The organism is Lysobacter sp. GQ73, assembly GCF_059758755.1.
This window is the reverse complement of record NZ_JCAXEE010000001.1, coordinates 400,137-515,479: the sequence shown is the minus strand read 5'-3', so window position 1 is coordinate 515,479 and position 115,343 is coordinate 400,137. Positions and strand designations below refer to the sequence as shown.

Annotated in this window: 87 protein-coding genes and 1 other RNA gene (2 of these 88 cut by a window edge); 29 read left to right on the top strand and 59 right to left on the bottom strand. The window is 67.9% G+C overall.

All coding sequences use genetic code 11. The annotated features are described in order from the left end of the window. Both AC6CH2_RS02095 and AC6CH2_RS02090 read right to left on the bottom strand, forming a co-directional pair. On the bottom strand, nt 1–149 hold the 5' end (the start) of the coding sequence (locus AC6CH2_RS02095; protein WP_498267711.1) for an SDR family oxidoreductase. 688 nt of this gene lie to the left of the window's left edge; 149 of the gene's 837 nt are visible here — the first part of the coding sequence; its start codon is at nt 147–149; the stop codon falls past the left edge of the window. Further along, complete coding sequence (locus AC6CH2_RS02090) at nt 146–1,393, bottom strand: acyl-CoA dehydrogenase family protein (protein ID WP_498267710.1); 1,248 nt, start codon at nt 1,391–1,393, stop codon at nt 146–148. The genes AC6CH2_RS02095 and AC6CH2_RS02090 overlap by 4 nt, the downstream gene beginning before the upstream one ends. A 90-nt stretch (nt 1,394–1,483) precedes the next feature. Between AC6CH2_RS02090 and AC6CH2_RS02085 the strand changes: the two genes are divergently transcribed. From AC6CH2_RS02085 to AC6CH2_RS02065, 5 genes are all read left to right on the top strand, one after another. After that, nucleotides 1,484–2,410, top strand: a complete 927-nt coding sequence (locus tag AC6CH2_RS02085; RefSeq protein WP_498267709.1) for a LysR family transcriptional regulator — start codon at nt 1,484–1,486, stop codon at nt 2,408–2,410. 941 nt (nt 2,411–3,351) lie between these two features. Next, complete coding sequence (locus AC6CH2_RS02080) at nt 3,352–4,497, top strand: polyamine ABC transporter substrate-binding protein (RefSeq protein WP_498267708.1); 1,146 nt, start codon at nt 3,352–3,354, stop codon at nt 4,495–4,497. Between the two features lie 4 nt (nt 4,498–4,501). After that, nucleotides 4,502–5,656 (top strand): ABC transporter ATP-binding protein, encoded by a 1,155-nt coding sequence (locus tag AC6CH2_RS02075; RefSeq protein WP_498267707.1) that lies wholly within the window; start codon nt 4,502–4,504, stop codon nt 5,654–5,656. A 226-nt stretch (nt 5,657–5,882) separates the two neighbouring features. Beyond that, on the top strand, nt 5,883–6,740 hold the full coding sequence (locus AC6CH2_RS02070) for an ABC transporter permease subunit (protein WP_498268196.1): 858 nt from the start codon (nt 5,883–5,885) through the stop codon (nt 6,738–6,740). 26 nt (nt 6,741–6,766) lie between these two features. Next, a complete protein-coding gene (locus AC6CH2_RS02065) occupies nt 6,767–7,552 on the top strand; it encodes an ABC transporter permease subunit (protein WP_498268195.1) in 786 nt (261 codons plus the stop codon). Nucleotides 7,553–8,528: 976 nt separating this feature from the next. On the opposite strand, the gene AC6CH2_RS02060 is transcribed toward AC6CH2_RS02065, so the two are convergent. Continuing rightward, nucleotides 8,529–9,266 (bottom strand): SapC family protein, encoded by a 738-nt coding sequence (locus AC6CH2_RS02060; protein WP_498267706.1) that lies wholly within the window; start codon nt 9,264–9,266, stop codon nt 8,529–8,531. 356 nt (nt 9,267–9,622) lie between these two features. Here AC6CH2_RS02060 and AC6CH2_RS02055 point away from each other — a divergent pair, with 356 nt between their 5' ends. Continuing rightward, on the top strand, nt 9,623–9,835 hold the full coding sequence (locus tag AC6CH2_RS02055; RefSeq protein WP_498267705.1) for a hypothetical protein: 213 nt from the start codon (nt 9,623–9,625) through the stop codon (nt 9,833–9,835). A gap of 44 nt (nt 9,836–9,879) precedes the next feature. On the opposite strand, the gene crcB is transcribed toward AC6CH2_RS02055, so the two are convergent. Beyond that, nucleotides 9,880–10,266 (bottom strand): fluoride efflux transporter CrcB, encoded by a 387-nt coding sequence (gene crcB / locus AC6CH2_RS02050; protein ID WP_498267704.1) that lies wholly within the window; start codon nt 10,264–10,266, stop codon nt 9,880–9,882. A gap of 85 nt (nt 10,267–10,351) precedes the next feature. Then, nucleotides 10,352–11,806: a replication-associated recombination protein A gene (locus AC6CH2_RS02045; protein WP_498267703.1), complete on the bottom strand. Its 1,455-nt coding sequence runs from the start codon at nt 11,804–11,806 to the stop codon at nt 10,352–10,354. 235 nt (nt 11,807–12,041) lie between these two features. On the opposite strand from AC6CH2_RS02045, the gene AC6CH2_RS02040 reads away from it, so the two are divergent. Next, entirely contained in the window at nt 12,042–12,578 is a 537-nt protein-coding gene (locus AC6CH2_RS02040; RefSeq protein ID WP_435393701.1) for a glycoside hydrolase family 108 protein, read from the top strand. A 153-nt stretch (nt 12,579–12,731) separates the two neighbouring features. Beyond that, nucleotides 12,732–13,208, top strand: a complete 477-nt coding sequence (locus tag AC6CH2_RS02035) for a GNAT family N-acetyltransferase (protein WP_435393700.1) — start codon at nt 12,732–12,734, stop codon at nt 13,206–13,208. A gap of 165 nt (nt 13,209–13,373) precedes the next feature. Here the strand turns inward: AC6CH2_RS02035 and AC6CH2_RS02030 are convergent, their stop codons facing one another. The 4 genes from AC6CH2_RS02030 to AC6CH2_RS02015 all read right to left on the bottom strand — a co-directional run bounded on the left by AC6CH2_RS02030 (nt 13,374) and on the right by AC6CH2_RS02015 (nt 19,302). Continuing rightward, entirely contained in the window at nt 13,374–14,372 is a 999-nt protein-coding gene (locus AC6CH2_RS02030; protein ID WP_498267702.1) for a hypothetical protein, read from the bottom strand. Between the two features lie 386 nt (nt 14,373–14,758). Then, the gene (lolA, locus tag AC6CH2_RS02025) at nt 14,759–15,391 is read right to left on the bottom strand and encodes an outer membrane lipoprotein periplasmic chaperone LolA (RefSeq protein ID WP_498267701.1); all 633 of its coding nucleotides are present in this window, start codon (nt 15,389–15,391) and stop codon (nt 14,759–14,761) included. A gap of 102 nt (nt 15,392–15,493) precedes the next feature. Next, nucleotides 15,494–17,857: a DNA translocase FtsK gene (locus AC6CH2_RS02020; RefSeq protein ID WP_498267700.1), complete on the bottom strand. Its 2,364-nt coding sequence runs from the start codon at nt 17,855–17,857 to the stop codon at nt 15,494–15,496. A gap of 374 nt (nt 17,858–18,231) precedes the next feature. Beyond that, on the bottom strand, nt 18,232–19,302 hold the full coding sequence (locus AC6CH2_RS02015; RefSeq protein ID WP_498267699.1) for an alanine dehydrogenase: 1,071 nt from the start codon (nt 19,300–19,302) through the stop codon (nt 18,232–18,234). 454 nt (nt 19,303–19,756) lie between these two features. Between AC6CH2_RS02015 and trxB the strand changes: the two genes are divergently transcribed. From trxB to infA, 4 genes are all read left to right on the top strand, one after another. After that, nucleotides 19,757–20,710, top strand: coding sequence for a thioredoxin-disulfide reductase (gene trxB / locus AC6CH2_RS02010; RefSeq protein ID WP_435393695.1), 954 nt, complete (start codon nt 19,757–19,759; stop codon nt 20,708–20,710). Between the two features lie 169 nt (nt 20,711–20,879). Continuing rightward, nucleotides 20,880–22,082, top strand: a complete 1,203-nt coding sequence (locus tag AC6CH2_RS02005; protein ID WP_498268194.1) for a GNAT family N-acetyltransferase — start codon at nt 20,880–20,882, stop codon at nt 22,080–22,082. Next, nucleotides 22,079–22,816, top strand: coding sequence for a leucyl/phenylalanyl-tRNA--protein transferase (gene aat / locus AC6CH2_RS02000; protein WP_498267698.1), 738 nt, complete (start codon nt 22,079–22,081; stop codon nt 22,814–22,816). Before AC6CH2_RS02005 ends, aat begins: the two co-directional genes overlap by 4 nt. 145 nt (nt 22,817–22,961) lie before the next feature. Next, nucleotides 22,962–23,180 (top strand): translation initiation factor IF-1, encoded by a 219-nt coding sequence (gene infA, locus AC6CH2_RS01995; RefSeq protein ID WP_031372296.1) that lies wholly within the window; start codon nt 22,962–22,964, stop codon nt 23,178–23,180. Between the two features lie 160 nt (nt 23,181–23,340). Here the strand turns inward: infA and AC6CH2_RS01990 are convergent, their stop codons facing one another. Both AC6CH2_RS01990 and AC6CH2_RS01985 read right to left on the bottom strand, forming a co-directional pair. After that, nucleotides 23,341–23,547, bottom strand: coding sequence for a hypothetical protein (locus AC6CH2_RS01990; protein ID WP_435393693.1), 207 nt, complete (start codon nt 23,545–23,547; stop codon nt 23,341–23,343). Between the two features lie 113 nt (nt 23,548–23,660). Further along, complete coding sequence (locus AC6CH2_RS01985; protein WP_498267697.1) at nt 23,661–23,858, bottom strand: hypothetical protein; 198 nt, start codon at nt 23,856–23,858, stop codon at nt 23,661–23,663. 499 nt (nt 23,859–24,357) lie between these two features. On the opposite strand from AC6CH2_RS01985, the gene AC6CH2_RS01980 reads away from it, so the two are divergent. Further along, nucleotides 24,358–24,708: a DUF6491 family protein gene (locus AC6CH2_RS01980; protein ID WP_435393691.1), complete on the top strand. Its 351-nt coding sequence runs from the start codon at nt 24,358–24,360 to the stop codon at nt 24,706–24,708. A 111-nt stretch (nt 24,709–24,819) separates the two neighbouring features. Here AC6CH2_RS01980 and clpA read toward each other — a convergent pair whose 3' ends face one another. Then, on the bottom strand, nt 24,820–27,102 hold the full coding sequence (clpA, locus tag AC6CH2_RS01975; protein ID WP_498267696.1) for an ATP-dependent Clp protease ATP-binding subunit ClpA: 2,283 nt from the start codon (nt 27,100–27,102) through the stop codon (nt 24,820–24,822). Between the two features lie 89 nt (nt 27,103–27,191). Further along, nucleotides 27,192–27,512: an ATP-dependent Clp protease adapter ClpS gene (gene clpS / locus AC6CH2_RS01970; RefSeq protein WP_435393689.1), complete on the bottom strand. Its 321-nt coding sequence runs from the start codon at nt 27,510–27,512 to the stop codon at nt 27,192–27,194. Nucleotides 27,513–27,668: 156 nt separating this feature from the next. Between clpS and AC6CH2_RS01965 the strand changes: the two genes are divergently transcribed. From AC6CH2_RS01965 to hflD, 4 genes are read left to right on the top strand one after another with little or no spacing between them, the layout of a single operon-like run. Then, complete coding sequence (locus tag AC6CH2_RS01965; RefSeq protein ID WP_498267695.1) at nt 27,669–28,214, top strand: hypothetical protein; 546 nt, start codon at nt 27,669–27,671, stop codon at nt 28,212–28,214. A 1-nt stretch (nt 28,215) separates the two neighbouring features. Next, nucleotides 28,216–28,710, top strand: a complete 495-nt coding sequence (locus AC6CH2_RS01960) for an NUDIX hydrolase (RefSeq protein ID WP_498267694.1) — start codon at nt 28,216–28,218, stop codon at nt 28,708–28,710. Nucleotides 28,711–28,715: 5 nt separating this feature from the next. Continuing rightward, the gene (mnmA, locus tag AC6CH2_RS01955) at nt 28,716–29,846 is read left to right on the top strand and encodes a tRNA 2-thiouridine(34) synthase MnmA (protein WP_498267693.1); all 1,131 of its coding nucleotides are present in this window, start codon (nt 28,716–28,718) and stop codon (nt 29,844–29,846) included. Then, on the top strand, nt 29,846–30,454 hold the full coding sequence (hflD, locus tag AC6CH2_RS01950; RefSeq protein WP_498267692.1) for a high frequency lysogenization protein HflD: 609 nt from the start codon (nt 29,846–29,848) through the stop codon (nt 30,452–30,454). Before mnmA ends, hflD begins: the two co-directional genes overlap by 1 nt. Before the next feature lie 293 nt (nt 30,455–30,747). Here hflD and acnB read toward each other — a convergent pair whose 3' ends face one another. Further along, the gene (gene acnB / locus AC6CH2_RS01945) at nt 30,748–33,336 is read right to left on the bottom strand and encodes a bifunctional aconitate hydratase 2/2-methylisocitrate dehydratase (RefSeq protein WP_498267691.1); all 2,589 of its coding nucleotides are present in this window, start codon (nt 33,334–33,336) and stop codon (nt 30,748–30,750) included. A 390-nt stretch (nt 33,337–33,726) separates the two neighbouring features. Between acnB and acnA the strand changes: the two genes are divergently transcribed. Next, on the top strand, nt 33,727–36,507 hold the full coding sequence (gene acnA, locus AC6CH2_RS01940; protein WP_498267690.1) for an aconitate hydratase AcnA: 2,781 nt from the start codon (nt 33,727–33,729) through the stop codon (nt 36,505–36,507). A gap of 779 nt (nt 36,508–37,286) precedes the next feature. On the opposite strand, the gene AC6CH2_RS01935 is transcribed toward acnA, so the two are convergent. Next, entirely contained in the window at nt 37,287–37,778 is a 492-nt protein-coding gene (locus tag AC6CH2_RS01935; RefSeq protein ID WP_498267689.1) for a nuclear transport factor 2 family protein, read from the bottom strand. Between the two features lie 264 nt (nt 37,779–38,042). Between AC6CH2_RS01935 and AC6CH2_RS01930 the strand changes: the two genes are divergently transcribed. Continuing rightward, nucleotides 38,043–39,716, top strand: coding sequence for a long-chain fatty acid--CoA ligase (locus AC6CH2_RS01930; RefSeq protein WP_498267688.1), 1,674 nt, complete (start codon nt 38,043–38,045; stop codon nt 39,714–39,716). Between the two features lie 216 nt (nt 39,717–39,932). Then, nucleotides 39,933–40,838: a crotonase/enoyl-CoA hydratase family protein gene (locus tag AC6CH2_RS01925; RefSeq protein ID WP_498268193.1), complete on the top strand. Its 906-nt coding sequence runs from the start codon at nt 39,933–39,935 to the stop codon at nt 40,836–40,838. Nucleotides 40,839–40,886: 48 nt separating this feature from the next. Here the strand turns inward: AC6CH2_RS01925 and AC6CH2_RS01920 are convergent, their stop codons facing one another. The 22 genes from AC6CH2_RS01920 to AC6CH2_RS01815 all read right to left on the bottom strand — a co-directional run bounded on the left by AC6CH2_RS01920 (nt 40,887) and on the right by AC6CH2_RS01815 (nt 80,572). Continuing rightward, nucleotides 40,887–43,052, bottom strand: coding sequence for a response regulator (locus AC6CH2_RS01920; RefSeq protein ID WP_498267687.1), 2,166 nt, complete (start codon nt 43,050–43,052; stop codon nt 40,887–40,889). A 3-nt stretch (nt 43,053–43,055) separates the two neighbouring features. After that, complete coding sequence (locus AC6CH2_RS01915; protein ID WP_498268192.1) at nt 43,056–44,174, bottom strand: HD domain-containing phosphohydrolase; 1,119 nt, start codon at nt 44,172–44,174, stop codon at nt 43,056–43,058. A 203-nt stretch (nt 44,175–44,377) separates the two neighbouring features. After that, nucleotides 44,378–45,895 carry a lysine--tRNA ligase gene (lysS, locus tag AC6CH2_RS01910; protein ID WP_498267686.1) on the bottom strand — a complete coding sequence of 506 codons (1,518 nt, stop codon included), beginning with the start codon at nt 45,893–45,895 and terminating at the stop codon, nt 44,378–44,380. 122 nt (nt 45,896–46,017) lie between these two features. Continuing rightward, nucleotides 46,018–47,146, bottom strand: a protein-coding gene (prfB, locus tag AC6CH2_RS01905) for a peptide chain release factor 2 (protein ID WP_435393678.1) whose coding sequence is annotated in 2 segments (ribosomal slippage) — nt 46,018–47,070 and nt 47,072–47,146 — 1,128 coding nt in all. Because the reading frame shifts where the segments join, the coding sequence is not laid out codon by codon here. Between the two features lie 212 nt (nt 47,147–47,358). After that, nucleotides 47,359–50,223: a DUF2135 domain-containing protein gene (locus tag AC6CH2_RS01900; RefSeq protein WP_498267685.1), complete on the bottom strand. Its 2,865-nt coding sequence runs from the start codon at nt 50,221–50,223 to the stop codon at nt 47,359–47,361. Nucleotides 50,224–50,653: 430 nt separating this feature from the next. Beyond that, nucleotides 50,654–53,254 (bottom strand): beta-mannosidase, encoded by a 2,601-nt coding sequence (locus AC6CH2_RS01895; RefSeq protein ID WP_498268191.1) that lies wholly within the window; start codon nt 53,252–53,254, stop codon nt 50,654–50,656. A 308-nt stretch (nt 53,255–53,562) separates the two neighbouring features. Further along, on the bottom strand, nt 53,563–56,463 hold the full coding sequence (locus AC6CH2_RS01890; RefSeq protein WP_498267684.1) for a TonB-dependent receptor plug domain-containing protein: 2,901 nt from the start codon (nt 56,461–56,463) through the stop codon (nt 53,563–53,565). A 170-nt stretch (nt 56,464–56,633) separates the two neighbouring features. Beyond that, a complete protein-coding gene (locus AC6CH2_RS01885; protein ID WP_498267683.1) occupies nt 56,634–59,057 on the bottom strand; it encodes a family 20 glycosylhydrolase in 2,424 nt (807 codons plus the stop codon). Between the two features lie 180 nt (nt 59,058–59,237). Continuing rightward, the gene (locus tag AC6CH2_RS01880; RefSeq protein ID WP_498267682.1) at nt 59,238–61,682 is read right to left on the bottom strand and encodes a GH92 family glycosyl hydrolase; all 2,445 of its coding nucleotides are present in this window, start codon (nt 61,680–61,682) and stop codon (nt 59,238–59,240) included. 110 nt (nt 61,683–61,792) lie between these two features. Continuing rightward, the gene (locus tag AC6CH2_RS01875; RefSeq protein WP_498267681.1) at nt 61,793–64,693 is read right to left on the bottom strand and encodes a TonB-dependent receptor plug domain-containing protein; all 2,901 of its coding nucleotides are present in this window, start codon (nt 64,691–64,693) and stop codon (nt 61,793–61,795) included. Nucleotides 64,694–65,832: 1,139 nt separating this feature from the next. Next, a complete protein-coding gene (locus AC6CH2_RS01870) occupies nt 65,833–66,561 on the bottom strand; it encodes a copper homeostasis protein CutC (protein ID WP_498268190.1) in 729 nt (242 codons plus the stop codon). Nucleotides 66,562–66,569: 8 nt separating this feature from the next. Next, nucleotides 66,570–67,610, bottom strand: coding sequence for a glycosylasparaginase (locus AC6CH2_RS01865; RefSeq protein WP_498267680.1), 1,041 nt, complete (start codon nt 67,608–67,610; stop codon nt 66,570–66,572). Between the two features lie 236 nt (nt 67,611–67,846). Then, nucleotides 67,847–69,019: a Tle-like phospholipase domain-containing protein gene (locus tag AC6CH2_RS01860; RefSeq protein ID WP_498267679.1), complete on the bottom strand. Its 1,173-nt coding sequence runs from the start codon at nt 69,017–69,019 to the stop codon at nt 67,847–67,849. Nucleotides 69,020–69,248: 229 nt separating this feature from the next. Continuing rightward, nucleotides 69,249–70,007, bottom strand: coding sequence for a uroporphyrinogen-III C-methyltransferase (gene cobA / locus AC6CH2_RS01855; RefSeq protein ID WP_498268189.1), 759 nt, complete (start codon nt 70,005–70,007; stop codon nt 69,249–69,251). Nucleotides 70,008–70,086: 79 nt separating this feature from the next. Further along, nucleotides 70,087–72,906, bottom strand: a complete 2,820-nt coding sequence (locus AC6CH2_RS01850) for a nitrate reductase (RefSeq protein ID WP_498267678.1) — start codon at nt 72,904–72,906, stop codon at nt 70,087–70,089. Beyond that, on the bottom strand, nt 72,906–73,256 hold the full coding sequence (gene nirD / locus AC6CH2_RS01845) for a nitrite reductase small subunit NirD (RefSeq protein WP_498268188.1): 351 nt from the start codon (nt 73,254–73,256) through the stop codon (nt 72,906–72,908). The genes AC6CH2_RS01850 and nirD overlap by 1 nt, the downstream gene beginning before the upstream one ends. After that, complete coding sequence (gene nirB, locus AC6CH2_RS01840) at nt 73,253–75,706, bottom strand: nitrite reductase large subunit NirB (protein ID WP_498267677.1); 2,454 nt, start codon at nt 75,704–75,706, stop codon at nt 73,253–73,255. The genes nirD and nirB overlap by 4 nt, the downstream gene beginning before the upstream one ends. Before the next feature lie 20 nt (nt 75,707–75,726). Next, nucleotides 75,727–76,896 (bottom strand): nitrate/nitrite transporter, encoded by a 1,170-nt coding sequence (locus AC6CH2_RS01835; protein ID WP_498268187.1) that lies wholly within the window; start codon nt 76,894–76,896, stop codon nt 75,727–75,729. Between the two features lie 1,124 nt (nt 76,897–78,020). Further along, nucleotides 78,021–78,188, bottom strand: coding sequence for a hypothetical protein (locus tag AC6CH2_RS01830; RefSeq protein ID WP_498267676.1), 168 nt, complete (start codon nt 78,186–78,188; stop codon nt 78,021–78,023). Nucleotides 78,189–78,833: 645 nt separating this feature from the next. After that, on the bottom strand, nt 78,834–79,430 hold the full coding sequence (locus tag AC6CH2_RS01825; RefSeq protein ID WP_498267675.1) for a hypothetical protein: 597 nt from the start codon (nt 79,428–79,430) through the stop codon (nt 78,834–78,836). 47 nt (nt 79,431–79,477) lie between these two features. Further along, on the bottom strand, nt 79,478–80,083 hold the full coding sequence (locus AC6CH2_RS01820) for a hypothetical protein (protein ID WP_498267674.1): 606 nt from the start codon (nt 80,081–80,083) through the stop codon (nt 79,478–79,480). 102 nt (nt 80,084–80,185) lie between these two features. Continuing rightward, the gene (locus AC6CH2_RS01815) at nt 80,186–80,572 is read right to left on the bottom strand and encodes a hypothetical protein (protein WP_498267673.1); all 387 of its coding nucleotides are present in this window, start codon (nt 80,570–80,572) and stop codon (nt 80,186–80,188) included. A 294-nt stretch (nt 80,573–80,866) separates the two neighbouring features. On the opposite strand from AC6CH2_RS01815, the gene AC6CH2_RS01810 reads away from it, so the two are divergent. Both AC6CH2_RS01810 and AC6CH2_RS01805 read left to right on the top strand, forming a co-directional pair. Next, nucleotides 80,867–81,628 carry a glutathione S-transferase gene (locus AC6CH2_RS01810; RefSeq protein WP_498267672.1) on the top strand — a complete coding sequence of 254 codons (762 nt, stop codon included), beginning with the start codon at nt 80,867–80,869 and terminating at the stop codon, nt 81,626–81,628. Nucleotides 81,629–81,864: 236 nt separating this feature from the next. After that, nucleotides 81,865–82,338, top strand: a complete 474-nt coding sequence (locus AC6CH2_RS01805) for a YehS family protein (RefSeq protein ID WP_435393662.1) — start codon at nt 81,865–81,867, stop codon at nt 82,336–82,338. 1,077 nt (nt 82,339–83,415) lie between these two features. Here AC6CH2_RS01805 and AC6CH2_RS01800 read toward each other — a convergent pair. Next, nucleotides 83,416–84,492: a CmpA/NrtA family ABC transporter substrate-binding protein gene (locus AC6CH2_RS01800; RefSeq protein ID WP_498267671.1), complete on the bottom strand. Its 1,077-nt coding sequence runs from the start codon at nt 84,490–84,492 to the stop codon at nt 83,416–83,418. Between the two features lie 7 nt (nt 84,493–84,499). Then, entirely contained in the window at nt 84,500–85,075 is a 576-nt protein-coding gene (locus AC6CH2_RS01795) for an ANTAR domain-containing response regulator (RefSeq protein ID WP_498267670.1), read from the bottom strand. 86 nt (nt 85,076–85,161) lie between these two features. On the opposite strand from AC6CH2_RS01795, the gene AC6CH2_RS01790 reads away from it, so the two are divergent. Next, a complete protein-coding gene (locus AC6CH2_RS01790) occupies nt 85,162–86,142 on the top strand; it encodes a siroheme synthase (RefSeq protein ID WP_498267669.1) in 981 nt (326 codons plus the stop codon). 81 nt (nt 86,143–86,223) lie between these two features. On the opposite strand, the gene recJ is transcribed toward AC6CH2_RS01790, so the two are convergent. The 11 genes from recJ to hrcA form a co-directional block, all read right to left on the bottom strand. Continuing rightward, on the bottom strand, nt 86,224–87,948 hold the full coding sequence (gene recJ, locus AC6CH2_RS01785) for a single-stranded-DNA-specific exonuclease RecJ (RefSeq protein WP_498267668.1): 1,725 nt from the start codon (nt 87,946–87,948) through the stop codon (nt 86,224–86,226). 8 nt (nt 87,949–87,956) lie between these two features. Next, complete coding sequence (locus tag AC6CH2_RS01780) at nt 87,957–88,898, bottom strand: phosphoglycerate mutase (RefSeq protein ID WP_498267667.1); 942 nt, start codon at nt 88,896–88,898, stop codon at nt 87,957–87,959. A gap of 43 nt (nt 88,899–88,941) precedes the next feature. Continuing rightward, nucleotides 88,942–89,418 (bottom strand): transcription elongation factor GreA, encoded by a 477-nt coding sequence (gene greA, locus AC6CH2_RS01775; protein WP_435394863.1) that lies wholly within the window; start codon nt 89,416–89,418, stop codon nt 88,942–88,944. A 214-nt stretch (nt 89,419–89,632) separates the two neighbouring features. Then, the gene (gene carB / locus AC6CH2_RS01770; protein ID WP_498267666.1) at nt 89,633–92,884 is read right to left on the bottom strand and encodes a carbamoyl-phosphate synthase large subunit; all 3,252 of its coding nucleotides are present in this window, start codon (nt 92,882–92,884) and stop codon (nt 89,633–89,635) included. 3 nt (nt 92,885–92,887) lie between these two features. Next, on the bottom strand, nt 92,888–93,292 hold the full coding sequence (locus AC6CH2_RS01765) for a four helix bundle protein (RefSeq protein ID WP_498267665.1): 405 nt from the start codon (nt 93,290–93,292) through the stop codon (nt 92,888–92,890). After that, nucleotides 93,289–94,443 (bottom strand): glutamine-hydrolyzing carbamoyl-phosphate synthase small subunit, encoded by a 1,155-nt coding sequence (gene carA, locus AC6CH2_RS01760; protein ID WP_498267664.1) that lies wholly within the window; start codon nt 94,441–94,443, stop codon nt 93,289–93,291. Before carA ends, AC6CH2_RS01765 begins: the two co-directional genes overlap by 4 nt. Nucleotides 94,444–94,811: 368 nt before the next feature. Continuing rightward, nucleotides 94,812–95,549, bottom strand: a complete 738-nt coding sequence (gene dapB / locus AC6CH2_RS01755; RefSeq protein WP_498267663.1) for a 4-hydroxy-tetrahydrodipicolinate reductase — start codon at nt 95,547–95,549, stop codon at nt 94,812–94,814. A gap of 266 nt (nt 95,550–95,815) precedes the next feature. Continuing rightward, nucleotides 95,816–96,952 (bottom strand): molecular chaperone DnaJ, encoded by a 1,137-nt coding sequence (dnaJ, locus tag AC6CH2_RS01750; RefSeq protein WP_498267662.1) that lies wholly within the window; start codon nt 96,950–96,952, stop codon nt 95,816–95,818. 125 nt (nt 96,953–97,077) lie between these two features. After that, nucleotides 97,078–98,994, bottom strand: coding sequence for a molecular chaperone DnaK (gene dnaK / locus AC6CH2_RS01745; RefSeq protein WP_435394857.1), 1,917 nt, complete (start codon nt 98,992–98,994; stop codon nt 97,078–97,080). 238 nt (nt 98,995–99,232) lie between these two features. Then, nucleotides 99,233–99,751 carry a nucleotide exchange factor GrpE gene (gene grpE / locus AC6CH2_RS01740; protein WP_498267661.1) on the bottom strand — a complete coding sequence of 173 codons (519 nt, stop codon included), beginning with the start codon at nt 99,749–99,751 and terminating at the stop codon, nt 99,233–99,235. A gap of 397 nt (nt 99,752–100,148) precedes the next feature. Beyond that, the gene (gene hrcA, locus AC6CH2_RS01735; protein ID WP_498267660.1) at nt 100,149–101,216 is read right to left on the bottom strand and encodes a heat-inducible transcriptional repressor HrcA; all 1,068 of its coding nucleotides are present in this window, start codon (nt 101,214–101,216) and stop codon (nt 100,149–100,151) included. Nucleotides 101,217–101,455: 239 nt separating this feature from the next. Here hrcA and recN point away from each other — a divergent pair, with 239 nt between their 5' ends. Beyond that, the gene (gene recN / locus AC6CH2_RS01730) at nt 101,456–103,138 is read left to right on the top strand and encodes a DNA repair protein RecN (RefSeq protein ID WP_498267659.1); all 1,683 of its coding nucleotides are present in this window, start codon (nt 101,456–101,458) and stop codon (nt 103,136–103,138) included. 210 nt (nt 103,139–103,348) lie between these two features. Here the strand turns inward: recN and AC6CH2_RS01725 are convergent, their stop codons facing one another. Both AC6CH2_RS01725 and fur read right to left on the bottom strand, forming a co-directional pair. Then, nucleotides 103,349–103,861 carry a DUF2199 domain-containing protein gene (locus tag AC6CH2_RS01725; RefSeq protein ID WP_498267658.1) on the bottom strand — a complete coding sequence of 171 codons (513 nt, stop codon included), beginning with the start codon at nt 103,859–103,861 and terminating at the stop codon, nt 103,349–103,351. An 8-nt stretch (nt 103,862–103,869) separates the two neighbouring features. After that, complete coding sequence (gene fur, locus AC6CH2_RS01720; protein ID WP_435394852.1) at nt 103,870–104,271, bottom strand: ferric iron uptake transcriptional regulator; 402 nt, start codon at nt 104,269–104,271, stop codon at nt 103,870–103,872. A 220-nt stretch (nt 104,272–104,491) separates the two neighbouring features. Here fur and AC6CH2_RS01715 point away from each other — a divergent pair, with 220 nt between their 5' ends. Continuing rightward, on the top strand, nt 104,492–104,893 hold the full coding sequence (locus tag AC6CH2_RS01715; protein WP_498267657.1) for an outer membrane protein assembly factor BamE: 402 nt from the start codon (nt 104,492–104,494) through the stop codon (nt 104,891–104,893). Nucleotides 104,894–104,988: 95 nt separating this feature from the next. Here AC6CH2_RS01715 and AC6CH2_RS01710 read toward each other — a convergent pair whose 3' ends face one another. Next, the gene (locus AC6CH2_RS01710; RefSeq protein ID WP_498267656.1) at nt 104,989–105,270 is read right to left on the bottom strand and encodes an RnfH family protein; all 282 of its coding nucleotides are present in this window, start codon (nt 105,268–105,270) and stop codon (nt 104,989–104,991) included. Then, nucleotides 105,267–105,749 carry a type II toxin-antitoxin system RatA family toxin gene (locus AC6CH2_RS01705; protein ID WP_435394850.1) on the bottom strand — a complete coding sequence of 161 codons (483 nt, stop codon included), beginning with the start codon at nt 105,747–105,749 and terminating at the stop codon, nt 105,267–105,269. The genes AC6CH2_RS01710 and AC6CH2_RS01705 overlap by 4 nt, the downstream gene beginning before the upstream one ends. Nucleotides 105,750–106,104: 355 nt before the next feature. On the opposite strand from AC6CH2_RS01705, the gene smpB reads away from it, so the two are divergent. Continuing rightward, nucleotides 106,105–106,617 carry an SsrA-binding protein SmpB gene (gene smpB, locus AC6CH2_RS01700; protein ID WP_435394849.1) on the top strand — a complete coding sequence of 171 codons (513 nt, stop codon included), beginning with the start codon at nt 106,105–106,107 and terminating at the stop codon, nt 106,615–106,617. 305 nt (nt 106,618–106,922) lie between these two features. Here smpB and AC6CH2_RS01695 read toward each other — a convergent pair whose 3' ends face one another. The 3 genes from AC6CH2_RS01695 to AC6CH2_RS01685 are packed head-to-tail and all read right to left on the bottom strand — an operon-like array spanning nt 106,923 to nt 109,981. Then, complete coding sequence (locus AC6CH2_RS01695; protein WP_498267655.1) at nt 106,923–109,148, bottom strand: CHASE domain-containing protein; 2,226 nt, start codon at nt 109,146–109,148, stop codon at nt 106,923–106,925. Between the two features lie 54 nt (nt 109,149–109,202). Continuing rightward, complete coding sequence (locus AC6CH2_RS01690) at nt 109,203–109,658, bottom strand: hypothetical protein (RefSeq protein ID WP_498267654.1); 456 nt, start codon at nt 109,656–109,658, stop codon at nt 109,203–109,205. Beyond that, nucleotides 109,658–109,981: a hypothetical protein gene (locus AC6CH2_RS01685; RefSeq protein ID WP_435394846.1), complete on the bottom strand. Its 324-nt coding sequence runs from the start codon at nt 109,979–109,981 to the stop codon at nt 109,658–109,660. Before AC6CH2_RS01685 ends, AC6CH2_RS01690 begins: the two co-directional genes overlap by 1 nt. 186 nt (nt 109,982–110,167) lie before the next feature. On the opposite strand from AC6CH2_RS01685, the gene AC6CH2_RS01680 reads away from it, so the two are divergent. Together AC6CH2_RS01680 and ssrA are read left to right on the top strand one after the other, a co-directional pair. Further along, entirely contained in the window at nt 110,168–110,539 is a 372-nt protein-coding gene (locus AC6CH2_RS01680; protein ID WP_031373591.1) for a helix-turn-helix domain-containing protein, read from the top strand. A gap of 203 nt (nt 110,540–110,742) precedes the next feature. After that, nucleotides 110,743–111,096, top strand: a transfer-messenger RNA (tmRNA) gene (gene ssrA / locus AC6CH2_RS01675). Nucleotides 111,097–111,258: 162 nt separating this feature from the next. Here the strand turns inward: ssrA and AC6CH2_RS01670 are convergent. Beyond that, entirely contained in the window at nt 111,259–112,143 is an 885-nt protein-coding gene (locus AC6CH2_RS01670; RefSeq protein WP_498267653.1) for a hypothetical protein, read from the bottom strand. Between AC6CH2_RS01670 and AC6CH2_RS01665 the strand changes: the two genes are divergently transcribed. Next, nucleotides 112,118–112,378, top strand: a complete 261-nt coding sequence (locus AC6CH2_RS01665; RefSeq protein ID WP_498267652.1) for a hypothetical protein — start codon at nt 112,118–112,120, stop codon at nt 112,376–112,378. The genes AC6CH2_RS01670 and AC6CH2_RS01665 overlap by 26 nt on opposite strands. A 499-nt stretch (nt 112,379–112,877) precedes the next feature. Here the strand turns inward: AC6CH2_RS01665 and AC6CH2_RS01660 are convergent, their stop codons facing one another. Continuing rightward, nucleotides 112,878–115,343, bottom strand: partial view of a winged helix-turn-helix domain-containing protein gene (locus AC6CH2_RS01660; RefSeq protein ID WP_498267651.1) — the 3' portion only. 609 nt of this gene lie beyond the right edge of the window; only the last 2,466 of its 3,075 coding nucleotides appear in the window; its start codon lies off the right edge, out of view — the gene reads right to left on this strand; the stop codon is at nt 112,878–112,880.

The window sequence follows — 115,343 nt, the reverse complement described above, 5'->3', positions numbered from 1 at the left end:
AGCGCCTGCAAGGCGGCGAGGGTTTCCGCGCCGCGCATGGCGTTGACGTCGCCGATGCACACGCGCGCCCCCTCGCGCGCATAGCCTTCGGCGAGCGCGCGGCCGAGGCCGGATGCGCCGCCGGTGATGAACACTCGGCCCGCGTTCATGCGGCTTCCCTGGCGCTGCGGCCGAGGCCGTACTTGGCCAGTTCCATGCGCGCGACCATGGCGCGATGCACCTCGTCGGGTCCGTCGGCGATGCGCAAGGCGCGCGCGATCATGAACAAACCGGTCAGCGGCACATCATGGGACACCCCGGCGCCACCATGGATCTGGATCGCCTGGTCGACGACGTCCTGCAGCAGGTTCGGCGCGACCACCTTGATGGCCGAGATTTCGGTCATCGCTGCCTTCACTCCGAAACGTTCGATCTTCCAGGCCGCGTACAGGGTCAGCAGACGCGCCTGATCGATGGCGATGCGCGCCTGGGCGACGCGTTCGAGGTTGCCGCCGAGGCGCAGGATCGGCTGGCCGAAGGCCAGGCGCGCGCTGCCGCGGCGGATCATCAGTTCCAGGGCGCGCTCGGCCGCACCGATGGCGCGCATGCAGTGGTGGATGCGGCCCGGTCCGAGCCGGCCCTGGGCGATCGCGAAGCCCTGCCCCAGCCCGACCAGCAACTGGTCCTTCGGCACGCGCACGTTGTCGAATACGACTTCGCCATGGCCGTAAGGCGGGTCGTACTCGCCGAAGGTCGGCAGCATGCGTTCGACCCGCACGCCCGGCGCGTCCAGCGGCACCAGCACCATGCTGTGGCGCGCGTGCGCCTCGGCCTCGGGGTTCGACAACCCCATGAAGATCGCCAGCCGCGCATCGGGATGGCCGATGCCGGTCGACCACCACTTGCGCCCGTCGAGCACCAGTTCGTCGCCGTCGGCGCGAATCGTCGCCTGCATGTTGGTCGCGTCCGAGGAAGCCACATCGGGTTCGGTCATGCAGAACACCGAGCGGATCTCCCCGGCCAGCAGCGGCGCCAGCCACCGCGCTTTCTGCGCCGGCGTGCCGAAGTGATGCAGCACTTCCATGTTGCCGGTGTCGGGCGCGTTGCAGTTGAAGACTTCCGCTGCGAATTCGTAGTGCCCCATCGCCTCGGCCAGGGGCGCGTATTCGAGCACCGACAGGCCGCCGCCGAGCCCGGCATCGGGCAGGAACAAATTCCACAGCCCGGCCTCGCGCGCCAGCGCCTTGAGTTCGCCGATGCGCGGATGCACGCGCCAACGGCGCCAGTCGGCGCCGGCGTTGAGTTCGGCGTTCTCGCGACGGTACCGGGCCTCGAACGGCTCGATGTGTTCGGCGATGAAGCCGCGCAGGCGTTGCAGGTGCTCGACGGTACGGGCGCTCGGAGCGAAGTCCATCACGGATTCCTGGCGCGGGCGGCGGCCCGGTCCGGATCATCCTAGGCGGGCGACGGGGCTGAATGAAGTGATATTTGCTAACTTCCCATCATGAGCCAGATTCACAGCAGGACCGACCAGCTCGACCTCAACCTGCTCAAGGTGTTCGAGGCGGTGTATCGCGAACAGAACCTCAGCCGCGCCGCTCAGGCCTTGTTCCTGACCCCGTCGGCGGTCAGCCACGCCGTGGCCCGCCTGCGCCTGCAGTTCGGCGACCCCTTGTTCGTCCGCGACGGCCGCCGCATGAGCCCGACCCCGGCCTGTCAACGCTTGGCGCCGAGCCTGCTCGACGCCCTCGGCCGGCTGCGCGAACTGCTGCAGCAATGGGACCGCTTCGATCCGGCGCGAACCCGGCAGTCGTTCCGCATCGGCATGCCCGATGCGACCGAGAGCGCCTTGCTGCCGGCGCTGGCGCAGGCGCTGGATGCGCAGGCGCCGGGCGCGACCCTGGCGAGCGTCGCGGTGGCGCGGCGCGAACTCGGCCGCGAACTCGCCGGCGGCCAGGTCGACCTGGCCATCGATGTGGCGCTGCCGATCAGCGAACCGGTGCGGCACCGGCCCCTGTTCCAGGACGGCTTCTGCGTGGTGATGCGCCGCGGCCACCCGCTGGCGAAGCGGCTGAGCCTGAAGCAGTACCTGCAGGCGCGGCATGTCGCGGTGTCGACCCGCGCCAGCGGCCAGGTGATCGAAGACATCGCCCTGCTCAACCTCGGCCTGCAGCGGCCGATCGCGTTGCGCTGCCAGAACTACCACTCCGCCTGCCAGGTCGTGGCCGAGTCCGACCACCTGCTGACCATGCCGTCCGGCCTGGCCGGACGCATCGCCTCGAGCGCCCAGTTGCAGCGCGCCGCGGTGCCGTTCGCGCTGCCGGCGGCGCAGCTGCATCTGTACTGGCATGCCAACAGCGAGTTCGACCCGGCGAACCAGTGGTTGCGGGAGGTGGTGGTGGGGGTATGCGAGAAGGGGCTGTTTGGGTGAGTTCGTTTTTGCACTTCCGGGTGCAGGGCTAGCCGCGGCTAGCCATTCCGATCTTGCGTCGTCTTCGGAGGCCCCTGTAGGAGCGACGTGAGTCGCGACCGCGGGGTGCGCGGAGATCTGAAGGCCGTCGCCATCCATCGAAGTGGCGCGCCCTCGCCAGGGTAGGAGCGGCGCGAGCCGCGACCGCGCTGCTGCGGTCTTGCGGCGCACGCTTCAAGAAAGATCTGGATCAAGATCAAGATCAAACCCAAAGCTTCCGCCACTAAAGCGGCGGGTCACTTTCTTTTGTCTAAAGCAACAAAAGAAAGGTAACCAAAGAAAAATGCTTCTTTTTGAATCCAGGGCCCGCACGAGCGATGCCGACGCGGTGATTTTTCATACGGGACCTCCCTGTCCCGATGAAAAACGGCCTGCATCCATGCAGGCCGCCCTTCGGGTCTTCCATGGCCTTCGCTAGCTCGAAGCTACGCACGGCAACCGCCACCGCAACGAAGGATGTTTTGGGGCAGGAGCGGCGCAAGCCGCGACCTTTTGCATGCGCCGACGCAGGTTGGCCATTGCCTCGGTCGAGACTCACGTCGCGTTCTACAGAGACAACCCGAGACGATGCGAGACTGAGGCATGGCGGTCGCGATGTGTGTCGCTCCTGCTTTTGTTTCGTCGCACATCGCGATCGCGATAGCGACCCTGTCGCCTATTAGCTTGGCGGCCGATGGGCCATGGCCTTCTCCAGGCGGGCTGTCCGGGACGATAGCGCAATCGGCTGCCACGACCCTGTCCTGTCGCCACGTCTGCGCATGATGCCAGCCGGCTCCGGTCATTCCACGCAGGCCGACGATCGGCGCGTGCACGTGAAGGCCGGCGCCAGGATTCGTCTTACATTGACACCGTCCGAGCGGCCTCCGAACATCCCCGCCATCGCACCTGCTTTGGAGAACACCGTGATCCTGCGCCTTGCCCCGCTCGCCTGCGCCCTGATGCTCGTCGCCTGCGGCGGCAAACAGCCCGACCCGGCCGCGACCGCTGCGCCGGCCGGCGCCGAGGACAAGGTGCTCAATGTCTATAACTGGTCGGATTACGTCGCCGACGACACCATCGAGAACTTCGAGACGGCGACCGGCATCAAGGTCAACTACGACGTCTACGACGCCAACGAAACCCTGGAAAGCAAGCTCACCGCGGGCGCGTCAGGCTACGACGTGGTGTTTCCGTCGGCGCGGCCGTTCGCCCAGCGCCAGGTCAAGAGCGGGCTGTATGCCGCGCTCGACAAGAGCAAGTTGAGCCATTGGAAGCACCTCGACCCGCAGTTGCTGCAGAACCTGGCCGGCATCGACCCCGGCAACGCGCACCTGGTGCCGTACATGTGGGGCACGACCGGGCTCGGCGTCAACGTGGACAAAGTCCAGGCCGCGCTCGGCGCCGGCGCGCCGCTCGACAGTTGGTCGCTGTTGTTCGACCCGGCCAACGCCGCCAAGCTCGCCAAGTGCGGCATCACGGTGCTCGACGACGACCAGGAAGCCTTCGGCGCGGCGCTGATCTGGCGCGGGCGCGATCCGAACGCCGGCACTGCCGACGAGATCGAGGTGGTCAAGAAGGTCTACGAGGCGATCCGCCCGTATGTGCGCACCTTCAACAACGCCGAATACAAGGACGCTTTCGCCAACGGCGACGCCTGCCTGGTGATGGGCTATTCGGGCGACATCGCCCAGGCCAGCACCGACGCCTTCGACGCCGCGACCAAGGCCGGCAAACCGGTTCCGAACCTGCGCTTCGTGTTGCCCAGGGAAGGCGCGATCCGCTGGGTCGACGTGATCGCCGTGCCGAAGGGCAGCAAGCACGCGGGCAATGCCCATGCCTTCATCGACTATCTGCTCGACCCGAAGGTCGCCGCGGCGATCAGCAACCACGTCGCCTACGCGAGCGCCAACCAGGATGCGCTGCCATTGGTGGACCCGGCCATCGCCCAGGACCCCGGCGTGTATCCGCCGGCCGAGATGCGCGCCAAGCTGATCGACCCCAAGTCCCTGCCCGAAGACGTGCAGCGCCAGCGCGTACGCGCCTGGACCCGCATCAAGAGCGGGCACTGAGCGCGTGAGCGTCCCCGCCCGCCGCGCCGCGCCGGAGCCGTGGCACGACCCGTCCACGCAGCCGTTCGTGCGCATAGAAGGCGTGACCAAGACCTACGGCAAGGTCCGTGCCTGCGACGATATTTCCCTGGACGTGTATCGCGGCGAGTTCTTCGCCCTGCTCGGCGGCTCGGGCTCGGGCAAGAGCAGTCTGCTGCGCGTGCTGGCCGGCTTCGAGACGCCCGACCGCGGCCGCGTATCGATCGATGGCATCGACGTCACCGACCTGCCGCCGTACCAGCGGCCGGTCAATATGATGTTCCAAAGTTATGCCCTGTTCCCGCACATGAGCGTGGCTCAGAACATCGCCTTCGGCCTCAAGCAGAGCCTGCCCGGCGAGGCCCGGCTCGGCGCCGGCGAGATCCGCGACCGGGTGCAGGCGATGCTGGAGCTGGTGCGCATGCCGCAGCTGGGCCACCGCAAGCCGGACCAGCTGTCCGGCGGCCAGCGCCAGCGCGTCGCCCTGGCTCGCGCGCTCGCCAAGCAACCCAAGTTGCTGTTGCTCGACGAACCGCTCGGCGCGCTCGACAAGAAGCTGCGCGAACACACCCAGTTCGAACTGGTCAGCATCCAGGAGCGGGTCGGCACGACCTTCATCATGGTCACCCACGACCAGGAAGAAGCGATGACGATGTCGTCGCGGATCGCGGTCATGGACGCCGGCCGCATCGTCCAGGTGTCGACGCCGGCGGTGTTGTACGAATACCCGGCGACCCGCTTCGTCGCCGAGTTCATCGGCGGCATCAACCTGCTCGAGGGCCGAGTGCTCGATCACGACGACGGCCTGCTGCGCGTGCACTGCGACGGGGTCGGCGGCGAACTGCTCGCGCGCCATCCCGGTCCGCTGCCCGAAGGCGCCGCGGTCGCCATCGCCGTGCGTCCGGAAAAAATCGACGTGCACGAAACCCGTCCCGAAGGCCTGGACAACGCGGTGGTCGGCAAGGTCCGCGACATCGCCTATCTCGGCGACGTGTCGATCTATCACGTCCAGACCGAGGCCGGCGCGACCTTGCGAGTGCAAGAGACCCATGTCGCGCGCAGCTCCGAGCCGCACTACGACTGGGACGACAGCCTGTGGCTGTCGTGGGACGCGACCAGCGCGGTGGTGCTGACATCGTGAGCGCCGAAGTCATGAACGCCGAACTCGTGAGTTGCCCGCCCATACGTACCGGAGCAGTCTGCGCTTCGGTGCCGGGGGCTGACTTGTGAGTGGGATGGAACAAAAGCGGGACTCGGGGGCCTGGGGTTTCTGGGCGGATGTCGTTCAGAACCTCTTCGGTTGGTTCCGCGCCGTCGGCGACGAGTTCCGCAGCCGCCGCGGCCGCCTGCTGGTAACCGCGGTGCCGATGCTGTGGATGGCGCTGTTCTTCCTGGTGCCGTTCCTGATCGTGCTCAAGATCAGTTTCGCCCAGGGCCTGTTCGGCCAGGTGCCGCCATACACACCGCTGATCGAGACCGGTGCCGACGGCGCCGCCTCGCTGCGCCTGCACGCGTCCAACTACACCGCGTTGCTGTCGGACCCGCTGTACATCGCCGCCTATCTGAAGTCGCTGCTGTTCGCCTCGGTGTCGACCCTGTTCTGCCTGCTGTTGGGCTATCCGATCGCCTACGGCATCGCCCGCGCGCCGCGGGTGCTGCGCTTGTTGCTGTTGGTGTTGGTGATCCTGCCGTTCTGGACCAGCTCGCTGCTGCGCACCTATGCCTTGATCGGCTTGCTGCGCGCCAACGGCCTGATCAGCCAGGCGCTGGCCTGGACCGGCCTGATCGAGCCCGGCGAGGCAGTGCTGCACACCGACCTGGCGGTCTATATCGGCATCACCTACAACTACCTGCCCTTCATGATCCTGCCGCTCGCCGCAACCCTGGTCCGGCTCGACTTCACCCTGCTCGAAGCCGCCGCCGACCTCGGCGCCAAGCCCTGGCAGGCCTTCCTGCGCGTGACCCTGCCCTTGTCGGTCCCCGGCATCATCGCCGGCACCTTGCTGGTGTTCATCCCGGCGGTCGGCGAGTTCGTCATCCCCGACGTACTCGGCGGCCCGGATGCGCTGACCATCGGCCGGGTGCTGTGGACCGAGTTCTTCACCAACCGCGACTGGCCGTTGTCGGCGGCGATCGCCATCGCCATGCTATTGCTGATCGTGCTGCCGACTGTGTTGTTCGAATACATCGAGAATCGCCGTATAGCGCGCGAGGCCCGTTCGTGAAGCAGCGTCCGTTCGTCCTCTACACGATGATGGCGCTCGGCTACGCCTTCCTGTACCTGCCGATCGTCTCGGTGATCGTGTTCTCCTTCAGCGCTTCCGAGCGCGCCACCACCTGGGGCGGTTTTTCGTTGCGGTGGTACGGCGCGCTGATGCGCAACGAGCAGATCCTGGAAGCGGTGCAGCGCAGCCTGATCATCGCCGCGATCTCGGCGACCGCCGCGGTCGCCCTCGGCGCCGCGAGCGGCCTGGCGCTGTCGCGCTTCGGCCGCTTCCCGGGGCGCGGTATCCTCAGTTTGATGAATTCGGCGCCGATGGTGATGCCGGACGTCATGCTCGGTCTGTCCTCGCTGTTGTTGTTCGTCGGCGTGCAGCAGTTGTTCGGCTGGCCCGAACGCGGCATGACCACCATCACCCTCGCCCACATCACCTTGACCGCCTGCTACGTCACCGTGGTGGTGCGCTCGCGCATGACCTCGATGGATGCGAGCCTGGAGGAAGCCGCGATGGACCTCGGCGCGAAACCGTGGCGGGTATTCTTCGTCATCACCCTGCCCCTGATCGCCCCGGCCCTGCTGGCCGGCTGGCTGCTCGCCTTCACCCTGTCGCTGGACGACCTGGTTATCGCCAGCTTCACCTCGGGCCCAGGCTCGACCACCCTGCCGATGCTGGTCTACTCCAAGGTCAAGATCGGGGTGACTCCGGAGATCAACGCCCTGACGACGATCATCGTTCTGCTGGTGGCGATCGGCGTCAGCGTGGCCGGGGTGCTGATGCATCGGCGCGAACGCAAGTTGGCGCGATTGCGGGATTGAGGCGTATGCGCGTGGGCTCGGCGCGAGGTTGAGCCGTTGACTCTGCTCTTGCGTTGCCGTTGCCGTTGCCGTTGCCGTTGCCGTTGCCGTTGCCGTTGCCGTTGCCGTTGCCGTTGCCGTGATTTTGCTCTGCTCTGCTGCTCTGCTCTACTGCTTTGCCGGCCAATAGAAGACCCGTAGGGCGGCCCGCAGGGAGGCGAGCCGTGCGCCAGCAGGCCAGGGACGGCCTGTCTGGAGCATCCCTGCGTCGGCTTCGATCGTGCGGGCTGGTGCCCGCAAGGAGAGCCCTTTTCTTTGGCTACCTTTCTTTTGGGCTCAGCAAAAGAAAGTAACCCGGCCGCGTCAGCGGACGGAAGCTTTGCTCTTGCCGTAGCTTCAAAGCCCTGCGGCAAGAAACGCCGCAACGGGAAACGGCGCGGTCGCGGGATGCGCAGAGAGGACAAGGGCGACGCCGTCTATCGGAGCGGCGCATTTCCGCCAGGGTAGGAGCGACGCAAGCCGCGACATCGCTGCGGCGGTCTTGCGGCGCCCCCTCTCATTCAATTGATCAACATCAAACCCAAAGCTTCCGCCAATAAAGCGGCGAGTTAATTTCTTTTGTCTAAAGCAACAAAAGAAAGATAACCAAAGAAGTTGCTTTGTTTTGAATCACAAGCCCGCACGATCACGGCATCCGCGCGGATTTTTCATACGGGACCTCCCTGTCCCGATGAAAAACGGCCCGCATCCCTGCGGGCCGTCCTCCGGGTCTTCTATGGCTTCGCTGGTGCGAAGCTACGCACAGCAACGGCAACGGCCACAGCAATGACGGATGTTTTGTGCAGGAGCGGCGCAAGCGGCGACCTCTTCATGCGCCGACGCCGGCTAGCCACCGCCGTGGCCGCGACTAGCATCGCTACTGCAGGGATGACCCCAAGACGACGAGAATCACGAGAGTAGCGGCGGGGCCGTTCGGCGCCCGCCGGCATGGCGCGACTCAGTTCGTCGTCGCCGTCTTGCTCTGCGCTTCCTGCGCCAAGGCCGACAGCCGGTCGAGGTTCTGCATCGAGGTGAGGTGGGTGTAGATCAGCCCGAGCGCGCCGGAGCGCAGCAGGTCCGGGATCGATTCGTCGCCGAGCTTGAGCAGGCGCTCTTCCGACACCACGTAAACGCCGCCGAGCTCGCGCTGGGGCTCGCCTTCGCCGCCGAACCGGATCACCCGCTGCTCCAGCAGGTCGAGTTCCTTGAGCTTGGCGGTGAACGCGGCGGTGCGCCGGAACTCGTCGTGGTAGCTGGCCATGAAGCCCATCGCCCGCGCGAGGTTTTCGCTGTCCTCGCCGCTCTCCTGGAACAGCGGCTCGCCCTCCTCTTCCGACAGGCCGTCGTAGGCCATGTCGATGCAGACCGTCATCGTGTTGTTGGCGCGGTCTTCGGTGAGGATGAAGGGGTACTGGCGCAGGAACGCCGGCACGTAGCCGCGCTTCCAGCGCGCATCTTCGCCGACGTAGAGATTTTCCTCGTTGCGCAGGCCGACCATGATCGCCGGCAGGTAATCGCCGCTTTCGAGCTTGGCGAACACGATGGCGTACTCGCAGGCGGCCTGCAGGAACTCGACCGTGGTCAACGGCACCGAGTTGAGCCCGGCGGCGAAGCGGGCGTTGTGCGAGGACGAGCGCAGACGCAGGCGGCGATGGGTGTGGCGGTTCAACGGCACGACTTTGTCGTAGATCAGCATGGAAGTCCCGAATCTGTGGTGTGTCCGCCGACCCGGCGGGTGCGGCGACGATGCCGCATCGCCATGACAGTTACAACGGGCCGGCGCCGGGCCGCGCGAAGCGACCCGGCAGCGGCGCCCGCTGTGGACACGCCCCGGGCCTGCCCCAGCGCCGGTGAAGGCAACTTTCACGTGCGCCGACGCCAGTCAAAGCTGTCATCACGTCGCATCCCATATCGTGATTGCCGGCACATACAAGCCATACGTGCCGGGTGCAGAGAAGGGGAAGTGCTTTGTTCAAGGTGTCATTGCGGGAACACGCTCTGCTGAGCGTGCTAGTGGGATTGCAGCGCGGGGTGCAGCCGGAAACCAGCCACATGAAGCACGTTCTGATCGAGGACGGCCTCGCCCTGAGCCACGACGGCCGCCTGATCCTGTCGAACGCCGGCATGACCTTACTGCAGGCCCTGCAGCACATGGTCTGGGCCGAGGTGGAATCGCTGCAGCAAGTCCTGGCCAACAAGCTGACCGCGCCGAGCGACGACGTGCTGCGCATGTCGCGCCATCCGGTGCCGCCCTCGGCCGAGTGAATTTCGAACGTCCGTTCGGCCGGTGCCCCGCTTGGCCGGCACGCTCAGCCGGCGCGGCCCCAGGCCTGCACGCTGGCCATGCCGGCGGCGGTCATCGCGAACGAGCCCAGCATGTGCAGGGCCGCCACGCCGAACGCCCAGCCGAACTGCTGGCGCCCGAGCAACTGCACGACCTCGGCCGAGAATGTGGAGAAGGTGGTCAGCCCGCCGAGCAGGCCGGTGACGATGAACAAGCGCCACTCCGGCGCGATCGAAGGATGCTGCGAGAACCAGGCCACGGCCAGGCCGATGCCGTAGCCGCCGACCAGGTTCGCCGCCAGGGTACCCAGCGGCAGGCCGGCATGGCCGGGGTTGAGCCAGACGGCCAGCCCCCAGCGCGCCCAGGCCCCGATCGCGGCGCCGAGGCCGATTGCCAAGAACGAAACCCACATCGTTGCGATCTCCCGCCTTGCCTGTGCCTGTGGCGGCCGCGCGTCGCGAGCGGCCGCGCCCCCCGTCGAGTATGCCCTCGCCGGCTCAGCCGCCCTCGCCCTCGCCCTCGCCCGCGCCCGGCTCGCCGTCGCCACCGCCCTCGCCGTCCTGCGCGCCGCGCGCCTGCGCACGCAATACGCGCAGCCGGGCGAGCTTCTCGCCGAGCTTGATCTCCAGGCCGCGCGCAACCGGCTGGTAGTACACCCGCTCGCCCATCGCATCGGGGAAGCCGGTCTGGTCGAGGGCGATGCCGCCGGCCGCGTCGTGGTCGTACTGATAGCCCTTGGCGTAGCCCAGCCGTTCCATCAGCTTGGTCGGCGCATTGCGCAGGTGCATCGGCACGTCCTGGGTGCCGTACTGGCCGACGTCGCTCTTGGCCGCGTTGAAGGCCGCGTAGGCCGCGTTCGATTTGGCCGTGCTCGCCAGGTAGATCACCACCTGGGCCAGGGCCAGATCGCCTTCCGGGCTGCCGAGCCGGTCGTAGGTGTCCCAGGCGTCGACCGCCATCTGCTGGGCGCGCGGATCGGCCAGGCCGATGTCCTCGACCGCCATGCGCACGATCCGGCGCGCGAGGTAATGCGGGTCGCAGCCGCCATCGAGCATCCGCGCGAACCAGTACAGCGCCGCGTCCGGGTTGGAGCTGCGCACCGATTTGTGCAGCGCCGAGATCTGGTCGTAGAACTGGTCGCCGCCCTTGTCGAAGCGGCGAGTGCGGTCGGCCAGCACCTGGGCCAGGGTCGCTTCGGTGATCAGGCCGCCCTCGTCCTGCGACAGCTCGGCGGCGATCTCCAGCAGGGTCAGCGCGCGGCGCACGTCGCCGTCGGCGGCGGTGGCGATCTGCAAAAGCAGGTCGTCGCCGACCCGGATCGATTGCCCGCCGAGGCCGCGCTCCTCGTCTTCGAGCGCGCGCTGCAGGGACTGGCGGATGTCCTCCGGCGACACCGCTTCCATCACGTGCACGCGGCACCGCGACAACAGCGCCGAGTTGAGTTCGAACGAGGGGTTTTCGGTGGTGGCGCCGACGAACAGGATAGTGCCGCGCTCGATGTGCGGCAGGAACGCGTCCTGCTGGTTCTTGTTGAAGCGGTGCACCTCGTCGACGAACAGCACGGTGCGGCGCCCGTCGGCGAAACGGTGGGCGGCCTCGGCCAGCACCTGGCGGACTTCCGGCAGGCCCGACAGCACCGCCGAGATCGCCTTGAACTCGGCATCGGCGTAGCGCGCCAGCAGCAGCGCCAGGGTGGTCTTGCCGCAGCCCGGCGGCCCCCACAGGATCATCGAATGCACGCGTCCGGACTCGACCGCGCGGCGCAGCGCCGAGCCCGGCGCGAGCAGACGGCGCTGGCCGACCATCTCGTCGAGGGCACGCGGGCGCATGCGCTCGGCCAGCGGGCGCAGGCCGTCGCGGTCGACGCTCAACAGGTCGCGTTCGTTATCGGCGGAGGGGACGTTTCGGCGAGCCACGGGGCGCACGGGTTCCGGTGTCTGACGGCCCGACACGATAGCAAGATAGCGCCGACGGAGGCCCGCCCCCCGGCGCAAGCCATTGATCCAGCGGGATTTCGCAAACCGCCTCCGGCCGCGGGTCGAACGTGGCGGCAGGCGCGGCGGCGAGTGGTTAGGATCCCCGACCGGGCCTCGGCGCAGACGCCGCTCACATCGCCGGGCCAGCGACGTTTCCCCTGCTACCCACCCGGCGCGCCGGAACTCCATCCACTGACAAGCGAGGATCGCGATGGCGGATTTCAACGAGTATTTCCCGCAGTTGCTGACGTTCGAGGGCGGCTACGTGGACGACCCGGCCGACCCGGGCGGGGCCACCAACAAGGGCATCACCCTGGCGACCTTCGAGGCGCATGCGCAGTCCTTGCTCGGCATCGCCCCGACCCTCGACAACCTCAAGGCCCTGAGCAACGGCCAGGCGGCGGTCCTGTACAAGACCCTGTACTGGGACCCGCTGTATTGCGATGCGATCGGCCTGCAGTGCCTGGCCGAGGACCTGTTCGATTTCCAGGTCAACGCCGGCTTCCATGCGGTGCTGCTGTTGCAGACCCTGCTCGGCCCGCCGGTGAAGGCCGACGGCCGTTTCGGCCCGGACACCCTCGCGGCGCTGCACGCGGCCGATCAGGCGGCGCTCTACCCGGCTTACCGCCAGGGCCGTATCGATTACTACCAAAGCCTGGCCAGCGAGCATCCGGTCCTGCAGCGTTTCCTGCCCGGCTGGCTCAAGCGTGCGCAGTGGTTCCCTGAGCAGGCGCCGGCGCAGGCCTAGCGCCGGGGCGGCAACCGGTGCCGGCGTTCAACCGTACCTCCAGCGGCATCGCAAAGGCCCGATCGCGTCATCCCGGCCGCGGCGCCGCGGCCGCACAATGAGCGGCCGCATCGACCCTCAGGAACCGGCGTTGCCCGCAACGCCGCCGACGCCATGACCGCCACCGCCCTTCGGATCCGCCCGGCACGCGCAGACGACCGCGCCGCCGTGCTGGCCCTGCTCGAGGAAACCTTCCTCGACACCTGGCGCCCGCAGCTGACCGCGCAAGCCATCGCCGCCTATCGCCGCGGCGGCGGCACCGAGCGCTTCGTGGAAGCCCATTGGCACCGCTTCGTGATCGCCGAGCTCGACGGGCGCCTGGCCGGGTTCGCCCACCGCGAGGACGGTTTCGTCGATGCCCTGCACGTGACCGCCTCGGCGCGCCGGCGCGGCGTCGCAAGGCAGTTGATGGCGACACTGGAAGCGGCGATGCGCGCCGAGGGCATCGCGACCGCGAGCCTGGAAACCGACACCTTCAATAGCGCCAGCCAGGCTCTGTACCTGGCATTGGGCTATCGCGAGACCGCGCGTTACCCCGACGAAGAATGGAACAGCGGGCTGACCACGATCCTCTACGAAAAGTCGCTGTAACCGCGCCGCCGCAGGCGCGGCACCCGTGATGCGCGCGGCCGGCATCCGCTCGGGCCTGGCGACGGCCGGCAGAAAACGCGAGCCCCGGTGGGGCTCGCCTTGCTCGCCGCGGTCGCGGTCGCGGTCCCGCACAAGCCAGGCGGGCTCGCGTCGCGGACTCGAGGGTTACCAGCTCGCCCACGACGAAACCGGCAAGTGTCGCTCGGCGTGCGCGATCACCGCCGCCACCGAGGTCAGGTGCCCCACCGCCACCAGCCGGCGCGCGGTATGCCACTCGCTGTCGACGATGCGGGTGGTGAAATCGTCGTCGCCGAGCATCGTCATCAGCGCCAGTTCGTTCGGCGAGCCCTGGCGACGGCTGGCGGAGACGAGGGTCGGTTCGTGCGAATAGAACGCCATGCAGGTGCCCTGACTCGGCTGCTCGACCATGTCGGGACGATCGCACAGCGCGATGGCGTGGCCGCTCTGGAAGTGGTTCTTGTTCCAGGGCCAATGCTTGATGTCGTGGCCGAGGCCGGATGAGGCCGATACCTGGAAACGCTGGAATTGCGAACCGTCGAGGCTGTAGTAGGCATAACGCAGGAAGTCGACGTCGACGAAAGCGACCGGCAGCTCCGACAAGGCCTTGACCAGGTCCTTCGCCCCGGAGAAGTCCTTGCGGATCGACATGTCGAGCATCATCGCTTCGCGCGGCATGGCGAAGCCGTCGCCGAGGGTGACGCCGAAGGCCATGTCGTAAGGCGCGGATCCCTCGCTGCCGCCTTCGCAGGTACCCGACAGGCCCGGCTCGTCGTAGAGCAGCGGATCGATACCGAGCAGGATGCCGTGGCTGGCGGGAGTGCCGAGCTGGGCGCCGCTCCAGTCCGGGATCGCACCGGTCAACAACGAGGTACGGCCGGTGCAGTCGCCGCCTTGCGTCGGGTTGTACTCGTTGCCCTCGGTGCCGCGCGTGGTCATCTGGAAATCGGCGCCGGCGTTGTCGTGCGGCACGGCCTGACGGCCGGCGATCCAAAGGCCGGTAATCATCGGCGCGCGCGTCATGAACGGCAGCACTTTTTCGTTGAGCCGGATGCGGATGACGCCGTTGTCTTTCTCGAAAGTCTGGTCCTGGGCGGCCGCCATCGTCGGCAGCAGCAAGGCGATCAATAACGACAGACGCTTCATGCGGTGACACTCCAGTCGGAACGCTGGCGGGGGACGCGCGCATGCGGCCAGCGTTGCGCCTGCGCCGGGTTCGCCTCGATCCTGGCGAAGCGCGGCGAGCATGCCACCGCGATCGCGTCGGGGCATGCGCCGCCTCGGTTCGTGCTGTGACGCCGAGCAGCATGCGGCACGACCCTGCCGCGGATCAGCCGGGCGAATAGCGCGACGCCTTGTGCCGATACGCTGCGACGCATTTCACACGCACGAGTCGCTGACGCAAACGAAGTTGATCGCGGTCGCAGTTCGCGACATCGCCGCTCGCAAGCCCGCGCGCAAACGAAAAACGCGAGCCCCAGGGGGCTCGCGTTTCGCTCGATGCGCAGTGCGGCTCCGCCGCGCGGCGCGGCTCAGCCTTCGCCGATCACGTCCACGCCCTTGGCCGGCGCGTACTTGAAGGTGGTCGCCGGGAAGCTCGGGTTGCGCTTCCAGCCGCTGAAGCTGATCTCGGTCTTCTGGCCCAGCGCGTCGACGATTTCCATCTTCGCCAGGCCGCCGGCGTTGAAGCCGAGCCGGGCGCTGCGGAAGCTGGCGTCGTTCTCGGTCTTGGGCTGCAGCGACAGCCAGTTGAGGCCGCCGTTGCTGCCGTGGTCCTTGACCACGAACATCGCATCCAGTCGGGTCGGGTCGATCAGCGCGGCGAGCGGGCTGTTGTGTTCCTCGGCGCCCTGCGGTCGCACGCTGACCTGATTGAGGTCGGGTTCGAAGACCCAGACCTTCTTGCCGTCGGCGACGATCAATTGCGGGTACGGCTTGACGTATTCCCAGCGGAACAGGCGCGGCGCCGACAGCGCCACCTGGCCCTGCGAGGTCTCCTTGAGCTTGCCGTTGGCGTCGTAGACCTGCTGGGCGAACTGGCCGTCCAGGCCCTTGAGGCCGCGGGTGAAGGCGCCCAGGTCGTCGCGCGCGCCGGCGAAGGCGCTGGCCGAGAACAATACGGCGGCGATCGCGCCGGCCGCAGCGAATTTGACGGTACGAATCATCGGAATACTCCAGGACGCTTGCGCAGAGTCTGACAACAAAAAACTGAACGGGCACGCGCCAGGACCGGCCCGGCGCGCCATCGGTTCAGCTTAAGGCCGGCCCTACTTCGGCGGCGGCGGCGCCAGCACGTTGCGGTCGCCGTTGTGCTCGGGCGGAGTGACGATGCCGGCCGCTTCCATCGCCTCGATCAGGCGCGCGGCGCGGTTGTAGCCGATCTTGAGCCGGCGCTGCACGCCCGAGATCGAGGCGCGGCGGGTCTCGGTGACGATGCGCACGGCCTCGTCGTAGAGCGGGTCGGATTCGTCGCCGCCGGCGTTGGAGGTTTCCGGCAGGCCGGTCGCGCCGACCACGGTGCCGTCGCCCATGGTCTGCACTTCGTCGAGCACGCCTTCGATGTAGTCCGGGCGGCCGCCGACCTGCTTGAGGTGCTCGACCACGCGGTGCACTTCCTCGTCGGAGACGAAGGCGCCGTGCACGCGCTCGGGCATCGCGGTGCCCGGCGGCAGGTACAGCATGTCGCCGTGACCGAGCAGAGTCTCGGCGCCGGATTGGTCCAGGATGGTGCGCGAGTCGATCTTGCTCGACACCTGGAAGGCGATGCGGGTCGGGATGTTGGCCTTGATCAGGCCGGTGATGACGTCGACCGAGGGACGCTGGGTGGCCAGGATCAGGTGGATGCCGGCGGCGCGCGCTTTCTGCGCCAGGCGGGCGATGAGCTCTTCGACCTTCTTGCCGACGATCATCATCATGTCGGCGAATTCGTCGATGAAGATGACGATGAACGGCAGGGTCTCGAGCTGGCGCGGCGCCTCGTCGAGCTCGGGGTTCGGCTTGAACAGCGGGTCCATCATCGGCTGGCCCGCTTCCTCGGCGTCGCGGACCTTCTTGTTGAAGCCGGCCAGGTTGCGCACGCCGACCATCGACATCAGCTTGTAGCGGCGCTCCATCTCGGCCACGCACCAGCGCAGGCCGTTGGCGGCTTCCTTCATGTCGGTCACGACCGGCGCCAGCAGATGCGGAATGCCCTCGTAGACCGAAAGCTCGAGCATCTTCGGGTCGATCATCAGCATCCGCAGTTCCTTCGCGGAGGCCTTGTACAGCAGGCTCAGCACCATCGCGTTGACCGCGACCGACTTGCCCGAACCGGTCGTGCCGGCGACCAGCAGATGCGGCATGCGCGCCAGATCGGCCACCGTCGGCCGCCCGGCGATGTCCTTGCCGAGCGCCAGGGTCAGCGGGCTGCCGGACTTGTCGTATTCCTTCGAGCGCAGCAGCTCGGACAGGTAGATCATCTCGCGGCTGGTGTTCGGCGTTTCCAGGCCGATCACCGACTTGCCGGGGATCACGTCGACCACGCGCACCGACTTGACCGACAGGCCGCGGGCGATGTCCTTGTCGAGCGAGCTGATCTGGCTGACCTTGACCCCGGGCGCGGGCTGCACCTCGAAGCGGGTGATCACCGGGCCCGGATAGGCGCCCATGACCTGCGCGTCGATGCGGAAATCCTTGAGCTTGAATTCGATCTGCCGCGACAGGGTTTCCAGGGTCTCTTCGCTGTAGCCCTTGGGTTGCGGCTTGGGATCGTCGAGCAGCGCCAGCGGCGGCAGGCCGCTGCCGTCGCCGGTGTTGAACAGCGGGATCTGGGTTTCGCGCTTGGCGCGTTCGCTCTTCTCCACCACCGGCGCAGGCGGCGGTTCGATCCGCACCTTCTCGCGCTTGGCGCGCAGCTCGGTGTCGACCTTGCGCACTTCCTCGCGCTCTTCGCGCATGACCTGGGCCTGGCGCCACTCGGTCGCCTGCTGGCTGCCGCGGCGGAACAGCTTGCTCAGGCTCGGGCCCAAGGCCATCGTCCACTGGCCCAGCCTGTCCATCACCGCGAACCAGGAGATGCCGGTGGCCAGGGTCACCGAGATCAACAGCAGCGCGAGCAGGAACAGATTGCCGCCGACCGGGCCGAAACCGGAGTACAGCGAACGCCCGACCAACTGGCCGAGGATGCCGCCGCTGCCGGCGGAAAAATCGTCGGCCGGGCCGAAGCGCAGTTGCAGCAGGCCGGTCGCCGAGACCAGGAAACCGACGATGCCGATCAGGCGCAGCGCCGGGCCGAGGTCGGCTTCGCCGTCGCCGTCGCTGTCCATGCCGAACAAGGCGATCCAGGCGATCGCGCCGAGCATGATCGGCAGCAGGAAGGCGACGTAGCCGCACAGGTACAGCAACACGTCGGCGGTCCAGGCGCCGACGCGGCCGCCGACGTTATGCAGCGGCGCGGTGATCGAGCCCGAATGCGACCAGCCCGGATCGGACGGCGAGAACGTCATCAGGCTCGCCAGCAGGTACAGCAGCAGCGGCGCGATCACGATCAGGACGATGTCGCGCATCAGCCGCTGACGTCGCGGCGACGGCGGGCGCTTTTCGGTCTCGGCCGCTTTGGCCTTCTTGCGACTGGCTGTGGGAGCTTGCGCCACCGTGATGTGCTGCCTTAGGTTGATACTGTTAGTTGTTGAATATACAGCCGAATCGAGCCGAGTGGAAAGAAAGCGGCTGAGTGCCCGCCAGCGGGCCGCCGCGCCCTGCCCCGATTTCGCTGCGGCGACGGGTCCGGGCCGCATCGCCCCGGCCGACCCGACCGCCGACGGCGCCGCCACCCGCCCGGCCGCAACAAGAACGGGGCGGCGGCGGGACATTGGCGCACCGGCCACCGCCCCACCTTACCGCCCCGCTCCGCCGGCGCAACCGGTTTCGGGCGAGCGCAGGCGGGAGATCCCGCCTGCGCTCGCCCGGCCAGCCGGCCCGGCCGTGTTCGGCCAGGTTCCGGCGATGTTCTCGCCGCCTTGGCCTCTTACAGCTTCATACCCTGCAGGGCCGGATGGATCAGCTGGCCGGCCTCGACGTTGATGCCGCGCACCAGCGCCGGGTTGTTGCGCCACTCGGCGCCGGCGGCCAGCTTGTTGACCCAGGGCAGGATCGCCGCGCAGATCGCCTGCGAGGAGGTCTGCGGCACGGCGCCCGGCATGTTGGTCACGCAGAAGTGGGTCACGCCCTCTTCGACGTAGGTCGGTTCCTTCCAGGTGGTCGGGCGCGAGGTCTCGAAGCAGCCGCCCTGGTCGATGGAGATGTCGACCACCACGCTGCCGTCTTCCATGCCCTTGAGCATTTCGCGGGTCAGCACGTGCGGCGCGCGCGCGCCGGTCACCAGCACCGCGCCGATCACCAGGTCGGCCGAGGCGACTTCGCGGGCGACCACGTCGACGTAGGGGAACAGCGCGGTGACGTTGTTGCCCAGACGCATCATCTGGTCCATGCGGTCCTGGCGCATTTCGAACACGGTGACGTTGGAGCCGCCGGCCGCGGCCAGCGCCGCCGAAGCGCCGCCGGCCTGGCCGGCGCCGAACACCACCACCTTGCCGCGCTCGGTCGACGGCAGGCCGCCGAGCAGCTTGCCCTTGCCGCTCATGGGCTGGTGCAGCAGGTGGGTGCCGACCTGGACGCCGATCTTGCCGGCGATGATCGACATCGGCGCCAGCAGCGGCAGGTCGCCGTTGGGCAGCTCGACGGTCTCGAAGGCGACGCCGGTCAGGCCGATGTCGAGCAACTGCCGGGTCAGCACCGGCTCGGCGGCCAGGTGCAGGTAGCAGAACAGCAGGTGATCCTTGCGAAGGTGCTGCAGGTCGCCGGCGATCGGCTCCTTGACCTTGACGATCAGCTCGCCCTTTTCGTACAGCGCCGCCGCGTCCGGGGCGATCTTCACGCCCAGGCGGGTGTAGTCGGAGTCCTTGAACCCGCTCTTGATGCCCGCGTCCTGTTCCAGCCAGACCTCGTGGCCGCGATTGACCAGATCGCCCGCCGCGGCGGGAACGAGCGCGACGCGCCCTTCGAGGGTCTTGGTTTCCTTCGGTACGCCGATACGCATTGCTGTCTCCAGTGCGGCCCAGAAAAAACGCCGCATGCGCGGCGCCCCAAGCCAGATTGTCTAAGTTGTCGTGTGGTGTCGGAACGTTGCGGTGGAACGTGGTGCTGTGGCGAATGGGGTGGAACGAATCCTGGTCGGCGGTCGTGCTTGCGCGTTCGTGCCCGAGCGCCTGTCTTCGAAGCGGTCCGACGGCGGCTGCGCGATCCGGCGGCGTCAGCCAGCAAGCGCCAGCCGGCAGTCGCCGGTCAGATACGCCCATCGGCACGCGCCGCGTTGGCCGGCTACGGGCGGTTCGCGCGGAACGCAACATTGCGTCCGTACGACACGCCTTGTTTTGCCGGGACGCCGCCTCCAAGCTATGCCCTGCTCCTGAAACTTCAACACGCCGGCGTATGGCCGAGATGTCGAGTTTCATTCTGCGCAGAGCGCGCTCCCAACTGCCGCGATTATATACATGACCCCTTCCAAGCACTCCCGTGTCGTCATTCTCGGTTCCGGCCCGGCCGGCTGGACTGCCGCCGTCTACGCCGCTCGCGCGAACCTGAAGCCGCTGGTGATCACGGGCCTGCAAATGGGCGGTCAGCTCATGACCACGACCGAAGTCGACAACTGGCCCGGCGACGCGCACGGCCTGATGGGCCCGGACCTGATGACGCGCATGCAGGCGCACGCTGAACGCTTCGATACCGAAGTCGTGTTCGACCACATCCACACCGCCGACCTGTCCAAGCGTCCGTTCCGGCTGAAGGGCGACAACGGCGACTACACCGCCGATGCGCTGATCATCGCCACCGGCGCGACCGCGAAGTACCTCGGCCTGCCCTCGGAAGACGCGTTCAAGGGTCGCGGTGTGTCGGCCTGCGCCACCTGCGACGGCTTCTTCTACAAGGACCAGGACGTGGCGGTGGTCGGCGGCGGCAACACCGCGGTCGAGGAAGCGCTGTACCTGTCCAACATCGCGCGCAAGGTGTATCTGGTGCATCGCCGCGACACCCTGCGCGCCGAGAAGATCATGCAGGACAAGCTGCAGGCCAAGATCCAGGCCGGCAAGATCGAGCCGGTCTGGCACCACACCGTCGACGAAGTGCTCGGCAACGACGTCGGCGTGACCGGCCTGCGGGTGAAGTCGGTGCAGGACGGCTCGACCCGCGACCTGACCATCCACGGCCTGTTCATCGCCATCGGCCATACCCCGAACACCACCTTGTTCGACGGGCAGCTCGAGATGAAGAACGGCTACCTGACCATCCAGACCGGCCTCGACGGCAACGCCACCCAGACCTCGGTGCCGGGCGTGTTCGCCGCCGGCGACGTCGCCGACCAGGTGTATCGCCAGGCCATCACCTCGGCCGGCTTCGGCTGCATGGCCGCGCTCGACGCCGAGAAGTTCCTCGACAAGGACGCCTGATGCTGCGGCCTCGCGGATCGATGCGAATCGGCCGCGAGCCCGGCGCCACCGCCCTGGCGCCGGTCCATGAAGACGGCGCCATTGCGCGTCCCCCGCGCCCGCGGCTGCGTTCGCAGCGCGGGCCCACCGACAGCGACTCGCGCCGCCCGTGACCGCAAGCCCCGATGCCCTGTCGATCCGGCTGCTCGCCTCGCTGTCGGAGGTCGCGCCGGCGCAGTGGGACGCGCTGCACGACGGTCGCAACCCGTTCGTCGCCCACGCCTTCCTGCACGGCCTGGAGCAGCACGGCTGCCTGCGCGAGGAATGGGGCTGGGCGCCGCACCACCTGAGCGTGTGGGACGGCGACGAACTGATCGCGGCGATGCCGGCCTACCTCAAGCAGAACTCGCACGGTGAGTTCGTGTTCGATCACGCCTGGGCCCATGCCTACGCCCAGCACGGCCGCGATTACTTCCCGAAATGGCTGGCCGCGGTGCCCTACTCGCCGGTGACCGGGCCGCGCCTGCTCGCGCGCGAGGCTGCGCACCGGCCGCTGTTGCTGTCGGCGATTGCGCAACTGTGCGAACGCCAGGGCTTGTCCTCGGTGCACGTGAATTTCCACGAAGCCGGCGAAGACGCCGCGTTCGAGCACGAGGCCTGCGGCGGCGACTGGCTGCAACGCATCGACGTGCAGTACCACTGGCGCAACGAGCCCGATGCGCAGGGCCGGCGCTGGCGGGACTTCGACCAGTTCCTGGCCGCGTTCGACCACAAGCACCGCAAGAACATCCGCCAGGAACGGGCCAAGGTCGCGCGCGCCGGAGTGAGCTTCCGCATCGTCGAAGGCGGCGATGCCCGCGACGCCGACCTGGCGACGATGCACCGCTTCTACCTGACCACCTTCGCCGAGTACGGCAACCACCCGGCGCTGACCCTGGATTTCCTGCGCCACCTGGCGCGGAGCATGCCGCGGTCGCTGGTGATCTTCCTGGCCGAACGCCAGGGCGAGCCGATCGCCGGGGCGCTGTGCCTGCGCGGCGGCGACACCTTGTACGGCCGCTACTGGGGCGCCGAGGCCGGCCTGCCCGGGCTCCATTTCGAAACCTGTTACTACCAGGGCATCGATTACTGCCTGCGCGAGGGTCTGACCCGGTTCGAGCCCGGCGCCCAGGGCGAGCACAAGCTCGCGCGCGGCTTCCTGCCGGCCTTCGTGCGCAGCCGCCACTGGATCGCCGACCCGGGCTTCCGCGGCGCCCTGCGGCCCTGGTGCCGCGACGAGGCGGCCTCGGTGCGCCAGTACGCGCGCACTCTGTCGCTGCACACCCCGTTCAAGGCGGTCGAGGCACAGACCGAGGCGCAAACTGGGGCGGCCGCCACCGAGCCGGGCCCATGAGCCAGCTGCCGATCCTGCTCTCGCCGGACCCCGACGCGCCGTTCCCGCCGCCCGAACGCGCCCTGCGCCAGCCCGAGGGCCTGCTCGCGATGGGCGGCGACCTGAGCCCGGGCCGGCTGCTCAACGCTTACCGCCACGGCGTGTTTCCGTGGCCATCGGAAGGCTATCCGCTGCTGTGGTGGTGCCCCGACCCGCGCACCGTGTTCCGCACCGACCGGGTGCGGCTGTCGTCGAAATTCCGCCGCGGCCTGCGCCGCTGCGGCTGGACGGTACGCGCCGACACCGCTTTCGCCGAAGTCGTCGCCGCCTGCGCGCAGGCGCCGCGCCCGCACCAGGACGGCACTTGGATCACCGAGGACATGCTCGCTGCCTACCGGCGCCTGCATGAGCTCGGCCACGCCCATTCGGTCGAGGTCTACGACGGCGAGCGCCTGGTCGGCGGCGTCTACGGGGTCGCGATCGGGCGCATGTTCTTCGGCGAGAGCATGTTCAGCGCCGCCTCCGGCGGCTCCAAGGTCGCCTTGGCGGCGTTGGCGCGGCACCTGCACGAATGGGGCTGGCCGCTGCTCGACGGCCAGGTCGAGAACCCGCACCTGCTCAGCCTCGGTGCCGAGTCGATGCCGCGCGAAGCGTTCCTGGCGCAGGTCGCGGCGCTGGCTGCACTGCCCGAAGCGGCCGGGCCCTGGACCGGGCGCTTCGGCGATTGGCCGGCCTCGCGCCTGGCGGAGCGCTAGCGCGGCCGTTGGCCGCCGCCCCGTCCCCCAACCGTCCCAGCCGACGGCGCGATTAACGGATTTTTGCTACCGGGCCGCTGGCGTGGCAGAATGTGCGGCTTCGCGGGCGCGCGACGCCCGCTTTTCGCGACTCCCTAGGAACCACATGGCAAAAGATGACGTGATCGAATTCGAGGGCACGGTGGCGGAAACTCTTCCGAACACCATGTTCCGCGTGCGTCTCGAAAACGGGCACGAGATCATTGCCCATATCTCGGGTCGCATGCGCAAGAACTACATTCGCATCCTGACCGGCGACAAGGTCAAGGTTGAAATGACGCCCTACGATCTCACCAAGGGTCGCATCACCTACCGCATGAAGTAATCGCGGTAAGTTATTGAAAAAAGGCGGCCTTGGTCGCCTTTTTCATGCCTGCGATTCGCCGGGGAGCGGGCCGGCCGCCACCGGCCGTGCGTACGCGCGCGCGCATCGTCCGGGCGAGCGCCCGCGGTTCGGCCGCGGGCCCCGCTCGGGCGGGCCGCACTCAGAACGGCGGCGCCGGGCAGCCGTAGCGCGCCAGGCATTGGGCGACCTTGTATTCGCAATAGCCCGAATCGCTGCCGACCTCGATGCACTTGTTGTAGGTGCGCCAGCAGGCGTCGCAGGGATCGGACGCGGTCGCGGTCAACGAGGCGGCGCTGGCGAACGCGAAGGCGGCCATCGCGGCCAGCGAAAAACGGGGCAGTTTCATGGGTGAACTCCTTTCCTTGGCGGGATGAAAACGACGGGTCCCGGCGCCGGCCTCGCGGGCATGGCTTCGCTGCCGCTGCGGCCGGCCTCGGGCAAACACGAACAGCGGACCGGCTATTCCAGCGGGCAGCCGGCCTGGATCAGGCAGCGGCTGAACTCGGATTCGCACTCGGCGTTGGGATCGAGCTGGCAGGCCTGGTAGGCGTTGCGGCACAACTGGCACGGCCCCGGCCAGATGCCGGCCGCGGCCCAGGCCGAAAAACCAAAGCCGAAAGCGGCGACCGCCGCGAGCGACAACTTGCGTAGCTTCATGTGGTGCTCCTTCCTTGAGTCGACGAAGACTCGTCGGCGCTCGCCGTCCCTGGGCGCGGCTGAGAATCCCCAACGGGTCCGGCGACCGGGCCGATGGCGGACGACGACGCGACGAGGCGCATGTATTGCAACCTGCCGATGACGCCTGACGACGCTAGCATCGCTCGCGCCGGTGGATCGAGCTGCACTGCGGCACCACGCACGATGGAGCTCACAGATCGCGACACGGTGCGGCGCGTCTTCTCCATGCACGATGCGCGAGGGCGATGAAACTTGCACGCAAGGCGAACACGGCGCCGCATCGCGGGCCGCGCGAAGGCCGCGTCGAGGCCTCATAAAAGATGCTGCGAACAGACCTGGATGCACGCAGCGGCGAAACGGGTTATGCCAAACGTCATGCCGTGACGAAGGTCACAGCGACTTCTTCCAGATTCGCATGCGGCGACGCGCGCCTAACGTGGCCTCGGCTCAATCCGAGCTCGCTCATTAGGACGCCCCCATGTTGCCGCTATCAAGGACCGCTCTGGCCACCCTGCTCTGTCTTTCCGCGACCGCCGCATTCGCGGATCCGATCGACGCCTGCGTCGATCTCGGCGCCGAGGCCCAGTTGTCGCGCGTCGGAGAGAAGGCCGTCCTGGTCAAGGATGCCGACAACTACTACCGCTTGAACGTACGCAAGGGCTGCTACGACCTGGGCTTCACGCCGAAGATCACGGTCAGCGCCGAGAAGACCAAGGGCCGGGTCTGCCCCAGCGGCACCCGGATCAAGACTCAGCGCGATTTCTGCGACATCGTATCGGTCGAGAAGATCGACGAGAGCGCCTACCAGGGCTATCGCCGCGCGCGATGAGAGAGACTCGGCGACGACCGGCCGACCGCCAAGCCGACAAGCGACCGACAACTGCGCAAACGAAAAGGCGGCCCGCAGGCCGCCTTTTCCATGCCCCGATCGCTGACGCGATCAGACCGTGACCGGCAACAGGCGCTCGGGTTCGGCATGAGCGTCGACGATCAGCTCGTCGTCGCGCACGTCGATGGTGACCCGGCCGCCGCCGACCAACTTGCCGAACAACAGCTCGTCGGCGAGCGGACGCTTGATCTTGTCCTGGATCACCCGCGCCATCGGACGCGCGCCCATCTGCGGGTCGAAACCGTGCTGGGCCAGCCAGTCGCGTGCGGTCGGCGTCGCGGTCAGGGTCACGTTCTTTTCGTGCAGCTGCGCCTCGAGTTCGATCAGGAACTTGTCGACCACGCGCAGGATGTGATCGAAGCCCAGCGCCTGGAACTGCACCACCGCGTCGAGGCGGTTGCGGAACTCCGGGGTGAAGCCCTTGCGGATCACTTCCATCGCATCGGTCGAGTGGTCCTGCTTGGTGAAGCCGATCGAACGCCGCGACGCCTGGGCCGCGCCGGCATTGGTCGTCATCACCAGCACCACGTTCTTGAAGTTGGCTTCGCGCCCGTTGGTGTCGGTGAGGGTGCCGCGGTCCATGACCTGCAACAGGATGTTGAAGATATCCGGATGGGCCTTTTCGACCTCGTCGAGCAGCAGCACGCAGTGCGGGGTCTTGACGATCTTCTCGGTCAGCAGGCCGCCCTGGTCGAACCCGACGTAGCCCGGAGGCGCGCCGATCAGGCGGCTGACCGAATGCGGCTCCATGTACTCGGACATGTCGAAGCGGACCAGCTCGATGCCGAGCTGCAGCGCGAGCTGCTTGGTGACCTCGGTCTTGCCGACGCCGGTCGGGCCGGCGAACAGGAAGTTGCCGATCGGCTTGTCCGGGTTGCCGAGCCCCGAGCGCGCCAGCTTGATCGCCGAGGCCAGGGTCTCGATCGCCGGGTCCTGGCCGAAGATCACCATCTTGAGGTTGCGTTCGAGGTTGCGCAGCACGTCCTTGTCGCTGGCCGAGACCTGCTTGGTCGGGATGCGCGCCATCTTGGCCACGATCATCTCGATTTCCTCGATGTCGATCAGCTGCTTGCGCACCTCCTCCGGCAGCAGGCGCTGGCGCGCGCCGGCCTCGTCGATGACGTCGATGGCCTTGTCCGGCAGCAGGCGGTCGCCGATGTGCTTGACCGACAGGTCGACCGCCGCCTGCAGCGCGTCGTCGGCGTAGGTCACGCCGTGGTGCGACTCGTACTTGGGCTTGAGCCCCTGCAGGATCTCGTAGGTCTCGCCGACGGTCGGCTCGACGATGTCGATCTTCTGGAAGCGCCGCGCCAGCGCGCGGTCCTTCTCGAAGATGCCGCGGTATTCCTGGAACGTGGTCGAGCCGATGCAGCGCAGCTCGCCCGAGGACAGGGCCGGCTTGATCAGGTTGCTGGCGTCCATGGTGCCGCCGCTGGCCGAACCGGCGCCGATGATGGTGTGGATCTCATCGACGAACAGGATCGCCTCGGGCTGCTTCTTGAGCTGGGCCAGCACCGCCTTCAGGCGCTTTTCGAAATCGCCGCGGTACTTGGTGCCGGCGACCAGGGCGCCGAGGTCGAGGGCGAAGATGGTGGCGTTGCGCAGCACCTCGGGCACATCGCCGTCGACGATGCGCTTGGCCAGGCCTTCGGCGATCGCGGTCTTGCCGACGCCGGCTTCGCCGACGTACAGCGGGTTGTTCTTGCGCCGGCGGCACAGCACCTGGATGGTGCGCTCGACCTCGTCGCCGCGGCCGACCAGCGGGTCGATCTTGCCCTCGCGGGCCAACTGGTTGAGGTTGCTGGCGAACTCGGCCAGGGCGTCGGACTTGCCTTCGCTCTCCGGGCCTTCGGCCGGCTTGGATTCGCTCTCCTCGTGCTGGCCGTGGCTGTCTTCGGCGTTGTGCTTGACGATGCCGTGCGACAGGTAATTGACCACGTCGAGGCGGGCCACGTCCTGCTGGTTGAGGAAGTAGACCGCGTGCGAATCCTTCTCGCCGAAGATGGCGACCAGCACGTTGGCGCCGGTGACCTCCTTCTTGCCGGAGGACTGCACGTGATAGACAGCGCGCTGTAGCACACGCTGGAAACCCAAAGTGGGCTGGGTATCGCGGTCGACGTCGTCGGGCAGCACCTGGACCGAGGTCGCGATGGCCTGTTCCAGGTCGCTGCGCAGGCGTGCGAAGTCGGCGTTGGTCGCCTTGAGGACGGCCTCGGCGGAGGGGTTGTCGAGTAGTGCGAGCAGCAGATGTTCGACCGTCATGTACTCGTGGCGCGCCTCGCGGGCGCGCTTGTAGCACTGGCCGATGCTGTATTCGAGATCCTTGCTGAACATGGGGCGGAGCCTCCAGAACGTATGCACGCTACGTGGGGGCGCTCGCCGGCTTTTCCATGCCCCGCCCCAGCGGGTGCGACAACTACCTTTTAGGCCTTTTCCATCGTGCACAGCAAGGGGTGCTGGTGAAGTCTTGAAAATTCGTTCACCTGGGCGACCTTGGACTCGGCGACCTCGCGTGTGAAGACGCCGCAAACGCCGCGCCCGCGGGTATGGACGTGGAGCATGATCTGGGTGGCTTTTTCGACGTTCATCGGGAAAAAGCGCATCAGGACCTCGACCACGAAGTCCATCGGGGTGTAATCGTCGTTTAGCAGGAGTACGGAATACAGCGGCGGCCGCGCGACTTCGGGCTTGCCGGCTTCCACCAATACGCCATGACTGTGTTCTTGTTCGGTCTGTTTTGCCATTGCGCGATTATAAACCCCTGCCCCGTCCCGCCGTGGATGCCGCCGCCGTACGACATGGACGCATGCCCGGCCGCATTGCAAAATGCCGCAGCGCCGCCATCTTGGTCGGAGCCGCCGGTCAAGGTTGCGTCGGCGCCGCGAAATTCAAGGACCCACATGCGTCTGCCCCGTTACCTGCCTGCCCTGCTGTTCTCGCTGCTGCCCGTCCTGGCGACGGCCGCGCCGGCCGCGAAGGCGGACGCCGCCTCGCTCGAGGCCGCACCCGCTGCCGCCCCGGCCAAGGCCGCCGCCAAGACCGCCGACCCGCGCATCGGCAAGCAGCTCGACGCCCTGGGCTACAAGTACGAGGTCGACAAGGACGGCGACTACACCCTCACCTTCGGCCTCGACGAGGACCGCAGTCAGATGGCCTACGTGATCTCGCACACCGAGCGCTACGGCAAGCTGCAGGTCCGCGAGGTCTGGTCGCCGGGCTACCGCGCCACCGAAAAGGACTTTCCGGCCGAAGTCGCCAACCGCCTGCTCGAGGACAGCCAGCTCAGCAAGATGGGCGGCTGGGTCAAACAGGACTCGGTGGCGGTGTTCGTGGTCAAGCTGGACGCCGACGCGAGCCAGGAAGACCTCGACGATGCGATCGACTATGTGGTCCGCGCCGCCGACGAGATGGAGTCGCAACTCACCCCCGGCCAGGACGAATTCTGACGTGAGCTACCGCGAAGGCCGTTTCTGGCAACCCGACGTCACCGTCGCCACCGTCGTGGTCGACGGCGGCCGCCTGCTGATGGTCGAGGAATCGGTCGGCGGGCGGCTGGTGATCAACCAGCCCGCCGGGCACCTGGAGCCGGACGAGAGCCTGGTCGACGCGGCCCTGCGCGAGACCCGCGAGGAGACCGGCTGGGACGTGCGCCTGACCGCCTTCGTCGGCGCCTACCAGTGGAAGGCGCCGCAGCAGCAGGACGGCGCCGGCGGCCGCCATTACCTGCGCTTCGCCTTCGCCGCCGAACCGGTCCGCCACGACCCGGGCCGGCGCCTCGACGAGGGCATCGTCCAGGCCCTGTGGATGAGCCCGGCCGAACTGCAGGCGCGCTCGCCCGAGCACCGCAGTCCGCTGGTCTGGCGCGTGGTCGCCGACTACCTCGGTGGACGCCGCCATTCGCTGGATCTGCTGCAGCAAATGGTCTCGCCCGACCCGGTCTGATCCTCATGGCCGTATCGGTACGCACCATCGTGGGCATGTCGGGCGGGGTCGACTCCTCGGTCGCCGCCCTGCGCCTGCGCGACGCCGGCGAGCCGGTCGCCGGCCTCTTCATGCAGAACTGGGCCGACGACGGCAGCGGCGACTGCCGCGCCGAGGACGACCGCCGCGACGCGGTCGCGGTATCCGGCCGGCTCGGCCTGCCGATCCATTTCCGCGATTTCTCCGGCGAGTACTGGGCCGGGGTGTTCGAGCACTTCCTCGCCGAGTACGCCGCCGGACGCACCCCGAACCCGGACGTGCTGTGCAACCGCGAGATCAAGTTCAAGCACTTCCTCGACGCCGCGCGCGAGCTCGGCGCGGAGTTCATCGCCACCGGTCATTACGCCCGGGTCGATCGGGCCGGTAACGAGTTCCGCCTGCTGCGCGCGCTCGACCGCAGCAAGGACCAGAGCTATTTCCTGCACCAGTTGGGCCAGGCGCAGCTGTCGGCGACGCGTTTCCCGCTCGGCGACCTGCTCAAGCGCGACGTGCGCGAGATGGCGCGCGCGGCGCAACTGCCGACCGCGGCCAAGAAGGATTCGACCGGCATCTGCTTCATCGGCGAACGCGATTTCCGCGAATTCCTCTCGCGCTACCTGCCGGCGCGCGAAGGCGAGATCCGCACCCCGGCCGGCCAGGTCGTCGGCCGCCATCCGGGCGTGTTCTATTTCACCCTCGGCCAGCGCGAAGGTCTCAACATCGGCGGCGTGCGCGGCTTCGAGCCGGCGCCGTGGTACGTGGTCGGCAAGGACGTCGCGTCCAATGTGCTGTACGTCGACCAGGGCAGCGACAGCCCCTGGCTGCATTCGCAGACCCTGTGGTCGGAAACCGCCCACTGGATCGCCGGCCGCCCGCCGGCCGCGCGCTTCGTCTGCAGCGCCCAAACCCGCTACCGCCAGCCCGACCAGGACTGCGAGGTCTCGGTGCGCGAGGACGGCAGCCTGGAAGTCCGTTTCGCCCAATCCCAGCGCGCGGTCACGCCCGGCCAGTCGCTGGTGCTGTACGACGGCGAGGTCTGCCTAGGCGGCGCGGTGATCGCCGCGACCGATGCGCCCGACTGCGCCGTTCCCCTGCCCCCCAAGGAATCCCTTACGTAATGGCCGATATCTCCGAACGCGTACTCGCACTCGCCGGCCTGGCCCAGGCCTTGGGCCAGGTGCGGCGCATCGCCGACACCGGCCAGGCCAACGCCGCGGTGCTAGACACCGCCCTGGACTCGGTGTTCCGCATCGACGCCTCGTCCCCGGCCGCGGTCTACGGCGGCCTGGCCAACCTGCGCCCGGGCCTGGTGCTGCTGCAGGACTATTTCGTCAACCGCGCCAACGACGAGCACCTGCCGCGGCTGGCCCTGGCCGTGCTGCAGTTGGAGCGCCGTTTCGTCCGCGACGCCGCCATGACCGAAAAGGTCCTGCGCGGCATCCACGCCCAGGCCGCCGCCGCCGGCCGTATGGGCAGCAGCCATCCGGACGTCATCGCCGCCCTCGGCAGCCTGTACGCCGAGACCCTGAGCCACCTGCGCCCGCGGGTGCTGGTCCAGGGCAACCCGCATTACCTCGGCCAGCCCGGCGTCGTCGCCGAAGTCCGCGCCGCCCTGCTCGCCGCGGTGCGCTCGGCGGTGCTCTGGCGCCAGCTCGGCGGCAGCTATTGGGATTTCCTGCTGCACCGCCGCGGCATGGTCGATGCGATCGAGGCGCGCCTGGGCTAGAGCAGTCGTATTGAGGCGCAACCTGCTCGTGTATGCGCCCCTCCTGCCCCTTGGCGCGGCTAGCTTGCGGCGAAACCCGCCCCTGTAGGAGCGGCGTGAGCCGCGACCTCGTTCCGGTCGCCGCGTCGTCCGGGTCGGCGCGTCGCTTCGCCGGTCGCGGCTTGCGCCGCTCCTACCCAGGCACAGGCGATGCTCGCGGATGCGTCGCGTGCGGTTCGACCGGGCCGACCGCGCCCAACAAAAAACCCCGGCCTGAGCCGGGGTTTTTCGTTTCTAGGTTTAACGCCGGCCGATCAGGCCGCGGCCACCGTGTCGGCGACCGTCTTGTAGTCTTCGATCTGATCGAAGTTCATGTAGCGGTAGATCTTGTCGCCGTCGGCCTTGAGCACGCCGACGTCCGCCATGTATTCCTCGCGGGTCGGGATGCGGCCCAGGCGCGAGCAGATCGCCGCCAGTTCCGCCGAGCCGAGGTACACGTTGGTGTTGCGGCCGAGGCGGTTCGGGAAGTTGCGGGTGCTGGTCGAGAACACGGTCGCGCCTTCGCGGGCCTGCGCCTGGTTGCCCATGCACAGCGAGCAGCCCGGCATTTCCATGCGCGCGCCGGCGGTGCCGAAGGTGCCGTAATGGCCTTCCTTGGTCAGCTCGGACGCGTCCATCTTGGTCGGCGGCGCGACCCACAGGCGGGTCGGGATGTCGCGCTTGCCTTCGAGCAGCTTCGCCGCCGCGCGGAAGTGACCGATGTTGGTCATGCACGAGCCGATGAAGACCTCGTCGATGACCGCGCCGGCCACGTCCGACAGCGTCTTGACGTCGTCGGGGTCGTTCGGGCAGGCCACGATCGGCTCGACGATCTGGTTGAGGTCGATCTCGATCACCGCGGCGTAGTCGGCATCGGCGTCGCCTTCCAGCAGCTGCGGGTTGGCCAGCCAGCCTTCCATCGCCTTGATCCGGCGCGCGAGCGAGCGCGGGTCGGCGTAGCCCTCGGCGATCATCCACTTCAGCAAGGTGATGTTGCTGGTGAGGTACTCGATGATGGGTTCCTTGTCGAGCTTGACCGTGCAGCCGGCGGCCGAACGTTCGGCCGAGGCGTCGGACAGTTCGAACGCCTGTTCGACCTTCAGGTGCGGCAGCCCTTCGATCTCGAGGATGCGGCCGGAAAAGATGTTCTTCTTGCCCTGCTTGGCGACGGTCAGCAGGCCGGACTTGATCGCGGCCAGCGGAATCGCGTTGACCAGGTCGCGCAGGGTCACGCCGGGCTGCATTTCGCCCTTGAAACGCACCAGCACCGACTCGGGCATGTCCAGCGGCATGACGCCGGTGGCCGCGGCGAACGCGACCAGGCCGGAGCCGGCCGGGAACGAGATGCCGACCGGGAAGCGGGTGTGCGAGTCGCCGCCGGTGCCGACGGTGTCGGGCATCAGCATGCGGTTGAGCCAGCTGTGGATCACGCCGTCGCCAGGGCGTAGCGAGATGCCGCCGCGGTTGGAGATGAACTCCGGCAGGGTGTGGTGGGTCTTGACGTCGACCGGCTTCGGATAGGCGGCGGTGTGGCAGAACGACTGCATCACCAGGTCGGCCGAGAAGCCCAGGCAGGCCAGGTCCTTGAGCTCGTCGCGGGTCATCGGGCCGGTGGTGTCCTGCGAACCCACCGAGGTCATCTTCGGCTCGCAGTAGGTGCCCGGGCGCACGCCCTGGCCTTCCGGCAGACCGCAGGCGCGGCCGACCATCTTCTGCGCCAGCGAATAGCCCTTGCCGGTGTCGGCCGGGTTCTGCGGCAGGCGGAACAGGGTCGAGGCCGGCAGGCCCAGCGCTTCGCGCGCCTTGGCGGTCAGGCCGCGGCCGACGATCAGCGGGATGCGGCCGCCGGCGCGCACTTCGTCGAGGAGCACGTCGGACTTGAGCGAGAACTCGGCGATGACCCGACCGTCCTTGATCGCTTTGCCGTCGTAGGGACGCAGTTCGACCACGTCGCCCATGTTCATCTGCGACACGTCGAGTTCGATCGGCAGCGCGCCGGCGTCTTCCATGGTGTTGTAGAAGATCGGCGCGATCTTCGAACCCAGGCACACGCCGCCGAAGCGCTTGTTCGGAATGAAGGGAATGTCTTCGCCGGTGAACCACAGCACCGAATTGGTGGCCGACTTGCGGCTGGAACCGGTGCCGACCACGTCGCCGACGTAGGCGACCAGGTGGCCCTTGTCCTTGAGCGATTCGATGAAGGCGATCGGGCCGCGCTTGCCGTCTTCCTCGGGCACGATGCCGTCGCGGGCGTTCTTCAGCATCGCCAGGGCGTGCAACGGGATGTCCGGGCGGGTGGTCGCGTCGGGCGCCGGCGACAGGTCGTCGGTGTTGGTCTCGCCGGTCACCTTGAACACGGTGACGGTCAGGCTTTCCGGCACTTCCGGACGGCTGGTGAACCACTCCGCGTCGGCCCAGCTTTGCAGCACCGACTTGGCGTTGGCGTTGCCGGCCTCGGCCTTGTCCTGGACGTCGTGGAAGGCGTCGAACATCAGCAGGGTCTTCTTCAGCGCCTCGGCGGCGATGCTGCCGACCTGGGCGTCGTCGAGCAGCTCGACCAGCGGATGGATGTTGTAGCCGCCCAGCATAGTGCCGAGCAGTTCGGTCGCGCGTTCGCGGCTGATCAGGGCATTGTGCTCGGTGCCGAAGGCGACCGCGGCGAGATACGAAGCCTTGACCTTGGCGGCGTCGTCGACGCCGGCCGGCACGCGCTGGGTGATCAGATCGAGCAGGAACGTCTCCTCGCCCGCCGGCGGCGCTTTCAGCAGCTCGATGACCTCGGCGGTCTGCTGGGCGGTCAGGGGCAGCGGCGGAATGCCCAGCGCGGCGCGCTCGGCAACGTGTTGGCGATAGCTGGAGAGCATGGAGAGTCCCGTCGGAATGAAGCGGTAAAGACGTGGCACCGGCTGCGCGGTCCGCCGCCGCGACAGGCGCGTGCGGACTTACGTGGCGAGTGCGGGGTGGCGAGGGGCGGCGGCTTGCTGGAAGCAAGGCCGCCGGCGCCCGCGAAGGGCACGGCCTCGACCGCGTATTTTGCCTTCAAAGGGCTTTCGCGGCAAACGCGGCCACTACGCCGGCGCCTGCCGCGCAAGGCTTTGCGCGATCCGTCCGTACGCTTGCGGCGGAACGCTGTCGCGCGCTTGCGACCATTGTCTGCACGTTTCCTGAACCCGATAAAGGGATAATCGACGCCATCGCCAGCCACCGCGCCCGTTCCCCCGGCGCGCCAGCAGCATCCAAGGAGCTCCACCGACATGCCCGACTCCTATTCCACCCGCCGCACCCTGTCCGTCAACGGCCGCGACTACACCTACTTCAGCCTGCCGGCCCTGGGCGAGCGCTACGACATCAGCCGCCTGCCCTACTCGATGAAGATCCTGCTCGAGAACCTGCTGCGCCACGAGGACGGCGGCGCTACGGTCGGCAAGGACCATATCGAGGCAGTCGCGCAATGGGACGCCAGCCGCGAGCCGGACACCGAGATCGCCTTCATGCCCGCTCGCGTGGTCCTGCAGGATTTCACCGGCGTGCCCTGTGTGGTCGACCTGGCGGCGATGCGCGACGCGGTCGGCCGGCTGGGCGGCAACGCCCGCCAGATCAATCCGCTGATCCCGTCCGAACTGGTCATCGACCACTCGGTCCAGGTCGACGTGTTCGGCAGCCCCGAGGCGCTGGACCTGAACGGCAAGATCGAATTCCAGCGCAACATGGAGCGCTACAGCTTCCTGCGTTGGGGCCAGAAGTCGTTCGAGAACTTCAAGGTGGTGCCGCCGAACACCGGCATCGTCCACCAGGTCAACCTGGAGAACCTGGCCCGCGTGGTCATGGGCCGCGAGGTCCAGGGCCTGGACGGCAGCAGCGAGCTGCAGGCCTTCCCCGACACCGTGTTCGGCACCGACAGCCACACCACGATGATCAACGGCATCGGCGTGCTCGGCTGGGGCGTCGGCGGCATCGAGGCCGAGGCGGCGATGCTCGGCCAGCCCTCGTCGATGCTGATCCCGCAGGTGGTCGGTTTCAAGCTCGTCGGCCAGCTGCCGGAAGGCGCGACCGCGACCGACCTGGTCCTGACCGTCACCCAGATGCTGCGCAAGCACGGCGTGGTCGGCAAGTTCGTCGAGTTCTTCGGCGATGGCCTGCAGCACCTGCCGCTGGCCGACCGCGCGACCATCGCCAACATGGCCCCCGAGTACGGCGCGACCTGCGGCATCTTCCCGATCGACGCCGAGGCGGTGACCTATCTGCGCCTGTCGGGCCGGTCCGAGGAACAGATCGCCCTGGTCGAGGCCTATGCCAAGGCCCAGGGCCTGTGGCACGAACCCGGCCAGCCCCATGCCACCTATTCGGCCACGCTCGAACTCGACCTCGGCGACGTGCGCCCCTCGATGGCCGGTCCGAAGCGTCCGCAGGACCGGGTGCTGCTCGAAAACGTCCACACCAATTTCAGCGAGAACCTCGGCCCGCTGATCGCCAACCGCAAGGCCAGGGTCGGCTGCGCCGTCGAGGAGCTCAAGGGCGAAGGCGGCGCCCAGCCGCAGGCCGAGCATCTCGCCGCCAAGCCGGTGTCGAAGATCCGCATCCAGGACCAGGACGCTGAGCTGTGCGACGGCTCGGTGGTGATCGCCGCGATCACCTCCTGCACCAACACCTCGAATCCGGCGGTGATGCTCGGCGCCGGCCTGCTCGCGCGCAACGCCGCGCGCGTGGGCCTGAAATCCAAGCCCTGGGTCAAGACCTCGCTCGGCCCGGGCTCGCTGGTGGTCACCGATTACCTGCGCAAGGCCGGCGTGCTCGCCGACCTGGAGAAGCTCGGCTTCTACGTGGTCGGCTACGGCTGCACCACCTGCATCGGCAACTCCGGCCCGTTGCCGGACGAAGTCTCCAGGGGCATCGCCGAGAACGAACTGGTGGTCGCCTCGGTGCTGTCGGGCAACCGCAACTTCGAAGGCCGCGTGCATCCGGAAGTGAAAGCCAACTACCTGGCCTCGCCGCCGCTGGTGGTGGCCTACGCGATCGCCGGCACGGTCAACATCGACCTGACCAAGGAGCCGATCGGCAAGGGCGCCGACGGCCAGGACGTGTACCTGCGCGACATCTGGCCGAGCAACAAGGAAATCGGCGACATGATCGCCGCCACCGTCGGCCCGGAGCTGTTCGCGCAGAACTACGCCGACGTGTTCAAGGGCGACACGCGCTGGAACCAGATCGCCTCGCCCGACGGCGAGTCGTTCCAGTGGGACGAAAGCTCGACCTACATCAAGAACCCGCCCTACTTCGACGGCATGACCATGCAGGTCGGCGGCATCGACGACGTCCACGGCGCGCGGGTGATGGGCCTGTTCGGCGACTCGATCACCACCGACCACATCTCGCCGGCCGGCAACATCAAGAAGGACTCGCCGGCGGGCCGCTTCCTGGTCTCGCGCGGCGTGCAGCCGGCCGACTTCAACAGCTACGGCTCGCGCCGCGGCAACGACGATGTGATGGTGCGCGGCACTTTCGCCAACATCCGCATCAAGAACCTGATGTTCGGCGGCGAGGAAGGCGGCAACACCCTGTACTACGGCCCTGGCGGCGCCGCCCCGGAAAAGCTCGCCATTTACGACGCGGCGATGAAGTACAAGGCCGACGGCGTGCCGCTGGTGGTGTTCGCCGGCAAGGAATACGGCACCGGCTCCTCGCGCGACTGGGCCGCCAAGGGCACCAACCTGCTCGGGGTCAAGGCGGTGATCGCCGAAAGCTTCGAACGCATCCATCGCTCCAATCTGGTCGGCATGGGCGTGCTGCCGTTGCAGTTCCAGGACGGCGAGAACGCGCAGAGCCACGGTCTGGACGGCTCGGAAGTGATCGATGTGATCGGTCTGAACGACGGCGCCGCCAAGACCGCGACCGTGGTGGCGAAAAAGGCCGACGGCAGCGAGCAGCGCTTCGAGGTCAAAGTGTTGCTGCTGACGCCGAAGGAAGTCGAGTACTTCCGCCACGGCGGCATCCTGCACTACGTGCTGCGCCAACTCGCCGCACGCAAGGCGGCCTGAGCCGTTCCCGACCGAGCGGAAGACCTGCCGGTGGCCCTGGCCACCGGCCTTCGGAGCGACACGCGCCGGTGGCGCGTAAGCGTCGCTCCTCAGCCACCACGGCGGCATCCTGCACTACGTGCTGCGCCAACTCGCCGCACGCAAGGCGGCCTGAGCCGTTCCCGACCGAGCGGAAGACCCGCCGGTGGCCCTGGCCACCGGCCTTCGGAGCGACACGCGCCGGTGGCGCGTAAGCGTCGCTCCTCAGCCACCACGGCGGCATCCTGCACTACGTGCTGCGCCAACTCGCCGCACGCAAGGCGGCCTGAGCCGTTCCCGACCGAGCGGAAGACCCGCCGGTGGCCCTGGCCACCGGCCTTCGAAGCGACACGCGCCGGTGGCGCGTAAGCGTCGCTCCTCAGCCACCACGGCGGCATCCTGCACTACGTGCTGCGCCAACTCGCCGCACGCAAGGCGGCCTGAGCCGTTCCCGACCGAGCGGAAGACCCGCCGGTGGCCCTGGCCACCGGCCTTCGAAGCGACACGCGCCGGTGGCGCGTAAGCGTCGCTCCTCAGCCACCACGGCGGCATCCTGCACTACGTGCTGCGCCAACTCGCCGCACGCAAGGCGGCCTGAGCCGTTCCCGACCGAGCGGAAGACCCGCCGGTGGCTCTGGCCGCCGGCGACAACGGTTTCCGCCCGCCGGCGCCATAAATTTAAGAGCGGCCACGGCCGCTCCAGTCGTCTCAGGAAGACAGGGCGACTCGGCCGGGCCTCGCCCGGCGCCACGCGTTCGCGGCTACAGCTTCGCGGTCCAGCGCGCCGAGGTCATGCGCCAGTCGCCGTCCTGCTCGCGCCAGCCGGTCTCCACCTCGTACACGCGCGCCGCCTCGGGCAGGGGCTGGCCGGAGCCGCCGGTCAAGGCCGCGGTGAAGCGTACGGTCGCGTGCTCGGGCCCCATGGCGACGTCGAGCGGGCCGATCGTCACCCCGAGCTGCCGGTAGCGCAGGAAGCTGCCGACCGCGAGCCGGCGGGCGCCTTCTCGGTCCAGGCCTTCGGGGCCGACGAAATCGTCGGCCAGCCATTCCTGCAGGGCCGGCGCGTCGCGCTGCTCGATCGCCGCCTGCAATTGCGCGACCGACTCACGCAGGCGCTGCTCCGGCGGGTCGCGGCCGCAGGCCGTCGCCAGCACGGCCAGCACCACGCCCAGCGCGAACCGGCGCCACGGCGTTCCAGGGCCTGGGGTCCGCCGCAGCTCGTTCCTGTGGTCGCGGCGGTTCGCATTGTTCACCGGAAGCCTCCCTGTATCGCAGTCCCAGCCGGCCGCAGCGGCGGCCGCTTCGCACGCCTTTCGCACGACCGTTCGCGCGCCCGGCCACCCGTCCGGAGCGCCATCGTGACAGGTCCGCGCGGCCGCGGACACTGCCCGCACCGCCGTCGGCGGCGTCGCCTTGCCAGTCAGTAGAGCCTATGCTCCAATCGAGAAAATACCGTACGGCAGCGCACACAGCGGGCCGCCGGCCAGAATCGACGAGCGATTAAAGAGGGGATCGCGATGAGTTTCGAACGACCGTGGCTTGCTCAATATCCTGAAGGCGTGCCGGCGCAGATCAACGTGGACGAGTTTCCGTCCATCGTGTCGGTGCTGGAAAACGCCATCGAAAATTATCGCGACCGTCCCGCCTTCTCCAATTTCGGCAAGGTATTGACCTACGGCGACATCGACCGGCTCAGCGCGCAGTTCGCCGCGTATCTGCTCGGCGAGCTCAAGCTCAAGAAGGGCGATCGCGTGGCGATCATGATGCCCAACTGCCTGCAATACCCGATCGCGACCTTCGGCGTGTTGCGCGCCGGCATGACCGTGGTCAACACCAATCCGATGTACACCGCGCGCGAGCTCAAGCACCAGCTCGACGATTCCGGCGCGTCGGTGATCTTCGTGCTCGACAACTTCGGCAAGACCGTGCAGGACGTGGTCGGCCAGACCCAGGTCAAGCAGGTCATCACCACCGGCCTGGGCGACATGATCGGCGGGCTCAAGGGCTCGGTGATGAATTTCGTGCTGAAGTACGTCAAGAAGATGGTGCCGGACTACGACATCCCCGGCGCGGTGCGTTTCCGCGACACCCTCACCCTCGGCCAGATGCACAAGCTGCCGGAGATCGAGATCTCGCCGGACGACATCGCCTTCCTGCAGTACACCGGCGGCACCACCGGCGTGGCCAAGGGCGCGATGCTGACCCATCGCAACCTGGTCGCGAACATGCAGCAGGCCGCGGCCTGGGTCGGCACCAACGCCAAGCCCGGTCACGAGATCATCATCACCGCGCTGCCGCTGTACCACATCTTCGCTTTGACCGCGAACGGACTGGTCTTCATGAAGTTCGGCGGCCTCAACCACATGATCACCAACCCGCGCGACATGCCGGCCTTCGTCAAGGAATTGAAGAAGACGCCGTTCACCGCGATCACCGGCGTCAACACTCTGTTCAACGGTCTGCTCAACACCCCGGGTTTCGACGAGGTCGATTTCTCCCACCTGCACCTGACCCTCGGCGGCGGCATGGCGGTGCAGCGCGCGGTCGCCGAACGCTGGAAGCAGGTCACCGGCATCACCCTGGTCGAAGCCTACGGCCTCACCGAAACCTCGCCGGCGGCCTGCATCAACCCGATGGATCTGCCCGAATACAACGGCTCGATCGGCCTGCCGATCTCCTCGACCGACGCCTGCGTCAAGGACGAGAACAACAATCTCCTCGGCGTCGGCGAAGTCGGCGAGCTGTGCATCAAGGGCCCGCAGGTCATGAAGGGCTACTGGCACCGCCCCGAGGAAACCGCCAACGTCATCGACGACGACGGCTGGCTGCACACCGGCGACATGGCGCGCATGGACGAGAAGGGATTCTTCTACATCGTCGACCGCAAGAAGGACATGATCCTGGTGTCGGGCTTCAACGTGTACCCCAACGAGATCGAGGACGTGATCGCGATGATGCCGGGCGTGCTCGAAGTGGCCGCGGTCGGCGTGCCCGACGAGAAGTCCGGCGAAGCGGTCAAGGTGGTGATCGTCAAAAAGGACCCGGCGCTGACCGCCGAGGACGTCAAGGCGCATGCCCGGATCAACCTGACCGGCTACAAGCACCCCAGGTTCGTCGAGTTCCGCACCGAGCTGCCCAAGACCAACGTCGGCAAGATCCTGCGCCGGGAACTGCGCGACGCGCCGAAGTAAGCGCCGCGACATATCGCCGGCGCCGCGGGCGCCGGCCTTCGCTAAGCCCCTCTGCCGAGGGGCTTTTTCGTGCCCGGACGCCGCGCCGGAATGTGCCTGGAATGAATGCGCCAGGAGGCAGGCAGAACCTTGTCTGAACGATGCCTGGGCGAGGTGTAGCATCGAAACGCGGGTAATCCCGGCCCGCCACCCGTCCTTCAGGAGTCCGCCATGTCCATGTCCGCCCGTCTGCCAATCGCGAACGTTCCCGCCCTATTCCGTCATGTCGCCGACCCGGCCAGCGGCACCGACTGGGGTTATATGCACGCCCAGCCCGCCAACCACGTCCATGGACAGGACGCGCCCTACTCGCCCTGCTTCTCCGAGCACCTGCTCGACGACATGAAACGGGTGCAGGAACGGATCCGCCGCGAGCTGGCTTCCGATTGCGATCCGCGCGCCGGCATCCGCCATTTCGTCCTCGCCTCCGACGCCGACGTGTTCAACCTCGGCGGCGACCTGGCGCTGTTCTCGCGCATGATCCGCAGCGGTAACCGCCAGCGCCTGCTCGAGTACGCGCGCCTGTGCATCGAGGTCGCGTTCAATCTGTATCAGCTGCACGAAGACCGGGTCCACAGCATCGCGGTGATCCAGGGCGATGCGCTCGGCGGCGGTTTCGAAGCCGCGCTGTGCTGCCACACCATCATCGCCGAGGCCGGCACCGGCATGGGCTTCCCGGAGGTGCTGTTCGACCTGTTCCCGGGTATGGGCGCTTATACCTTCCTGACCCGTCGCGTCACCGCGGTCCAGGCCGAACGGATGATGCTCAACGCCCGCGTCTACCCGGTCGAGGAACTGCTGCGCATGGGCGTCGTCGACCAGGTCGTGCCGCGCGGTTACGGCCTGCAGGCCGCGTCCGAGCTGATCAAGCGCAACCAGCGTATGGGCAACGCGCTGCGGGCGATGAACACGGTCCGCCAGGCCTGCCGTCCGGTCAGCCTGGACGAGCTGTTGTCGGTGACCACCGAATGGGTCGATGCGGCGATGCGCCTCAACGACCGCGGGCTCAAGACCATGGAACGCCTGGTGCGTGCGCAGCAGCGCCGGGCCGGAGCGGTAACGCCGGCGCTGGCGCTGGCCTGATGTCTTGCAGGGGGGAGCCTGCCACGCGCCTCGCGTGGCAGGAGGCTGTCAAGAAACGTCGGGGACGTCCTTGCCGCGGTTGCCGCGACTGAGGCGCGCGACTTCCTGCCGGCTGACGTCGGCCACCGCCGACAACTGCGCCGCGAGATCCACCACGAGTTTCGGACACTCGCGAACCAGCACTTCGTCGCTTGCGCGCATCACCTGCGAGCAGCGCTCGGCGATCGAGTGTGCGCCGAGATTTTCCGCCACGCCCTTGTAGGCATGGGCGACCTCGCGGAGCTCGTCCCAACGCGCCACCGCCGCAGCGGCCTCCAGGTCGCTTTGGCAGGACTGCGCGTCCTTGAGGCACTGCTCGACGAAATCGCGCAGGAACTGGTCGCCCAACCCCATTTCGGCCAGCTCGGCCAGCACCGCCGGGTTGGTCAGCGGACGGCTGACGTCGCTGATCGCGCGCACCGCCGGCATGCGTTGCGAATCGACCACGTCGGCGATGGTCTCGAGCAGACGGCCGACCACGATCGGCTTGGTCAAGAACGCCATCGCGCCGGCTTCGCTGGCCGCTTCGGAGGCCTGCAAGGTAGCGTCGGCGCTGAGGATGATGGTCGGGGTGCGGCGGCCGTTGCCGGCCTGCATGAAACGCAGTTGCCGGATCACGTCCAGGCCGCTGAGCCCGGGCATGTGCATGTCGAGCACGGCGAGGTCGAACTGGCCGAGTTCGAGCTGGTCCAGGGCCTGTTCGCCGTCGTTGGCGCCCTGCACGCGGTGGCCGGCGCGCTCCAGGATCCGGGTCAGCACGGTGCGGTTGGCCGACTGGTCGTCGGCGATCAGCACCCGCAGGCTGCGCACCCGGGTCTTGTGGCGCAGGAACGGGTCTTCGAACGAAATGATCTTGCCGCTGCCCTGCTGGGCGTCGGGCGCGGCCGGGGCCGCCTCTTCCAGCCGCAGCGGCAGCTCGACCCAGAAATGGCTGCCGCCGCCGGGATTGGCCTCCAGGCCGATCTCGCCGCCGAGCAACTGGGTCAGGGTCTTGGCGATGGTGGTGCCCAGGCCGGTGCCGCCGAAGCGGCGGGTCGGGCCGTTGTCGACCTGCTCGAAGGCCTGGAAGATCCGGTCGACGTCCTGGCTGGCCACGCCGATGCCGGTGTCGCGCACCGAGAAGCGCAGGCGCACCTGGCGCTCGACCCCGGGCGCGCCCGGGCCGGTGCCGCCGCCGACCAGACGCGCGACCAGCGACACCCCGCCCTTCTCGGTGAACTTGATCGCGTTGTGCAGCAGGTTCAACAGCACCTGGGTCAGCAATGCGCTGTCGCCGTTGAGGCGCACCGGCACGTCCTGCTCGATGTCGACCTTGAGCGTCAGCCCCTTCGCGGCGGCCAGCGGTTGCAGCATCTTCTGCAGCCGCTTCATCACTTCCTGCAGGTTGAAGTCGATGTCGCGGCGCTGCAGCTTGCCGGCCTCGATCGCCGAGATGTCCAGCACGTCGTTGACCAGCAGCAACAGCGACTGGGCCGAGGCGTGGATGACGTCGGCGTATTCGCGCTGCTCCGGCGCCAGGCGGGTGCCGTGCATCAGCTCGGCCATGCCGATGATGCCGTTGAGCGGCGTGCGCAGTTCGTGGCTCATGTTGGCCAGGAACCGGCTCTTGGCCTCGTTGGCGCGGCGCGCGTCCTCGGTCGCCTTCTGCAGGCTGCGCAGCAGCGAGGACAGGTAGGCCGGGATCGCCACCAGGCCCAGCCACAGACCGGTCGACAGATACGGTTGGTCGCGCCAGTAATCGTTCTTCAGCACCACCGCCAGGAACGAGGCGCCGGCCAGCGAGGCGGCGGTGTACAGGTAGGTGGTGCCGTAGCGCAGGCCGTTGCCGATGGTCACCCACAGCACGATCACGTACAGCGGCGCCAGCGAGGGCGCGTCCAGCGACATCAGCATCGCCAGGGTCGAATAGTCGGCGAGCATGCCGATCCAGCGGCGCAGGTGCGAGACCCCGGGCCAGCGCACGATCGCCGCCATCAGGCCCAGGCCGACCACCGACTCGGCCGACATCACCCACAGCATGGTCTGGGTGGCCACGCTGGCCTGGTCGAAGGCCTGCAGGCCCAGCAGGTAGGCGACGATCAGGCAGGCGATGACCAACCGCACCAGCGCCTGCCCGTGCTCGCTGTCCGGGCGGTTCGAGAGGCGCTCCTTGACCACGCGCAGGATGGAAGCCATCGGCTACTCCAAGCCGGGACGGGGGAAGCTGGCCGAATAACGATCGCAGATTTCGTCGAGCCGGGCCCGGCTGCGGATCAGGGCGTCCACGCAACGTGGATCGAACAGACGACCGCGCTGAGCGTACATATACCCCAATGCCTCCTCCACGTCCCAGGCTTTTTTGTACGGACGCGGCGAAATCAGGGCGTCGAACACGTCGGCGACCGCCACGATCCGGGCTTCCAGGGGAATATCGTCCCCGGCCAACCCGTCGGGGTAGCCGCTGCCGTCGTAGCGCTCGTGGTGGCGCAGGGCGATCAGGGCGCCGGCCTGGATGAACCGGTTCTGGCTGCCGCTGAGCAGTTCGTAGCCGATCTTGGGGTGGCGGCGCATGATCGCGGTCTCCTCCTCGGTCAGCGGGCCGGGTTTCATCAGCACCGCGTCGGGGATGGCGATCTTGCCGATGTCGTGCAGCGGCGCGGCCATCTCGATGACCCGGATCTCGTCCTCGAACATGCCCAGTTGCTCGGCGATCAGGCCGGCGATGTGCGACATCCGCTCCAGGTAGGCGCTGGTGCCGGCGTCGCGGTATTCGATGGCGCGGGCCAGCCGCGACAGAGTCTCGCGTTCGCGCTCCTCGACCTCGTGCATGCTCGACAGCAGCCGCTGTTCCAGCGACAGGGCCCGCTGTTTGACGTTCTCGGACTGCTGGCGCAGCTGCAGCAGGTTGCGGCAACGCGCGCGCAGCTCGCGCGGGCGCACCGGCTTGACCAGGAAATCGATCACTCCGGCTTCGAGGGCGGCCTGGCGCACCGGCTCGTCGCCGACCACGGTGACCAGGATGATCGGGATGTCGCGGTGCATCGGCAGGCGGCGGAAACGGCGCGCGAATTCCAGCCCGTCGATGCCCGGCATGCGGTAATCGAGCAGCAACAGATCGGGCTGGTGCGTCTCGCACCACGCCAACGCGGCCTCGGGCTCGCCGAAATCGTGCACCGACAACTCGGACGCGATGTCCTCGATGATGTGGCGCAGCATGGTCCGCGCGGACGTTTGGTCATCGACGATAACGACGTTCACACCGGCTTCCGTAAGGGGGTCACCCCCTGTGGTGACCGATCTGGGAGCATACCCCGCCAGGATGCCTGTGACAGCCGCCGAAGGTCCCTAGACGATCCGGGATCGTCCGCTATCGCCCGGATCCGGTATGCGAATGAGCGCTGTACGTCACGGTTCAACGCGGCGCGACCGGAGAAACGGCCAAGCGCATTGGCCGCCCGGTGTGCTTGCCCGCGTTTGCGCCGGCGACCGCGCCGCCGCCGCCGGCCGGCGCGCAGACCGGCTCAGAGGCCGGCTTCGGGACGCATGTAGGGGAACAACAGCACGTCGCGGATCGACGAGGAGCCGGTCAGCATCATCACCAGGCGGTCGATGCCGATGCCCAGGCCGCCGGTCGGCGGCAGGCCGACTTCGAGCGCGCGGATGTAGTCGGCGTCGTAGTGCATGGCCTCGTCGTCGCCGCTGTCCTTCTGGTCGACCTGGGCCTGGAAACGCGCGGCCTGGTCTTCCGGGTCGTTGAGCTCGGAGAAACCGTTCGCCAGTTCCTTGCCGCCGATGAACAGCTCGAAACGGTCGGTCAACTCGGGATCGAGGTCGTTGGCGCGCGCGAGCGGGCTCACTTCGACCGGATGGTCGGTGATGAAGGTCGGCTGGACCAAAGTGTGCTCGACGGTCTTCTCGAAGATCTCCAGCAGCAGCTTGCCCCAACCGTAGCCCGGCTTCACCGCGACCTTGAGGCGCGCGGCATGGGCGCGCATCGCCTCGAGGTCGCGCAGTTCTTCGCGCTTGATCTCGGGGTTGTGTTCGAGCACCGCGTCGGTCATCGACCAGCGCCGGAACGTCGGCCCGAGGTCGATCGGGTTGCCGTCCCACTCGACCCGGGTGGTGCCGAGGACCTCGCTCGCGGCGTGGCGGATCACCGCCTCGGTCAGGTCCATGATCTCGGTGTAGGTGGCATAGGCCTCGTACAACTCGAGCATGGTGAACTCGGGGTTGTGCCGGGTCGACACGCCCTCGTTGCGGAAGTTGCGGTTGATCTCGTAGACGCGCTCGAGGCCGCCGACCACCAGGCGCTTGAGGTACAGCTCCGGCGCGACGCGCAGGTACAGCTGCAGGTCGAGCGCATTGTGGTGGGTGACGAACGGCTTGGCCGCGGCGCCGCCGGGGATGTAATGCATCATCGGCGTTTCCACTTCGAGGAAGCGCCGCGTGTCCAGCCAGGCGCGCATCGAGCGGATGATCTTGGAGCGCTTGACGAACACCTCGCGCGCGTCCGGCGACACGATCAGGTCGACGTAGCGCTGGCGGTAGCGCTGTTCGACGTCGGCCAGACCGTGGAACTTGTCCGGCAACGGCCGCAGCGCCTTGGTCAGCAGGCGCAGGGTCTCGGCCTTGACCGACAGCTCGCCGGTCTTGGTGCGGGTGATGGGGCCTTCCGCGGCGACGATGTCGCCCACGTCCCAGCCCTTGAACTTGTCGTAGGTCTCGCCGAGCGCGTTGGCCTGCAGGAACAGCTGGATGCGCCCGGACTCGTCCTGGATCTGGACGAAACTGGCCTTGCCCATGACCCGCTTGAGCAGGATGCGGCCGGCGACCGCGACCCGGCGCGACTCGCTGTCCAGCGCTTCCTGGGTCCAATGCTCGGCGTCGATGTACTGCGCCTGCAGGTCGCCGACGAAATCGCCGCGGCGGAAGTCGTTCGGGAAGGCGATGCCCTCGCCGCGCATGGCCGTGAGTTTGGCGCGACGCTCCGCGATCAGATGGTTCTCGTCGATGGGCGGCAGGCTCGTTTCGTCGGTCATAAGGGCGGGCACAGGGGATTGGAGGAGGAATTAAGCCAGGAAATCGGAGATTGGGGGGCCGGAATCTGGAACCGGGGAGGATTCATTGCGAATCCCGACTCCCGATTCCCGAATCCCGGCTTTCAAACCGCGTCGCTGCGTTTCGAGCCCACTTCCAGTCCGGACTTCAGGCTGGCCTCGACGAATTCGTCGAGATCGCCGTCGAGCACCTTCTGGGTGTCGCTGCGTTCGATGCCGGTGCGCAGGTCCTTGATGCGGCTCTGGTCGAGCACGTAGTTGCGGATCTGGCTGCCCCAGCCGATGTCGGACTTGGTCGCCTCGACCGCGTCGCGCACCGCGTTGCGCTTCTGGATTTCCAGCTCGTACAACTTCGCCGCGAGCATCTTCATGGCGCGGTCGCGGTTGGCGTGCTGGCTGCGCTCGGTCTGGCAGGCCACGACGATCCCGCTCGGCACGTGGGTGATGCGCACCGCCGATTCGGTCTTGTTGACGTGCTGGCCGCCGGCGCCCGAGGAGCGGTAGACGTCGGTCTTGAGGTCGGCCGGGTTGATCTCGATGTCGATCTTGTCGTCGACTTCCGGCGAGACGAACACCGAGGTGAAGCTGGTGTGGCGGCGGTTGTCGGAGTCGAACGGCGACTTGCGCACCAGGCGGTGCACGCCGGTCTCGGTCTTCAGCCAGCCGTAGGCGAAATCGCCCTCGACCCGGAAGGTCGCCGACTTGATCCCGGCCACGTCGCCGCCGCTGACTTCCATCAGCTCGGCCTTCCAGCCGCGCGACTCGGCCCAGCGCAGGTACATGCGCAGCAGGATCTCGGCCCAGTCCTGGGCTTCGGTGCCGCCGGCGCCGGCCTGGATGTCGACGAAGGCCGAGGCCGCGTCCATCGGGCCGGAGAACATGCGCCGGAACTCGAGTTCCTCGACCTGCTTGGCGTAACGCTCGACGTCTTCGACCACGGCCAGCGCGGTCGACTCGTCGTCTTCCATCTCGGCCAGTTCGAGCAGTTCGTCGGCGCCGATCAGCCCGTCGGTGAGACGGCGGATGCCGTCGACGACCTTTTCCAGGCTGGCGCGCTCGCGGCCCAGGCCCTGGGCCTGTTCGGCGTTGTTCCAGATGTCGGGGCTTTCGAGCTCCCGGTTTACTTCTTCGAGGCGTTCGACTTTGCTGTCGTAGTCAAAGATACCCCCTGAGCGAATCCAGCCGGCCCCGGAGGTCGGCGATGCGCTGGCGGACGGGATTGAGCTCGATCATGTCCGATGGTCTTGAATGCGGATGAGAACCGCCGATTCTAGCAGCCCGGGCGGCCGGGAGGCCGCCCCGGTCTCGGCGCCCAGTGGGGTGCGAGCGGCGCGAGCCGCGACCAGGCTTTCCCCGCACCGGCGGACCCTGCCCGCTAGCCGACCTGGTCGAGGCGGGCGGCCCGCCGCGCCGCGCCGCCCTGCCCCGCGACCCCTCGGCCCGGCTCACTTCACCTCGAACTCGCCCACCATCACCACCTCACTGCGGTCCTTCAGGCGCAGGGTCACCTTCTGCTCGCTTTGCCGGGCGCCGCCGAAGCCGGTGGCGAGCCACAGGTGCAGGGTCGTCGCGCCGGTCACCAGTTGCTGGCGGTCGCCGTAGAAATTGGCCTCGACCTTGTACTTGCCCGGCTTGGCGTCGCGCAGGATGAATTCCTCCGGGCCGTAGCCGCCGGTGAAGTCGTTCGAGATGCGCCCGCCTTGGTAGGTCAGCTTGTGGCCGTAGTAGCACTTCTCGCCGTTCGGGTCGGTCACCCACAGGTCCATGTCGCTGTTGTCGCTGTCCCAGCTCAGCACTACGCGCAGGTCCAGCGGCAGGTTGCGCAGCAGGCGCGGGTCGATGCGCGCGCTGTCCACCGCCTGCGGATGCGCCGCGACGATGGCATTGAGCTCGGCCATGGCGATTTCCTCCACGCCCGGGAAGCGGCCGTCCCAATCGCGCAGGGCGATCTCGTACAAGGCCTCCACCGCCTGCGGGTACTGGGCGTTGGCGGCATAGGCCAGGCCCAGGTCGCGGAAGCTCTGCGGCTCTTCCTCGGCCAGTCCGCGCACGCGCTCGAACACCGGCACGGCCAGCGCCGGCTGCCCGGCCTGCATCAGGCGGTAGCCGAGCACGCGCAGGATGTGGCGATTCTCCAGGTCCATCTCGGCCAGGTTGGAGAGCACGCGCAGGGCCAGGTCGTGCTGGCCCTTCTCGACCAGCACGTCGGCGACGTCGAGGTAGAAGGCGCTGCTGGCTGCGTGCGAATCGCGCTCGTCGAGGTAGATCGCATAGACGCGGTCGGCGCCGGCCTGGCGCAGGCGGCGCGCGTACGGCGAATCGGGCTGCCAGGGCTGCAGGACGATGCGCGCGCCGGCGCCCGGCTGGGCTGCTTCCTCTTTGGCGCTCGCATCGGCAGAAATCGCGTCGATGCGCGAGCCGGTCACCTCGATCCTTTCCAGTCCCGCGCTGGCTTCGGCGGCCGGCATCGGCGCGGCCGCGGCGACCGGCGCCGGCGCATAGGCCTGCAGACGTTGTACATCGCCTCGCGCGCCTGCTCCCGCGCGACGCAGCTTGGCCGCGTCGAGCGCCTGCGGCGGCATGCCCTTCGGCCAGTCGCGCTGCCACCACTCGATACGCTGCGCATACAAGGCGGCGACCCGGTCCAGGCTCTGCCGGCGCGACCGCTCGGTTTCGCCGCTGCGCTCGGCTTTGAGCCGGTGAAATTCATCGAGGCGGTCCGGCGGGACGATGTCGTAACGCACGTAGTCGGCCAGATCGTCGAGCACGATCAGCGAAGTCTCGGCGGTGACGATGCCGAAGCGCTGGCCGAGGCGCGCGATCGCGGCGCGGTGGAGTCCGGGGTCGGCCTGCATCGCCCGGATCGAGTACTGCGCCCACAGCGCCGCCGGCAGCGCGCTGGCGGGGGCGTCGGCTTCGATAGGCACCGCGATTTCGCGGACCCGGCCGCCGTCGCGCACCTTCAGGCTCAGCCGCGCCGGGCGGTCGCCGAGCTTGCCGGCGATGCGCAGCAGGCCGCCGTCGGCGAACGGCGAATCGGCGACCACCTCGTTCGTGCCCAGGCCGTCGACGCTGAGCAACTGCGGGCCTTCGTTGAGCAAGGCCTCGGCGGCGCGGTCCAGTTCGGCGGCGCGCTGCCAGGCGACCAGGCGGCCGCCGTGCGCCTGCGCCAGCGCGCGCAGGCCGTCGTGGTCGGAGGCGGCGCCCGCCGAGTTCAGCGCATACAGGCGCTGGCCGCCGAGCAAGGCCGGGAAACGGCGCTGGCCGTAATTGAACAGGCCGTCGCTGACCAGCAGGTATTCCTCGATGCCGGGCTGCGGCCGCCAGCCGCCCGGGTCGGTCGCGCCGTCGTAGACCGTGCTTTCGAGTTCGCGCCTGAGCGCCGACCAGTCGCCGTCCTTTACCGCGAAGGCTCGCGCCGGCTCGGCGCGGTCGCGCAGCCGGATCAGGCTGACCTGGACGTCGCCGGCCGCACGGAAGTACCGATCCAACAGCGCCAGTTCGCTGGCGCGTTCGCGCTTGCGGCCCGAAGCCGAGCTGTCCCACAGCAGGCCGAGCGACTTTGGCAGCGCACGCGGCTGGCGCGGGCCGGCCAAGGGCACTTCGGCCAGGAAGAAACGTTCGCCCTCGCGATCCTGGGTGTAGGCCTGCGGGGCGCTCGCCGCCGGCACCCGCAGGCTCAGGCTGTCGCCGAGCGGCCGGCTGTGCAGGGCCAGCCGGTAGCGACCCGCCCGCGAGCTGATGTCCGCCTGCTGGCCCAGGCCGACCCAGCGCGGCTTCTGCGCCGAGACCAGCTCGAGCTTGAAACTGCGCGCCTGCGCCGCGAACGCCAGCGGCAGTTCGTAACGCCACTCGCCGCCTTCTCGCGCGAGCGACTCGACGAATTCCAGCCGCACCCGCCGCGTGCCCTGGGCCGGAATCGGGTAGACCCGCAGCTTGAACTGGTTGCCGACGGTCTTCTCCAGCAACGCAGGGTCGACGCCGCGGCGTTCGATCGCCTCGAACACCTGGCGCCCCTTGTCCTTCGGCACCGGCACCGCGGCGCGCAGCTGGCCGTCGATGTCGAGCGCGAAGCCGGCGACTTGCTGGCCGTCGCGCAAGGGGAACTGCAACTGCCCTTCGAGCACCCGCCGGTTCGGATTGCGGAACACCAGCTCGACCGAGGTCCGGGCGAGGCCGCCGACGATCTCGCCTTCGACCCTTGCCGATTCGAGCACGATGGGGGTTTCGGCGTCGCGCACTTCGAGCAAGGGCGGCGCGGTGACGTCCCTGCGGATCTGCGCGCTGGCGACGGCCGCGAGGGCGAGCAACAGGCAACATACGGAACGAACGACTGCGAAGGACGGTTTCACCGGTCACCTCTTCCATAAGAACGGGAGCTGCAACCTCATAACGCGGCGACCGCGCGAACGGGGTTGAAGGGCGTCGCTTCCATGCACGCGGGCGGCGGTGGCGCGAGCGCCAGGGCCTGCGGGGCGGATCGGGGTAGATGCAAGCTGGGTTGGTTGCGGCATCGGGTAAGAGCAAATCCCCCGCCCCCTTTTCCAAAGAGGCACCCCCAGCATCACGAGGCTGCGTCTGGGGCTGGAACCGGTGGCGGTGCCGGTTCTGACGATCGACGCATCGATCATCGCCCCCTTCGGCGAAGGGGCGAGCGCCCGGCGACAGCCGTTGAAACCCGATCACTACAGCGCGGATTGCTCTCGGCCGCGAAAAACCGGATACGCAGCCCCTAGCCTCTCAGGGCCGATACAGCGACCGCAGGCTCAAGGCGCGCTGCAGGCTGTCCAGGCCGGCCTTCGACTTCAACCCGATCTCCACGGTTTCGCCCGGCAACAAAGTCAACGCGTTGTCGGCCAACTCGACGTCGTGATCGCCGAAGTCGATCCAGACCGCGCGCGCCAGCTTGCTCACCTTCAATTGCAAACGGTAGCCGTCGCCGTCGCGGCGCAGTTCGCCGTGCAGCTCGGGGTCCTGCCAGGCCAGGCGCCTGGATTCGCCGAAGTACACCGCACGCCGCGACACCGTCCGGCCGTCGACGATCAGCTCGAACACCGCCGCGGTGCGCAAGGGGTCGGCGTCGCCGAGCAGTTCGGCATCGCTCCAGGCGCCGGCCGCGGTCGAGGCCAGCGCCGCCAGGGTCGCCGGCTTGCGTTCGTCGCGATGGACGCGGCCGTCGAAGTCCATGACCCGCAGGCGCCACTCGCCCTGCAACGGCGCGGTGCGATCCGACAGCAGGCTCAGCTCGGTGCGCCCGCTGCCGGGCCGGCGCAAGGGCGCGATGGCGACATCGGCGAAGAAACGCTTGGCGTGGAAATGCAGCGGCTTCCAGCGGCCGTAGTAATCCAGGCTCGACCACGACGCGCCCGGCCAGACGTCGTTCAACTGCCAGTACAGCGAACCCATCGTGCGCGGACGCGAAGCGCGGTGATGCAGCGCCGCCAGCTCGATCCCCTCGGCCTGGACCTGTTGGCTCAGATAAACGAAATCGGCGAAATCGCGCGGCTCGCCGTATTCGCGGCGGATGTACAGCAACAATCGCGAGTTGCCGTCGCCGGCCAGGAACTTCTGGTGGGCCCGAATCACCGGCGCGTTGATGCCCTGCTCTTCGGGCTTGGCGAAACTGGCGATGGTGCGCAGCGACGGCCAGCCCTGCAGGCCGTACTCGGACATGAAGCGCGGGGTCTCGTCGAGGTAGGCCGTCGCCGGCAAGGCCGGGCCGCCCCATACGTCCCAGTAGTGCTTGTCGCCGTTGTTGGAATCGTTGGCCTTCTCGTCCAGATCGTTGCTCGGCGAACTCGACCAGTACGGTACGCCGGCGCCTTCTTCGGCGACGACCTGGCGCAGGTCATGGCCGAACAAGGCCACATAGCCTTCCCACACCGTCTGCGCGAACTTCGGGTCGGCCGCCGTCAGCTTGGTCCGATGGCCCCAGTCCTTCCAGGCGGTTTCTTCCTCGTTGTTGCCGCACCACAGCACGATGCTCGGGTGGTTGCGCAGGCGGCGCACGTTGTCGCGCGCCTCGGCGACGACGCTGGCGCGGAACGCCGGATCGTAGCCGGGCGGCATGCCGCCGCCGAACATGAAGTCCTGCCAGACCATCAAGCCGAGTTCGTCGGCCAGTTCGAAAAAGTCGTCCGACTCGTAATAGCCGCCGCCCCAGTTGCGCAGCATGTTCATGTTGGCGTCGCGCGCGGACTGCAGGTCGCGGCGCAGCCGCTCGCGGGTCACCCGCGCCGGGAAGGCATCGAACGGAATCGCGTTGGCGCCCTTGGCGAACACCGGGATGCCGTTGACGACGAAGGCGAAGCCCTGGCCGACGGCATCGCGCTCGCGGCGCAGCTCGATACTGCGCAGGCCGGTGCGGCGCTGGCCGACCGCCTGCACGCCGTCGGCGTCGCGCACGCGCGCCTTGAAGGTGTACAAGGCCTGCTCGCCATAACCGACCGGGTACCAAAGCCGCGGCCGGGCGATGGTCAGCGGCACCGATACGGTGTTGCGGCCGCTGTGCAGCTGAGCCTCGTGGCGCAGGGTCTTGCCGGGGCCTTCGGGACCGGCGTAGTCGATCTCGACCGTGGCCGCGCCGGCGCGATCGCTTTCGATCTCCAGCTCGACTGTGGCCTCGGCGGCATCGCGGGCGATGCGGCGCGGCTGCACGTGCAGGTCGGCCAGGCGCAAGCGGTCCCAGCTCTCCAGCCGCACCGCGCGCCAGATCCCGGCGCCGACGTAACGCGGGCCCCAGTCCCAGCCGTAGTGATAACCGGGCTTGCGCACGAAGTTGGCGGTCATCGCGTCGCGCGGCTCGTCGCCGTACGGCGAGGGGTAATTGCCGGCGATCTTGTGCGGCATCGCCTGCACCTGCGGCAGCATCCGCCGGATCGGCGAGTCGAACACCACCCGCAATTCGTTGCCGCGTTCGCGCAGGTGCGCCCGCGCCGGCACCCGCCAGGTGCGGAAACTGTTGTCGGCCTTGAGCAGCTCGACGCCGTTGAGCTGCACGGTCGCGAACGTGTCCAGGCCCTCGAACACCAGCTCGACGTGAGCGCGCGCCAGGGTGGCGCGGTCGACGTCGAAACGCGTGCGGTACTCCCATTGCGCCAGGCCGATCCATTGCAGGCTGCGCTCGCGCGCGCCGACGTAGGGGTCGGCGATCAGGCCGGCGGCGAGCAGATCGGTGTGCACATGTCCCGGCACCTGCGCCTTGCGCCAGTCGGTGGCGGCGGCATGCGCGGCGGCTTCCGGGTCGCCCGGCACCAGCCGGAACTGCCAGTCGCCGTGCAGGGGCCGCGAGCCCGCCTCGGCCGCCCGGGCCCAGTCCGCGCTCAGCGCGGCGGCCAGCATCAGGCCGATAGCCGCCGCGGTGCGCAGCGCCGAAACGAAGGTGTTCTTGGACCGGAGTGTCGCCATGCTTGCCCCAACGAGTCGCTTGCCGTGGTCGCGCGGCCGCGTGCGGCGGCCGGCCATGAGTTCGTGGCCAGATCGTGGCCGAGCCCCGGAAAAACGGGGACGCCCATCCAGGCGCCCCCTGCCCGAGAATCGGGAAAAAACCCTGCGTCCCGCCTGGACAGCGCGGAATCGCCGGGCCACCACCGCTTACTGGAGAGCGTTTGCCGCGGCCGGCCGCGAACGGCCGGCCGCGCTTGCGTGCATCAGTCGAACTTGTAAACGAACTCGGCCGAGATTTCGCGACCGACCCGCGAGAACACCCGTTCGTTGGCGTAGATGAAGAACATCTTGTACGGGTCCTTGTACTCGGCCTCGTCGAACAGGTTGTCGATGTACAGGTTGACCCGGGCCTGTTCGGTCAACTGGTAGCCGGCGGTCAGGTTGAAGTAGACCGGCGCCTTCAGCTTGCCGACCATCCGGCATTCGGTCGAGATCTGGCCCGGCATGACCGGCGCGCAACGGTTGTAGTTGTCGCCGTTGGTGTGGCCGATGCGATTGGCGAACAGGGTGGCGTTCCACGGCCCGCGCGACCAGCTGGCGCTGGCGCGGGCGAAGGTGCGCACGTCGTTGTCGCGGTTTTCCTGCATCGGCGCGCCCGGGTCGCGCTGCTCGTTGTTCTTCAACTGGTTGGTGTAGTTGAGCGCGAAGCTGAAATCGCCCCAGGCCGTCGCCGGCAGCTTGTAGCGGGCCGACACGTCGACGCCGGCCACTTCGCGGTAGGCGATGTTGATCGGGCCGCTGCGCACCGAGGTCACCTGGCCCAAGGGGAAGTTGGGGTCGGCGACGCCGAAGGCGTTGGTGCCCGGGCTGCTGCGGGTCACCCGCGAGAGGATGCTCGAACAGGTCGACGAACCCGGCGCGACCTGCATGCGGTCCGAGGACCGGCGCGGAACGCCGTTGATGCACTGGCTTTCCAGATCGAGGATGTCGGCGATGTCGAAATCGCGCACCTGGTTGTCGATGGTCATGCGCCAGTAGTCGGCACTGAACGACAGGTTGTCGGTGGCGTCCCAGACCAGGCCGGCGCTCCACGACTTGCCGGTCTCGCTGTCGAGCTTGAGGTTGCCGGTGCGGCTGGTGGCGTGGCGGTAGTAGACCGAGGCCGAGCCGCAGTTCGGGCCCTGGTTGCGCTTGATGCACGAGGCGACGTCGGCGCTTTCCTGGGTGCCGGTGCCGCTGGTGGCGAACAGGTAGTGCATGTCCGGCGCGCGGAAGGTGGTGTTGTAGGCGCCGCGCAGCAGCAGGCTGTCGATCGGGCGCCATTCCAGGCCGGCGTTCCAGGTGAAGTTGCCTTCCTTGCGGCTGTCGTCGTCGTAGCGGTCGAAGCGGCCGGCGGTGGTCAGGTCGAGCGAGGCCAGCAACGGAAACTTGAACTCGACGCCGGCGGCATAACGCTTGCGGTCGCCGCCGCCCTGGTTGGTGCCGCCGGGCTGGTCGTACTGCTTGTTGGGGCCGAAGGTCAGCGGATCGGGGCTGAGGCGATAGCCCTGCGAGCCGGCTTCCAGCACCGCGGCGAAACCGACCGGGCCGGCCGGCAGATCGAACAGGTCGCCGTTGACCGCGAACTGGGCCTGGTTCATCCACGACTTGGCGCTGGAGTGGCCATGGGTGGTCAACCGTTGGAAGGTCGCCAGATCCATCGGGTTCCAGAACCGGCTCTGGTTCAACTGATACGCCGGCAAGCCGCCGTTGGTGCCCAGCTGCGGCCCGAGGAAGTACTCGTCGACCGCGCTCTGCACCACCGAGGGGAAGCTGAAGTCGACCTTGTACTCGGTGCGGCCGATGGTGGCGTCCCAGTTGAGCTTCTCGCCGAAGCGGCCGCGCAGGCCGGCGGCGAGGTCCCAGGAACGCTCGTTGGTATAGAACAGGAACGGATCGCGGCCGCCGGCCTCGGGCACGGTGAAGGCGCGGCGCGCCTGATAGCTGCGTCCGGTGCCCGGGTCGTAGAACGCGCCGCCGCGGTTCAACTCGAAGCGCAGCGCCTCGTCCTGGCGCGATTCGCCTTCGCTGTCCCACAACGACGCGCTGACCCAGGCCTGCATGCCGTTGTCGAAGTCGTAGCTGAAATTGCCGAAGGCCGAGACGTTGTTGGAACCGTTGCGCAGGCTCCACAGGGCGTTGCCCTTGCTCTGGGTGCAGCTGTAGCCGGGGAACTCGGGCGCGTTGCCCTCGTTGCCGATGAAGTGGTGCAGCGGCAGGTCCTGGAAGCGGTCGCAGGCGCCGGCCGGCGGCGTCACGCGCTGCTTGCTGGCGCTGTCGATCAGCTCCACGCCCCAAACCCACGGCCAGGGGTCGTTGACCAGGGGCTTGACCGTATTGGCCGGCTCCAGGTCGGAGTCGACGAACTCGCGGTCGCCGGCGAACAAGGTCTCGCGCCCGCTCCACTGCACGCCGTAGGTCGCGCTCCACTTGTCGCCGGTGCGGCCGCCGGTCCAGGACAGATCGAAGGAATCGCCGCCGCCGCGGGTGGTGGTGCCGCCCTTGATCCGCACTTCGTCGCCATTGAAGTTCTTCTTCATGATGACGTTGATCACGCCGGCCATCGCGTCGGAGCCGTAGATCGCCGAGCCGCCGCTGGCCAGCACTTCGATCCGCTCGACCGCGGCCATCGGGATGTTGTTGAAATTGGCGAAATTGCCGCGCCCCTCGTAGGGCAGCGGGTAATCGGCCACGCGGCGCCCGTCGATCAGCAGCAAAGTGCGGCCGGGACCGAGGTTGCGCATGTTGAGCGGGCTGGCGTTCGGGGTCGGGCCCTTGTTGACGTCGGCCTGCACCGAGCCGGTGACCTCGGTCAGGGTGCTCAGCGCCTCGTATACGGTCGAAAAGCCCTCGCGCTTGATCTGGTCGGCGCTGATCACCGTGACCGGCGCCGGGCCTTCGACTTCGGCGCGCTTGATGCGCGAACCGGTGACGGTGATCTTGTCCATCGACTTGACCTCGCCGGCCGCCGTCGCCGGCTCCTGCGCGCTCGCTTCCTGCGCCGCCGCGACGCACGGCAGATACAGGGCGGCGAGCAGCGCCGCGGTCAGGACGTTGCGGTGCGCGCGATGGCGTTCGGCCGGCGTGCGGTGTTGACGCTCGTTGCGGTGCTGATTGTGGTTCACCTGCTACCCCTCCCAATCGCGGCCGAACCCTCGGCCAAGGTTACGTTTCGTTTTGTATCCAGCGCTTTTCGTGGCGTTTTGTGGCGTTCTATTTGGATCGATCTAAAACCCGAGCAAAAAAAATCCATCCGCACATCCTCGAACCGTCGCGACGAACGGCGCGGCGCACATCAGTGCACCGCCCGCTTCGCATCGAGATCGCGCAGCGTCTGGCCCGGCGCCGCCCAGCGCAGGCGCAGGCTCTGCCCGCCTGCGCGCTGATACCAGGCCAGGCGCAGGCGGTGCCAGCCGCGCCGCAACGGCAGCGAACCATGCAGCGTCTGGTCGTAACTGTCGTTGCGGATCACCCGCTCGCCGTCGACGTACAGGGCCGAACGGTCGTCGCCCTGCAAGGCGAAGCGATAGATCCCGTCGGCCGGCACTTCGATCAGGCCTTCGTACTGCAGGCCGTAGCGGCTTTGCCGCGCGTACGGCGCCAGCTCGAGCGACGTGGCGACGCCCTGCTCGACCGGCGCGGCCGCGGCTTCGAACTCGTCGAGGCTGGAAAACTGGCCCTCGTACAGGCGATAGCTCAGCCCGGCGCTCCGGCGCTTCGGCGGCGCCACCGCCGCGCGGTAGCTGCGGTAGTGCACCTGCGCGCTGTGCACGCCGCTGCGGCGGCCGTTGGCGAGCACGGTGACGGTGCGCAGGCTGCGCACCTCATCGAGCGGCACCCGCAGTTCGATCGGGCCTGCGTATACGGGCGAAGCATCGCTCGGCTCGCTGCCGTCGACGGTGTAGCGGATGCTCGCGCCCGGCACCGATGCGGCCAGCTCGAACACCTGCACGAATTCTTCGGGCGCGCCCTGCTCCTGCACCTGCATCGCGTCGTTCAAGCCGGCCGGTGCGGGGATGCGGTAACCGACCCGTTCGCGGTCCAGGCGCGGGAACTGGCCACGCAGGCGCTGTTGGAAATCGGCGAAATCGCGGTCGCCCTGCGGCGTCCAGGCGACTTCGGCCAGAGCGAGCATGCGCGGAAACGCCATGTACTCGACCATCGCCTCGGTCTTGAGATATTCGGTCCAGACATTGCCCTGCACGCCCAGGACGTGCCTGGCCTGGGCGGCATCGAGTTCCTTCGGCACCGGGTCGTAGCCGTAGACCTTGTCCAGGCTGAGCTCGCCGCCGAGGTTCCACTGTTCGTACTGCGCCGGGCCCTGGCCGTAGTCGAAATAACAACACTGGGTCGGGCTCATGATGACGTCGTGCCCTTGCCGCGCCGCGGCGATGCCGCCGGCTTCGCCGCGCCAGGACATCACCGTCGCGTCGGGGGCCAAGCCGCCTTCGAGGATCTCGTCCCAGCCGATGATGCGCTTGCCGCGCGAATGCAGGAACTTCTCCATGCGCTGGATGAAATAGCTCTGCAGTTCGTGTTCGTCCTTCAGGCCTTCGCGACGGATCACCGCCTGGGCGACCTCGCTGTTCTGCCAACGGGTCTTGGGCGCTTCGTCGCCGCCGATGTGCAGGTACGGCGCCGGGAACAGCGCCACCACTTCGTCGAGCACGTTCTCGAGGAACTTGAAGGTCTCTTCCTTCGGGCAATAGATGTCGTCGTACACGCCCCAGTTGGTGCCGACCTCGAACGGCCCCGGCGTGCAGGCCAACTCCGGATACGCGGCCAGCGCGGCCAGCGAGTGGCCCGGCATCTCGATTTCCGGAATCACCATGATGTGGCGGGCCTTGGCATAGGCCACGACCTCGCGCACTTCGTCCTGGGTGTAGAAGCCGCCGTAGGGCTTGCCGTCGCCGACATAAGGATCGATATGGCGGCCGAGCACGGTTTCCTTGCGCTGCGCGCCGATCTTGGTCAGCTTCGGATAGCGCTTGATCTCGATGCGCCAGCCCTGGTCCTCGGTCAGGTGCCAGTGGAAGGTGTTGAGCTTGTACTGCGCCATCAGGTCGATATAGCGCTTGATGAAGGCGACCGGGTACATATGCCGGCCGACATCGAGGTGCATGCCGCGGTACACGAATCGCGGCTGGTCCTCGATGCTCAACGCCGGCAGGCGCAGCGCTTGCGCGCTGCGCGAAGCCGGCAACAACTGGCGCAGCGATTGGTAGCCGTAGAACAGACCCGCCGGCGGGCCGGACAGGCGGACGCCGCGCGCGGTAATTTCCAAGGTATAGCGTTCTTTCGAACGCGCATCGGCGTGGGCGGCGACCGGCTCGGCGACCAACTGCACGTAGCGGCTGGGCTCGGCCTCGCCCGGCTGGGCGCGCGGCGCGCCGCTGCGCAGCGGCAGGGTCAGGGCGTGGGTCGCGCTGAGTTCAGCGCGCAGCAACTGGGCCACCGCGCGCGCTTCGGCATTGTTGGCGTACACGGTGGTATGGGCATCGAGCACGAACTCGCCCTCGCCGCGCGACAGCTTCGCCGGCAACGGCACCAGATCGGGCGCGGCCGAGGCCGGGCCGGCATGGGCGGCGACTTTGTTCGCGCCGGCCAGCGGAACCTCGTCGGCATGCGCCAGCGGCGCGAGGCCGATCGCCGCGCCGACCAGGCTCAGCATCGCCACGCGCAGTTTCGAACGTCCCATCTTCGCCAATGCGTCTTTCATCGAATCGGTTCCCTCGGACTGCACGGATCGACTGCGGCCTTGAGTTACGTCGTCTTTGCGCAATATGCGGACTTCGCCGCCCTGGCTTTCGTCATCCCCGCGCAGGCGGGGACGACGGTATGCAAGCGGACGACCCAGACCGAAATCGGCGCTACCTGTTTGCCAAAAGCATCGGACTCATCACTTCGGCGAGGCGCAGGCCGACTTCGGCAGCGCCTCCGTCTTCGTGCCCCAGCCGTTCACCGGCGGCGTCTTGTCGAGCGCGAAGCGCAAGGTGCCGCCGTTGCGCAGTGCCGACCAGTCCAGCCAGACCCGCTCCTGCGGCTGGCCGTCGAAGCTGGCCGAGCGCACGTACTGCAGGCCGCGGCCGTCCGCGCCGGGCGCTTCGATGGTCAGGGTCTTGCCCTGCCCCAGGTCGAGCTCGACCTTCTCGAAGCGAGGCGTGTGCAGCAGCAGTTCGCCGGTGCCCGGCACCGCCGGGTACAGGCCGATCGCGCTGAACAGATACCAGGCGGACATCGTGCCGAGGTCGTCGTTGCCGGTCACACCGTTGGGTGCGTTGGTGAACAAGGCCTGGGCCGAGCGCAACACCGCGGTGGTCTTCCACGGCTGGCCGATCAGCGTGTACATCCAAGGGCTGTGCAGGTCGGGCTCGTTGTTCGGGTTGTAGCGATACTGGTTGTAATAGCTGTAAGGCCCGACCACCCATTGCTTGCGCGCCGCGTTGAGCGGATCGGCGACCAATTGGTCGTAGGCGAAGAACGCGTCCAGGCGCTTGCCGGTCTGCTCGGCCCCGCCCATCGCCGCGACCAGGCCCGGCATGTCCTGCTGCGCCAGCCACTGGTACTGCCAGGCCGTGCCTTCGTGGAAGCCGTGGTGCGATCGCGGGCTGTAGCCGCCATCGGCCTCGACGTAGAACTGGCCGTCGTCCAGGCGCGGACGCGGGAAACCGCGGAAACCCAGCTCCGGATCGGCCGCCTCGGCGTCCCAGACCTTGCGCCAGTTGCGGCCGCGCTCGCGCAAGGTCGCCGCGTCGGCGCTCTGGCCCAGTGCGTCGGCCATCTGCGACAGCGAGCAATCGGCCAGTGCGTATTCCAGGGTCGAAGAGCCGCCGTGATGCGGATCGACGTCCATGCTCTTGGCCGGGAATGCGCGGTCGTACTGGACGAAGCCGCGTTCGAGATAGCTCGGATTGCCGGCGCGACCGTTGCTGCGCACCAGCGCCGGCGGCACGCCGTAGGCATTCTCGCGCAAGGCCTTGTAAGCCTGCTGCTCGCGGCCTTCGAGCGCGCCGAAGCGCCACAGGTCGACCATGAACGGCGTCGCCGGGTCGCCGGTCATGACGTTGCTGTCGTAGTTGGCGTAGCCCCAGCGCGGCAGCCAGCCGTTCTGCTCGTGGATCTTGAGCATGGAGTTGGCGATGTCGCGCGCGCGCTGCGGGCGCAGCATCGCCAGCAACTGGTTCTGCGAGCGATAGGTGTCCCACAGCGAGAAGTACTCGTAGTAGGTCCAGCCTTCGGCCTTGTGGATCTCGGTGTCGTAGCCGCGGTAGCGGCCGTCGCTGTCGCTGCCGGTCAGCGGCTGCAGCAGTGAGTGGTAAAGCGCGGTGTAGAACACGACACGGTCGTCGGCGCTGCCGCCGCCGACCCGCACCGAGCCCAGTTCCTTGCGCCAGCCGTCCTGCGCTTGCTTGCGCATCGCATCGAAGCTCAGCGGTTTGCCGTTCTTCGTACCTTCGTCGCGCAGGTTGCGGCGCGCGCCTTCGGCATCGACGTGCGAGATCGCGCTGATCGCGGTGACCGCGCGGCCGTTCTTGGTATCGAAGGTGAACCAGGCGCCGTGCGGGCGGGTGTCGCCCTGCATGCTGGCGCGGCCGCCGGGGTGGCCGCCGGTTTCGTCCCAGGTGCCGAAGCTGGCGAAGGGACGGTCGAACTCCATGCGGTACCAGGTGGTGTACTGCTGGCCGCCGCAGAAGCTCTTGGTGACGATCTTGCCTTCGACGACGCGGTCGCCGATCACCTGGACGCTGCTGCCGACGACGAGATGGCGTTCGTTGGCCTGGCCGGTGTTGACCAGGATCGTGCCCTGCTTGGCCCCGGCCGGGAAGGTGTAGCGCTCGGCAGCGGCGCGCGTCAGCGCGGTCGCTTCGGCCTCGATGTCGCCGGCGGCCTCGCCGGTCAGGCGCACCTTGTAATAGCCGGCCTGGCCGACTTCGCCGTCGTGGGTATAGCTGGAGGCGTAGGCCTTCTGGTCGAAGGACTTGAATTGCTTGGTGTCGAAACGCTTGCCCGGGCCGATCTCGCCGGTGGTCGGCAGCACCGACAACTGGCCGCCCTGCTCCCAGCAGCCCGCGCCGGAGATGAAGGAGTGGCCGAAGCCGCGGATCTTCGGGTCGTCGTAGCGCCAGCCGCTGTAGTGATCGCCGATCGGGCTGATCTGGATCAGGCCGAACGGTGCGCTCGCGCCCGGAAAGGTGTTGCCGTCGTCCTTGCTGCCGATGAAGGTGTTGACCTCGCTGACCGGGTCGCGGTCGGGCGCGGCGGCCTGGACGTTCGACGCACCGGCCAGCGCCAGGGTCAATGCCGCTGCGATCGGCCAGGCCTTGCCGTCGAAAACCGAAACCAAACCGCGCCTGCGCCGTACCGGATTGCGAGTCATCGTTGCCTTGCCCTGCCTGTGGTGTTGGGGGATGCCGTTGCGGCAGCGCTGGCGCCGCCGCAACGGATTGGCCTGCCTTAGTTGAAGTCCAGCACGTACTCGATCGCGACCTCGCGGCCGACCGGGCTGAAGATGCGGTCGGCGATGAAGGCGAAGTCCTTCTTGTACGGGTCCTTGTCTTCGTTGACTTCGTCGAAGATGTTGCTGACGTAGAAGTTGACCTTGGCCTTCTCGGTGATCTGGTAGCCCGCGCTGAGGTTCCAGGTGATCGCCGGTCCGACGCGGCCGTAGTACTTCTTGGTCGCCTGGCCGTAGGTCGGGCTGGCCGAGTCGTTGTCGACGCAGTTGTCGGAGTTGGGCACGTAGCCGTCGGAGAACGGCAGGCAGCCGTTGAAGCGCACGCTCGGCACGCTGCCGACGCGGTCGGCGTAGACGGTCGCGTTCCACTTCTCGCGCTGCCAGTTGACGCTGCCGCGGAACTTGCTGCGCGGCTCGTCGTTGCGCTTGTCCTGCATTTCTTCGCTGGCGTCGGTGCGGGTCTCGAGCTTGAGCAGGTTGGTGTAGTTCAGGCCCAGGCTGAAATCGCCCCAGCGCTCGGTGGCGAAGCGGTACTTCAGCGAGGCGTCCACGCCTTCGACGTTGCGCGCGGCGCGGTTGACCGGGCCGGTGCGGATGTCGGTGACCTGGCCCAGCAGCGGGCCGGCGCCGTCCGGATCGGCGGCGCGGGTGACGCGGCCGATCTGCAGCTTGCAGCGGTCCGCGCTCGGCGCGCTGATGCGCGGCTCGCCGGTCGGGGTCTTGCCGGTCAGGCAGTAGGCCTCGTCGAGCAGCACGTCGTTGGCGCCGACGTCGTCGATCTCGTCTTCCAGTTCGATGCGCCAATAGTCGGTCGACACCGACAGGCCGTCGGTGATGTCCCAGACGAACCCTGCGGTCCAGGAATTACCGGTTTCGTAGTTGAGGTTCGGCGTGCCCTGGCGGGCGATGTTCGCGTCCTCGACCTTGAAGCCCGCGTCCCAGGTGCAATTGCCCTGCTGGCCCGCGCGCAGGCAGTTCAGGTAATCGGTCTGGTCGGCGACCGAGGTGCTCGGCGTGGCGTAGACGAAGTGCATGTCCGGCGCACGGAAGCTGGTCGCATAGGTGCCGCGCACCAACAGGTTGCTGAAGGGGCGCCATTCCAGGCCGGCGTTGTAGGTCGAAGCGGCGTCGCCGGACACGGCGTCGTACTTGTCGTAGCGCCCGGCCACCGATGCGGTCAGCGATTCCAGCAGCGGAATCTTGAACTCGACGCCGGCGGCGTAGTGGTTGCGGGTGCCCGAACCGAGGTCGAGGTTGGCGGTCTGCTCGTACTTGCGGTTGTCGCCGATGGTGTTCGGATCCGGCGCCAGGCTATAGCCCTGCTTGGCCGCTTCGAGCTGCGCGGCGAAGCCGATCGGGCCGGCCCAGCCTTCGAACAGGTCGCCGCTGACGATGAAGTTGGCCGAGGTCAGCCAGGATTCGGCGCGGTTCTTGCCGCGGGTGGTGATCGAGGCGTAATCCTGCGGCGAGATCGGGTTCCACAGGCGATTGGTGTCGACGCGGTCGCGGTTGGCGCCGAGGAAGTAACGGTCGGCTTCGGCCAGCAACACGGTCGGGAACTTCTCGTCCACGGTGTATTCGGCGCGGCCGATGCTGAAGTCCCAGTCGAAACGATCGCCGAACTGGCCGCGCAGGCCGGCCGACAGGTCCCAGGACAGTTCGTCGGAACGGGTATAGCCGCTCTTGGCGCCGCCGATTTCCTGCGGGGTGAAGTAACGCACCAGGTCCAGGTTCGCGCCGACGCCCCGGTCGAAATAGGTCCCGTTCGAGCTCCACGCCGGCATGAAGGTCATGTTGGTGCCGCGCGAACTCCACACGCCAGCGGTGACCCAGCCCTGCATGCCGTTGGCGAAGTCGTAATTGCCGTACAGGTAGCCGGAGCGGTCGTCGCTGCCGTTGCGCAGGGTCCAGTGCTGGAACACCGCGCTCTGGCCGCACTGCCAGCCGGTGTCGCTGATGGTATTGGCGTTGCGGTTGTAGGTGCGGCGGTTCTGCAGGAAGAACTCGCCGTTGAACTGATCGCAGGCGCCGGGCGGCGGCGCCATGCGGCGGCCGGTGTCGGCGTTGAACATGCGGATGCCGACCGACGGCAGGATGCCGACCTTGCGGTCCTGCGGGTTGAGCGAGGTGGCCGGTGCGTCGAAGTCCGAATCCATGAACGGACGCTCGCCCGCCGGCAGCGCTTCGCGGTGGAACCACTGCAGCGCGTAAGTCACGTTCCAGTTGTCGCCGCTGCGGCCGCCGGCCCAGGACAGGTCCATCGAATCGCGGCCGCCGCGGGTCGAGGTGCCGCCGCGGATCTTGACCTGGTCGCCCTGGAATTCCTTCTTGAGGATCACGTTGATCACGCCCGCGACCGCGTCGGAGCCGTAGATCGCCGAGGCGCCGCTGGCGAGCACCTCGATGCGCTCGACGATCGCGGTCGGGATGTTGTTGAAGTTGGCGAAGTTGCTCTTGCCCTGGTACGGCAGCGGGTAGTCGACGACGCGGCGGCCGTTGATCAGCAGCAGGCTGCGGCCCGGGCCCATGTTGCGCAGGTTGAGCGGGCTGGCGTTGACCGTGTGCTGGCCCCAGGCGATGTCCGACTCGACCGTGCCCATGGCTTCGGTCAGGGTGGTCAGCGCGTCGTAGACGGTGTTGAAACCTTCCTTCTCGATCTGCGCGGCGGTGATGGTGAAAACCGGCGCCGGTCCTTCGATCTCGCTGCGCTTGATGCGCGAGCCGGTGACGGTGACCTTGTCGATTTCGGTTGGCTTGTTCGCCCGGCTGCTCTCGTCGGCGCCCGCGCTGGCCTGATCGGCCGGGGTCTCGGCGGACTGCGCCTGCGCCATGGCGGGCGCGAACAGGATCGACAACAAAGCACCGGTCAGTGCGCTGCGTCGCAGGGTGGAATGGCTCATCTTCGCGGTGCTCCCCAAGAAAAAGTGGACTGCAATGGCGACCGCTCCCTGGTCTCTAAAGGCTTTTCTCTCGATCTAAGTAAACTGCCCGGCGAACCTCGAAAGGTCCTCCCGGCATACCCAACCCCCAAATTGGATCGATCTAAATTAACCACAACCTGGGACCGCGATGCATGACGCGGCGCAGCAATGAGGGTGTGCTAGGGAGCGCACACGGACGCCCGCGGAGGCCCCCTCGACCTCCCCTGCGCCGTAAGTGATTGTTTTGCCGAGTCTGGCGACAGGCGCGAAGGCCGAGACGGCTTGGCCTGCCAGGATCGATTTTTGAGTCGGCCCCCCACCGACTCCTCGCCGCTTGCGCTCGCTGCGCGAACCGGTCGGCCTGTTGGATTGGGTCCCCTGCTCCGGTCGACGGTCAACCCCTGGCGGCGAGGCCTCGTCCCCCTGTAGGCGCGACCTAAGTCGCGACCACGGGACGCGCTGGCACGCCAAGGCCGAGGTCATCCACCGAAGCGGCGCACTTTCGCCGGGGTAGGAGCGGCGCGAGCCGCGACATCGCTGTGCCGATCTCGCGGCGCATCGCTCATTCGAACGAGATCAAGATCAAGATCAAGATCAAACCCAAAGCTTCCGCCACTAAAGCGGCGGGTTACTTTCTTTTGTCTAAAGCAACAAAAGAAAGCTAACCAAAGAAAAATGCTTTTGTTTTGAATCACAAGCCCGCACGAGCGATGCCGACGCAGGGATTTTTCATACGGGACCTCCCTGTCCCGATGAAAAACGGCGCGCATCCCTGCGCGCCGCCCTCCGGGTCTTCGATGAACTTCGCGAGCGCTCGGCGACGCACAGCAACAGCGAAAGCCAAAGCCAAAGCCAAAGCCAAAGCCAGCAATGGAAATCCGACAGCGCGGCGCCATCCCCTGTAGGAGCGGCGTAAGCCGCGACCACCGACGCGCTGGCACGCCAAGGCCGAGGTCGCCCATCGAAGCGGCGAACTTTCGCCGGGGTAGGAGCGGCGCGAGCCGCGACCGCGAATCTGCGGCCGCCGGCGCGGGCGATCGGGGTTGCGTAGTCGGGGCTTACGCCGCTCCTGCAAAAGCGCGGCAACTACACGAGCCAACCGCCAAACCGATACCCCGCTATCCCCGCAATGCGCCCACCAACTCCCGCACCCTTTCTTCGTCGCTCTGTTCCCAATCCACCGCCAACCCGGCCAACGCTCCGTTGCGATAGCGCATCGCCGAGCGTTTCGGTGTCTTGCCCGAGGCGTGCAGCTCGTCGACACCGGCACGTTCGGCCAAGGCCAGGATGTTCTGCGGGGTGACGCCGGCGCCGGCCATCAGGCTGATGCGCCCGGCCGCCTGCGCCGCCAGTGCGGCGATGCGGTCGGCACCGGTCCAAGCATCGGCGGCGGCGCCCGAGGTCAGGATCCGTTCGCAGCCCAGGGCGATCGCCGCCTCCAGCGCCCGGCCCTGGTCGCGTGCGGCGTCGAAGGCGCGATGAAAGGTCACACCGAGCGGGCCGGCCGCGGCGACCAACTCGCGGCACAGCGCTTTGTCGACCTCGCCGTCGGCGTCGAGCGCGCCGATCACGACGCCGTCGCATCCGAGCCGGACGCAGGCTTCGATGTCGGCGCGCATCACTGCGAGCTCGGATTCGCCGTAGAGGAAGTCGCCGCCGCGCGGGCGGATCAGTACGTACAAAGGAATGCGCAGACGCTCGCGGGCGACCGCCAGGGTGCCGTAGGACGGTGTGGTGCCGCCTTCCCCCAGGTTTTCGCACAGTTCGACCCGGTCGGCGCCGCCGGCTTGCGCGGCGAGCGCGGAACCGAGCGAATTCGCCGAGATCTCCAGGCTGCGCCGGCTCATAGCGGCGGTCACGTCTGTTCGGTCGTGTAGACCGAACGCGAGTCGAGCAAGGCGTCGCGCTTGCCGGCATCGCAGACCGCATAGACGAAGCCGCGATGCAGCGCATGCGCGCCGACCTCGCCGTGCTTGTTGATCGCCAGGAAACAGACCTGCAGGGTCTTGCTCGCCTGCGGACGCTTGCGCACCAGCCGGTCGATCGCTTCGCGGCAGGCCTCGTCCGGGCTGCGGCCCTGGCGCATCAGCTCGACCACCAGGAAGCTCGCGGCATTGCGCAGCATTTCTTCGCCGACGCCGGACGCGGTCGCGGCGCCGACTTCGTTGTCGACGTACAGGCCGGCGCCGACGATCGGACTGTCGCCGACCCGTCCGTGCAACTTCCAGGCCATGCCGCTGGTGGTGCAGGCGCCGGCGAGCTTGCCGGCGGCGTCGATGGCGAGGATGCCGAGGGTGTCGTGGTTGCTGCTGTCGCCGGGCTTGGCGTTGTCGAGGCGCTCGGCGTTGATCTTCGGCTCGTACTTCGAAGTCTTGCGCCATTCCTGCCAGGCCGCACGGGCCTTGTCGGTCAACAGCACCTGTTTCGGGAAGCCTTGCTCGATGGCGAACTGCTGGGCGCCGGCGCCGACCAACAACACGTGCGGCGTGCGCTCCATGACCCGGCGCGCGACGCTGACCGGATGGGCGATGTCCTCGAGCGCGGCGACCGCGCCGCAACGGCCGTCGCCGTCCATGATGCTGGCGTCCAGGGTCAGCACGCCGTCGCGGTCGGGGTTTCCGCAGCGGCCGACGGTGTTGTTGCACAACTCGGATTCGGCCCAGCGTGCGCCGGCCTCGACCGCATCGAGCGCGGAGCCGCCGCCGGCGAGCACCGGCCACGCCGCCTGGTTGGCGCCTACCCCGAAATCCCAGGTCGACACTACCCGCGCGCCAGCCGCCGTCTTGGGGGCCGCGTCGGTCTTGGCGGCCGCGGACGTCGGCGCGGCCAGCGACGGCAAGGCGACGCTGGAGGCGGCCAGCAGGGAGCTGTGCAGGAAATGTCGGCGTGAAGTCATTGCGGTTTCGATGCGGGCGCGCGCGGCGCGGATCGCCGACACGCTAGCCGCCGTTGCCGGGCCGCGCAACCTTGCCGCTCCGGCCGGACGCCTCTAAACCGGATTACGCATTGCGTAATTCCGCGCAATTGCCCCCAGGGCATCGGGATTCGCCGACCGTCCTGCCGCGCCGCGCGAACCGAACCGGCGACGCGGCTCGGTCCGCCACTCCGAGAGCGCCCGGGTGCGATGCGCTTTCAGATATGGCGCGGGTTGGTCTGGGTCGGCGCCTGCTCGCCGCCCTGCGGAGTCTGCTGGCGATTCAGCGCTTCGTGCTGGTTGATGTTCTGGATCAACTGCTGGCCTGGGATGCCGCTCGGCAAAGCGCCCTCGACCTTGGCGTACTTCGCGCTGGGATCGCCGAGCTTGCCCTCGACCAGAAAATGGCCCTTGCCGCCGTCCGTCTCCGGCACGATGTGATCGACCTTCGACAGCCCGCCTTTCTGGGCGACGCCGGCCAGATCGGCGACGTCGCGATTTTGCAGCGCTTCGCGCACCGTGCCGATGCCGTGCAGCTTGAGCAAATGCTTGCCCCCGTCCATGGCTTCGAACATGGGACGCGCCACGTCGAGGTCGGGATCGTCGCCGGGTTCGTAACCGCGCAGACCGCTGTGTTGCTGCGGCTTGAACTCGAACCTCGGCCCCTGCAGCTCCAGGTTCTGCTTCGGCGCCACCAACGGCACCACGCCGGTGTTCTGCAGGCTCTGCAAAGGCTCGCCGTCGACCACCAGATTGGTCACCGAAGGGCCGCTCTTGCCGTTGTGAAAGTTATCGGGGTTGAAGCCGTAGCTCTTGAGCGTGCCCGGGCTCGGCCAAGCCGGGTTCGCGGTGACGCAATCGACGCCGATCGCATGCGAGACCAGCAAGGCCTGGCCGCCTCCCTTGGAATGGCCGGTCACCCCGACCAGGCTCGGGCCGAGTGCGGCGCTGACTTCCTTGCCGAGCACCATCGACTGCTCGTGTTGCTCGCTCTTCAGGCCGAGCGCCTGGCGGAAATTCGCCGACCAGTCGCCGAGTTTCGCCGTGCCGCGGTAATCCAGTACATAGCCTTCCGATTCGGTTGCGGTGCCGGGCTTGCGATACAAGGTCGCGTGCATCCCGCTGGGATTGCCGTGGAATTTTTCCGGATCCAAATTGAGTTTCTTCAGCGTCTCGTCGTCGACACGCTCCCATTCGCCGGTCTTGCCGGTGCTCTTGGGCTGGTAACCGTCCTGCATGATCGCTGCGGCGCTGGTCGGATCGAGTTTGGGCCGTTGCGGAACCGGCTCGGGTTGCAACGGCGGAGGCTGCGCGTTGCGTTGGAAGCGGCTGAAGAAACTGCTGAGAAACCCGGGCGAAGAACCGGAGCCGGTGGGATCGGGAGTCGACATGGAAGGTCTCCTGAGAAATGGCGCGGTCGTCTGTTTGCGCATGCCGTGGGCACGCCAGGCGCGATGCCCGGGCTTGCCGAGCACCTGCAGTGCTACGCAAAGTAACCGGCGCAGCGGTCATCCAGGCGGACCGAGGTCACACTCGCGGCCGAACGCCGCGCGAAGGGCTCCCCGCGCAAGCCGCGGTCTCGACGGAGGCGGCGGAGATGCCCGCGGTCGACTCGGTCGTTCAGGGCAGACCGACTTGGCCGGCGTTCGCCCTCGTACCGGGCGCTTCGACAACCGCTTGGGCCAGCGCGGCACCGACCAGGATCACGCCCGGCCGTCCGCTGCCCAGGCTTATGCGCATGCCCGCGGCGTCGCCGGCCAATCGCTGCAACGTCGTCAACAAACGGGTTTCGCCGGCTTGGCTTGCGCCCTGCACGATCGCAGCCGGTGTCTGCGCCGGCAGGTACCGCAGCAACCCGTCCGCGATCGCGGCGATGCGGCTCATGCCCATGTAGATCGCCAGGGTGGTGCCGGTCGCCGCGAGTGCGCCCCAATCCGGCTCGCCGTGATCGTGGGTATGCGCGGTGACTAAGGTGATGCCATGGCAGTGATCGCGATGGGTCAAGGACGCGCCCAGGCTCGCCGCGGCGGCGAAGCCTGCGCTGATGCCGTTGACGATGCACACCTCGATGCCGGCGCGGCGCAGGAAATCGATCTCCTCGCCGGCGCGGCCGAACAACAGCGCGTCGCCGCCCTTGACCCGCACCACCCGCTGCCCCTGCAGCGCATAACGCCGCATCAACCGGCAAATGAAGGCCTGCGGCGTCGAGCGGCAACCGCCCCGCTTGCCGACCCGGATCACCCGCGCCGACGGCGCCAGTTCGACGATGCCCGGATCGACCAGCTCGTCGAGCAGCACGACCTCGGCGGCGGCCAGCGCTTTCACTGCCTTGATCGTCAACAGCTCCAGGTCGCCGGGCCCGGCCGACAGCAACACCACTTCGCTGGGCGCGCGGCGGAACGAGTCGGAAACGATGCGATCCATGTTGACTCCGTATTGATGACCCGGGGATTCGTGATCACGCCTGCGACGCGAGGCGACACAGCTGGTTCAGTTGCGGCCCGCAGGAGCCGCAGACCGTGCCGCAGCCCAGGCGCTGTTTGAGTACGGCCAGATCGGCGCCGCGCGCGATCTCTGCGCGGATGCTCGATTCGCGGATCTGCAGACAGTTGCACACCACCGCGTCGCGCGCGCAGCCGCCGGATTGCGCGAACACCGCCAGGCGGGAGCCGCTCCAGGCACGCCCGGATAGGGCCGCATCGAGCAGACTCTCGCCCGCGCCATGGCGCTGCGCATCGGTCAACAGCAGAGCGTCGATGCGGTTGTCCGCGCAGCCGGCACGCCACGACACCCGCCTCAACAGACCGCGGCGCGCATCGCGGTACTCCAAGGTGTCGCGGCCGGCGTGCAATTGCAGTGCATCGCTCAGAGCGTCCAACCATTCGGGCGGTGGAGCGCTTTCGCACGCGGCGCGCAGCACCAGCCAGGCCGGACGCTCAATGCCCTCGCCATCGCGCCTGTCGGCCGGGCCATCGGCGCTCAGGGTGAGCGCAGCGAAACCGCAGTCCTTGAGCAGCGGTTGCACCGCGATTTGCAGGCTCAGTGGGTCGCCGCGCCGCGCCGCGAGCAGGTGCCAGCCGAACTCGGCCTTCTCGACCCGCACCGCCGCATGCTTGAGCTCGGGCTGCAGCGAACGCGCATCCACCGCCGGCTGGCTGACTTCGTTGATGCCGCCGCTGGACAGGAACTGCCCGCTCCAATGCATCGCCGCGAACACGGTGCCGGACGCGACGTCGTCGGACAGTTCCAAGGGCAGCACCAGTTCGCCGCGCTTGCCGACGACTTTGACCAGATCGCCCTGCGCGAGTCCGCGCCGCGCCGCGTCCTGCGGCTGCATGCGCAGCCCCGGTTCCGGACTGTGCGCGAACGCGGCCGGCACCCGCCCGCTGCGGGACATGCCGTGCCATTGATCGCGCAGGCGGCCGGTCAGCAGGCGCAGCGGGAAGCGTGCCGAAGTCGCTTCGGCCACCGGCCGGTACGGCGTGGCATGAAACCGCGCACGGCCGTCGGCGGTGGCGAACACTGCGTCGGCGTAACGGCGCGCCTGCCCCTGTGCGGCGCCGGCCGGCAACGGCCATTGCTGCGGCCCCTGCGCCTCCAGGCGCGCGTAGTCGAGCCCGCCGATGTCGTGGTCGCGGCCGACGGTAAGGCGGCGATGCTCGTCGAAGATCTGCGCCGGTTGTTTGAAGTCGAACAAGGGCGCGGCCCCCGGCGGGCCCAAGCGCGCTTCCAGGCGCCGCGCCACCTCGTTGGCGATCCACCAGTCCGGCTTGGCTTGCCCCGGCGCCGGCACCGCCGCCCGCACCCGCGAAATGCGCCGTTCGGAGTTGGTCATCGTGCCGTCCTTCTCGCCCCAGCTCGCCGCCGGCAGCAACACGTCGGCATAGGGCACGGTATCGGTGTTGCGGAACGCCTCCTGCACGATCACGTACTCGGCCTGTTGCAGCGCTGCGCGCACCCGGCCGATGTCGGGCATGGAATGCACGGGATTGGTGCAGGCGATCCACACCGCCTTGACCCGTCCGCTGCGCAAGCCTTCGAACAAGGCCACCGCGGACAAGCCGGGCGTGGCCGACAGGCTGTGCGCGGGCAGCCCCCACAGCGCTTCGAGTTCGGCGCGGTCGCCGGCGTGGCCGATCTCGCGGTGTGCGGCGAGCATGGTCGCCATGCCGCCGACCTCGCGCCCGCCCATCGCATTGGGTTGGCCGGTCAACGAAAACGGCCCCGCGCCGGGCTTGCCGATCTGGCCGGTGGCCAGGTGCAGATGGATCAGCGCCAAGTTCTTGTCGGTGCCGTGCGCCGATTGGTTCAGGCCCATGCAGTACAGCGACAAGGCCGCGGCCTCGCGGCCGAACCACTCCGCCGCCTGGATCAGGTCGGCGACCGGGATGCCGCACAACTCCGCGGCCATGCGCGGGGTGTAGTCGCGCAGCAGTTGCTTGAGTTCGGCATAGCCGTCGGTGTGTTCGGCGATGAACGCGGCATCGACCCGCCCTTCCCAAATCAAGTGGTGCAGCATGCCGTTGAGCAGCGCCACGTCGGTGCCGGGCTGGATCTGCAGATGCAAATCGGCCATCGCCGCGGTGTCGGTGCGGCGCGGATCGATCACGACCCAACGCACCTCGGGGTCGCGTTCGCGCGCCGCTTCCAGCCGTCGGAACAGCACCGGATGCGCATAAGCCATATTGCTGCCGGCGAACAGCACGGTCTTGGCCAGTTCCAGGTCTTCGTAGCAGGTCGGCGGGCCGTCCGCGCCGAGCGCCAGCTTGTAACCGGCGACCGCGCTCGACATGCACAGGCGGGAGTTGGTGTCGATGTTGTTGGTGCCGAGCAGCCCCTTGGCGAGCTTGTTGAAGACGTAGTAATCCTCGGTCAGCAACTGCCCGGAGATATAGAACGCGACCGCATCGGGCCCGTGCTGCTGGACGATGCCGGCCAGGCGATCGGCCACCGTGTCCAGCGCCAGCGCCCAGTCGACCGGGCGGCGCGGCTCCTGGCGCAGATGCCGCAATTCCGGCATCAACAGGCGCCCGCTCAGACTGCTCGCGGTCTGCGGCAGGCTGCGGCCCTTGGTGCACAGACGGCCGTGGTTGGCCGGATGCTCGGGGTCGCCTTCGATGCCGACGATGCGGCTGCCGTCGGCGTCGTGTTCGGCGTCGATCAATACCCCGCAGCCCACCCCGCAATAACAACACACCGAGCGCGTGCGGCTGCGCCGCAACGGCGCTGCCGGTGCCGGCGTGGTTTCGATCTCCTCGCGCAGCGCCGGCTCGTCCATCAGCCGCCCCCCGCCGCCGCGTCGCCGAGCGCCAGCCAGACGTCGTCGCCGTCGATGCGTACCGGGAACTTGCGCGCGCAACCCACATCGGGCGCGCAGGCTTCGCCGCTGGCCAGGGCGATGTTCCAACCGTGCAGCGGACAGGTGACGCTGTCGCCGGCGACGATGCCCTGCGATAAAGGCCCGCCCTTGTGCGGGCAGCGGTCGACCATCGCGAACACGCGGTCGCCGGCGGTGCGGAACAGGGCGATGTCGTCGCCGCCTTCTCTTTGCAGCACGCGCGCGCCCAGCACCGGGATGTCGTCGAGCCGGCACACCCGCAACCAGGAGGCAGTGGTCTCCATGCTCAGGCCTCCGCGTCGACGAGGGTGGCGGCGATGCGCAGCGGCTCGAACTCGCGCGGCCGCGTCGCGGCGATGCGCGTCGCCCAGGGGTCGGGCAAGCCTTCCAGCGCATACAGCAGGCGCTCGAACAAGGCCTTGCGATTGCCCGCGTCATCGACCACGCGCTCGACGATGTAGTCCATGCCGACCCGGGCGATGTAGTGCACAGTGCGGTCGAGGTAATAGGCCTCTTCGCGGTACAACTGCAGGAAGGCGCCGGTGTATTCGCGCACCTCCTCGCTGGTCCTGACCTTGACCAGGAACCGCGCGACCTCGGTCTTGATGCCGCCGTTGCCGCCGATATGGATTTCCCAGCCCGAATCCACCGCGATGATGCCGACGTCCTTGATCCCGGACTCAGCGCAGTTGCGCGGACAGCCCGACACCGCCAGCTTGACCTTGTGCGGGCTCCACATGTTGGCCAGCATGGTTTCCAGCTCGATCCCCATCCGGGTGCTGTTCTGGGTGCCGAAGCGGCAGAACTCGCTGCCGACGCAGGTCTTCACCGTGCGGATCGACTTGCCGTAGGCGTGGCCCGAGTTCATGCCGAGGTCTCTCCAGACATCGACCAGGTCTTCTTTTTTGATGCCCAGCAGGTCGATGCGCTGGCCGCCGGTGACCTTGAGCATCGGCACCGCGTACTTGTCGGCGACGTCGGCGATGCGGCGCAGTTCGCCGGCGTTGGTCACCCCGCCCTTCATCTGCGGGATCACCGAGAAAGTGCCGTCCTTCTGGATGTTGGCGTGGGCGCGTTCGTTGATGAAGCGCGACTGCGGGTCGTCGACCGCTTCGCGCGGCCAGGTCGAGAGCAGGTAATAGTTGATCGCCGGCCGGCAGGTCGCGCAGCCGTTCGGCGTGCGCCATTCCAGGAAGGCATAGGCCGCGGCATGGGTGAACAAGCGATGCTCCCGGATCGCCTTGCGCACGTCCCCGTGGCTGTGGTCGGTGCAGGCGCAGACCGCCTTGGTCTTCGGCGTTTCCTGGAAATTCGAGCCCAGGCAGTTCATCAGGATCTGCTCGACCAGGCCGGTGCAGGAGCCGCAGGAACTCGCCGCCTTGGTCTGCTTCTTGACCTCGTCGACGGTGAACAGGCCTTGCTCGTTGATCGCCTTGACGATGGTGCCCTTGCACACGCCGTTGCAGCCGCAGACCTCGTCGCGGTCGTTCATCGCGCTGGCCCGGTTCTGCCCGGCGGTGCCGGAATCGCCGAGCGCCTTCTCGCCGAACATCAGCTGGTCGCGGCGGTCGTCGATGCGGCTGCCGTCCTTGAGCAGCTTGAAGTACCAACCGCCGTCGTTGGTGTCGCCGTACAGGCAGGCGCCGATCAGGCGGTCGTCCTTGATCACCAGCTTCTTGTAGACGCCGCCGGCCGGGTCGGACAGGACGATCTCCTCGCTGCCGTCGCCGCCCATGAAGTTGCCGGCCGAGAACAGGTCGATGCCGGTGACCTTGAGCTTGGTCGAGGCCACCGAGCCGCTGTAGATGCCGATGCCGTAGTTGGCCAGGTGATTGGCGCAGACCTTGGCCTGTTCGAACAGGGGCGCGACCAGGCCATAGGCGATGCCGCGATGGCTGACGCATTCGCCCACCGCATACACGCGCGGATCGAAGGTCTGCAGCGAGTCGTCGACCACGATGCCGCGCGCGCAATGGATGCCGGCGGCCTGCGCCAGCTGGATGTTCGGACGGATGCCGACCGCCATCACCACCAGGTCGGCCGGCTCCTCGCTGCCGTCGGAAAAGCGCACCGCCGTCACCTCGCCCTGCGCGTTGCCGAGCAGTTCCTGGGTCGAGGTGTTGAGGCGGAACTTCAGGCCGCGCTCGGTCAGCGACTTCTCCAGCAACCGCCCGGCGGCCGGGTCGAGCTGACGTTCGAGCAGCCAGCCGGCCAGGTGCACCACCGTCACCTCCATGCCGCGTTGCTTGAGGCCGTTGGCCGCTTCCAGCCCGAGCAGGCCTCCGCCGATCACTACCGCATGCCGCTTGACCTTGGCGGTGTCGATCATCGCCTGGGTGTCGTGGATGTCGCGATAACCGATCACGCCCTTCAGGTCCTTGCCCGGTACCGGCAGCACGATCGGCAGCGAACCGGTGGCGAGAAGCAGGCGATCGTACTCGGCCTCGGTGCCGTCGGCGGCGATCACCCGCCGTCGCACCCGATCGATGCGGGTGACTTCCTTGCCCAGATGCAGGCGGATGCCGTGCTCGGCGTACCACGCCAGCGAATTCAGCACGATGTCGTCGAAAGCCTGTTCGCCGGCCAGCACCGGCGACAACAGGATGCGGTTGTAGTTCGGATGCGGCTCGGCGCCGAACACGGTGATGTCGTACCTGTCCGGGACCAGCTTCAACAGCTCTTCGAGCGTGCGCGCGCCGGCCATGCCGTTGCCCACCACCACCAATCTGGGTTTCTTCATGAGTTCGCTCCTCGGCCGGGTCAGACGCGCGCGGCGCTGAGCGCCGCCCAACGGTGGCGCCACTGATGGCGCAGGCTCGCCAACAAGCCCCAGGCCAGCGCCGCGCAGCCGGCGAACAGCCACAAGCCCAGCGCATAGCTGCCGGTGTGCTGCTTCAACACACCCATGCCGGCCGCGAGCAAAAAGCCCCCGATGCCGCCGGCCATGCCGATCAGGCCGGTCATGAGGCCGATGTCGGCGCCGAAGCGCTGCGGCACCAGTTGGAACACCGCGCCGTTGCCGGCGCCGAGGCATAGCAGGGTGAGCACGAACAAGGCCACCGTCGCGACCGGCCCGCCGAGGCCGACCGCGGCCACTGCGATCAGGGTCGCGACCGCGAGATACACCGCGAGCAAGGTACGGGTGCCGCCGACCCGGTCGGCGATCGCGCCGCCGAGCGGCCGCATCACCGAGCCGGCGAGTACGCAGGCCGCGGTCGCCCAGCCGGCGATCTGCGGCTCGAAACCGAACTGATCGTGGAAGTACCCGGGCAAGGCGCTGGCGAAACCGGCGAAGCCGCCGAAGGTGATCGCGTAGAACAGCATGAACCACCACGAGTCGCGGTTGCCGACCAACACCCGGCCGTAATCGGCCCAGTGCCTGCGCTGCGTCTCGACCGGCGCGTCCTTGGCACAGAGCGCGAACACCACAAGCACCAACACCAGCGGGATGCAGGCCAGGCCGAACACGTTCTGATAGCCGAACGCCGCCGCCAGCGCCGGGGCGAACAAAGCCGCGAGCACCGTGCCCGAATTGCCGGCGCCGGCGATGCCCATCGCCGTGCCCTGGTGCTCGGGTGGATACCAGCGCGAGGCCAACGGCAAGGCGACCGCGAACGAGGCCCCGGCGACGCCGAGCATCAGGCCGAGCAGCAAGGTCTGAATGAAACTGTCGACGCCGAGCCCCCATGCCGCCAGCAAGGCCGCGATCACCACTGCCTGCGCGATCAGGCCGGCGCGCTTGGCGCCGACGCGGTCGGCGAACATCCCCAGGAACAGGCGCAACACCGCGCCGCACAGGATCGGCGCGGCCACCATCAAGGCGCGTTGCTGGGTATCCAGATGCAGCGCCTGGGCGATTTGCACCTGCATCGGCCCGAGCAGGTACCAGACCATGAAACTCAGATCGAAATATAGAAAAGCCGACAACAGCGTGGGCGTATGCCCGGCCCGCCAGAAGGATCGATCCATCCGCGCAATCTCCGAACGGGGCCGCGGCGGACGCCCGATCCAGGCGTCCCGCAGCGGCCGTGAGGGGGAGAAACGAAAACGGCGCCTTCCCGGTTCGCACCGGAAAGACGCCGTTGTCTTCGACCGACCGGGCCGCCGTTGGCCCGTCTGCCGGAATCAGGTTGTCGCGGATGCGCCGTTGCACCCGCAAGCAAGGCTACGCAATAGCCGTGCCAACTTTCCGCGATGAGCCGCGCGATGGCGGTTCGTCGCGAATTCAGTCACTTGGGCGCGCGACGCGAATGCAGATCCGGTATCTGCGCGAGGCCGCGCTCCAAAATCGGGCGGGCTTGCACCATGTTTGTGCAACGCAGCATCGAAGTGTGAGCTTCTGCATGATCAACGCGTGCTGCGATCTTGGTCGTGGCTACGGCTTAGGGCCGGCCTTTCCTTGCTGTTGCTGTGGCTCTACCGGTCAAAAGCAGACCCGTAGGGCGGCGCGCAAGGATGCGGGCCGTGCGCAAGCAGGCCATGGATGGCCTGTCTGGAGCATCCCTGGGTCGGCATCGAACGCGCGGGCTTGTGCCCTTGCAAGGAAGGCCTTTGTTCTTTGGTTATCTTTCTTTTGGGCCAGCAAACGAAAGTAACCCGGCCACGTCAGCGGACGGAAGCTTTGCCCTTGATTTAAGGATACGCCGCGAGGCCGTCAGACCGTGGTCGCGGCTCACGCCGCTCCTACAGGGATAGATTGGCGGCGTTGCGTCGCTGAGGCTACGTCGCTGAGGCTACCTTTGTAGGAGCGACGTGAGTCGCGACCGCGGGACTCGCAGAAATAACAAGGCCGTCGTCATCCGTCGAAGCGGCAAGTTTTCGCCAGGGTAGGAGCGGCGCAAGCCGCGACATCGCTGTAGCGGTATTGCGGCGTCTCTCTCGTTCAATAGATCCAGATCAAGATCAAACCCAAAGCTTCCGCCACTAAAGCGGCGGGTTACTTTCTTTTGTCTAAAGCAACAAAAGAGGCGACGGCGACTACGACCGCTGGCCTTTACAGCGGCAATCCGTCGCCCATCACATATCTCCGGAGCGCATTCACTGCGCGACAGCCCTCAAGCCGCCGCGACTTCCTCGCACACCAGCCGGGTCGCGCGCTCCAGCGCTTTCAGACAGCGGTCGTGCAGCATGGAGACGTGCTGATCGCTCAGGGTTTCGCTGTGCACGATCAAGGTCACTTGAGTGCCCACGCCCAGCCCGGAGAACAGAGTGCTGTGTATCACTTTGGTGCTCGGCGCGTCCGCTTCGGGCTGGGCTTGTGCGATTCCGGATGCAACCGGTGTCGCTGTTCTACGACCGACGACTTGAATACTCATGCGAACCTTCCGCTGGCGGAGCATTTGTTGCTCGATTGACTGGTCGCGATTCCATTCGCAGGCCGGTAGAGCACGTCGCCGACTCGCAGGCCGAAACCTGCGCAAGCGATACCTCCGACGGCTGGCACCTTCCTGATGCCCTTGCCCGACTTCGCACACCTGGCTGCACTGCGAGGCCTCGAACGCAGCTTACAAATAAAACGTGACGTATTCCGCAATTCGCTTATGAAAATATCGACTCTAGTAAAGTTGGCACATTAAAGCAGCACGTCCTCGTGAACTTCGGCACACATAGATGTGCCAAGCAGACCATCTTCGTGTCTGCTGACGCGAACGCAGAGGCGCTACGACTTCACGGCCCCGACTACATACGGCTCGTGCGTATCGCCCGAAACGGCGGCTACTCGCTGCCTCGCGCTTGTCATAAGGCGCACGCACGCGCAAGCGACGGCCGCACGAACGACAAAGCCGCGCCAGAAAATCGGCGCGGCTTCCGCAATATTCGTTGAACGCCTGGTCTCGATCGCAGACGAGAAGGATTCGCCCCTGCCCTCACCCGGTCCGGGTATAGCGCATCACCCAATTGGTTTCCCAGGTCTTTCCGCCATCGGGCGAGAATGCCTGCTCCCATTGCATGCGGCTGTCGCTGACATGGGTGAATATCCCGCGTACCCGCACCGGCTTGCCGTCGTGGTGGTCGTCGGAGAAGAAGGTACCGACGCGGCCTTCGAACCGTCCGACGCCGGGCGTGTCGATCTTCACCGGGTTGCGGCCGTCGAGCCACCAGTCGGCCCAGGTCTGGGTCTTGGCGTCGAACGCGCGCAGGCCCATGCCGCGATATACGCCGCCGGCACGGTAGGACACGCTGTCGTTGAGGTTGGCGACACCGCCGAGCAGGGATTGGCAGTGGGTGGTGCCGTCGAATTCTTCCCAGTCGTCATTGCCCACCAACCGCTGTTTCAGGCGGCGATGCTTGACGTCCCAGCGGCCGAGAAAGAAATCGAAGTCGCGCTCGGCGCCGGCGCGAGCCTCGCCGGTCTTCGTTGCTTCGGCGGCGGTGGCATGGCCGGGCAAAATCAGTGCAGGCAGCGCCGCCAGCGACAGTTGCAGCAGTCGGCGGCGATCGATCGAATCGGTCGAGTCTGTCATGGATACATTCATCGGTTGAAAACAAATACGGCGATGGTCGCGCCGGCTCAGTCGGCGGCGGCGGTCTTGGCGTCGACGCGGATGAAATCGGTGACCCAGTTGAGTTCCCAGGTCTTGCCGTCGTCGATCGAGAACGCCTGCTCCCAACGCGGCGCGTCCGGGCTGGGCTGCGACCAGGTCACCCTCACCAGCACCGGTTTGCCCTGCATCGTGTCCTTGGCGAAGAACCGCCCCAGGCCGCCCTCGAAGCGCCCCTTGTTCGGCGGGCTGAGGTCGTCGCCCGGGTTGCGCCCGTCGAGCCACCACACCGTCCACTGCCCGGTCAGGGGGTCGTAGGCGCGCAGGCTGACGCCGCGATAGTTGCCGCCGGGCATGTTGAAGAGGTTGTCGCCGGTGTTGGCCCAGCCGTCCATCAGCGGACGCTGGCTGAAGCTGCCGTCGAACTCGATCCATTCGCTGCTGCCGACGAAGCGCTGCTTGAGACGGCGGTGCTTGGTCTTCCAATGACCGTTCAAGAAATCGAAGTCGCGCAGACCGGACAGATCCGCCGGCTTCATCGTCTTGGGGGTGTCCTGCGTCGCCATCGCCGTCGGGGCCATGGCCAAGGCCGCCATCCATATCGCGGCGCCGAGCGCGTAACCGATTCGCTTCATCCGACTGTCCTCCTGAGCCTGCGGTGAAAGTAGCAAGCACCGCGCAGGGCGAGACAGGGCCATTAATGGCAAAACGGCTAGGCCAGTGCCGGCCGAGTCGACCTACCGGGACCGCAGCAGGCGCTCGATGTCCTCGCGTTCCTCCAGGGCGCGCTGAAAATAAGCCGGGTACACCGGTTGGTAGTCGTCGCCCTTGAGCAGGAAGATGCCGGTCGAACCCGTCACCTGCTCCTGCATGCTGCCCAGTCGGTAATGCCAGGCCGTCCACAGCGGCACGCGCAAGGTCGGCGGCAGCATCGGCGAACGCGTGAACAGCAGCTCCTTCACCCGCAGATTGAAGCGCATCTGGTTTTTTAACCCTGGACCGGTGCGCGCCCTCGGGTCGGCGATCGGCTTGCCGCGTCCGTCGACCATGTCCACCGACTCGATGGTCGCGACCACGACATGATCGGCGTGCCTGACCATCTCTTCGAGGGGCTTCGGGGGCACGGACGTAGCCCAAGCTGCGCAGGTGAACAGCAGGACAAATAGCGCCAGGACGTATCTCATGTACTTGCCTCGGGTGATCGCAATCCGACTCATGCGCCTGCCTTGTATTACGACGTGTCGAACGAGAACGTCCGCTGCTTCGGCAGCCAGTGGCCGACCGGCGTCCTGGCCGACTGCACTCCCGCCAGGCGCGGCATACTCGGCCGGTCCGGGCCTTACTGTATCCAATCGCCCGGCCGCCAGCCATCGCTCAGGGTGTCGTTCGGACAAGTCCATCCAGCCAGGAGAAAACGCATGAAGCCAGGCCCTGCAGCGCTCTTGGTCGGCGAGTCGTTCTCGCCGTGGACCCAGAAGGCGCGCTGGGCGCTGGAGTATTGCGGCCTGCCCTTCGCCTACCGCGAGTACACCCCGACCCTCAGCGAACCCTGGCTGCGCTGGCGGATGCGGCAATGGTCGGGCGCGGTCTCGGTGCCGGTGCTGCTGACGCCGGTGCAGGTCGTGCGCGGCTCCTGGGCCATCGCCCGCCATGCCGATGCCCACGCCGGCGACGGCCGCCTCGGCGATTTCGCCGCGATTGCGGCCTGGAACGAACTCAGCGAAGCCGCGCTCGCCGAAATCCGCACGCGCGTGGTGCGCGGGGTGCTCGCCAGCCCGACGGCCCTCGATGAAGCCCTGACCGGCCTGCTGCCGGCGCCGCTGCATCGGCCGCTGCGTTTCGTCGCCCGCGATGCCGCGCGCCGACTCGATCGCAAGTACCAGCACCTGCTCGTGCCGGGCTCGCTGCGTCGCGCCCTGGAGCGATTGCGCGACGGCCTGGCTCGTTCCGACTGCGGCTATCTGTTCGAGCGTTTCGGCTATGCCGACATCGTCATGGCGGTGGTACTCGAAGGCATCGATCCCCTCGCCCGGGCCGAGCCACCGCTCGGCCCGGCCCATCGCCAATGCTGGAGCGACCCGCAACTCGCGCGGGAATTCGGCGATCTGCTGGATTGGCGAGCGTCTCTGGCGCGCTCGCCGGCCACGAGCTATTCGCAGTTGTCACCGATTACGGCCTGACCGTCCGTGCGCGCGTCGTCGCGTGCCGACGCGGCTCCGGCCTGGAGGCCGTTATGGGACGGGCCGCCCCGACACGACCCGTTCACCCCTGCGCGGCCAGGGATGCCAAAATGGTCCACCCCACCACTTTCCCGCGGCCTGCCCGGCCTCGCGCCGGCGTCGCCGGCACGACGAAAGAACCCGAACTCGATCCCGCCCCGCCTCGGTAGCAACAGGCGTGGCGCCATGGAATACCGATGATCAACAACGACGTATTGCGCAGCATCCGCTACATGCTCGACCTCAGCGACCTCAAGGTCGTCGAGATCGCCAAGCTGGCCGACCCGAACCTGCCCCTGGAAAAGGCCGACATCCAGGCGTTCCTGAAGAAGGAGGACGAGGAAGGCTATGCCGAGTGCAGCAATCTGGTGCTCGCGCATTTTCTCGACGGCCTGGTGTTCCACTATCGCGGCCGCGACGAAAGCCAGCCGCAGCGCCCGGTGGAAAAGCGCGTCACCAACAACGTGGTGTTGAAGAAGCTGCGCGTCGCCTTCGAGTTGAAGGACGTCGACATGCATCAGGCCTTCCAGGACGCTGGCTTCCCCATCTCGAAGCCGGAACTGACCGCCTTGTTCCGCCAGGCCGACCACAAGAATTTCCGCCTGTGCGGCGATCAGCTGCTGCGCAACTTCCTCAAGGGCCTGACCCTGCGCGTGCGCGGCGGCGGCTGAGGCCGCGCCTTTCGCGACTAAGCGGCAAACGCGACGGAGCCGGCGACGCCGATCCAGGCCGTCATCCATCGCGGGGTGGGAGCGGCGCAAGCCGCGACCACGCAACCCCCTTCACCCGCGTCACCAGCCGCAGGTTCGCGGTCGCGCTTGCGCCGCTCCTACCCAAGAGCAACCGCGAACCGGCAACGATTGCCTTTAGCCGTAGCCGTAGCTGTGGCTGTGGCTGTGGCTGTGGCTGTGGCTGTGGCTATGGCTGTGGCTATGGCTATGGCTGTGGCTGTGGCTGTGGCTGTGGCTGTGCGCAGCTTGGCACTCGCGAAGGCAGAAGAAGACCCAAAGGGCGGCGCGCAGGGATGCGCGCCGTTTTTCATCGGGACAGGGAGGTCCCGTATGAAAAATCACCGCGTCGGCATCGCTCGCGCGGGCCCTTGATTCAAAACAAAGAATTTTTCTTTGGTTACCTTTCTTTTGTTGCTTTAGACAAAAGAAAGTAACCCGCCGATTTAGTGGCGGAAGCTTTGGGTTTGATCTTGATCTTGATCTGGATCGATTAGACGAAAGAGGCGCCGCAAGACCGTAACGACGCAGTCGCGGCTCGCGCCGCTCCTACCCTGGCGCGAGCACGCCGCCTCGGCGAACGGCGACGGCCCCGTCATCTCTGCGCGTTCGCGGTCGCGACTCACGTCGCTCCTACAGGAGCACACCTGAAGACGACGCGACATTGGGACATGGCGGTCGCGGCTTGCGCCGCTCCTACCCCGCCAGAGCACGTCGCTTCGACGAATGACGGCGGCCTCGCCGTCTCTGCGCGTCCCGCGGTCGCGACTCACGTCGCTCCTACCGGGGATACACCCAAAGACGAAGCTAGATTGCTACATGACGGTCGCGGCTTGCGCCGCTCCTACCCTGCCAGAGCACGTCGCTTCGACGAATGACGGCGGCCTCGACGTCTCTGCGCGTCCCGCGGTCGCGACTTACGTCGCTCCTACAGGAGCACATCCGATGACGACGCAACGATCCGGACATGGCGCTCCCGGCTCACGCCCGCTCCCACTGGGAGCCGATTGCCTCTCTTCGTCATTCCCACACCGTTCCATCGAACAGCAGACTGCGGCGGCTGTCGACGGCCGGCACCGCGACGTTCAAGCGCTGCGCCGCCTCGCGATAGGTGTCCAGGCGATGGATATTGCCGAGCCGGGTCGCGTCTCCGCCCGGCTGCGCCGGCGCCAGCCAGCCCCAGCGGCGGAACTGCTGCAGGAACCAGCGCCCATCGGACAGCCAGGGAAAGTTGACCCGGCCCTCATCGTGGAAACGCAGGCCGCCGTCGCGGGTGTCGATGGCGCCGCCCGGCAGCAAGCCGGCTTCGATCGAGGCCGCCGGCAGGTCGATCACTTCCGGCCGGGCCAGCCAGGCCACCGCCTCGCGCCGATGCTCGGCCTCGTCGAGCCAGCGGCAGGCGTCGAGCAGGGTCGCGGTCAGGGCCAGCGCGAGTTCCGGCTGCAGGGCGGCGAATTCGCGCCGGCACGCCAACACTTTCTCCGGATGCCCCGGCCATAGCCGCCCGCTGCGGATCGCCACCCGGCCGGCGCCGCGCGCTTCGGCCTGGCTCGCCCAGGGTTCGCCGGCGCAGTAGCCGTCGAGTTCGCCGGCGGCGAGCGCGGCCGGCATCTGCGGCGGCGGCAGGCTCAGGCTGCGGATGTCCTCGACCGGGTTCACTCCCTGCGCGGCGAGCCAGTAATACAGCCACATCGCGTGGGTGCCGGTCGGAAAGGTCTGGGCGAACACCGGCCGCCTCGGCAGACCGGCCAACAGTTCGCGCAGCGGCCGGCCTTCGGCGAGGCCCTGCGCTAACGGCGGCGACAAGGTGATGGCCTGGCCGTTCTGGTTCAAGGTTAGCAGGATCGCCAAGTCCGCCTGCGGCCCGGCGATGCCGGCGTCGATGCCGTAGACCAGCCCGGCCAGGGCATGCGCGGCGTCGAGTTCGCCGGACAGCAGCTTGTCGCGGACCGCCGCCCACGACGCCTGCCGCCGCAGCTCCAGGCGCAAACCGTGGCGGCGGTCCAGGCCCAACCGCACCGCCGCGATCAGCGGCGCGCTATCGATCAGCGGCATATAGCCCAGGGTCAAGGTCGGCAGTTCGTGGTCGATGGTCATGCGGCCCTCATCCGATCAGGTCGGCCATGGCGATGATCTGGCGCGCCACGTCGACCAGCTTGGCGCCCTGCCGCATCGCCTGCTGGCGCAGCGCGGCGTAGGCCTCGCTTTCGCTCATGCCGCGCTTTTCCATCAGCAGGCCCTTGGCGCGGTCGATCAGTTTGCGGTCGAACAATTGCTGCTGGACGTCGTCGAGCCGGCGGCGGATATGCAATTGCTGCTCGAAGCGCGCCAGCGCCACCTGGATGATCGAGGCCAGCCGTTCCGGCGCCAGCCCGTCGACGACGTAGGCGGTGACGCCGGCGCCGACCGCGGCGCGGATCAACTGGTGGTCGCCGTCGGCGGAGAACATCACCACCGGCCGCGGCGCGTGCTGGTGCAGCATCGCCAATTGCTCCAGCGAATCGCGCGAGGGCGAGTCGACATCGACGATCACCACGTCCGGCTGCTGGGTTTCCACCGCCCGCAACAGGGCGCCGGTGGCGGCCACTTCGTCCAGCACCTCGTGGCCGGCCGCGAGCAGCGCGTTGCGCAGCTGGCCGATCGGCTTGTCGGTGTCGGTGACCAAGAGGACGCGTAGCATTGCAGCCCTGGCTGGCGGAGTCCGACCCCATGTTGCCATGCAACATGAGCCGCCGCGAGCCACCCCCCGCCGCCCCAGGAACCCGCATGGCGCTGTTTCCCCTGTTCGCCAATCTGTCCGGCCGCGAGGTCCTGGTGATCGGCGGCGGCGAGGTCGCCACCCGCAAGATCGAGGCCTTGCTGCAGGCCGGGGCGCGGGTCGAAGTGCACGCCCATGTGCTCAACGAAACTCTGCGGCAATGGCTCGGCGAGGGCCGGCTGAGCCGGCGCGAGGGCGATTTCGACCCGGACTGGATCGACCAGGCCTGGCTGCTGGTCGCGGCCACCGACGACCACGCCTTCAACCAACGCCTCGCCGACGAGGCCGGCCGGCGCAAGCGCCTGGCCAATATCGTCGACGACGCCACCCTGTCGAGCTTCCAGATCCCGGCCCTGGTCGACCGCGCGCCGCTGCAGGTCGCGATTTCCTCCGGCGGCGCCGCGCCGATGCTGGCCCGGCGCCTGCGCGAACGGCTGGAGTCGCAGCTCGATCCCTCGCTCGGCGCACTCGCCGGCCTGTTCGAACGCCATCGCGACGCGATCCGCTGGGCGCTGCCGCACCTCGCGCAGCGACGGCGCTGGTTCGACCAGGTGCTGGACGGCCCGGTGCCGGGCCTGCTCGAACGCGGCGAAAGCACGCAGGCCGAGCAGGCATTCCGGTCGGCTCTGGAGCACAGCGACGCGGTCGCGCGCAGCGGCGTGGCCTTGCTGGTCGGCACCGGCAGCGGCGACGTCGGGCAACTGACCTTGCGCGCGCCGCGCGCGCTCAACCAGGCCGATGTGCTGTTGTACGGCCCCGCCGTCGCGCCAGCGGTGCTGATGCTGGCGCGGCGCGATGCACCCCGCCGGCCGCTGCCGGGCGATGCGGATGCGCAATGGCGTTCGATACTCGATCACCTCGAAGCCGGCGACTGCGTGGTCTGCCTGCAACCCGGCGATGCCTACCGCAGTGCGCCCGGCGATGCGTTGGCTAAGCGACTCACCGGACAGGGGCTCGCGCATGAAGTGATCGCGGGGTTGGCCGGGTAGTACCCGAGCGCATGCGGTGCCTGGGCGACCGCAGAGGATCGGTGTCCCGCGCGGGCGGGCGGCGCCGGTTCGACCCGCGTCTCAGAGCGACTCTCGGTAGACGACGTTGAGCTGGATCGCGTCCCCGCCGCGGTAGTCGTCCGGTTCCAGCTTGAAGGCCGCCAGGACGTGCTTCGGCGGAGGCACGCCGTCCCATCCGTTGAAATGGATGGCATTCAGTGGCTCCGCCCTGCCCTCCAGGCGCAGCACCAGCTTCAGGTGCTTTTCGCCGAGGACGCGGAAGCTGAGCACCTCGAAGGCCAGATCGAAGGTCGGCTCGGGAAAGCCTTGGCCCCAGGGGCCGCCGTCGCGCAGCGATTCTGCGTGCGCGCGGTCGAATTCGCCGATTTCGAGTTCGCCGTCGCTGAGCACGTCGGCCTGCAGCAGCTCCGGGGTCAGAATGCGGCGGGCGCAAGCCTCGAAGGCTTCGCGGAAGGCTTCGAACGCGTCCAGGCGCAACGACAGGCCGGCGGCCATCGCATGCCCGCCGAAGCGTTCGATCAGGTCCGGGTGTTGCGCGGCGACGTCGGCCAGGGCGTCGCGGATATGGAAGCCGGGGATCGAACGCGCCGAACCGCGCAGGTGGTCGCTGCCCGGCTCGGCCGGCGCGAATGCGATCACCGGCCGATGCAGGCGCTCCTTCATCTTCGAGGCGACCAGCCCGACCACGCCGGGATGCCAATCGCCGTCGAACAGGCACAGCGCCATCGGCATCGCCGCAGCGTCGATGGCGACGCGGGCGAAGGCGAGCTCGGCCTCGTCGGTCATCTGTTGCTGCACCGCGCGGCGCTCGGCGTTGATCTCGTTGAGGGTGGAGGCGATGTCGCGCGCCTGTGCGGCGTTTTCGGTCAACAGACATTCGATGCCGAGTGCCATGTCTTCGAGACGGCCGGCGGCGTTGAGGCGCGGCGCCAGGGCGTAGCCGATGTCGGAGGCGGTGAGCCGGCGGTAGTCGCGCTGCGAGACTTCGATCAGCGCGCGCAGGCCGGCGCAGCCTTGCCCGGCGCGCAAGCGACGCAGGCCGGCGGCGACCAGGGCGCGGTTATTGGCGTCGAGCGGCACCAGGTCGGCGACCGTGCCGACCGCGACCAGGTCGAGCAGCACGCTGAGATCGGGACCGTTGCCGTCGCCGAAGGCGCCGGCGTCGCGCAGGCGCCGGCGCAAGGCCAGCAGCACGTAGAACATCACCCCGACGCCGGCCAGCATCTTGCTCGGGAACGCATCGCCGGGCTGGTTCGGGTCGACGATCGCATCGGCCGCGGGCAAGTGTTCGCCGGGCAGATGGTGATCGGTGACCAGCACTTTCCAGCCGCGGCCGCGCGCTGCGGCGATGCCGGCGTGGCAGGCGATGCCGTGGTCGACGGTGACGAGCAGATCGGGTTGCAGCGCGGCGAGTTCGTCGACCAAGGCCGGCGACAGGCCGTAGCCGTGGACGATGCGATTCGGCACCGCATGCGACACGCGTTGCGCACCGAGCATGCGCAGGCCGCGCACGCCGACCGCGCAGGCGGTGGCGCCGTCGCAATCGAAATCGCCGACCACGACGATGTGGCGGCCTGCGGCGATGGCATCGGCGAGCAACGCGGTCGCCGCATCGAGGCCGAGCATGCCGTCCGGCGGCAGCAACTGGGTCAGCCGCGGTTGCGCCTGTTCGACGCAGGTCGCGCCGCGCGCGGCATAGACCCGGCGCAGCAACGGCGGAACCGCATCCGGCCACTGTCCGGTTTCGGCCGGTGCGCGGCGACGCAGGCGTGCGACGGGTTTCATCGTGGGGTTCAGTCCTGCAGCGAACGCAGCGGCTTGCGCCAGAAGCGCCAGCGCTGCGAGCGGCTCAGCTCGAAACGTTCGCCGTCGGCGAAAGCCAGACTGACGCGATCGAGACTGCCGCCTTCGAGCGCCAGCCCGATCGGTTCGAACCAGTCGCGTTGCAAGGGGGTGATGTCGCGGGCACCGCGCAGGTCGAACAGGCGCGCACCCTCGCCCGCGGTCCAGGCCGACGGCATCTCGCCGGCGACGATGCCGGCCTGCGCGCCGAACGCGGTCAGCGCTTCGTCGTCGCTGCGCACCTCGGAATACTCGCTGCGCACGTGATCGGGCAACACGCCGGCGCCCCAGAACCACAGCGAATTGATCGGCGCCAACCCGGCGGCGATGCGCTGGGCGTTGTGCGGATGGTTGTGCAGCAGCACTTGCGCCTCGCTGAGCAGGGCGCGCCAGCGGCGGCCTTCGGGGCCGTCGCCCTCGACCCCGGGCAGGTGCTGGAACATGTCTTCGCCGAGCGCCCGCTCGGGCGAGGCGAAACGCGGCATGCGCGCTTCGCGCGGCAGCGCCAGGTACCAGCGCGTGGGAGTCGGCGCATCGATCGGAAAACCGGCGTCGCCGAACAACGGCTTCAAGGCCGGCAGCAGCGCAGCGGCATCGCGCTCGGTCAAGGCCAATGCCTCTCCATAAGCCAACAGGCGCGCGCCGTTGATGTCCGGCCGCACATAGGCCGGGTCGGCGCGCAGCCAGGCGCCGAGCATGGCGTCGCCGGCATCGCGTTGACGGGTCACCGCCGCGACCGGCCAGCCGCGCGGCAGGATGTCGAACACCCGCGCGGCCTGGTCGCCGGCCTCGACGCTTCGGTCGGCGCGCCCGAGCCGGCGCCCGAAGCTTTCGCTCAGGCGCTGGCCGCCGAACCGGGCCCGTTCGGGCAACAGCAGGGTGGCGCTGTTCATGCGCGGCGATTCCTGCGCGGCGACCCCGGGTGCGGAATCACGCTCAACCTTCGTAGCTGACGGCGACGATCTCGTACTCGTGGGTGCCGCCCGGCGCTTCGATGACGACGCTGTCGCCTTCGTTCTTGCCGATCAGCGCGCGCGCGACCGGCGAGGAGATCGCGATCAGGCCGAGTTTGATATCGGCCTCGAGGTCGCCGACGATCTGGTACTTGCGCTCCTCGTCGGTGTCGACGTTGGCCAGCTCGACGGTGGCGCCGAACACGACCTTGGAGCCCGCGTTGAGCTGGCTGATGTCGATGACCTGGGCGTGCGACAGCTCGGCTTCGAGCTGCTTGATGCGGCCTTCGATGAAACCCTGCTGTTCGCGCGCGGCGTGGTACTCGGCGTTCTCCTTGAGGTCGCCGTGGGCGCGCGCTTCGGAAATCGCGTTGATGACCGCCGGCCGCTTGACCGACTTCAGTTCTTCCAGTTCGGCGCGCAGACGCTGCGCACCCTTCACCGTCATTGGTGCTCTCATTCCAGCTTCCTCATACCGGGCTGTGCCGGCCGATCGAGTTGATTGTCGACCCCATTGTGCCGGGAACAGAAGCGCTTGACACCCTTGTGACGGGGCGCCGGGTTCCGCAACTCGGCAACAGGGATAAGGCGTCTCCCGCCCCGCTCGCGCGGGGCCGGAAGGCAGCGGGACCCGGCGACCGCCGGGCCCGCCTGTGCGGGACCGCCGCGGCCGGTCAGGCCGTGGCGGACCCGATCTGCGCGTGCAGCTCCTGCAGGGACCAGACCGGGCCGGTGCCGCGGTAGTCCAGCGAGTTCACCAGCGCGCGCGCGCCCGACACCGTGGTCGAGTAGGTCACGCGCTGTTGCAAGGCCTCGCGGCGGATCGAGAACGAGTCCGAAATCGCCTGGCGGCCTTCGGTGGTGTTGATGATGTAGACGATCTCGCCGTTCTTGATCAGGTCGACGATGTGCGGACGGCCTTCGGTCACCTTGTTCACCACTTCGCAGGCCACGCCGTTCTCGCTCAGGAAGCTCTGGGTGCCGCTGGTCGCGACCAGGCGGTAGCCGCGACGCACCAGTTCCTGCGCCACCGGCAGCACGCGCAGCTTGTCCGGGTCGCGCACCGAGATGAAAGCCTTGCCGACCGGCGGCGCCTTGATCCCGCCGGCTTCCTGCGCGCGCGCCATCGCCGCGCCGAAGTTCTTGCCGACGCCCATCACCTCGCCGGTCGAGCGCATCTCCGGTCCGAGGATCGGGTCGACCCCCTGGAACTTGGCGAACGGGAAGATCGCTTCCTTGACCGAGTAGTAGTCGGGCACGATTTCTTCGAGCGCGCCCTGCGAGGCCAGGGTCTGGCCGACCATGCAGCGCGCGGCGATCTTCGCCAGCGCCATGCCGGTGGCCTTGGACACGAACGGCACCGTGCGCGAGGCGCGCGGGTTGACCTCGATCAGGAAGATCGTGTCGTTGCCTTCGGCATCGGTCTGGATCGCGAACTGGGTGTTCATCAGGCCGACCACCTTGAGCGCCTTGGCCAGGGCCACGACCTGCTGGCGCAGGCGTTCCTGGGTCGCGGCCGACAGCGAGTACGGCGGCAGCGAGCACGAGGAGTCGCCCGAGTGCACGCCGGCTTCCTCGATGTGTTCCATCACCCCGCCGATCAGCACGTGGCCTTCGCGGTCGGCGATGATGTCGACGTCGACCTCGACCGCATTGTCGAGGAAGCGGTCGAGCAGCACCGGCGAATCGTTCGAGACCTTGACCGCGTCGCGGATGTAGCGGGTCAGGTCGGCGTCGGAGTAGACGATTTCCATGGCGCGGCCGCCGAGCACGTAGCTCGGGCGCACCACCATCGGGTAACCGATCTGGCCGGCCAGCAGCAGCGCCTCATCGGGGTTGCGCGCGGTGCGGTTGATCGGCTGGGCCAGGCCCAGTTCCTGCACCAGTTGCTGGAAGCGCTCGCGGTCCTCGGCCAGATCGATGCTGTCCGGGCTGGTGCCGATGATCGGCACGCCGTTGGCTTCGAGCGCGCGCGCGAGCTTGAGCGGGGTCTGGCCGCCGTACTGCACGATCACGCCCTTGGGTTTTTCGAGGTCGGCGATCTCGAGCACGTCTTCCAGGGTCAGCGGCTCGAAGTACAGGCGGTCGGAGGTGTCGTAGTCGGTCGAGACCGTCTCCGGGTTGCAGTTGACCATGATGGTTTCGTAGCCGTCCTCGCGCAGGGCGAGCGCGGCGTGCACGCAGCAGTAATCGAACTCGATGCCCTGGCCGATGCGGTTCGGGCCGCCGCCGAGCACGATGATCTTGTCGCGGTTGCTCGGCGCGGCCTCGCACTCGTCCTCGTAGGTCGAGTACATATAGGCGGTGCTGGTGGCGAACTCGGCAGCGCAGGAATCGACCCGCTTGTACACCGGGCGCACGCCGATGGCGCGGCGCAGGGTGCGCACCGCGGTCTCGTCGGTGCCGGTCAGCTGGGCGATGCGCGCATCCGAGAAGCCCATGCGCTTGATCGCGCGCATCCGGTTCTTGTCGAGCGCGCCCAGGCCGCCGTCGGCGATTTCGCGCTCGCTGGCGATCAGCTCTTCGATCTGGTCGAGGAACCAGGGGTCGACGAACGACAGCGCGTGCACGTCCTCGACGCTCATGCCGGCGCGGAACGCGTCGCCGATGTGGAACATGCGCTCCGGGCCCGGCTCCTTCAATTCGCGGCGCAGCTTGGTCAAGTCGGCTTCGCTGCTCAGGTCCAGGCCGGTCGGGTCGAGGCCGACCTTGCCGGTTTCCAGGCCGCGCAGGGCCTTGTGCAGCGATTCCTGGAAGGTGCGGCCCATCGCCATGACTTCGCCGACCGACTTCATCTGGGTGGTCAGGCGGGCGTCGGCCTGCGGGAACTTCTCGAAGGCGAAGCGCGGGATCTTGGTGACGACGTAGTCGATGCTCGGTTCGAACGAAGCCGGGGTGGCGCCGCCGGTGATCTCGTTGCGCAACTCGTCGAGGGTGTAGCCGATGGCGAGCTTGGCGGCGATCTTGGCGATCGGGAAGCCGGTGGCCTTGGAGGCCAGCGCCGAGGAGCGCGACACGCGCGGGTTCATTTCGATGACCACGACGCGGCCGTCGTGCGCGTTGATGCCGAACTGGACGTTGGAACCGCCGGTGTCGACGCCGATCTTGCGCAGCACCGCGATCGAGGCATCGCGCAGGCGCTGGTATTCCTTGTCGGTCAGGGTCTGCGCCGGCGCGACCGTGATCGAGTCGCCGGTGTGCACGCCCATCGCGTCGAAGTTCTCGATCGAGCAGACGATGATGCAGTTGTCCGCGGTGTCGCGGACCACTTCCATCTCGAATTCCTTCCAGCCCAGCACCGACTCTTCGACCAGGATCTCGTGCACCGGCGAGAGTTCCAGGCCGCGCTTGGCGATCTCCTCGAACTCTTCCTTGTTGTAGGCGATTCCGCCGCCGGTGCCGCCGAGGGTGAAGCTCGGGCGGATGATGGTCGGGTAGCCGACGCGGGTCTGGATGTCGACGGCCTGCTCGAAGGTGCGCGCGACTTCGGCCTTCGGGCATTCCAGGCCGATCTCGCTCATGGCGATGCGGAACAGCTCGCGGTCTTCGGCCATGCGGATGGCGTCGCGCTTGGCGCCGATCAGCTCGACGTTGTACTTCTCCAGCACGCCGTTGTCGGCCAGGTCGAGCGCGCAGTTCAGCGCGGTCTGGCCGCCCATGGTCGGCAGCAGCGCGTCGGGCTTTTCCTTGGCGATGATCTTCTCGACCGTCTGCCAGTTGATCGGCTCGATGTACACGGCGTCGGCCATGTTCGGGTCGGTCATGATCGTGGCCGGATTCGAATTCACCAGCACGACGCGGTAGCCCTCGTCGCGCAGCGCCTTGCACGCCTGCGCGCCGGAGTAGTCGAATTCGCAGGCCTGTCCGATCACGATCGGGCCGGCGCCGATGATCAGGACGGTTTTGATGTCGGTACGCTTGGGCATGTTTTAACTCCGGGACTCGGGGCTCGGGACTTGGGACTCGGTCTCAAGCCTGCGAACAAGGGACTGATGAAGGCGTTGCAGCATCTGCCCCACCCGCTCACATTCTTCGATAGCGTTCGTGCGTGTCGTCTCGTCGCCGAGCGTCAGCTCGCCGGACAAGATCAACTGTGTTTGCAGCTCGGCAGAGGAACCCAGCGCCATCGACACGAATCGCGCGTAGTCCCGGGTGCTGTGCCGGGCATTGCCCTCGGCGATGTTCGATGGAATCGATACCGCCGAGCGCTGTAGCTGGGAACTCAAGCCATATCGCTCGTCGCGAGGAAAGCCGGCGGTCAGTTGATAGACCTGCTTGGCTAGCGACTTCGCCAGACGCCAGACTTCCAATTCGCGGAAGTGCGAAATGCTCATCCGGCTCCTTTCGAGTCCCGAGTCCCGAGTCCCGAGTCCCGCATCGAATCAACGAACCGATCGAACAGGGGCGACACATCGTGCGGACCCGGACTGGCTTCCGGGTGGCCCTGGAAGCTGAAGGCCGGCGCGTCGGTCAGGGCGATGCCCTGGTTGCTGCCGTCGAACAGCGAGCGATGGGTCACGCGCACATTGGCGGGCAGCGAGGCCTCGTCGACCGCGAAACCGTGGTTCTGCGAGGTGATCATCACCCGGCCGCCGTCGAGGTCCTGGACCGGGTGGTTGGCGCCGTGGTGGCCGAACTTCATCTTCAGGGTCTTCGCGCCCGAGGCCAGGCCGAGCAGCTGGTGGCCGAGGCAGATGCCGAAGGTCGGGACCTTCCTGGCGATGAATTCCTTGATCGCGGCGATCGCGTAGTCGCAGGGCTCCGGGTCGCCGGGGCCGTTGGACAGGAACACGCCGTCGGGATTGAGCGCCAGCACCTCGGCGGCCGGGGTCTGCGCCGGCACCACGGTGACGCGGCAACCGCGCTCGGCGAGCATGCGCAGGATGTTGAGCTTGACCCCGAAGTCGTAAGCGACGACATGGAAGCGCGGCTCGACCTTGACGAAGGCGTTGCGGTCCAGGTCGAGCTGGCCCTCGGTCCACTCGTAGCGCTCGCGCGTGCAGACTTCCTTGGCCAGGTCCATGCCCTTGAGGCCGGGGAACTTGCGCGCGGCTTCGATCGCCTTGGCCACGTCGATCTCCCCGGCCATCAACGTGCCGTTCTGGGCGCCGGTGTCGCGCAGCAGGCGAGTCAGCTTGCGCGTGTCGATGTCGGAGATGGCCACCACGCCGCGATCGCTGAGCCACTGCGGCAACGCGACCTGACTGCGCCAGTTGCTCGGGCGGCGCGGCACGTCGCGCACGATCAGGCCCGAGGCCCAGACCCGGCGCGCTTCGTCGTCCTGGCCGGTGCAGCCGGTGTTGCCGACGTGCGGATAGGTCAAGGTGACCAATTGGCGGGCATACGAGGGATCGGTGAGGATTTCCTGGTAGCCGGTGATCGCGGTGTTGAATACGACTTCGCCGACGCTGAGGCCGGGCGCGCCTACGGAAACGCCCTCGAACACGGTTCCGTCTTCGAGTGCGAGGATTGCGGGTTGGGTCACGGGGGTCGCCTTGGCTGCCGAAGGATCTGATCCCGTGCGCGACATCGGCAAAACCGACTTGCAGCAAAGCGCGGACGCGGTGCGGGACCGGTCCGGCGTTCGGGATTCAGGCGAGCCGGAATTCTAGCGGCGATGCGCTCCGGAAGCCAGCTAAAATTTGTCCGGATCGCGGTGGCCCGGCCTGTTCAGGCAGCGGCGGCGCGACACATTCCGCGCGGATTTGTCGTAGTTCCGCGCCGCCTACGCGCCGGCAACGCCTGAACGAAAGCTGCGTGCCCTGCCCGGCCGGCCCGGACACGCCCTTTTCGACCCGGCGAGCCGCCCCGGAACTCCCGCTGCCGGGTTCGGGGCACCGGGTCAAAAGCCGCTCAGAGGTTCGGAAACATCAGCTCGGCCAGCCCGTAGCGCCCCGGCGCCTGGTGGGCGACCCGCAGCGCGGCCTCGAGCGCGCCGCGGGCGAAGATGTCGCGATTGGTGGCGCGATGGATCAGCTCCAGGCGCTCGCCGGCGGCGGCGAACTGAACCGTATGCTCGCCGACGATGTCGCCGGCGCGCAGGCTGGCGTAATGCGGCTCCTCGCCGCGACCGATCGCCGCGGCCGCGCCCAGGTGTAGGGCGGTGCCCGAGGGCGCATCGAGCTTGCGGGTGTGGTGGGCCTCGATCACGTCGCAGTCCCAGCCCGGCAAGGCCGCGGCGGCCCGCCGGACCAGTTCGGTCAACACCGCCACGCCGAGGCTGTAGTTGGCCGCCCAGACCACGGCGATGCCGTTGGCGGCGTCGTTGATCGCGGCGTTCTGCGCCGAACTGAGCCCGGTGGTGCCGGACACCAGCGCCTTGCCGCGCGCCGCGCACAGCGCCAGCACCGGGTCGAAGCCCTGCGGCAGGCTGAAATCGATGGCGACGTCGAACTCCGGCGCCCCCGACAGCTCGGCGACGGCGAAATGCGGCACTCCGTCGATGACCCGCTGGGCCGGCTGCGAACGCGAGTACGCCGCGACCACGTTCAAGTCCGCGCGCTCGGCGGCCAGACGCAACAGGGCCTGGCCCATGCGCCCGGAAGCGCCGTGGATCAGGAGACGGACGGGGGTCTTGGTGGGCTCGCTCATGCGCGCAGGCTAGCGGCTGCGCGGGGGCGAGGACAAGCGCTGATGCATGTGGTTCACGCTGTGGCACGCGGCGCGACCGGCGCCCTACGATGGATTCGCCACCTGGCCGACGGAAACAAACACCGCGGCTGAAACCTCGAGCGATTCGTCGACGCCACGAATGCGGCCGAACGGCTGCTTCAACAAGGTCCGCGTGGATCTTCTAGGGCGCATACCTGCGAGAAGGGGCCGAAGCCCCTTTCGCAATGCATTCGAAACGCTTGGATTCAGGACGTCATGCGGTCCCAGAACCCTTTGACCCCGTCCAGAAAGGTGGAGGACCGTGGCGAGTGCTTTCGCGCCCCCTCACCCACGAACGTAGCCTCGAACTTCTCCAGCAGCTCGCGCTGCTCGGGGGTCAGGTTGACCGGCGTCTCGACCACGGCGCGACAGTACAGGTCGCCCGGCTTGCGGCTGCGCACCGACTTGACGCCCTTGTCGCGCAGGCGGAACAGCTTGCCGCTCTGGGTTTCGCCCGGAATGCGCAGCTCCACCTCGCCGCCGAGCGTCGGCACCCGGATGGTGTCGCCGAGCGCGGCCTGGGAAATGCGGATCGGCACTTCGCAATGCAGGTCGTCGCCGTCGCGCTGGAAGATCTCGTGCTCGCGCACGCGCACTTCCACGTACAGATCGCCCGGCGGCGAACCGGGCGGGCCGGCCTCGCCTTCGCCGGTCAGGCGGATGCGGTCGCCGTTGTCGACACCGGCCGGAATTTTCACCGACAAGGTCTTGGTGCGCTCGACCCGGCCCTGGCCATGGCAGTCGGCGCAGGGGTTGGCGATGCTCTGGCCGCGGCCGTTGCAATGCGGGCAGGTCTGTTGCATCGAGAAGATGCCGCGCTGGAAGCGCACCTGGCCGCGGCCGCCGCAGGTCGTGCAGGTCTCGACTTTGCCGTCGGCCGAGCCGCTGCCTTCGCAGGTGTCGCAGGCGTCCAGGGTCGGGATCTCGATCTGCTTCTCGATGCCGCCGACCGCCTCTTCCAGCGACAGCTCCATCACGTAGCCGATGTCGGCGCCGCGACGCGGCGCGCGCGCACCGCCGCCTCCGCCACCACCGAATATGTTGCCGAAGATGTCGCCGAAGATGTCGCCCATGTCGGCGTAGCCGGGACCACCGCCGCCACCGCCGCCCATGCCGTGCTCGAACGCGGCGTGGCCGTGCTGGTCGTAGGCGCGGCGCTTGTTGGCGTCGGCCAGGACCTCGTAGGCCTCCTTGCATTCCTTGAACGCGGCTTCCGCGGCCGCGTCGCCCGGATTGCGGTCCGGATGATATTTCATCGCGCAGCGGCGATAGGCCTTCTTGAGGTCGTCGTCGCCGGCGTTGCGCGCAACGCCCAGCACTTCGTAATAGTCGCGTTTGCTCATAAGGCCGGGATTCGTGATTCGAGAGTCGGGATTCGTTACCGCGAGGACTTACCGGGGCGGAAAGGACCTCGGGAACCGGCAGAGCCTGGCTCTGCCGATTCCCGAGTCCGTGTTCCGATACCGGCTTACTTCTTGTCTTCGTCCTTCACTTCGGTGAATTCCGCGTCGACCACGTCTTCGGACTTGGCCGAGCCGGCTTCGGCGGCGCCGCCGGCCTCCGGCTGCGCGGCCTGGGCCGCGGCGAACAGCGACTGCGCGGCCTCTTCCAGCGCCTTCGACTTGGCCTCGATCTGGCCCTTGTCGTCGCCCTTCATCGCCGTTTCGAGGTCGGCGATGGCCGCCTCGGCGCGGCCGATCTGGTCGCCCGGCAACTTCTCGCCGTGCTCCTTGATCGTGCTGCGGGCCATGTGGATCAGGCCGTCGGCGTGGTTGCGCGCCTGCACCAGCTCGTGGAACTTCTGGTCTTCCTCGCGGTTGGCTTCGGCGTCGGCGACCATCTTGGCGATCTCTTCCTCGGACAGGCCCGAGCCGGCCTTGATCTCGACCTTCTGCTCCTTGTTGGTCTTCTTGTCCTTGGCGCTGACGTGCAGGATGCCGTTGGCGTCGATGTCGAACGACACCTCGACCTGCGGCATGCCGCGCGGCGAGGGTTCGATGCCGGACAGGTCGAAACGGGCCAGCGACTTGTTGAAGCGGGCCTGTTCGCGCTCGCCCTGCAGCACGTGCACGGTCACCGCGGACTGGTTGTCCTCGGCCGTCGAGAAGGTCTGCGAGGCCTTGGTCGGCACCGTGGTGTTCTTCTCGATGATCTTGGTGAACACGCCGCCGAGGGTCTCGATGCCCAGCGACAGCGGGGTCACGTCGAGCAGCAGCACGTCCTTGACGTCGCCGGCCAGCACGCCGCCCTGGATCGCGGCGCCGACGGCGACCGCTTCGTCCGGGTTGACGTCCTTGCGCGGTTCCTTGCCGAAGAACTCGGCCACGGCCTGGCTGACCTTGGGCATGCGGGTCTGGCCGCCGACCAGGATCACTTCGCTGACGTCGCTGGCGCGCAGGCCGGCGTCGTTGAGGGCGATGCGGCAGGGTTCGATGGTCTTCTTGACCAGGTCCTCGACCAGCGACTCCAGCTTGGCGCGGGTCAGCTTGATGTTGAGGTGCTTCGGACCCGAAGCGTCGGCGGTCACGTACGGCAGGTTGACTTCGGTCTGCTGCGAGGACGACAGCTCGATCTTGGCGCGCTCGGCCGCATCCTTCAGGCGCTGCAGCGCCAGCGGATCCTTGCGCAGGTCGATGCCCTGGTCCTTCTGGAACTCTTCGACCAAGTAGTCGATGACGCGCTTGTCGAAGTCTTCGCCGCCGAGGAAGGTGTCGCCGTTGGTCGACAGCACTTCGACCTGCATTTCGCCGTCGACCGAAGCGATCTCGATGATCGACACGTCGAAGGTGCCGCCGCCGAGGTCGTAGACCGCGACCTTGCGGTCGCCGCCCTTCTTGTCCATGCCGTAGGCCAACGCCGCTGCGGTCGGCTCGTTGATGATGCGCTTGACTTCCAGGCCGGCGATCTTGCCGGCGTCCTTGGTCGCCTGGCGCTGGCTGTCGTTGAAGTAGGCCGGCACGGTGATGACCGCTTCGGTGACCGGCTCGCCCAGGTAGGCTTCGGCGGTCTTCTTCATCTTGCCCAGCACTTCGGCCGAGATCTGCTGCGGCGCCATCTTCTTGCCGTCCTGGGTCGCGACCCAGGCGTCGCCGTTGTCGTGCGGGACGATCGCGTACGGCACCAGGCCGAGATCCTTCTGCACTTCGGCGTCGGTCATCTTGCGGCCGATCAGGCGCTTGACCGCGTAGAAGGTGTTCTTGGGATTGGTGACCGCCTGGCGCTTGGCCGAAGCGCCGACCAGCACTTCGCCGTCCTTGGTGAACGCGACGATCGACGGCGTGGTGCGGTCGCCTTCGGAATTTTCGATGACCTTGGCCTTGCCGCCTTCCATGATCGCGACGCAGGAATTGGTGGTGCCCAGGTCGATGCCGATGATCTTGCCCATACGTAGTGCTCCCTCTCGAATGCTTGAAATAGTGGGGCGGTCCGCGCAGTGCGCCGTGCCGCCGATGTCCGTTATCTGGGGCTAGGTGCCGGGCAGTTCAAGCGCCCGTGCCCCGCCCTCGTGACGTCCGTCCCGGCCCTTCCCGGTCCGTCCGCTCGCGGCTCGCGCCGCTTTCAGCTCCGGTTCCGCGACCGCGGCCGAGCCGCCGCCGTGAGCCGTCCCGCGTCCGCTCGAGCGCTTATTCGGCGTCCTGGGCGACCACCACCAGCGCCGGCCGCAGCAGGCGCTCGTTGAGCAGCCAGCCCTTCTGGTAGACCTGGACCACATGGTTCGGCGCCACGCCCGGGGCCGGCACCATGCTCATGGCCTGGTGATGCTCGGGGTTGAACGGCTGGCCGGTCGGGTCGACCGCGATCAGGCCGTTGTCGCCGGCGACCTTGAGCAACTGGCGCAGGGTCAGTTCCATGCCCTGGCGCAGGGCGCTGCTGTCCTCGCCGGCGACGGCCAGGCCGGCCTCGAGGCTGTCGATCACCGGCAGCAGGTCGCCGAGCAGGCGCTCGTTGGCGAACTTGCGCGCCATCTCCACGTCGCGCGACACGCGCTTGCGCTGGTTGTCGAGTTCGGCGCGTTCGCGCAGCGAGTCCTCGCGCAGCTTGGTCAGCTCGGCGCGCAGCGCTTCGAGTTCGGACGCCTCGGCGCCCGGGACCTCGTCCTGGGCCGGCGGATTGAGTTCGGAATAGGGATCGTGTTGGTTCATGCTGGGTCCTGGCGGTTTTTCCGCGACAGGCCAGCAATGGGGCCGCCGCGGCGGCATTCAAGTGCCGGGATCTGCGCCGATCGGCCGCCATCGGCGGCGAGCGGCGGGTTTCGTGGCCCGGTTCGGGACGATCGCCGGCCACTCCCCTGTAGGAGCGGCGTAAGCCACGACCGCCCGAAGCGATAAACGCCGGCCCGCCCCGAAGCCGATGGCCTCCAAAAGGTTCGCCCTACCCGAGAGATGGCGGTCGCGGCCCGCGCCGCTCTTACCCCGGTTCCCGCTGACTGGGGTTGGGCGGGACGGTTGGACCGGCTTCGGAGGCGGGACCGCCCCTCGTTTCAGTCCACTTCGATGGGTCGCGGCTCGCGCCGCGCCTGCCCTGGGCCTGCGGGACGGGTCACTGCTCCTCGGCTTCAGTCCCCTTCGGTTCCCCGAACGCATCCCCGAGCGCGTCGGCGGCGGCCTGCACCACCGGGATCACCCGGTCGTAGGCCATCCGGGTCGGGCCGATCACCCCCAGCACGCCGAGCACCCGGCCGCCGGCGGTGTACGGCGCGGTCACCAGCGACACGCCTTCCAGCGGCGCCAGGCCGGTTTCCTCGCCGATGAAGATGCGCACGCCGGGGGCGCGCACGGTGCGTTCGAGCAGTTGCAGGATCTCGCGCTTGCGGGCGAAGGCCTCGAACAGCTCGCGCAGGCGATCCAGGTCGGCCAACTCCTGCACGCCCATCAGCCGGGTCTGCCCCGCCAGGACCATGTCGTCGCCATCGGGCATCAGCACCTGCTCGGCCAGTTCGACCGACTGCGCGAGCAGGCTCTGCATCTCCGACTGGGCATTGCGCAACTCGACCAGCAGGGTCGCGCGGATCTCGGCCACCGGGCGGCCGGCGAAGTGTGCGTTCAGATAGTTCGCGACCCGCTCCAGCTCGCCGGCGTCGTAGGCCCGCCGAGTCTGGATGATCCGGTTCTGCACGTCCTGGTCGGCGAACACCAGGATCGCCAGCACCCGCTGGGCGTCGAGCGGCACGAAGTCGATGCGCCGGAACGCGAACTGCTCGCGCTTGGGCACGCTGACCACGCCGACGAAATGAGTCATCGCCGACAACAGCTCCGAAGCGCTGCCGAGCAGGGCCTGGGTGCCCGAGCCCGACGGCAGCTCGCTGCGCAGCCGCGCGACCTCGCCCTCCGGCAGCGGCCGCACCTGCAGCAGCGAGTCGACGAACAAACGATAGCCCTGCACGGTCGGGATGCGCCCGGCCGAGGCGTGCGGCGCGCTGAGCAGGCCGACGTCTTCCAGGTCGGCCAGGATGTTGCGGATCGTCGCCGCGCTGACGTCGAGCCCGGCGTGCTTGGCCAGGGTCTGCGATCCGACCGGTTCGCCGCTGTGGATGTAACGGCCGATCAGCGTGCGCAGCAGTTGCCGCGCGCGCGGGTCGAGGCTCGGGTCGGGCGGTCGGCGATTCATGCTGTGGATATAGGCGCGGACGCGGGCCGGCGCAAGCGCCTTCGTCGGATTCGGCGATCGCCGCCCGGATCCGTCGCCGCGCCCGCGCTCCCCTCGTCGGCATCGGTAAGAATGCTCGTGCACACTGGCTGCGGCGCGCACCGCCGCCGATCTCACCCTGTGATCCGCGTCCGCCCTACCCTCCGGCCCGCTTGCCGCCCATTCCCAGTCTCTCGCCGCCAAGGCACAATCGCCGCCGCATGCTCGCTCACCTCTCGCTCAAGCAATTCGCCGTCGTCAGCGCCGCCGAACTCAGCTTCGGTCCCGGCCTCACCGTGATCTCCGGCGAAACCGGCGCCGGCAAGTCGCTGCTGGTCGACGCCCTGGGGCTGCTGTCCGGCTTGCGCGCCGACAGCGGCGTGGTTCGCCATGGCGCCGACCGCGCCGAACTGGTCGCCGACTTCACCCTCGACGATGCGCCGCTGGCCGCGGCCTGGCTGCGCGACAACGAACTCGACGAGACCGGCGACGGCGAGGCGCAGGTCTGCCAGATCCGCCGGGTGATCCGCGCCGACGGCGGGTCGCGGGCCTGGGTCAACGGGCGGCCGGTGACTCTGAACCAGCTCGCGGACCTGACCTCCCGCCTGGTCGAGATCCACGGCCAGCACGAACACCAGGCCTTGATGTCGCGCGCCAGCCAGCTCGGCCTGCTCGACGCCTACGGCCGCCACGAGGCGCCGCTGGCCAAGGTTGAGGCCGCCGCGCAGCAGTGGAGTGCGCTGCTGCGCGAACGCGACACCTTGTCGGCGCAGGGCGACGTCTCCGACCGCATCGCCTGGCTCGAACATCAGCATGCCGAGCTGGAACGCGAAGTGCTGGAAGCCGAGGCCCTGGCCAAGCTGCTCAGCGACCACCGCCGCCATGCCCATGCCGCCGGCCTGATCGCCGCCTGCGAATCGGCCTTCGCCCGCCTCGGCGGCGACGAAGGCCCGTCGCTGACCCGGCTGGTGCAACAGGTGCGCGGCGAGCTGCAGCGAGTGGCCGAGCACGAGCCGCGCCTGAACGACGTCGACGCCATGCTCGACAACGCCGCGATCCAGATCGACGAAGCCCTGACCCTGCTCGACCGGGTCCGCGACGACCTCGACCTCGACCCCGCGGCGTTCGAGCAGATCGAAAACAAGATCGGCCGCCTGCACGAGCTGGCGCGCAAGCACCGCGTCGCACCCGAACAATTGCCGGCCACCCGCGACGGCATGGCCGGCGAGCTCGACCAGCTGCGCAGCGCCGGCGACCGCCTGCAGGTGCTCGACGGCGAAATCCAGAGCGCGCGGGCGCAGTGGCGCCGCGCCGCCGACGCTTTGGGCGAGGCGCGCCGCAAGGCCGCCAAGAGCCTGTCCGACACCACCAGCGTGCTGATCGGCGAACTCGGCATGGGCGGCGGGCGCTTCGACGTCGCCCTGGAACCGCTCGACGAGGACCGTCCCGACCCGCAAGGCGGCGAGCGCGTCGAATTCCTGGTCGCGGCCAACCCCGGCCAGCCGGCCCGGCCGCTGCGCAAGGTCGCCTCGGGCGGCGAGCTGTCGCGCATCTCGCTGGCGATCGAAGTCGCCGCCTTCGGCATGGACGCGGTCGCGACCATGGTCTTCGACGAAGTCGATTCCGGCATCGGCGGCGCGGTGGCCGAGATCGTCGGCCAGAAGCTGCGCGCGCTCGGCGCCAGCCGCCAGGTGTTGTGCGTCACCCATCTGGCTCAGGTCGCGGCCCAGGGCCACGCCCATTACCGGGTCAGCAAGGCCGCCAGCGAAGGCGTGACCCAGAGCGCGGTGCAGGTACTCGGCGCCAAGCAGCGCGAGGAAGAACTCGCGCGCATGCTCGGCGGCATCGAACTCAACAAGGAAGTGCGCGCCGCGGCCAAGCGGCTGCTGGCCGACGTGGTCTGAGGTCTGAGGTCTGAGGTCTCAGGTCGGGACTCGGGACTCGGGACTCGGGATTCGGAGCCCACATCGAGCTCAGTCTCGAAGTGGGTTCGGCCTGGAACGATCGGGCAAGCCTGTTCGCCCCGGGTCGATCGGGCAAGCCTGTTCGCCCCGGGTCGATCGGGCAAGCCCGTTCGGCCTGGATCGATCGAGCAAGCTCGATCGATAGCCTGCTCAGTCGAGGTCCGGCAACCCGGTGAAGAACGCCGCCCGGTGCGGGGTGATGCCCTGGCGCTGCTCGTCTTCGAGCGGATGGCCGCTGTCGACCAGGCGGAAAGTGGGCCGGGTGTCGTCGTGCAGCTGCACCCGCAGCTCCAGGCCCAGGGTGCTGAACTCGTAGACGCGCGGGATATGGTTGGCCAGGGTGCCGGCGAACTCGGGCACCCGGTCGTTGCCGGCCTCGTCCCACATCATCCGCGCCAGCCGCCAGTCGTGTTCGGCCAGCTCGACCCAGGCGCCGATGCAGTAGTCGTCGCCGCCTTCGACCGGCAACGGAATCACCCCGCGCACGAACAGCTGGCCGCCGCCGATCGCGCAGAAATTCGCGTCGCAGAAGGTGTCCGGCGCGCAGCGCGCAGCGTTGTCGAGGGCGTGGTAGGCGTCGGGAAAAGTGAACGAATACTCCATGTCCGACAGCGCGACCAGTTCGCCGCAGCACGAGCACGGCACCATCGTCTCGCCGGACATGTCGGACTTCACTTCTTCTTGCGCACGTACAGCACCAGCGAGTGCTCTTCGATCTCGTAGCCGTGCTTGGCCGCGATCTTGCGCTGCAACTCTTCGATTTCGACGCTCTCGAACTCGATGATCTTGCCGCTGTCGATGTCGACCATGTGGTCGTGGTGATGGCCGCGGTCGAGCTCGTACACCGACTGGCCGGCCTCGAAGTTGTGCTTGAGCACCAGGCCCGCCGATTCGAACTGGGTCAGCACCCGGTAGACCGTGGCCAGGCCGATGTCCTCGCCCTTCTCCAGCAACATCCGGTAGATGTCCTCGGCGGTCATGTGGCGCGGTTTGGATTGCTCCAGCAGCTCCAGGATCCGCAGGCGCGGATGGGTGACCTTGAGTCCGACGTTGCGCAGGTCCTGCGATTCCATGAGTGTTCCTTCAGATCGATTCGGCCGGCGTTCGCCGTGCCTGGGTGTTGACCGGCTGGCCGTGGCCGCGGGCGGCTGCGCATGGAGCGGACGGGGCTGGCTGGGCCGGAATGGCGGATGAACGCGAGGGGCCTCCACGCGCCGTAATCCGCCCTTGGTGGGTACGGGCTTCAGTGTATCATCGGCCCCGTTGCCTTCGACTGCCGCAGAACCCTACCCGATGCGTAAGCTCCTGCTCGTCCTCTCGCTGTCCATGCTCACCGCCGGCTGCGGCATCATCTACAAGCAGCCGATCTACCAGGGCAACCTGCTCGAGAAGACCGCGATCGACCAGCTCCAGACCGGCATGACCAAGCAGCAGGTGCAGTTGCTGCTGGGCACCCCGTCGATCGAAGACCCGTTCCACCAGAACCGCTGGGACTACACCTCGACCCAGCGCGTCGACCGCCTCGGCCACACCGACCGCAAGAACCTGACCCTGTGGTTCGAGAACGACAGCCTGACCAAGTGGGAAGGCGACTACTTCGCCGAGCAGGACGAGCAGATCGCCCGCGCCTCGGTCAAGCAGTTCGGCCGCAACCTGGTCAAGGACAAGGATAAGGACAAGCGCCGCCGGCGCTGATCCCCGCCGCGCGGCCTCGCGGTCGCGCCGGCTTCATCGAATCGCCCTGCCGGCCCGGCCGCCCTGCGTCCGGGCCGTCGTCGTCAGTTGGGCGCTTATTTCTTCAGCGGCCGGTCGGCGGCGCGGCGGCGGCGCGCTTCCTTGGGGTCGAGCTGCAAGGGCCGCAGCAGTTCCAGCCGGTCGCCGTCGCGCAGCGGCGTGTCGGCCAGCGCCTTGACCCCGAACACGGCGTAGCCGCCGATTTCGGCGTCCGCCCCTTCGGCATCGGCGCCCCATCCGGCCGCGGCCAGCGCCTCGGCGACCGTGGCGCCGTCGGCCAGCTCCAGGCTCAGCGCCTGGAAACGCCGCGGCCAGGCGCGGATCAGCTCGATCTTCACGGCTCGATCTTCACGGCCGGGCTCGGCCCGGTCACCGACGGCAGCGCCGGTTCGGCGCCGCGATCGGCGACCCGGACGAAATCGTCGACCATGCGGTCGGCCAGGCTCTGGAAGCCCAGCGCCATCGCCGGCCCCAGCAGCTTCACCGCCGGCTCGAATTCCAGGGTCAGAGTGACCTTGCAGGCCGATTCGTCGAGGGCATGGAACTCCCAGCGCCCGCCGAGCTTGCGGAACGGCCCGTCGACCAGCTTGAGCTCGATATGGTGCGGCGGCGACAGGCTGTTGTGGGTGGTGAACCAGGTCCGCAGCGCGCCCAGGCCCAGGTCGAGCCGCGCCACCATGTGGGCCTCGTCGGCTTCGAGCACCAGCGCCTGCTCGCACCACTCGAAACGGCGCGGGTACGCGGCGACATCGTTGACCAGGGCGAACATGCGCGCGGCGGAGTGTTCGACGAGGGCGGAACGGCGGATCGTAGGCATGTACTTATCGCAATAAGGTCCGCGGGGCGGAATTCAAGCGGGATGGATGGATCGACCGCCCTGCAAACAGGCAGGAAAGTTCGAGTCGCAGGCCCACAGTTCGCTACAGGACAGGCATCGTAGCCGGGCAGCGGGCCTGGGTGGTGCCGAGTCGCCGCCGGATCGTGGGGCTAAGCGAACCCGCCGCCCCGGGACCGCGATTCGTAATCCAGGCCTGCAACCGCTTCGGTTGCCTCCGGATCGTGGATCTTCATTCAAAACCGAAGACGGCTATTAAACGGCCTCCGGATCGTGGATCTTCACTCAAAACCGGAGACGGCTACTCAAACCGCCTCCGGATCGTGGACAATCGCTCATGGCTAAAAATACGAACAACAAGGCCGGCAAGGATAAAGGAAAGGGCAGCGCGGGCGGCACCATCGCGCTGAACAAGCGTGCGCGCCACGATTACCACCTCGAGGAACGCTTCGAGGCCGGTCTGTCGCTGCAGGGTTGGGAGCTCAAGTCCATCCGCGCCGGACGCGCAAACATCACCGAAAGCTACGCCGTCATCCTGCGCGACGAGATGTTCCTGATCGGCGCGCAGATCAGCCCGCTGATCTCCGCCTCGACCCACGTGGTCGCCGAGGAACGCCGTACCCGCAAGCTGCTGCTGCACCGCGACGAGATCGACAACCTGATCGGCCGCGTCCAGCGCGACGGCTACACCGTCGTGCCGACCGCGATGTACTGGAAAGGCAACAAGGTCAAGCTGGAAATCTCGCTGGCCAAGGGCAAGCAGAGCCACGACAAGCGCGAGGCGAGCAAGGAACGCGACTGGGCGCGCGAGAAGCAGCGCGTGATGCGCAAGCACAACCGCGACGCCTGATCCGGGCGCTTCCCGGCGCGGCACCGGACACCCGGCCCGCCCTGCGCGGGCTGTGGTGGTTTGCGCCGTTGCGTGAAGTTCGCGGTCGCGGCTTGCGCCGCTCCTGCACGAGAGCCTCGTCGTTCTTGTAGGAGCGGCGTGAGCCGCGACCAACCGAAGTGGACTGAAACGAGAGGCGATCCCGCCTCCCGAGCCGATCCGGCCGTTGCCGTTTATCCAGCCGGCCTGAAGCCCCGGGCGGGAACGGCGCAAGCCGGCCTGCACACCGCCTTAGCGGCCCATCCCAGCGCCACGGCTCCGCAACCTCACTCCGCTCGCCCCACCCCGTCGTGCGGCAAGGTGAAATGGAACACCGCGCCCTCGCCCTCGCGGCCTTCGGCGCGGATCGTGCCGCCGTGGCGCTCGACGATGCGCTTGACCGAGGCCAGGCCGATGCCGTGGCCGGCGAAATCCTCGACGCTGTGCAGGCGCTGGAACGGGCGGAACAGCTTGTCGACATAGGCCTGCGGAAAACCGGTTCCGTTGTCGCGCAGGTAGAACTCGCGCACGCCGCTCGCGGTCTGCTCGGTGCCGAATTCGATCCGCGCCGGAGCGCGGTCGCGGGTGAATTTCCAGGCGTTGCCGAGCAGGTTGGCGAGCAGGTTGCGCAGCAGGGAGGCATCGCCGATCACCTGCATGCCCGGCTCGATCGACACCTCGACCTGGCGCTGGGCGTCGCCCATGCGCAGCTCTTCGATCACCTCGCCGGCGATCCGGCTCAGGTCGACCGACTCGTGCTTGAGCTCGCTGCGCGCCAGGCGCGACATCTTCAGCAGCGCATCGATCAGATCGCCCATGCGCGCGGCGGCCTTGCGCACCCGCGCCAGGTAATCGTTGCCGGCGGCGTCGAACCGGTCGGCGTATTTCTCGCCGAGGATGCGGCTGAAACCGTCGATCGCGCGCAACGGCGCGCGCAGGTCGTGCGAAACGCTGTAAGCGAAAGCTTCGAGCTCCTGATTGGCCTGGCTGAGCTCGCGCGTGCGCAGCGCGACGCGCGCCTCCAGGGTGCGGTTGAGCGCGTGCACCCGCGCTTCGGCGCGCAAGCGCTCGGTCACGTCCTCGACCTGGACCAGGCCGCTGATGTCCTGGCCGACGTTGCCCGGCACCGGCGAATAGGTCAGCTGCACTTGCCGCGCGACACCGTGCGGGCGGCGCAGGCGGCGGGTCGCCCGGTGCACGCCGTCTTCTTCGGTGTGGCTGGCGCCGCCCGGCAGTTCGACGTCCTCGTCTTCGAGCAGGCTGTCGAAGCGCTGGCCCAGCAACTGCGCCGGCCCCAGCCCGACGATGGTCGCCAGGGCCGGGTTGGAATCGACGATGCAGCCCTCGCTGTCGAGCAGGGCCTTGCCGATCGCCGAATACTGCATCGCGCTGCGGAAGCGGGTTTCGCTGCGGCGGTAGTCTTCGGTCATGCGCAGCGCGATGCGGCGCGCGCGCGACTCGGTGCGCGCCAGCATCAGCGCGATGCTGTACAGCAGCAGCGCCGAGAACAGGCCCAGGGCGAACATGTTGCGCAGGCCTTCCAGGCGCGGCACCGCCTCCTCGACCGGCGCCGATTCGTATTCGATGCGCCAAGTGCGGCCGTAGATGTCGAACGCGGCGCGGTGAACGAAGGCGGCGGTGGTATTGGTCTTGAGGTTCGGGCTGGCGTACAGCAGTTCGTCGCGCCCGCCGGTTTCGTCGAAGATGCGAAACCGCATGTCTTCATGCGCGTCGCCCAGCGCCTTCTCGACGAAGGTTTGTATCCGGAACGGCACGTACACCCAGCCCTGCATTTCCGCGCGCCGCAGCTCCAGGGTCTGCGGACGGCCCCCGCCGAGATACACCGGCAGGGCCAGCAGCATGCCGGTGCTCTGGCGGTCGCCGTCCTGGATCAGCTGGATCTTCCCCGACAGCCAGGCCTGGCCCGAATCCAGCGCCGCGGCCAGGGCGGTGTGACGCACCTGTTCGGCGTACATGTCGTAGCCGATCGCGGCGACGTTGGCCGGGGTTTTCGGCTCCAGGTACAGGATCGGCCCGTAGACCTCGCGCCGACCCTGCGGCCGTATCGACAACAGCCCATAGCCGGCGTCGCGCCACTCGCTCTGCAACTGCACCAGCAACCGCTGCGGCACGTAGCCGCTGAAGCCCAGGCCCAACGTCGCCGGAAACCGACGCTGCATGTTCATGCCTTCGACATAGGCCTTCCATTGCGCCGCGGTCGGCCGTTGCACCGAGGCGAACAAGGACACGCCGCCGCGCGCGACCAGTTCGTAGTTGACCAGGCGTTGCTGGATCAGCTCGGTGACCTGCATGGTCCGGCCGATGAACTCGGCCTGCGCCGAGCGCAGCTCGCGGTCGCGCGCGACACGCCATGCGGTGAACACCAGGATCAGCGCGCCGATCAGCACCGCGAGCGCGAGCAGATAGCCGCGGCGCGGCATCAGGCCGGAAAGTTCGGAATCGACCCCGTCGTTCGGGGGGCTGGCGTGGGCGGCCGGGTCGGTCGTCGTCATCGCCGCAAGCATACCCGCCGGTTTGTAGTGACGGCATCACGACGCCGGCGCCGCTCAACTTTCGGGCGGCTTGCCCTCCTCGTGCCAGACCCCTTCCAGCAGCAGGCAGTTGATGCATTCCAGGTGCTCGGCCGCGACCTGGCGGCACAGCTGCGGCCAGTGCCGCTGCTGGCGTATCGACACGCCGGCCTCGTGCTGGCGGACCAGATAGCCCTCGATCTCGTCGGCCAGTTGCAGCAGCGCGCGGCCGTTGCGGTCGGCGCGCCGGGCGAGGCGCTCGTAAGGGGGCAGCCGCCGCCGTCGCAACCACCAACTGGCCAGCCCCGCTGCCGCGAGCGCCAGGCACACTCCGAAGCCCAGCGCCGCCGGCTGCGGCAAGGCCGCGGCCAAGCCCTGCTGCGGCAGGGCCGCAGCCAACTCCTGCACGGCCGGCTGCGGCAGGGCCGCAGCCAACTCCTGTACAGCCGGCTGCTGCAGGGCCGCAGCCAGGCCCTGCACCGGCCCGGCCATCAGCCCTCTCCCTTCGGCAAGGCCATCAGCTCGACGGCCTCGATCCGGAACCCGCAGGCCTGGGCCATCAGCAGCGCCCGCGCCCGAGTCGACACATAACCGCGCACCCGCATGCGCCGCAGCATCGCGGCCGACACCCCGGCCGCCGCCGCGGCCTCGCGGGCGGTGTCGAAGCAGGCGATATAGCGTTCGATGGGATTGGGCGATTCGCCCCGCGCCCGCCTGCGCGCGACCCGGGTCCGCGGCGCCGGACGCGGCGGAGCGGCTTCTTTCTTGCTCTTGCCGGCGCTCCGCCGGGCCTTCTTTTTCGCTCTGCCTTCCATAGCTGTTCTCTGACTGGCATCCATGCCCAGTCAACTTACCACCGCAAATTGGTCTTTTCAACGACCAAAAAGAGTGATCAATTTCGGGAAGCGTACGCAACAATGAGTTGCGCTATCCTCGCCCGGCCGACAGCCAGGGTGGGCGGCGCCACGTTTCAGCCCTGCAGGATGCTCCGGCGAGACCTCATGACCAACGCGCCTCACCAAGAATTCGCCAATCGGCTGCACCAGGCCCTCGATTTTTCCGGATTCGCCAAAGGCCGGGCCCGCACAGGCGCGCTATCCGCTTACTACGACGTCAGCCGCGAGACCGCCCGCAAATGGCTGGTCGGCCTGGCCCTGCCCGAACTCGAGCGCATGCTGCAGATCGCCGTGCAGCAACACGTGAGCTTCGAATGGCTGGCGACCGGCCGCGGCACCATCGAAGGCAAATCGCTGTCGGTGCGCGAAAACGCCGCCAAATACAGCGACCCCGACGAACTGCGGCTGATGGGCCTGATGCGCAAACTCTCGCGCAAGAAGCGCCGCGCCCTGATCGAACTGCTCGACGGCAACTGAGCCGGCGCGGCTGCCTCACCGCGGTTCGCCGTGCACCAAGGCCAGACCGCCGCTCGGCGCCGCGCCTGCGCCCGCACTGCTGGCGCGCGAGCCGCCCGCGCGCCCGGATCGCTATCTGAATCGCCGGTGCGTCGTCGCACGGCGACCCTTGAGAACGCGCCGCCAGCCCCTATACTGAACGCGTCAGCGATGTTGCTGTCCCCGGGGGTGCACTGGCTTCGACGGGGGTCGCGAAATCACTTGGCGCATGCCGAGGGGGTAGCTTTCCTCGTAAATCCAGCTGCAAACTTTTAGTTGCCAACGACGACAACTACGCTCTCGCCGCTTAAGGCGTAAGCCCCGAAATTGCTTGTGTCCGTGCTCGCAATGTAGGGTCATTATCACGGAATCGCCGGGAGTGGTTGCCTGTCAGCACCCGGTCAACTCAAAACAGGCTGGCTCCTGGATGCGCTTTGCGCGCCGTGCTGTTCGGGGGCGAGATCTAACGGAGCGCTAAGCATGTAGTGCCGGGGATGGAGTGCCTTCGGACGGCGGTTCGATTCCGCCCACCTCCACCAATACCGATCCACGGATCGCAAATGAAGCTGGAAACCTCGCGGTTTCCGGCTTTTTTTGTGTCCATGGCAAACGAACACCCCGCCCTCGCCGCCTCGCATCGCGCCGCCACTCCACACGCCCCCTCACCCTCACCCTCACTTCTCGTTACTCGTTACTCGTTACTAGTTTCCAACCCCACACCCCGCCACTCGCCCCTCGGCATAGGCAATAGCCCGCCGGGCCTGGTCGTAGGCGGTGTCGGCGGCGCGCGGCAGCATGTGCTCGCGGCGGATCGGGTCGGCGCCGTGGCCGTAAGCGTATTCCGCGCGCTCCAACTCGGTCAGGTGTTTGCGCGCGGGCGCCAACCAGCTTTCCACGGTTTGCCGCTCGCAGCCCGTGGGCAACTTGAGCAGCAGCTCGATGGTTTCGCGGATACGCCGGCTGGCTTCGCCTTCGAGTCCGGGCACGGCTTCGTATGCGACGGCCGCGGCCTTGTAGGCATCGCCGGTCGCTTCGCTGCCGAGGTCGGACGGCCGCCCATGCAATTCCGGACGGAACCGCACCGACGGCGGCGGGCGCGCCTGCGCCGACTGGATGTCCTTGCCGTACAGGGCTTCGGCGATTCGCTTGGACATCGTCCGGCCCTTGCCGCCTTGTTTGGCGTCGTCGAACCAGTCGTGCAGCGGGGGCGGCTGCTCCCCCAGCGGACTGCTGCGTTCGAGCAGTTTCTTGGCGTAGTACTGACTGCGTTCGCTCGGGTCGCCCGGCGCGCGCGGTTTCGGTGCCGGCGCCGGGTCGGCCGGCGCGTTGCGGGGGCGCAGGCTGAAACGGTCGGGCAGCAGCCAACGGTTCGGCGGCGCGGACGCGAGGGCGACATTCGGTTGGAGCGGTGTCGGCTCGGCGGGCGTCGGCTTGTGCGGCGCATCTCCCGGCTCGCGCACCCGCTCGGTCCGTGCGCTTGAGGGCTGGTCGATCGCAGGACCCGGGGCGAAAGGCTGGACGACCGGCGGTGCATCGGCAGGCTCCGGATCGGCCCGCACGATGCGCTCGATCAGCACCGCGTCCATCGGCGATGCTGGCGTCGGCAATGGAACCGGGCGGAACAGCAGCGCACCGATCGACAAGGTCGCCGCCACCGCGATCGACGATGCGGCGATATGCAGCCTGCGTTCCTGGGGACAACCCGTCCTGCTCATCCAACCTCGATCCGATGTCATCGCGACGATGTCGCAATGGGACAACGCGCAGCCGAAACGATTGCCCGAGCTGCGCGGCAGCCGGCAAGCGAATTCATGGGAATAAAAACACCTCAGCGAAGAGCCGTGGCGTCTCGTCGCTTTCGATCTCGACAGCTCGTCATGCGCCGCAGCCGCCGCATCCCTTGTATGGGCGCGAGGTTTGCGGCGCGATCGGCCCGGACACTTCGCAGCGTTCACGAGCGCCGCATCACGGAGCCCGACCGCGAGCCGAACGATACAGAGAACACCGCCCCGGAGAGAATAAAAAAAGCGTTCGCTCGCATGCCGGAAGCGAATCCATGCATCGGGCGTTCACGCTTCTCGAACGACCCGGCGCGAGCCATGGCCCGGACGTCGGAAACGACGGCACCAAGCGTGTCGTTGCCGCGTCTTTCGCCAGTGCCCACAGGAGTGAGGATCGGTGCAGGCGCCCCTGCCCGCTTGGCGGACGGCCTCCAGGCCGCCGAGGTCGAGCGCGGTGCACGATCGCGCTCAGATGAGCGCCTCATGCCACGCCAAGGCTGCAGCCCGCCGGGCCGGTGCCCGCTCGTATCGCGCAACGCTCAGCGCAGGGCGCTTCGAGCCGCCTCGCCCGCAGGCATCAGCCAAGCGACGTCGATGCCGCGCATACCGGTGCGCGCGATCAAGGCTTCGCGCTCGGCGGTGCTGCAATCGTTCTCGAAAGCGCCCGGCTCCAACATCCGATGCAGGTCCGTCTCGACGGCGGCATCGCCCAGTTGCCTGGCACGCTCGTGCAATCGGCTCGCCAGCGAAATGACTGCACGCCGGTCGCCTCGCTCGCGCGCATCGGCTATGGCGAGGAGATCCAAGCGGCTGCTCACCACCCAGATATCGCCCGGAATCAGTTTACGGGCGTTGGCGGCATGGATACGGCTGCGCGCCCACTCGCCGCGAGCCGCTGCGTTTTCGGCGAGTCCGATCGTCGCCTGGGCGATCAACAAGGTATAGCCGGTGGTCTGTAATTGCGGCAGTAACTGCGAGTAAATGCGCTCGGACTTCTCGGTCTCGCCGAGGCGGGTCGCCAAGCTCGCTACGTCGATCAAATGAATCCAATTGTCCGGCGGCCCGCTCGGCATGGTGCTTTCGGCTTGCTCCAATTGCCTGGCGGCCTGGACGCGGTCGCCGGCCAGCGCATCCGCGATCGCCCCGTTAATCAGGACCAGGCCGCGCAGGAGCAGCCTGTCTCCTTGCGAGCAGCTTGCGATTTCGCGACGCGCGGACGACAGCGGTCCAATCGCAAGCAGGGAGGCTGCGCGTCCGCAGGCCAGTTGCGCATGCGCTTCCGACACCGGCTGCCCCGGCGACGAGGGCGGCAATAATCGCTCTGCGCGGTCGAATATCGCCAAGGCCTCGCTGTACTTCCCCAGCTGAAAGGCCAAGGCTGCCGCCAACTGGTCCGACAGCATTCCCAGGCGGCCTTGCACCTCCGTCGTGCGCAGACGTGCACTGCGAGCGGCCGCCTCCTCGAAGCGGGCCGTCAACAGATCGTTCTGCAACAACCTCATGTCCAACAACGCCGTCGAAAGCAGATCGCCCGAGGCATGGGCGACCGCGGCCGCCTGCAACAACCGCGCACGATAGGCATCGACATCGCCGGCCTTCAGGTATTGGTCTGCGCTAGCGACGAGCACGTCCACTTCCAGGCGGTGGTAGCCGCCGGCATTGGCGCGCGCGAGCAACGCATCCAGGGCCGGATCCTCGCCGCCGACCAAGGGGCCGGCCATGCGGGCGCGCACGCGAGCGAGCAACGCGCCGGTCGAGTTGCCGCCCTGTTCGTACAGCGTCGCCGCCTGCTCGTACCCTGCCGGCCTGGGGCGCTCGGGAAACAGGAAGCTGTCGGCGCGCGCCGCCAACAGCAAGGCATCGGCGCGTTCCAAGGTCCAGCCGGCACCGGCGTCGTGTGTCAGGCGTTCGGCGGCGATCGCCTCGGCCCGCGTCTGTGCCGGATCGCCGAGGTCCCAATGAGCTTCCGCTCGCATCAAATGCGTGGCGACCCTGGCCCCCATCGTGCCGAGATCGTCCGATTTGCCGCTCAGCCGGGACAGAGCGTCCTTGCCCCGCCCGGCCCGGATCAACAGCCGCGCATACTCGAGCCGGTAGGCCGTCTTGTCGGGATGCCGGTCGGCCAAAACAGAAAAGGCGTCGAGCGCATCCTGTTCGCGGCGCGGATCGATCGCCAATCGCTGCGCCTCCAGCAACGCAACCGCCTCGGCCGGCGCGTTCGCGAGCAACCTGGCCGCGAGCTCCATCTGTGCGCTGGCGGCGGCCCCTTGCGCCAACCGCGCCTGCGCCTGCGCCAGTTGCAGGCGCATCAGCCCGAAGCGCGGCGCCGTCTTGATCACTTCATTGCCGATCGCGGCCGCCGCCATCCAGTCGCGACGCTCGATGGCCAGTGCGGCTTGTTCGTACCGACTGGCAGCTTGAGCAGTCAACTGCAACACGGGCCACGGCGCATCGCGCCCAGGCAGCAGGCGGGCGAGAATCCGGTTCGACGCCAAATCGATCAGGGCCGGCATGTCGGACGGCTCGCCCTCGACCTCGATGCGTTTCTCTTTGCCGTTCTCCTGAAAGCGCGCGTACACGCTCAGCCGCTTCGGATCGTCGGGAGAACGCACCGACGACAGCAAGACGACCCTCAAGGCCGGGTCGCTGCCGGCGGCCAGGTCGCCCTCGCTGAGCAGATTGACCTCGGGCAGGCTGCCCAGCTTCCAGCTCAGCCACTCCTTCAGCAACTTGGCCGGCCATCGCGAAGCCGGGTTCTGGTCCTCGATCACGACCAAGACCACGGCCAACTCTCGCTTGCCGGCGGCGGATCGATCCCCGCGCTGGACGAACAGCACGGCTGCAGTGACGACCGCGATCAAGCCCAACGAGACCAAGGCCCAGGTGAGCAGGCTGCCTCGCAAACTGCGCGGTCGAACGGTTGTCGCCTCGGTCGCGGCGACCGGCGATGGAAGCATGGATGGAGTAATCGGCTCCATTACCAAGCCGAGCGACCGAGGGCCCGC

Coding starts and splice junctions, on each gene's coding strand:
- AC6CH2_RS02090 (WP_498267710.1), bottom strand. CDS start 1,393: ATGGACTTCGCTCCGAGCGCCCGTACCGTCGAGCACCTGCAACGCCTG.
- AC6CH2_RS02085 (WP_498267709.1), top strand. CDS start 1,484: ATGAGCCAGATTCACAGCAGGACCGACCAGCTCGACCTCAACCTGCTC.
- AC6CH2_RS02070 (WP_498268196.1), top strand. CDS start 5,883: ATGCTGTGGATGGCGCTGTTCTTCCTGGTGCCGTTCCTGATCGTGCTC.
- AC6CH2_RS02065 (WP_498268195.1), top strand. CDS start 6,767: ATGATGGCGCTCGGCTACGCCTTCCTGTACCTGCCGATCGTCTCGGTG.
- AC6CH2_RS02060 (WP_498267706.1), bottom strand. CDS start 9,266: ATGCTGATCTACGACAAAGTCGTGCCGTTGAACCGCCACACCCATCGC.
- AC6CH2_RS02055 (WP_498267705.1), top strand. CDS start 9,623: ATGAAGCACGTTCTGATCGAGGACGGCCTCGCCCTGAGCCACGACGGC.
- crcB (WP_498267704.1), bottom strand. CDS start 10,266: ATGTGGGTTTCGTTCTTGGCAATCGGCCTCGGCGCCGCGATCGGGGCC.
- AC6CH2_RS02040 (WP_435393701.1), top strand. CDS start 12,042: ATGGCGGATTTCAACGAGTATTTCCCGCAGTTGCTGACGTTCGAGGGC.
- AC6CH2_RS02035 (WP_435393700.1), top strand. CDS start 12,732: ATGACCGCCACCGCCCTTCGGATCCGCCCGGCACGCGCAGACGACCGC.
- AC6CH2_RS02030 (WP_498267702.1), bottom strand. CDS start 14,372: ATGAAGCGTCTGTCGTTATTGATCGCCTTGCTGCTGCCGACGATGGCG.
- lolA (WP_498267701.1), bottom strand. CDS start 15,391: ATGATTCGTACCGTCAAATTCGCTGCGGCCGGCGCGATCGCCGCCGTA.
- AC6CH2_RS02015 (WP_498267699.1), bottom strand. CDS start 19,302: ATGCGTATCGGCGTACCGAAGGAAACCAAGACCCTCGAAGGGCGCGTC.
- trxB (WP_435393695.1), top strand. CDS start 19,757: ATGACCCCTTCCAAGCACTCCCGTGTCGTCATTCTCGGTTCCGGCCCG.
- aat (WP_498267698.1), top strand. CDS start 22,079: ATGAGCCAGCTGCCGATCCTGCTCTCGCCGGACCCCGACGCGCCGTTC.
- infA (WP_031372296.1), top strand. CDS start 22,962: ATGGCAAAAGATGACGTGATCGAATTCGAGGGCACGGTGGCGGAAACT.
- AC6CH2_RS01990 (WP_435393693.1), bottom strand. CDS start 23,547: ATGAAACTGCCCCGTTTTTCGCTGGCCGCGATGGCCGCCTTCGCGTTC.
- AC6CH2_RS01985 (WP_498267697.1), bottom strand. CDS start 23,858: ATGAAGCTACGCAAGTTGTCGCTCGCGGCGGTCGCCGCTTTCGGCTTT.
- AC6CH2_RS01980 (WP_435393691.1), top strand. CDS start 24,358: ATGTTGCCGCTATCAAGGACCGCTCTGGCCACCCTGCTCTGTCTTTCC.
- clpA (WP_498267696.1), bottom strand. CDS start 27,102: ATGTTCAGCAAGGATCTCGAATACAGCATCGGCCAGTGCTACAAGCGC.
- clpS (WP_435393689.1), bottom strand. CDS start 27,512: ATGGCAAAACAGACCGAACAAGAACACAGTCATGGCGTATTGGTGGAA.
- AC6CH2_RS01965 (WP_498267695.1), top strand. CDS start 27,669: ATGCGTCTGCCCCGTTACCTGCCTGCCCTGCTGTTCTCGCTGCTGCCC.
- mnmA (WP_498267693.1), top strand. CDS start 28,716: ATGGCCGTATCGGTACGCACCATCGTGGGCATGTCGGGCGGGGTCGAC.
- hflD (WP_498267692.1), top strand. CDS start 29,846: ATGGCCGATATCTCCGAACGCGTACTCGCACTCGCCGGCCTGGCCCAG.
- acnB (WP_498267691.1), bottom strand. CDS start 33,336: ATGCTCTCCAGCTATCGCCAACACGTTGCCGAGCGCGCCGCGCTGGGC.
- acnA (WP_498267690.1), top strand. CDS start 33,727: ATGCCCGACTCCTATTCCACCCGCCGCACCCTGTCCGTCAACGGCCGC.
- AC6CH2_RS01930 (WP_498267688.1), top strand. CDS start 38,043: ATGAGTTTCGAACGACCGTGGCTTGCTCAATATCCTGAAGGCGTGCCG.
- AC6CH2_RS01925 (WP_498268193.1), top strand. CDS start 39,933: ATGTCCGCCCGTCTGCCAATCGCGAACGTTCCCGCCCTATTCCGTCAT.
- AC6CH2_RS01920 (WP_498267687.1), bottom strand. CDS start 43,052: ATGGCTTCCATCCTGCGCGTGGTCAAGGAGCGCCTCTCGAACCGCCCG.
- lysS (WP_498267686.1), bottom strand. CDS start 45,895: ATGACCGACGAAACGAGCCTGCCGCCCATCGACGAGAACCATCTGATC.
- AC6CH2_RS01895 (WP_498268191.1), bottom strand. CDS start 53,254: ATGCTGGCCGCCGCGCTGAGCGCGGACTGGGCCCGGGCGGCCGAGGCG.
- AC6CH2_RS01885 (WP_498267683.1), bottom strand. CDS start 59,057: ATGAAAGACGCATTGGCGAAGATGGGACGTTCGAAACTGCGCGTGGCG.
- AC6CH2_RS01875 (WP_498267681.1), bottom strand. CDS start 64,693: ATGAGCCATTCCACCCTGCGACGCAGCGCACTGACCGGTGCTTTGTTG.
- AC6CH2_RS01870 (WP_498268190.1), bottom strand. CDS start 66,561: ATGAGCCGGCGCAGCCTGGAGATCTCGGCGAATTCGCTCGGTTCCGCG.
- AC6CH2_RS01865 (WP_498267680.1), bottom strand. CDS start 67,610: ATGACTTCACGCCGACATTTCCTGCACAGCTCCCTGCTGGCCGCCTCC.
- AC6CH2_RS01860 (WP_498267679.1), bottom strand. CDS start 69,019: ATGTCGACTCCCGATCCCACCGGCTCCGGTTCTTCGCCCGGGTTTCTC.
- AC6CH2_RS01850 (WP_498267678.1), bottom strand. CDS start 72,906: ATGGACGAGCCGGCGCTGCGCGAGGAGATCGAAACCACGCCGGCACCG.
- nirB (WP_498267677.1), bottom strand. CDS start 75,706: ATGAAGAAACCCAGATTGGTGGTGGTGGGCAACGGCATGGCCGGCGCG.
- AC6CH2_RS01825 (WP_498267675.1), bottom strand. CDS start 79,430: ATGACAGACTCGACCGATTCGATCGATCGCCGCCGACTGCTGCAACTG.
- AC6CH2_RS01820 (WP_498267674.1), bottom strand. CDS start 80,083: ATGAAGCGAATCGGTTACGCGCTCGGCGCCGCGATATGGATGGCGGCC.
- AC6CH2_RS01810 (WP_498267672.1), top strand. CDS start 80,867: ATGAAGCCAGGCCCTGCAGCGCTCTTGGTCGGCGAGTCGTTCTCGCCG.
- AC6CH2_RS01805 (WP_435393662.1), top strand. CDS start 81,865: ATGATCAACAACGACGTATTGCGCAGCATCCGCTACATGCTCGACCTC.
- AC6CH2_RS01800 (WP_498267671.1), bottom strand. CDS start 84,492: ATGACCATCGACCACGAACTGCCGACCTTGACCCTGGGCTATATGCCG.
- AC6CH2_RS01795 (WP_498267670.1), bottom strand. CDS start 85,075: ATGCTACGCGTCCTCTTGGTCACCGACACCGACAAGCCGATCGGCCAG.
- AC6CH2_RS01790 (WP_498267669.1), top strand. CDS start 85,162: ATGGCGCTGTTTCCCCTGTTCGCCAATCTGTCCGGCCGCGAGGTCCTG.
- recJ (WP_498267668.1), bottom strand. CDS start 87,948: ATGAAACCCGTCGCACGCCTGCGTCGCCGCGCACCGGCCGAAACCGGA.
- AC6CH2_RS01780 (WP_498267667.1), bottom strand. CDS start 88,898: ATGAACAGCGCCACCCTGCTGTTGCCCGAACGGGCCCGGTTCGGCGGC.
- greA (WP_435394863.1), bottom strand. CDS start 89,418: ATGAGAGCACCAATGACGGTGAAGGGTGCGCAGCGTCTGCGCGCCGAA.
- carB (WP_498267666.1), bottom strand. CDS start 92,884: ATGCCCAAGCGTACCGACATCAAAACCGTCCTGATCATCGGCGCCGGC.
- AC6CH2_RS01765 (WP_498267665.1), bottom strand. CDS start 93,292: ATGAGCATTTCGCACTTCCGCGAATTGGAAGTCTGGCGTCTGGCGAAG.
- dapB (WP_498267663.1), bottom strand. CDS start 95,549: ATGAGCGAGCCCACCAAGACCCCCGTCCGTCTCCTGATCCACGGCGCT.
- dnaJ (WP_498267662.1), bottom strand. CDS start 96,952: ATGAGCAAACGCGACTATTACGAAGTGCTGGGCGTTGCGCGCAACGCC.
- dnaK (WP_435394857.1), bottom strand. CDS start 98,994: ATGGGCAAGATCATCGGCATCGACCTGGGCACCACCAATTCCTGCGTC.
- grpE (WP_498267661.1), bottom strand. CDS start 99,751: ATGAACCAACACGATCCCTATTCCGAACTCAATCCGCCGGCCCAGGAC.
- hrcA (WP_498267660.1), bottom strand. CDS start 101,216: ATGAATCGCCGACCGCCCGACCCGAGCCTCGACCCGCGCGCGCGGCAA.
- recN (WP_498267659.1), top strand. CDS start 101,456: ATGCTCGCTCACCTCTCGCTCAAGCAATTCGCCGTCGTCAGCGCCGCC.
- AC6CH2_RS01725 (WP_498267658.1), bottom strand. CDS start 103,861: ATGTCCGGCGAGACGATGGTGCCGTGCTCGTGCTGCGGCGAACTGGTC.
- fur (WP_435394852.1), bottom strand. CDS start 104,271: ATGGAATCGCAGGACCTGCGCAACGTCGGACTCAAGGTCACCCATCCG.
- AC6CH2_RS01715 (WP_498267657.1), top strand. CDS start 104,492: ATGCGTAAGCTCCTGCTCGTCCTCTCGCTGTCCATGCTCACCGCCGGC.
- AC6CH2_RS01705 (WP_435394850.1), bottom strand. CDS start 105,749: ATGCCTACGATCCGCCGTTCCGCCCTCGTCGAACACTCCGCCGCGCGC.
- smpB (WP_435394849.1), top strand. CDS start 106,105: ATGGCTAAAAATACGAACAACAAGGCCGGCAAGGATAAAGGAAAGGGC.
- AC6CH2_RS01695 (WP_498267655.1), bottom strand. CDS start 109,148: ATGACGACGACCGACCCGGCCGCCCACGCCAGCCCCCCGAACGACGGG.
- AC6CH2_RS01690 (WP_498267654.1), bottom strand. CDS start 109,658: ATGGCCGGGCCGGTGCAGGGCCTGGCTGCGGCCCTGCAGCAGCCGGCT.
- AC6CH2_RS01685 (WP_435394846.1), bottom strand. CDS start 109,981: ATGGAAGGCAGAGCGAAAAAGAAGGCCCGGCGGAGCGCCGGCAAGAGC.
- AC6CH2_RS01680 (WP_031373591.1), top strand. CDS start 110,168: ATGACCAACGCGCCTCACCAAGAATTCGCCAATCGGCTGCACCAGGCC.
- AC6CH2_RS01665 (WP_498267652.1), top strand. CDS start 112,118: ATGCGCTCGATCAGCACCGCGTCCATCGGCGATGCTGGCGTCGGCAAT.
- AC6CH2_RS01670 (WP_498267653.1), bottom strand. CDS start 112,143: ATGGACGCGGTGCTGATCGAGCGCATCGTGCGGGCCGATCCGGAGCCT.